Below are 115,343 nucleotides of genomic sequence, written 5' to 3'. Positions count from 1 at the left end.
GTCCGCCAGAGACTCGCCAAGACGGGACACCGCCTCCCTGACGGACACAAGATCATCGACGCGCCTCCGGCCGACGTCGAGATCCGCACGCCCGAGGCCGCCTCCCTGCTGCGTCTCATGGAGCTCGCCCGTGCCATCGACCGCGCGGCCGGCGGGGAGAGCGGGCTGACCGTCACCTCCAAGCTCGCGGGTCTGGTCAAGGAGCTGCGCCGTATCGGCGTGGGGGCGGGCAACGTGCCCCGGGCGGTCGTCTTCTCGGAGCGCCGCGAGACCCTCGACTGGCTCGGCGAGGTGCTCCCCCCACTGCTGGGCTGGAAGAAGAAGGACGACGCCAAGGCCGCGGTCAAGGTGCTGCACAGCACCGGTGTCTCGGACCGGGTGCAGATGGAGTACGTGGACGAGTTCGCCCGCGCGGGCGGTGACGTACGGCTGCTGCTCACCGGCGACGGCGCCTCCGAGGGCGTCAACCTGCACCGCCAGTGCCACCACCTGATCCACTGGGACCTGCCCTGGAGCCTGATCAGGGTCGAGCAGCGCAACGGCCGCATCGACCGGTACGGGCAGACCGAGCGGCCCGAGTTCCGCGCGATGATCCTCGAATCGGCTGTCGAAGGCGCGCTCGACGACACCGACATCGCCGAGAAGGTCCTCGCCCGCGAGGAGAAGGTGCACGCCATCCTCGGCGCCGTCGAAGCGGCGACGAAGGAGAACGACGGCGCCCTGGAAGAGAAGCGTGTCATGGAGGCGCTCCTCAAGGGGGAGGCGCCGCAGCAGGCCGTGGAAGACCTGGAGGCCGTTCCACTGGGCGACGACGGCGCCGCCCCGGCGGACCTGCCGCTCGCGCAGCAGCTGAACGCCGAGTTCGGCGCGGACGGCGATCCGTTCGACGACGCCGGCTTCGGCTTCGGCATGGACTACGACGGCGAAGCGGGCTTCGACTTCGATGACGACGCCCCGGAGACCGCCGACCCGTCGGTGGAGACACCCGCGCAGGAAGCCCCGGGCGCGAGGGACGCCCTGGCTCCGCTCCACTTCGTCGACGAGCTGCGCCTGTTCACGGACCGCCGTGACTACGTTCTCGCCGGCCTCGACGAACTGGCGGACCTGGAGCCCTTCCGGCTGGACACCACCGTGCACGGCACCGACCTCAGCTTCGACACCCCGGAGGACCTCGCCGACCGGCTCGACGTGCTCCCCGCCGGTTACCTGCGCGACCAGGGCATCACCAAGCGGATGAAGCTCACTTTCAGCAAAAGGGACGCGGCCGACTCCCTGAAGCGGGCCCGTGAGGACGCGGACTCGTCCTCACTGTGGCCGGACGCCCACTACGTCGGCGAACTGCACCCCGTCATGGAGTGGATCACCGACAAGGTCCTCGTCCAGCTGGGCCGCCAGCAGGCACCGGTGATCCAGGTGGACCGCACCGAGGTGCCCGATCCGGTGTTCCTCACCCAGGGGGTGTGGTCCAACAAGGACGGCCGGCCGACGGTCGTCGCGTGGCTGGCCGTCGACCGGCTGGGCCGTCCCGGAGAGGAGCCCCGGGTGAGGGAACTGACCCGCACCCTCCTCGCCGAGCTGGGGCTGGGCCCGGACATGCCGGACCACTTCGCCGACGGCAACCCCGCCGCGCTCCGGCAGCACGTGCCCGCGGCCGTGGCGGCCACCCGCCGCGAGATGGACCGGCGGCGCGCCGACGTGGAGGACCTCATCGACCGCCCGCTGAAGGAGTACGAGCAGCGGGTCGGCCGCTGGCGCGAGCAGCCGCTTCCCGGCTTCAGCGGCGGCCGCACCGCCCGCGAGCGCGTTGCCGAGAACCTCGAAGAGGCAGCGTCCCGGCTCCGTACGACCGGCGACCCGATGGTGCGGGTGCTGGCGGTCCTGGAGCCCAGCTCATGACCACTTTCCGTTCCACGACCGACGCGATCCGGCAGGAGCAGCAAGCGTGAAGTTCGACGCTCTGACCAACGAGGGTGAGTACTTCCCGCCCTTCTACCTGGACGAGATCCTGCCCAAGCAGCTCAAGACCGGCCGCCTGAAGGAGTGGACGGCCGAGGAGCGCCAGGGCCGGCCCACACCTCGGCAGGGACTGCGCGACCTCACGGGCCCCTACCTCGACGTACGGCTCAAGGTGGGCGGCGAGGCAGAGAAGTACAACGTCCTGCCCGACGCCGAGGCGATCGCGGCCCAGCAGACGGCGACCGAGGCGCTGAAGGCCCACCCGGGCGCGGACGAGCCGCCCGCGTTCCAGCCCGCCACCGCACCCCGCGCGTACGACGACAGCCCGGAAGGCGCGTGGCGTGCGGGGCTGGCCGCCTGGCACGGACGCGTGCTTCACGCCCTCGGTTTCACCCCGAGCCCCGGACACCTCACCGTGCAGGGCGCCGCCGGCCCGGTCGCGGTGCCGGTGGCCCACAGCGAACCGGGCATCGCCGTCCTCACCGGCGGTTTCGCCGACGACATCGCCGCCACGCGCGCCGACGGCTCCGCCAACCGCCTGGCCGTCCCCGTCCGCGTCGCCTCCGGCAAGACCCTCACCACGGTCACGGACCTGGCGGCCTGGCTGCTGTCCGCCGACGACGCGCCCCGCTACGCGCTCCTGCTGTTCGGCGGAGTGCTGGTCCTCGCCGACCGGGAGAACTACGCGCGCGGCCGTAACCTGGCGGTCAGCCTGGAGGTGGCACTGCCCCGCAAGGGCATGAAGGGCGCGACGGCGGGCGAACTCGACGTGATCGCCGCCCTGTTCGGGGCCCAGTCGCTGCGTCCGGCCGAGGACGGCGGGGACGACGACATCGCCCGCCTGGTGGCGGAGTCCCGCGATCACTCGGTCGGCGTGACCGCCGATCTGCGCGAGGGCCTCAAGAAGTCGGTCCAGCTGGTCGCCAACGAGGTGCTGGAACTGGCCGGCCGGCGAGGCGTCAGGCCGGCCGACCTTCCCGAGTGGCTCCCGGGCGCCCTCGCGGAGCCCGGCGCGCTGCCGCGTCTGCTCACCAACGAGTCGCTCCGCTACCTGTACCGCATTCTGTTCCTGCTGTACGCGGAGGCCCGCCCGGAGCTGGACATTCTCCCGATGAAGAGCCCCGAGTACGCCTCCGGCTACAGCGTGGCCCGGCTGCGTGAGCTGGTGGTCCAGGAGAAGCTGTCCAGCGCCTCGCGCGATCGCCACCACTTCCACGACTCCCTGGCCCTGCTGTTCGAGAAGGTCTTCACCGGCCACCCGGTCGCCGACACCGTCACCTCGCGCAAGGCGCTTCCGGCCGCCACGGACAGCGAGACGCCGGAGCTGTCCGAGGAGGACGGCTACGAAAGCGTCCGCATCGAGGCCCTGCGCTCGCGTCTCTTCGACCCGAAGTCGATAAAGCTCGTCGACCAGGAGATCACCCACCCCGACGACCTCGCCCCCGACGACCTCGCCCCCGACGGCACGGCCCCGGAGACGGCCCGCCGCCTCGACCTGCGCCTGCGCAACAAGGTCCTGCACCAGGTGCTGCGCAACCTGACCGTCGTCGAAGGCCGGGGCCGCGGCGGGCGCGGCGGCTTCATCTCGTACGCCAACCTCAGCATCAACCACCTGGGCGCGGTGTACGAGGGGCTGATGTCCTACACCGGGTTCATCGCCGACGAGCCGCTGTACGAGGTCGCCAAGGGCGGTGACCCGAGCGGCGGTTCCTGGCTGATCCGGGCGAGCCAGGTGTCCTCGGGGCGGTACCCGGACGGCCCGGACGACAGCGTGTTCGTGAAGACGGAGGTGAATCCGGAGACCAACGAGCGGGTGCCGCTGCCGCACAAGGTCGACTCGTACGTCTACCGTCTCGCCGGCCGCGACCGCCAGACCAGCGCCTCCTACTACACGCCGGAGTCCCTCACCCAGGCCACCGTCGAGCAGACCCTGCGCTTCCGCCTCGACGAGAAGGGCGAGGTCGACCCGAGGGAACCGGAGAAGGCCTGGGTCAACGCCGCCGACGTCCTGAAGTGGCGGGTCTGCGAACCTGCCCTGGGCTCCGGCGCGTTCCTCAACGAGGCCGTCAACCAGCTCGCCGAGCTGTACCTGAAGCTCGCCCAGCGAGAACGCGGCGTCGACATCGACCCCGAGGACTACCAGCGCGAGCTGCAGAAGGCGAAGGCGTACATCGCCCTGCACAACGCGTACGGCGTCGACCTCAACGAGACGGCGGTCGAACTCGCCGAGATCTCCCTGTGGCTGAACACCATGCACCGGGGCATGAAGGCCCCCTGGTACGGCCTTCACCTCCACCGCGGCAACTCCCTGATCGGCGCGGCGCGCAAGGTGTACCCCGGCAACAGCCTCAGCAAGGGCGGCTGGCTGACGTCGAAGGATCAACAGCGGCCGAGGCACGTGCCGCTGGGGGAGAAGCTGAAGGCCCGGGAGGTGCACCAGTTCCTGCTGCCCGCGATGGGCTGGGGCTCCATCGGCGAGAAGGTGTCCCTGCGGACCCTGAAGAAGGGCACGCCGGAGGAGACGGTCAAGGCCGTGGTCGACGGCGACGTCGTCGACTGGCTGGAGCCCGAGCTGGTCGAGGCGATGCGCAAGTGGCGCTCGGCCATGCGACGCAATCCGAAGGGGGATCCGAGGCGGAACCCGCCGAAGACCAAGGCCGCGCCGACTCCGGCGAAGCAGGCGGAGAAGGACGCGGCGCTGGGACAGGGTGCCTTCGATCTCGGTCTGGAGATCTGGGAGCAGCCGTCGCTGGGCCTGTCGTCGGGGGACGGCGGCGGCAGTGGCAGCAGCGGTGCTTCGCGGGTCAAGGCAGCCGCCGCTCCTTTGGCCAGGGCCGCGCAGGAGGACGACGAGGAGCCCGGGGCCAGGACGCAGACGGGACGTCTGATCGGCCTCGCGCGGCGCGTCGAGTACCTGTGGGACCTGGTCGTGATGCGGCTGACGCTCTCCGAGCAGGAGATCTCGCGGCACGTGGACGTGTGGGGCGCGGCGGTTCCTCGGGACGGGCAGGGGCAGGGGCCCGGTGGTGAGGGTCGTCCCCCGATGGACCGCGATGCCGTGCTGGAGGCGCTGCACCGGAAGGGCACCCCCTACTGGCGGCTCAAGCAGGTCATGGACGCCTGGTGCGCGCTGTGGTTCTGGCCGCTGGAGGAGATCGGGCTGCTGGACGGTTCGGACGAGTTCTGGTACCGGCCGAAGGGCGAGGACCTCACCGCCCTCCCGAAGGGTCACGGTGACCGACGGGTCGCTCTCAAGTCGCTGGAGGACTGGCTTGAGTTCGCGGAGTCCGTGGTCGGGCGGGTCGATGTGGACACGGGGGAGGGGCAGCAGGCTTCCCTTCTGTCCTTCGAGGGTGTGAAGAGCCTGGACGAGCTCGACTCGAAGGAGCACGAACTCGACGAGAAGATGACCGAGGCCACTGCCTGGTCCCGGCACGCTGATCTCGGGCACACGTTCCCGTGGTACGAGACGGTTCAGCGAATCGCCGACGAACGGGGCTTTTTCCACTGGGAGTTGGACTTCGCGCACGTTTTCGCGGAGGGCGGGTTCGACTTGATGGTGGGGAATCCGCCGTGGGTACGGCAGGAGTGGGACGAGAACGGGGTCCTCGCGGAGATCGAGCCGTGGTTCGTGCTGGGCGGGAAGGACGCCGAGGCCGATTGGGAATTGAACGTGGCAGATGCGCTCGGCAAGCCTGGACATCGGTCATTCTATCTAGCCGAGTTGGAGACCGTGGCAGGCGTCTCCGAGTTCCTCTCCTCGACCGATACGTATCCCGAGCTGGCGGGGACACGGCCGGATATGTATCGGGCGTTCATGCTAGTTTCTTGGCGGGCAATTGGAAAGCGCGGGATGGCGGGGCTTATTCATCCTTCTACGCATCTGCGAGGATCCGAGGAAGGGGCTCTCCGTCGAGTTGCTTACCAACACCTTCGGCTGCACGCTGAGTTCGTGAACGAGTTGCGCCTTTTTGCGCCTCCGGTCGATCATAGTACCCGGTTCAGTGTGAATATTTACGGAGAGTCTCGGGACATCTCGTTCCAGAATATTAGCTGGCTATTCCACCCTGCGGTGCTGCGACAGTCATTGCTTCACGATGGAACAGGCGAATTTCCAGCTATCAAGCGATATGATTCGCAGAAGGATAAGTTTGTATGGGATTTGCGTCCTCATGAACAGCGGATTCTCACTATCGATCGGGCGACGCTAGCCGACTGGCGTGATTTGCTCGGCGAGGAAAACCCTCCACCGGTAGAGGAAGCGAAGTTGCTCTTCCCTGTCACAGAGGCTGAAAAGTCCGCTATTGCCGCACTCGCTAGATGGCCTCACCGTCTTGGCATGCTTGGCCGTCCGATCAGCAGTGGTTTCAACGAAAAGATCGACCGAGCGGCAGGGTATTTCGCTTGGGACGCAGGCCCGGTGGTCAGCTGGGGCGATGTGATCCTTCAAGGAACTTTTTTCACGGCCGCCACTCCCTTTGCCAAGCAGCCTCTTGACGGTGCACGCATCTCCAGTGACTTGGAGCCTTGGGATCATGTGCGTCTACCCGGAAATGCAATACCCCGTACAAGTTACCGGCGCCGTAAAGCGGTTAGCGACTTTATCGCCAAGCAGGACCAGTGGTTTGATCAAGAAGAGTACGATCGACTCATGAGGGACCCGGTTGAGAGTGAATCCGCTCGCGCTTCCATTCTGCTGGAGCACCCGGAACTATCCGAGGAAGACCTGGCCGCGCTGGTACACCTGAGATTCCGTAAAATCAGTACGCGTCCATATTCACACTTTTTCCGCATGGCTTGGCGTGAGATGAGTCGGCTGAAAAACGAGCGGGTACTGCACGCTTGCCTGATCCCTCCGGGCCCCACACACGTACATGCCGTTCGCAGTATGGCGTTCATCTCGAAACGGCAGACGGCATTGGCTGCCGGTTTCTTTGCGGCGCTGCCAGCGGAATATATGCAGCGCATTACAAACCGAGAGCACATGGATGTTTCGGACGCTAGCATTTTCCCTGCGCCAGATCCCAAGCACCCTCTTGCTAATGCCCTACTACTCAGAACGTTGCGGCTTAATTGTCAGACGTCAGTCTTCGCCCCGCTCTGGGAGGAGCTGTACGACGCCTGCTGGCAAGAGGATCTCTGGGCCGGAGCAGGAGTGTGGCCGGATGATGCACCTCCGCTCACGGACGGCATTCGTCACGCTTGGAGCCTTGAAACTCCCCTTCGGACAGAGTTCGCTCGTCGCGCAGCGCTCGTTGAGATCGATGCGCTCGTCGGTGTCTGGCTGGGTATCAGCGCAGCTGAACTAGTAGCTATGTATGAAACACGTTTTCCCGTGCGCCAACAGTACGAGGAGAACATGTGGTTCGACGCGACCGGCCGCCGTATCGCCAAGGCACACCAGCAGCACGGCTATGGTCAGCCCAAGGACGCCTGGAAGCAGCTGAGTTCACACGAGGCATTCCCGAACGAGTACACCGTCCCGGACGGTTACACCGGCCCCCTCTACCGGGCCCACCGCAAGGACGAGATGCGTGCCGCCCACGCCGAGTTCACCCGCCGTCTGCGTGAGGCCGGCTGGGAGCCCGGTGACACACAGCCTCCGGAGGCCACCGCCACCTGACCCGGCGCCCTACGCGAGAGCCCTGCCGCCCGACAAGGGCCGGCAGGGCTCTCGCGTAGGGACGACCGTCAGGCGCTCCGCTCCGAGGATGCCGCCCCGACGAACCCCGCCCATGCTTCACGCGAAACGCGGACGACCGGCCCGGCCACGGCCTTTGAGTCCCGGACGTGTACAACTCCCGTACCGGCCGCGATCTCCACGCAGTCGCCGCCCTCGGCTCCGCTGTAGCTGCTCTTGAACCAGGCGAGGTCGGACGCGACGGCCGAGGACTCAGCGTTGTTCATAGCTCTCCCAGCAACCTTTCGATGAACTCCAAGGACTCTCGCGGAGTGAGAGCCTGCGATCGGATGATCCCATAGCGGGCGGCGGCGAGAGCCGCCTGTTGGGGGTCGGTCTGCAGGGCGCTCGTTCCCTGCGCCTCGGTGTACACGAACTTCTTGCCGTCCTCGCGCGTGATGACCGTGAACGGTCCGTCCACGCCCGCGCTTTCCTCGTAGTCGAGCGGCATGACCTGAATCTCGACGTTCCGCTTCTGGCCGATCAGGAGCAGGTGCTCCAGCTGACCTCGCAGTACGTCCTTTCCGCCGTACCGGCGCCGCAGGACCGCCTCGTCCATCACGAAACTCAGCAACGGCGTGGGCCGCCGGTCGAAGATGTCTTGCCTGGCCAGCCGTGCGTTCACGCGCTGCTCGATAGTCTCGTGGTCCAGGGGAGGGCGTCGCATGGCGAGCAGCGCCCTCATGTACTCCTCGGTCTGGAGCAGGCCTTTGACCACAAGGGTGTCGTAAGAGAGCAGCTCAATGGCCTTCTTCTCCAAGGCGGCCATCCCCTGGAAGAAGACCGGATACTGAGCCCGCTCCACCTGCTCCTTCCATACGGTCAGCAGCCCGTCCGCCCCCAGCAGTTCATCCGCGCGCTCGATGAGCCGGGGCGAAGGAATCCTCCTGCCCTGCTCGAACGACGCGATGCTGGAGGCCGAGTACCCGAGCCGCTTGCCGAACGCCTCGCGTTCCATCCCCGCCCGCAACCGCAGCGTCTTCATGCTCTGCCCGAACGCGGTGACCACGCCCTGGCCGGACTCGCCCTCGGGCCGCCGCCCTCCACCGTCGTCGTTCTCCTCGCCGTCCCCGAAACTCACCGTCGCCCCGTCGACCGTCCCAACGGCCCCCGCGTCCGCATCCGCACGCTCGCTCACCACTACCGCCTCCCTGGCCCAACGCTCGCCCGGGAGCGTCGTCACGCCGCGCGTCTCGTACCCGTACCGACACCGCGCGTACAACCGGTCCGCGTCGGTGCGTCACCACTGGTCACGCTACGCCACCAACGGGACCGTTGTCGGCATGACGAGCAAGCCCGGCAGCCCCAGCGGTACCACCGAACCCGCCCGCCCCACCGACTACTTGATCGCCCCGCACTCCCTGCTCGACCACACCTTCGAGATGCGCTTCACCTCCACGCCCCGAGGTGCTCGCCTCGCCCGGAGACTGGCCGCGCACCGGCTGGACGCGTGGGGGATTCCGTACGACACCTACCACCACGACGTGATCGTGCTGATCGTTGCCGAGCTGGCCGCCAACGCCGTGCGGCACGGCCACGTCCCCGGGCGGGACTTCCATCTGCGTCTGAAGGCGATCGCAGGCGTACGGACCGCCCGCGTCGAGGTCACCGACACCCGGGCCGAACGCATGCCGCCCCGCCCGGAGGCCCTGCCCGCCCCAGGTGTCGAGGACGCCGGCGGCCGGGGGCTCCTCCTCGTCGCCGGACTCGCGACCCGCGGGGACTGGCACCTCCGGACCGACGGTCCGGGCAAGACGGTCTGGGCGGAGTACGTGCTTGAGAGCCAAGGGCTTCATGTACAACTGCTACATTCGTGACATGGGTGATCCCGTAGTTGAATCCATGGCCGACGTCCGCAGCCACCTCGCCGACGTCATCGACCGTGCCCGCCGGGAGGAGACCCCGACGATCATCACGCGGCGCGGCAAACAGGAAGCCGTCGTGATCGACATCCAGGAGTACCAGCGCCTGCGCCGGATCGCCGAAGACGCCGAAGAGGCATGGCTCAACCGGCTGGCCGACGAAGCCGAGTCCGAAGGTGTGGAAGGGGCGGTCTCGCTCGAAGAGATGGCCGCCCTGCTCCGCGCCGATCAGGGCTGACCCCCATGGGGCACGTCACGCGCTTCACGCCGCATGCGCAGCGGGACATGCTCAAGATCCCGCGCCCGGACGCCCTGCGCATCCTGCATCGCCTCTCCGAACTCCAGAAGGCCATGGACTCGGGCGACACCGCGGCGTTCGACGTCGAAGCCCTGCGGGGCCACAGCGCCCGATGGCGGCTCAGGGTCGGCGACTACCGCGTCGTATACACCATTGAGGGCGATCGGCTGATCGTGTGGGTCCTGGCCGTCGGCAATCGGCGCGAGGCCTACCGCCAGGCTCCCTGAGCTCCCGCTGTCCGATCCCGGAGAATCCGAGGGCACTGTCAGTTCACCCTCGTAGAGTGGAACGTGATCGATTGCGATCGTCCCGGTCAGTTGTCCTGGCCCGGGGCGGTCGGATCGCACGCCGGTACACGGGAGACGGGGGCAAGGGCGCGTCATGAGACCCACACTCGCCGCGCAGACGCTGCGCGACACCACGGTCGAGTATCTGACGACGACGTTCGCGCTGGCCGAGCCCGACACCCAGGACGCGCTGGAGGACTTCCTCACCGACCCGGCCGACGGGCTGTTCCGGGGGCCGTATCTGCGTATCCGGCGCCCCTTCCGCCCGGCGGCGGACGGCTGGCAACGGCACCTGGACTGGCGGCCGGGGGACTTCCAGCCCTACGCGCACCAGGCGGAGGCCTTCGCCCGGCTGACCAGCAAGGACGGGCACCGGCCCGAGCCGACGCTGGTGACCACCGGTACCGGCTCCGGAAAGACGGAGTCCTTCCTGATCCCCGTACTCGACCACTGCCGCCGGGAGCGGGAGGCCGGGAAGGCGGGCATCAAGGCCGTCCTGCTCTATCCGATGAACGCTCTCGCGGGCGACCAGGCCGGCCGCCTCGGGGAGCAGCTCGACGAGGACAACCGGCTCGGGGACGTCACGGCGGGGCTGTACATCGGTGAGGCGTCGGCGGCGCGCGGCTCGGAGCCGCCGTACGGGCGGGTGATGGTGGACCGGGCCGAGATCCGCCGCAACCCGCCGGACATCCTGATCACCAACTACAAGATGCTCGATCTGCTGCTCCAGCGGCAGCAGGACGCCTCCCTGTGGCGGGACGCCGACGTGGCGTACGTAGTGATCGACGAGTTCCACACCTACGACGGGGCGCAGGGCACCGACGTGGCGATGCTGCTGCGGCGGCTCGCGGCCGTCGTCGGAGCCGACGAGAAGGGGCGGCCGCTGGGGTCCATCTGTCCCGTGGCGACGTCCGCGACCCTCGGCTCCGACGGCGCGGCGGGCGGGGCGCGGGCCATGCTGGACGTGGCCTCGCAGGTGTTCGGGACGCGGTTCCCGGACGACGCGGTGGTGGGGGAGGACCGGCGGGACATCGACGAGTTCCTCTCCCCGGTCGATCGCTCGCTGCCCCTGCCGTCCCCCGTCGAGCTGGCCGACCTGCCGGACCCGGTGCGGACGCCCGGCGGTATGGACGCGGTGGCGCGGGCCACCGTGGCGTGTGACACGGCCGACCCGCGCGAGCTGGGCCGGCGTCTGCTCGCCCACCCGCTCACCCACGCCCTGTTGCACGCCAAGGACGCGCCGCTTACGGCCGTGGAGGTGCTGGAGGAGTTCGACGCCACCTCGGCATGGCGGGCCGTGGCCGTGCAGGACCCCGAGACCGCTGCCAAGGCCCTGGCGCGTTTCGTGGCGCTGATCTCCGTGGCCCGCGACCCCAAGGCGCCCGCCGGCAAGGAGCGGCCGCTGCTGCTGGTGGAGACGCATCTGTGGCTGCGGGCGCTGTCCAGGGTGCTGCGGTTCGTCGCGCCGGAACCGGTGTTCTCCTGGTCGGACGCCGATCAGGCAGCCCTGGACGCGCAGGACCGCGATGACGTCGAGCGGCGGGCGGTGGCGGTGGCCGCGCAGGTGGAGCGCCGGCGGAAGGTGCGGTCGTCGGGACGGCTGCCCGCCGCCTACTGCCGGCACTGCGGCCGATCGGGATGGTCCGCGATCTGCCCCGACCGCAATCCGCAGAACCTGGTGCACGCGCCGGACGAGATCTACCGCGCCAGTGCGGCGGGCGGCGCCGCCAAGGGCCGGGTGCGGGCCATGATCGCGGCCACCCCGGCGGAGGCCGCAGAACAGGCCCGGGCCACGCTGGCGCGTCGCGCCCAGCGCGGTCGCCGGGGCGCCGCGCACGACGCGACCCTGATGGTCCTGGAGGACAACGGCAAGGCGCTGCGCAAACTGGATCCCGACGAGGTCCTCCTGGACGGGGGAGCAATCGCCGCCGCCCCCGACAACGGCGTCTTCGTGTGGGCCTGGTTCGACAACCAGGAGGCGAGCGACTACGCCAAGCAGGACCGCTGTCCGGCCTGCGGGCAGGCCCAGGGCGTCCGCTTCCTCGGTGCCGGTGTCGCCCCGCTCGCCTCGGTCGTGGTCACCCAGCTCTTCACCGGCGGCGAGCTGCCGGACCGGGACGAGCAGAAGCGGGACCGCCGCAGAACACTGATCTTCAACGACTCGGTGCAGGACGCCGCCCACCGCGCGGGATTCGTGGCCAGCCGGGCCTGGAAGTTCTCGCTGCGCTCGCTCATCCACGAGCAGCTGTCCGAGCGCGTTCGCACGGACCCGGGGTTCGCGGCCGACGGCGTCCCCCTCAACGAGCTGATCGCCGCCCTGGTGAGCCGGGCCGCCGTGCCGGAGGAGCGACTCCTCGCCTCCGTCATACCGCCCGACCTGCACGACGTGGACCAGGTCAAGCGTCTGCTCGCGGGCAGGAAGCGCATCCCGGAGTCGACGTGGGAGCTGGTGGGCGAGCGCCTCGCCTTCAACACCCTGCTGGAGTTCGGTCTGTACTCCCGCCTGGGCCGCACTCTCGAACTGACCCGTACGGTCGCGGCCGAGGTGCATCTGCCGAACGCGAAGCGGGCGGCGGAGGCGGCCGCGTCCCTGTTCCGTGTCGCTTCGGAGCGGCTCCTGCCCGTCGCCGCGGCAGCGGACGCCGACGAGCAGCGTCCGGCAGACCAGGGCACGGACAGCGCGAGTGCGCCGAAGTACGCCCTGCCCGCCGAGGGCAGCCCCGAGCGGCTGCGCTACTTCGAGGGCTATGTCCGCGGACTCCTCGAACACGTCCGGCAGATCGGCGGCATCCACCACGCCTGGCTGGACCGCTTCATCGACGAGGAGGGCCGCACCCGCCATCCGGTCTCCACGGGCCGCCCCCCGGGCATGCCCGCGTTCGGCCGCCACTCCGAGGCTCCCGCGTTCGTCCTGGTCGGCGCCCGCAGCGGGAAAACCGACTTCGAGCGGGTGGACACCCGGGACAGCTGGTACGTCGACTTCACCCAGCGCTGCCTCGGCCTGGACCGGGAACTGGCGCAGACCTACCTGGCCGCGCTGTTCGAGCAGCTGGCCGACGACAAGATCGGCGCACTGGCACGGCGGCGGACCAACCCGGCCGACAAACAGCGCGAGCACGGCGTGTACGGGCTCACCCCGGGCCACGTACGCGTGCGACCGCTGGACGACGAGCAGACCGGCCTCGCCGTCCTCACCTGCCCGGCGTGCGGCTGGACGCAGACCGTGCCGCCGGAGCGCGCCTCGGTGTGGCAGGGCATGCGCTGTCCGCTGAAGCGCTGCGAGGGCGCCCTGACCCGGCCCGCCAAAGAAGCGGGCGGCCGGGCCGCCCGCGACCACAGCTCCGACTACTACCGGCGCCTGTACCGGGAGGCCAAGCCGTACAGCGTGGTCGCCGCCGAACACACCGGCGTGCTCAAGCGCAAGGAACGCGAGGAGGTGGAGAAAGGCTTCCGGCGCGGCGTCAAGCACACCGACCCCAACGTGCTGTCCTGCACCCCGACCCTCGAACTCGGCATCGACATCGGCCAGTTGGAGGCGGTCATCCTCGCCTCCCTGCCGCCGTCCACGGCCGGCTACGTGCAGCGGGTGGGCCGCGCCGGGCGCTCCACCGGCAACGCCTTCATGGTGTCGCTGGCCGACACCAGCCCCCGCGCCCTGTACCACCTCGCCGAGCCGCGGCACCTGATCGCGGGCCCCATCCTGCCGCCCGGCTGCTTCCTGTCCGCCGGCGAGCTGCTGTGCCGCCAGTACACCGCGTTCCTCATCGACCGGGCGGCCCGGGGCGCGCTGGAGGGCGTCATTCCGCTGCCGGACCGGGTCACCCAACTCGTCGGCCGTACCGGCTGGTTGCAGCAGTTCCGCAAGGCCACGGCCGGCCGGGTGGACCTCGCGAACGAATTCCTGCGCCTCTTCCCCGAGATCGACGGGGTCCCCGGCTCGGGCGCCTCGTCCGACGCCCGCAAGGCGCTGCGACGGTTCGCCGACACCAAGCTGTCCCAGGACCTGGACGACGCGGAGCGGGCGTGGGAGGCCGAGCGGGCCGAACTCGCCCAGCGCCGCGTCATGATCAACGAAGCGGCGGACGCACTTCAGGAAGCCGTGGAGGACGAGGCACGGGAGAAGCGGAGCCTGGCCCGCGAGGCGACCGGCGTGGCCAAACGGCTCCAGCAGATGGCCCAGTCCGACGCCCAGGGCTTCCTCGTCGAGCACGGGCTGCTGCCCAACTACAGCCTCGTCGAGGACGGGGTACGCCTGGAGGCGATGCTCAGCTACAAGGAGCCCGCCCGCAAGGCACGTACGGCGGACGAGGGGGCCGAAGGCGCAAACGCTCCCAAGGCCAAGTGGAGCACCGACCCGCGCGTCTACGACCGGCCCGCGGAGGCCGCCCTCACCGAACTCGCCCCGGGCAACGCCTACTACGTACGCGGCTACAAGCACGTCGTCGACGGTTTCGACCTCGGCCCCAGCCGGAAGGACACCCCGGGCGGCGCCCCCGTAGGGCTCCAGACCTGGCGGGTCTGCAAGGAGTGCGGACACGTCCGCACCGGTGCGCGCGCCGAGCAGGACACCCTGCCCTGCCCTCGCTGCGGCGGCCCCGGCATCGGCGGGCGCAACGCCCTGTTCCAGGTGGTCGTTCCCCGCAAGGTGACCGCCCACGACAAGCGGGACGACGCCCGGATCGTCGACGACCACGAGAACCGCATCCGGACCACGTACAGCACCGTGACCGCCGTCGACGTCGACGTCAAGGACATCAAGGAGACCTGGCGGCACCAGAAGACCACCTTCGGCGTGGACCACGTCCGCGAGGCGGTCATCCGCCGCTTCAACCTCGGCAAGGCCAGGCACGGCCGGCGCAACGACACCTACTTCGCCGGTACGGAGGTGGCGACCCCCACCGGATTCACCGTCTGCCCGCGGTGCGGAGGCGCCACCGACCGGGAGCCCGGCCACGGACCCACCCAGGACTCGCTCAGCCAGTCCCTGCTCGGCCGGGCCGAGCTCGCACACCACCGGCCGTGGTGCCCCACCCGGCGCCGCGACAAGCAGGCCAAACCCGAAGACGTGCAGGTGATCACCGCCACCGAGCACCGCACGGAGGCGCTGCGCATCCTGCTGCCCGCCGCCACGCTGAACGTGCCCGAGCGCCTCGCCTCCTTCTCCGCCGCCCTGCACCTCGGCCTCGCCCTGCGCTACGGAGGCGACCCCGCGCACATTCGCTCCGCGCCCGCCACCGAACCGGACCGGGAGACCGACCTCACCCGCAACTACCTGGTTCTGTACGACGCCCTGCCCGGCGGGACCGGCTATCTGCAGCGCCTGGTGGACCGCGTGGGCGAGGAGTTCCGCGAGGTGCTCGCCGACGCCCAGCGCGTGCTGCGGGACTGCCCCTGCAAGGACACCCCGCGCCGCGCCTGCCACCGCTGCCTGCTCGGCTATGCCCCGGAACGGGACTACAAGGACCTCGACCGGCAGGAAGCCCTGTGGATGCTGGACAACCTGCTCGGCGCCGACGGGCGGAGCGGGTGGGACGTCCGCAAGGAGTCGGCCGACGCCGAACTCCGCTTCGTCGACCAGGCGGAGAGCGACCTGGAGCGCCGCTTCATCGAGTGCCTCGACCGCTGGCTCGCGGCCCCCGAGAACGGCGCTCCGGCGGACCATGACCAGACGCCGACCGGCAGGCAGGGCAAACAGTTCACCCTCACCCGGCCGGACGGCGGCCCGGTCCGCTGGGAGGTGGTCGCCCAGAAGGACCTGCACGGCTACCGCACCCGGCCCGACCTGCTCTTCCGTCCCGTCGCCGGGGAAACCACGACCGACGGGGCACCTCCGCTGCCGATCGCCGTGTACCTCGACGGCTACCGCTGGCACGCCTCCTCCCGCACCAACCGCATCGCGGCCGACGCGGCCAAGCGGGCCCTGCTGCGCGCCGACGGAACACTGGTCTGGCAGGTCACCTGGGACGACGTCGTGGCCTGGGAGAAGGCCCTCAAGAACGAGCCGGCGGACGTGGACGAGGCGCGCGATCCGCTCGCCCCCGTCATCGCGGGTCCCGAGGCCGACGCGGCCTGGCCGCCGTACGACGTGACCTCCGACACCGGCCCGGGCGCACTGGTGCGCAAGCAGTGGAAGGACCTCAAGCGCGATTCCTCGGAGGTGGACGCTCTCCTGTACGGCGGGGCGATTCCTTCCCTCCTGGGATTCCTGCGCGATCCCAGGCTGAACAAATGGCAGCAGCTCGCCCAACTCGCCGTCAGCGCGCCCGCCTTCCTCCGCAGGAAGGACCTCGTGGACGCGGACCCGGTCACCGCGACCGGGTGGATCGAGGCCGCCGTCCGTGACGAGCCCGGCCCGGCCGTCACGGGGCAGGGGCTCAAACTGCTCCCTTTCCGGGACGGTTCAGGGCTGCCGCTCATCCTCGCCGGAGCGCGGCGTGCCGACGGCAAGGCGCTGCGCTGGAGCGCCCTCGCCGTACTCGACGACCGGCCCGAAGCGGTCGAGGGCGACCGGCCCGAGCACCGGCGCCGTTGGAAAGCCTGGCTGAGCTGGGGCAACATCATTCAGTTCCTCGACCCCACCGGCGCCGGCCAGGCCGACGGACTCGCCCTCGCCCGCACCACTCTCGACACCTTCGACGCCTCCCTGCTCGCCGTCACCGCCGGTCCGGGCACCGGCCTGCTGCCCGCGCTGCGCGGCGAGGCGCCGGGCACCGGGCTCAACGTGCCCGATGACCTGGACGAGGCAGAGGACCGTCCGTCGGCCCGCTCCGAGGCCATGGGACCCGAGGAGCAAGCGGCCGCCAAGGCAGCCGAAGCACCCGCGGACATGGCTCCCGGGGACATGACTCCTGTGGACATGACTCCTGTGGAGCGAACGGCCTGGCAGCTGGTCCTCGGAGAACTCTCCAAGTGGGGCGACCCACAGGTCGCGGCGCTCGCCAAGCACCTGTCGGATCACGGGGACGTTCCGGCGGGCAAGGCGAGTTGGGACGTCGACGGCGTGTCACGCACGGTCGAATTCGCCTGGCCCACCCATAAGATCGGCATTGTCCTGTCGGAGGACGCCGAGGACACCGAGTACATGGCGCAGTGCGCGTCAGCCGGCTGGCACGTGCGCGCGCCGGGTGACTGGGACGTGGAGGAACTCGCCCGCCTGCTGGGCGAGAAGGGGGTCGCGCAATGAGCAACGGGGTGGGCCGTCCGGCGGGCCGGGCCAGGACACGGGTGCAGGTGGGGCTGCAGGCCCACGAGGACATCCGGCGTCGAGGCGGGGCCGTGGGGGACGCGGTCGGCACCTTCGTCCACCGGCTGCGCGCCGACCGAACCAACCGGGCACTGCGCAGGACCTTCCTGCGGGCCGCGGGCGACAACGGAGACCTGTATCTCGCGCACGCCGACACCCACTGCATGGTCCTGCTCCTGTCGACCGACGACGGGGACGAGATGCGCGTCCTCGCGGTGCGCGACGGAGCCCTGGCCCGTGACGAACTCGCCCGGCTCACCGTCGAGATCAACCCCGTGTCGGGTGCGATCGAAGTGGTCGACCAGAGTGAGGTCAGCGCCAACGTCGTCGCTCTGCCGGATCGGGCGGAAGCCAGTCCGGAAGAAGCCCCTGCAGACGAAGCAACTCCAGACGGAGCCGCCACCGTCGCCTCGCCGGACGAGCCGACTGCTGAGACCGACGCACCCGCGCCCATCACCAGCAGCCTGCGGACTTCGCTCTTCGCCCGCTACGACGATGAGGTCCTCGTCGAGCTCGGCGTGGTCCCCTCGCTTCTGTCGGCCCTGCGGAAGGTCTGCACGGACGAACAGTTCGAAGCACTGCTCAGCCACAACCTCCCGGAACTCACCCGTGACGTCCTCCTCGCACTGCACGCTCGTGTGGAGCCGCGCGACGTGCGGCGACACATCACCGAAAAGTGGCGTCCCGAGGAGCACGTAAACCCCCACGACTGGTCCCGGGCGGCCAGGCGCGCCGTCTCCCAGGCCGAGACCGACGACGATGCCGTACTCGGCGCCCTCGGCAAGAGCTTCGACGCCTGGCGGCTGTTTCTCCACCCGGAGCAAAAACGCCTCGCTGTCGGCGACTTCAAGGGATCCGCCAAGGTGACGGGTGGTCCCGGCACCGGCAAGACGGTCGTGGCCCTCCACCGCGTGCGGCACCTCGTGGACCGGCTGTCGGCCGGCTATTCCCGTCCGGTTCTGCTCACCACGTACAACACAAACCTCGCACTGGATCTCAGGGAACGGCTGCACCAGCTGGGCGGCGACGAGCTGCTGCGCCGCGTCGACGTCAAGTCCGTCGACGCGCTGGCTCGTGAAATCGTCCAGGAGGCCCGGGTGGAACTGGGCCGGCCGGTGGACGACGACGCGGCCATGAACCTGTGGCACACCGTTCGCACCGAGACGAACCTCTTCGAGTACGACGCCGACTTCCTGGACACCGAGTTCAAACACGTGGTCCTCGCAGGCCGGTGCGGTTCGTGGGACGCCTACCGACGCGTGGGCCGCTCGGGCCGACCCCGGATCAGCACGGCCCAGCGCCACGAGGTCTGGCAGCTGGTGCAGGCATACAGGGCCCACCTGGACGCCCCGCCGCGGCAGACGACGTACGCACTCATCGCCGACCAGGCGGCCGAACTCGAACAGCACCGCATGGCCCGGGTCGAGCAACAAGCCCGGTACAAGGAGGAACAGGGCGGTCGCGACCTGGTCCACCGAGAGGCCGGCAGCGGCATGTGGCTCAAGCCCCGCTATCACCACGTAGTCGTCGACGAGGCGCAGGACCTGTCGGCCTCGCACTGGCGGATGCTGCGTGCCATGGTCCGCAAAGGACCGAACGACATCTTCGTCGTCGGGGACGCCCACCAGCGGATCTACGCCAACCGCGTCGTCCTCAGCCACCAGGGCATCGAGATCCGTGGCCGAGCTTCACGGCGTCTCACCCTCAACTACCGGACCACTCGCCAAATCCTGGGCAGCGCCAATGGTCTGCTCACGGGTGCCACCTTCGACGACCTCGACACCGGAACCGACACTCTCGACGGCTACCGCTCCGTCCTCACGGGACTGGCCCCGCAGTTCTGGCGTGCCCCCGACCGGCTCACCGAGATGCGGGCCGTGGCCACGCTCATCAAGGAGCGCCACGACACTCACGACACGCCGTACTCCGCGATGGCCGTGAGTGTCCCCGACGGGAGCTCCGCGCAGGAGTTCGCCCACGTTCTGGCCCGGGAGCCCTTCTCGATCCCGGTCGTCGAACTCGGCAGAGACGGAGTCCGTTCCGGCCGGGAAGCCGTGCGCATCGGTACCATGCACCGCTTCAAGGGCCTTGAGTTCCAGCGCGTCTTCCTCACCTCCGTCGGTGAGGGGCAGGTACCGCATCAGCGAATCGAGCAGTACCGGTTGGAGAATCCCGACCGCTACCGGCAAGAGGAACAGCGGTCTCGTTCCCTGCTGTTCGTCGCCGCGACGCGCGCACGGGACGAGCTCACCGTCACGTGGAGCGGTAAGGCCAGCCGTTTCCTTCCGCCGGACGCTGACGCAACCGCCCACCGAGCCACGGATCTGCTCAGGTATGACGGGCCGCCGTCGGGTTCATCGGGTTCCGCCGCTGCTTGATCGCGTCCTTGAGGTGCCCTTGGCCGTCGCCCACCGTGGTGGAGCAATGGAGGCCCGCCCCCTCGCCCTCGGAGGTGTACTCGCCGCCAGCCGGGCCCTCGTCACCCGTTCGCGTAGTCCTCGACCAGTGTGGCGGAGCCGGCCGGTGGGTCAGGGCTTCTGCCCGGTCGGCCGGTCGGCGTAGTCCTCGACCAGGTTGCTGATGAGCGCGAGCAGGGCGTTGGCTCGGTGCCGGTCCTCGCACTGGTTGCGGAGGGCCTTGTCGAGTGCCCGGAGGCGGGCCAGGGTGGCCGGGTTCCGGTTCCTCACCTCGTAGAGCAGCGGCGTGGTGATCAGGTCCAGGCACTCGGTGAGCAGCCGACGGGTGGCGGGAGAGGGTGGGTTGGGATCGGGGGCGGCGAACCCCGTGGTCAGGTACCGGGCCGGGTCGGTCAGGCTCCAGCCGACGACCGTGCCGTCCTGGATGAGGAGTGCCGTGTCGGGGGCGATGCCGATGCGTGCCTCCAGTGGCTCGTCGAGGACGTCCAGGTCGCGCAGGCAGGTGAGCACGGTGTCTCCGTGGGCTCGGCAGAGCTCCGCGGTCACCTCCAGGCGGAAGTCCAGGGCTTCGTCCGCGCGAAGGCTGCCCGGGCGGACGGCGGGGGTGGTGGAAAGGCGGGCGGAGTCCTCTGGATCGGCGGACTCACCGGCGACCTGGAACTCGGCGCCGACCAGGTCCCGGCCTTCCGGATCGAACCGGAGTTCGTCGGGGGTGTCCCAAAGCCACGGCTGACTGCCGAAGGTGTCCAGCAGGAACCGGCCGCGTTCCTCGACGTTCGCGTACTCCGCGACCCGCACCCGGAAGTCCCGGAAGTCGAAGCGCGGGGTGTGACGCAGCGGATCGCCCGCTACCGTCGCGGTCCAGTTGTCGTCGAGGACGAGTCTCATCGCTCGTCACCCTGCAGACCGTCCACTGCCAGCCGGTTCACCTTCACGTTGCGTAGTCCTCCACGTAAGTGGCGATCAGGTCGAGCAGTGCGTCGGCCCGGCGCCGGTCCTCGCGCTGGTTGCGCAGGGTCTCGTCGGCGGCCCGGAGGCGGGTCAGGGCGGCTGGTTCGCCGTCCACCAGGTCGTCGACCAGCGGCATGGTGAGCAGGTCCAGGCACTCGGTGAGCAGCCGACGGGTGGCAGGTGACGGCGGGTCGGGGTCGGGGTCGGCGTACGCGGTGGTCAGGTACTGCGCGGGATCGGTGAGGCTCCAGCCGACGATGGTGTGGTGCTGGACGAGGAGTGCCACGTCGGGGGCGATGCCGATACACGCCTCCAACGGCTCGTCGAGGACATCGAGATCGCGCAGACAGATCAGTACGGCGTCCCCGGGAGCGCGGCACAGCACCGCGCACATCTCATGCCGGAAGGCCCGGATCTCGTCCGCGCGGAGCCCGCCCTGGCGTACGGCGGGCATGACGGGAAGGCGGGTGGAGGTCTCGGCGGCGGCGGACACGTACGGCAGCTGGAGTTCGACCCCGACCAGTTTCCGGTTGTCCGGGGCGAATCGGAAGACGTCGGGCGTGTCCCACAGCCAGTGCCGGCTACCGAAGGTGTCCGCGACGAACTGCTCACGCTCCACCACGTCTGTGTAGCGCATGACGCGTACGGAGTCGCCTGCGAAGCGGGGGGTGATGTGCAGCGGATCGTCCGTCACCGTTGCGCGCCAGTCGCCGTCGAACGACAGTTTCGTGGTCATTTCCTGCCTCATCTGATCTGCACTCCTGGGGCCAGGTTGCCGAACTTGCCGGGGATCCTGCCCTCCACGATGTCCTCGTGCGTAACCGGCTTGCCGGGGTCCGACGGACTGCCGCCGAGCGGGTACGGGCGGGAGGATGAGGAACTCCCCGTTCTCCCCGTAGAGCGAAGCCCGCGCAGCACGGTGATGCCACGCCTCGTCCGGTTCGTCGGCGGTGTGGCGGTCGGCGGCGGGGATCGTGGCGACCGGTTCCACCTCGAATCCGCTGACCGCATGGACGGCGGCGTTCACGGGTGGGCCGTCAGGTGCCGCCTCCCCCGTCACCTCGAGCCCGCAGTGTCCAAGGGCGTCCAGCCACTCCGGTGCCCGGCGGTCCTTCATGACCCCTGACCTTCATCGCTGTGGTGCAGGCCGGTTTCCGCACCCGGCGTCGGTGACCATGGGGAACCGCTCATGTTCCGCCGTGGCGAAACGCGTCCCAGACCGTGCGTACGGAGGTCTGGAGTCCGGCGTCGTCGAGATCGCCCGGTTCCGCCAGGTCAGGGTCGACCGAGTAGTCCTCGAGGATCATGAACACCTGGTCGAAGAGATCGCCGAGCGCTCCCTGGAGGCGCTCCCCGTTCGCCTGGGAAGCCCGCCTGGCCTCCCACCAGCCATGCGCGAAGTCCGGCGCGCCGCACGTCCCGTCGGTGAAGGAGTCCAGGAGCGCCAGTTGCCGTGCTGCCGCACTGGCCGGGTCGACGTCGCCCGGCTGGGACCACGCCCTGTGGGCGGGGGGGTGAGAGGCGGCCACGGCCGCCAGTGCGGGGTGCCGTTCCAGGAGAGCGCGCGCATGACGGCCGAAGCGTGCGCGAGCTGTGTCGGTGCCCTCGTTGACGGCCGCGGCCATGAAAGCGGCGGTACCCGCGATCAGCGCATAGCCTTCTTCCGGAAAGAGCACGGCTCCTTGCACATCGGGTGTGCGCAGCACGAACGGTGGGCGGATGCCCTTGCAGTCCGCGTCGGCGGGAAGCCGGGATGTGGCACCGGAGTGGTCGGCGAGGCTCGTGGCGAGGATGTACGAGGCCCCGACGGCACGGCAGCCGGCCGTGATCCGGCGGGCCAGCGCCGCGTCGATCCGAGCGCCCACGGGCACCGGGGCCACGGACTTCCCAAGCAGCCAGGACGAGGTGAAAGTGCCGTCCGTATCGAGCACGACCCCCAGGTCCGATGACTTTCCGTGTTCTGGATCGGTCACCACAGAAACCCTTTGTCGATGATTCCCTGGAACTGCTTGTCGCCGAGTTTCCAGGCCGACCAGAACTTACCATCGGCGTGCAGCATGACCATTTTCTGAGATGCCGGGTCGATGAACCCGACCGCCGGTCCCTGATTTCTGTAGTCGTACCGGTAGATCTTCGTTCCGTCTGCTGTCATGTGTTCGCGCATGGCCTCTTCGAACCGTTGCAGGTTGGCCTTGTTCAGATTGCCGGGACTGTCGAGGAAGTCGCCCGCGTGAGCGTGGAACTTCTTGCTCATCACCTTCTGGCTGGAGAAATCGGCCTTGTCCGCCCACGCCCCCCGAGGGCACGGGGCGAGCCCGAGCGGGTCCGTCCAGGAATGTGGGTTGGCGACGTAGGTGGCGGGGTTGGGCGCAGGGCCGAGCCCGAGGGGGTCCGGGGAGGTGTAGCGGCCGGTCTCGGGGTCGTAGTGGCGGAAGTAGTTGTAGTGGAGGCCGGTTTCGGGGTCGTAGTACTGGCCGGGGAAGCGGAGCGGGGTGTAGGCGCTGCTGTCGCGGGACCAGGCCGTGGTGCCCCAGAGCGTGCTCCTGGTGCGCCAGGCGATCTCGCCCGTCTCGTCGATGAGTTCGGTGGGGGTGCCGATGAGGTCGGTGGCGATGGCGAAGAAGCGGCGGTCGATCTCTTCCTGGCGGTCGTCGGCCGTGAGGATGCGTTCGGTCTGGGCCAGGGGCACGTCGGCCCGGTGGTCCCAGGTGAGGGCGACCGTGTGCGGGAGATCCGGCCGGTGGCTGGTCTGTTCGCACAGGGTGGGGCCGTCCCAGGTGAAGCGGACCTCCTCGACCACGCTCTCGCCGTCGGCTGCCAGGCGCTGTTTCGCGGTGCGGCGGCCGAGCGGGTCGTAGCGGTACCGCCACCGCGTCCCGTCGGGGGTGGTCACCGCGGTGAGGCGGTCCTCGGTGTCCCACTCGTAGCGCCAGGTGTCGGGTGTGCGGGACAGGCGCGTCTTCTGCCGCAGGACGACCCGGCCCAGGGCGTCGTACTCGAAGCGGACGCCTCCGGCACGGGTCAGGGTGACGCCGTTGTAGGCGCGCGGTCCGGTGGCTTCATGGCCCGGGTGGCGGGACGGCCAGTCCGCCGACGTCTGGTTGCCGCTCGCGTCGTAGGCGTAGCGCTCGGTCCAGTCATGGGCGTGCACGGCGGTGACCCGGCCGACCGGGTCGAGGTCGAAAGTGCGGGCGCCCGACAGCCGGTCCGTGACGGAGAGCAGGTGGCCGTCGGCGCGGTAGGCGTAGGCGCGGCTGTTGACGGCACGTGCTCGGGCGGTGATGTGCTGTCCGGTGAGCCGTCCGGCCTCGTCCCAGGCGGAGGTCACGGTGACGGCGTCGCCGAGGACGCGGGCGAGTTCCCGGCCGGCGGCGTCGTGGGTGAAGTCGACGTGGTGTGGGCCGGTGGTCAGGCGGAGGGGCGTGCCGTCGGCGCCGTAGGTGTAGGTGGTGACGTGCCCGGTGGGGGTGGTACGGCGCGTGACGCGGCCGAGGGCGTCGTAGGCGTAGGTGACGGGGCGGCCGTCCACGAGTTCGGTCTTGACGTTCCCGCGGCGGTCGTACTGGTAGCGCAGGTCGCTGTCGGGTCCGGCTGCCTCCAGCAGGCGTCCCGTCCGGTCGTAGGCGTACATCGTCACCCTTCCGCCGGCGTCCTTGCGGACCACCTGTCCGAGCTGGTCGCGCTCGAAGGAGACGGTCCCGCCGAGCGCGTCGACGCGGGTGGCGAGCTGCCCGACGGCGTCGTAGCGGTAGGTGAGGGTGCGGCCGTCGAAGTCGGTCTCGCGGACGACGTTGTCGGCGGCGTCGTACTCGTAGACCCAGCTCATCCCGTGCGGATCGGTGACGCGCCGCAGGCGCAGGGAGGCATCGTGCTCGAACTCGTAACGTGCCCCGTCGGGTCCGGTGCGGGCGAGCGGCAGGTCGAAGTGGGTGTACTCGAACCGGGAGACCCCGCCGGCCGCGTCGGTGGAGGTGAGGCAGTTGCCCTCGCCGTCGTAGGTCCACGACTCGGTGGCGCCGTCGGGGCCCGTGCGGCGGGCGAGCTGCCCGTCGGCGTGCCACTGCAGGCGGGTGACACCGCCCACCGGGTCGGTGATGCGGACCGGCCTGCCGAGGGCGTCGCGCTCCGTGCGTGTGGTGGCACCGGCCGGGCCGGTCACCTCCACGGGCAGCCCCGCCGCATCGCACACCACGCGAGTGGTGCCGCCGAGCGCGTCGGTGAACGAGGTGAGCCGGCCGGCGTGGTCGTAGGTGTAGCGGGTGGTGGCGCCCGCCTCGTCGGTGACCGACGTGCGGTTGCCGCGTTCGTCGAACTCCTGCGTCCTGCGGTACCCGTCCGGGCCGATCACCTCCACCGGCAGGCCGAGCGGGCCGCGCACGGTGCGCAGCACGCTCCCGTCGGGCCGGGTGGCGGACACCACGTGACCCTCCCCGTCACAGGCGTAGAGGGTGGTGCGGCCCAACGGGTCGGTGCGGGTGAGGAGGTTGCCGTGGGTGTCGTAGGCGGAGCGGGTGGTGTGGCCGAGGGGGTCGGTGGTGGCGATCACCCGGCAGTGGTCGTCGATGACGTGGCGGGTGGCCCGGCCGTCGGCGGTGGTCAGGACCGTCGTCCGGTGACCGGTCTCGGCGTCCGGTTCGGTGTACGACAGGGTGATCTGGACATGGCCGGCCTCGCCGCCCTCCGCCACGACGCGGTCGCGGTCGTCGTAGACGTAGTCGTAGCGGCTTCCGCCCGAGTCGATCCAGGCGATGACGCGGCGGCGGTCGTCGTAGACGAAGGTGGTGACGGCGCCCGACGGCTTGGTGACCGTGGTGAGGTCGCGGTCCTGGTAGCCGTAGCTCATCAGGGGCAGGTCCGCCCCGCCCTCGCCCGCGCCGGCCAGGGACAGACCGGTGACCAGGCCGTCGGTGACGGACAGGTTCACCCGGTGACCCGCCGAGTGGACCAGGGCCAGCGGCCGTCCGTCCTCGCCGCGGTCGATGTCGACGGCGTGGCCGTTGCGTTCGGTGATGCCCGACAGCCAGGCGACGCCGTCGCCCCCCGGTTCGCCGCCGGACGGGGCGGTGAAGTGGAAGGTCAGGCCGCTGTCGGGGGCGGTGACCGTGTAGCCGCCGTCGGTGTCGCGGGCCAGCAGCGTGCGGGCCCGGCCCGCCTCCGGGCGGGTGGGCGAACCGGGTGCCGGGTGCGGGTACGGGACGAGCAGTCCCTCGGCGGTGACGTGCAGGACACCGACGGCGTCGATCTCCAGACGCTCGTCGACGGTGGAGGTCCAGGCGGGCCCCAGGAAGCGGCCGGTCGCGGTGCCCGACTCGGTGCGGCGGGTGAAGACCAGCGGCAGGATGCCCGGGATCTGCAGGTCGGTCTGGGGCAGGAACATCCGGCCGGTGGCGAGGTCCACCGGGTCCGTGCCGTCGGTGCTGCGCTCCCCGTCCGGACGGCGGTGGGTCCCGTCCGGGGCGTCGTCGATCAGCCGGCGCAGCCGGGCGGCGTCGGCGGCCTCCTCGGCGATCCGCACACCCTTCACCGCGGCGCCGCCGCCACCGGTGGCCACGGTCAGCGCGATGTCGGGCAGCAGCCGGCCGAAGCCCTCGGCCGGGTCCTTCATGAAGTCCTTGACCATCTGGGTGCCGGTGCCGACCGGGTCGTTGGCGGCCACGACCAGTCCGGCGGCCAGGCTGTTGAGGGACGTGGCGTACTCGGCCGGGTGCGTGATGTTGTACGGGTCCATGGGGTTGACGCTGCGGACGAAGTTCAGCAGCCCCGCCGTGCCCTTGATGACGCCACCGCCGACGTGGTCGCCCATGAGCTGCAGCTCCTGCATCCCGTCGCCCAACTGCTCGGCGTAGGACGGCTTCTGCGGAGCCATGTCGCGGGCGGCGCGGACCGCCGTGCGCGCGGTCTCCGCCGCCGAGTTGCGCTGCTTGCGAGCCTCGGCGAGGAGGTCCTGAGCGTCCTGCATCAGCTTCTTGCCGGGGTCGTCGAACGTCGCCGCGGGCTTCGGCGGCAGCGAGGCCGGGTCACGCTTGTCCGCGGGCTGGGCGTTGTAGCGGTCGACGGCGCCGTTGTAGTCGTCGACCTTCTTGCGGTGGGCGTCGGCGGCGTCCTCGGAGGCCTCGACGCCCTCCTTCCACTTGTCGATCGCCGTCTGCGCCTGTCCCTGCGCCCAGGTGACGGTGGAGGCGAACGCGTCCAGCGCGCCGGCCGCCTTCGTGCAGGCGTCGGCACCGGTGAACCACTTGGGCGGCTGGGTGCTCACCGCGGTGCGCAGCGCGTCGGCCGTCTCACCCTTGAGCCGGGACGAGTCGAGGCCCTTGAGGCCGTTGCCGGCGTTGTCGAAGGCCGACTGGAAGGCGCGGAGCTTCGTGGCGGTGGAGGTGATCTTGTCCGGGCTGCCGTAGATCAGCTTGGTCTTGTCCTCGGTCTGGCCGAGGTCCATCTCGTCGACTTCGGCGCCCAGCCGGTTGGCGACCGAACGGGACTGCTCGCGCACCCAGTCCGCGCCGGACTCCCAGCCGACGTCCGCCAGCCGGTCGGCGGTCCAGTCGCCCGCGTCCTCGACCCGGTTGCCCACCCACTCGACGCCGTCCTCGACCGCGTCCTCGACCGAGTCGGGCGTGATGTCACTGATGAAGTCGCCGATGCCCACCCTCAGTTCCCCCCGGACTCACCCTGTTGCTGCTCCTGCTGGGCGCGTTCCTCCGGCGAAGGGCCGAAGGTGTCGTCCAGCGCCTGGTTCCACTGGTCGTCGGAGATGCCGAGCGCGTCGTTGAGCACCTGCGACTGCCGGCCGCCCTGGCCCTCGGTGAGAACCGTGCGACCGGTGTCCTTCCACGTCTGCTCCATGTCCTGACCCGCCTTGTCGAACGACTCGGCGCTCCAGTCCGGGTCCAGGTAGTCCGGCGTGAAGATGTCGCCCCAGTTCTGCTGGGCGATCTCCTCCTCACTGGCGTGCGGGTTCCCGCCGAACAGGGAGTTGGCGCCCACCTTGAGGGTGGCCGCGACGTACTGGTCGTGCTCCCACTGGGTGCCCGCCGCGAGACCGAGACGGTTCGCGAGCGCACTGGCGTCGCTCACCAGGGCGCGCACGCCCCACTCCCAGCGCTCGCAGAAGTCCTCGAAATCGACCGCGAGGCCGTGGTGCCCGGCCTCCATCCCGGTCATCGCCAGCTCCGAGAACCCCTTTCCCAGCACCGACCCGGTGGCGCCACCGAGTTCACCGAGCTGGTCGATGGTCGCACCCACGCCCTGGGTGAACTTGGCGACGGACGCCTTGTCGAGCTTGAGGTCCGGTCCTTCACCGCTCATGACCGCGGCCCCTCTCCCGCTTCACCGGCGTCGACGGCGACCGCCACCGGCACGATGCCGACGACCGGCGGGAAGAACATCGAGCCCTCCTCGGTGGCGATGTCGACGGCGAGACCGCCGGGCTCGCCGAGGGCGGGCACGATCTCGTCGACGATGCGCGCGCCCAGCAGCGCCGCGTAGTCCATGGGCCGGTCACCGCGCGTGTGGCGCAGGGCGAACCGGGCCAGTGCGGCCTCGTCGGTGAACCCGCAGATCCACCGCACCCCGCCCGAACGCACCGACCAGAGACCTCCGTCGGCCATCGGCACCAGGAGGACCGAGCGTCTCATCTCGCCGACCAGGGCACGGGGGTCGTCGCCTCCCGTTCTCCGCTCGGCGATGCGTTCGGCGAGTGCCGCCTTCGGCTGCTGCACGGTTCCTCCCCGGTCGTAGGTGACTCATGGCACCGTAGAGCAGGACGCGCGCGAAGAAGCGGGCGGTTCTGTTGAGGCCCGCCCGGCTCGGGCCACCCGACTCGCCCGGCTCGGCTTGCCTGACCCGCTTGGCCCGCCCGCCTGACCCGCCTGGCCCGCCCGCCCGCCCGCCCGCCTGGCCCGCCTGGCCCGTCCGGCCCGTCCGGCTCGGCCCGCCCGACTCGCCCGGCCCGGCAGGCGCTTGGGTTCAGTCGCGGCGTCCCTGTCCCTCCATCGTCTCCACCAGCCGCCCCAACGCCCTGAGGACCCAGTCGCGGTCTTCGCCGAGGCCCTCCAGCAACCGGACCTCGGCGGCGAGTTGACGGGGGAAGAGGTCGTCGACGGCCTTGGCGCCCGACTCGGTGATGGTGAGCAGGGCGGCGCGGCGGTCGGCGGGGTTCGTGGCCTGGGAGCTGCGGCATCCGCATCCGATGCTGGACGTCCGCAGGTTCCGGCTGCGTTCCTTCAGCGGTTCGATGCTGGCGGTGCTGTTCTTCTTCTTCGGCACCTTCGGCGCGATCTACTACTCCACGCAGTTCCTCCAGTTCGTGCTGAACTACGACGCGCTGGAGACCGGTGTACGACTGCTGCCGCTGGCCGGTGCGGTCTTCGTCGGCGCCTCGGTGACCGGGCGGCTGACCCCGAAGCTGGGCGTACGGGCGATGGTCGTGTCCGGCATGGTGATCGGCACCGCGGGCGTCTTCCTGCTCACCCGGGTCGACACGGGTTCGACGTACACGGACTTCCTCGCGCCGATGATGATGCTGGGCTTCGCGATCGGCCTGAGCGTGTCCCCGGCGACCGACACGATCATGGGCTCGTTCCCGGAGAGTGAGCTGGGTGTCGGCGGCGGCGCCAACGACACCGCGCTGGAGCTGGGCGGTTCGCTCGGTATCGCGATCCTCGGCTCGCTCCTCGGCACCGCGTACCGCGATGAGCTGACCGACCTGGTCGGCGGCAACCTCCCGGCCATCGCGCTGGAGACCGCCAAGGACTCGGTGGGCGGTGGTCTGGCGGTCGCCGAGCAGGTCGCGAAGGACCCCGCCGGTGGGGCGCAGCAGGCGCAGGCCCTGGTCGAGGCGGTGCACGAGGCCTTCGCGCACGGTGTCGCCCAGACCAGCCTGGTCGGCGGGATCATCATGGCCGTCGGCTCGCTGATCGTCTTCGCGGTCCTGCCCGGCCGCAAGGCCTCCGCGGACACGGCGGGGTCGGAGGGTCTGGAGGGCCCGGAGGGGTCGGACGAGGACGCGGCCGCGGAGGAGTACTCCGCCGCCGCCCGGTAGGCTCTCCCGCTCTCCCGCTCTCCCGCTCTCCCGCTCTCCCGCTCTCCCGCTCTCCCGCCCGCTTGTCGCCCCGCCCCGCCCTACCGTGGTGTTTCTCGGAACTCCGCCGGTGGGGCGTCCGGCTTCCCGCAGATCATCTCGGCCAAGTTCCTCGCGGCGCCGAGCGGATGACCGTCGGGCCGAGCGGGTGACCGTCGGGCCGAGAGCGGGCGGGTGTCGGCAAGCTCCCGGTGCCCGGTGCCCGGTGCCCGGTGCCCAGGGTTGCCCCGATGCGCCGAGGGCTGCCCAGGGTGCTGGAGAGGACCGAGCGGCGTTCGGGACTTCAGTCCGACACGGTGACGGGTTCCGGCTCGGGCTCCGCCTCCGCGTCCGTCGCCGCCTTCGGCATCAGCCCGCTCATCGCGGCGCACTGCTCGGGCCCCATGACATGGGCCAGCGCCCCCGTCACCGTCTCGGCCAGGGCGCCGGAGGCCTCCCGGAGCATGCCCCGGGCCTTCTCGGTGAGGGCCACCTCCACACCGCGCTTGTCCTCGCACACCGACCTGCGGGTGACGAGACCGGCGTGCTGCAGGCAGGCGATCTGGTACGTCAGCCGGGTCTTGGGCCGCCCGAGAAGTTCCGCGACGCGGGTCATGCGGAGGCCGCCCTGGGGCTGCTCCGCCAGGAGGCACAGGACCAGGAACTCGTCGTGCGAGACGTCGAGCCGCTCCTTGACCACCGAACGCAGCCTCTGCTCCACCGCGCCGGTCGCGGCCAGCAGCAACATCCAGCCCCGTAGCTCGGGCGGCAGCAGACCGGCCCCGGCGCCCTGCGCTGACGGGCAAGCGGGCAGGTCGGCGGGGTGTTCAGGGGAGTCTGCCATGGTTCGAGTCTATCTCTAGTCCAAATTTGCATGACCCTGTTGTTCAGATTTGGATAACCGGCTAGCGTGGCCGTGACCCTTATCCAGATGTGGAACACCAAGGAGAACGTCCATGACCGTCGCCGTGGAAACCGGACTGTGGCAGCTTGACGCGGGCGCCTCCACCGTCGCCCTGAAGCACAAGGCGATGTGGGGCCTGGTCCCCGTCAAGGGCGTCTTCGCCACCGTCGGCGGCGGGGGCGAGGTGGCCGCCGACGGGACCGTCACCGGCACCCTGGTCCTGGACGCGGCCTCCGTCGACACCAAGAACGCCAAGCGGGACACGCACCTGCGCAGCGCGGACTTCTTCGACGTCGAGAAGCACCCTGAGATCACCTTCGCGGTGAACGCCGCCGAACTCGGCGCCGACGGGGCGGTGAAGGTGTCCGGCCAGCTGACGGTGCGTGGCATCAGCCGTCCGCAGACCTTCACCGCTCGCCTGAGCCGGGCGGACGCCGACGCGGTCACCCTGGACGCGACCTTCACCGTGGACCGGAACGAGTTCGGCGTGACCCTGAACCAGTTCGGCATGATGGGCGGCCTGACGACGATCACCACCACGCTCCGCTTCACGCGCACGGTCGCCTGAGCCGTCGCCTGACGCAACAGTCGATGTTCGGACGCAGATGTTCGGACGCAGATGTTCGGACGCAGATGTTCGGACGCAGATGTTCGTACGCAGATGTTCGTACGCAGATGTTCGTGCGCAGATGCGCGTACGCAGATGTTCGTACGCGGGGTTTTGCCCACATCCGCCTCGACGGCGTCCACGGTGTCGAGGCGGAAGCCCGCAGTAGGGGATCCGTACCTCCGGGCCCGCAGGGTCGACTTCCCTGCGGGCGGCCGGAGTTCGTAGGTCGCCCTGGCGTGTCCCGTCGCCGCGACCGCCGTGCTCGCCAGAGCCTGGAGGGTGATCGGCACGGCCGCCGGCCACCACGGCGTCACCATCAGGCAGTAACCGACCTGGTACCGCGTCGCCAGGAGTGACCCCGCCGAGCCAGGTCCGCTGACAGCGGATGACAGCGGATGACAGCGTCAGTACGCGATGTCACTTCTCGGGGTGGGCTCTGCGGGGGCGGACGCCGCCGGTTCTGGCTTTTCGGCCGGGTGTCACCCGAGGTGATTCTGTCGAGTACATGGTTTCGCAACGTAATCGTCGCTGGTGGGCGGGGTGCGCCCGGACGCGGGGATTCCCGTGTGGCCGCGTTGGGAACCCGCCGCGCGGCACCGGAGACGGTGGCGGTCCGTGTCGCTGTTGGGCTGAACGGGTGACTTGGCGTAAGAATGGCTGGTGCAGGTATTGAAGGCGAGTCAGTTCGGGGGGTGCCGGTGAACCGTTACGACGTCACCGATGAACAGTGGGAAGGGCTCGCTCAGGTTGTTCCGCTGCGGGGCCGGGACGCGTGGCCGTCGGCGGTGAGCCACCGCTCGCTCCCCGACGCGGAGACGGAGACCAGGCGCCGTTTCGTGGTGCTGCGGGTCAACGTCTTCGCGGACGCCCGCGAGGTCGCCGAGACGCTGATGTCGGGCATCCCGGTGCTGCTCGACCTGACGGGCGCGGAGACCGACACCGCCAAGCGTGTCCTGGACTTCTCCACCGGAGTCGTCTTCGGCCTGGCCAGCGGCATGCACCGGGTCGACCGCAACGTCTTTCTGCTGACCCCACCGGGCACCGAGGTCAGCGGAATCATGGAGGGGGCGGGGGTCCCCGGAGTCTGATCGGATCCTGAGCGGACCTTGGGCGTCGAGCGACTGCGCCGAGCGCGGCGCTCGGCGCTCGGCGCTCGGTGACCCCCGGGCCGGTCGGCGCGCCGCCCTCGCGGCTTGTCGACCCCCGGGCCCGTCGGCGCGCCGCTCTCGCGGCTTGTCGCGCTCCGCGACCGGCGTCGAGGTCGGGGTCGGGGTCGCCCGATCGTAGGAAGCTTTTCGGGGCGGAACGGTTCGTCTGGCGGCGGAGTCCTACGGTCCGGATATGCCCTCGTCGTTTGCCTCTTCTCCTGCCCCTTCCGCTGTCTCTTCGGCGCTCTCACCCCACCCGGCGTCCGACGCGTCCGACGCGTCCGACGGGCGGCCGTCCGGGGGCGGCGTCGCCCCTGCTGTGCCCGCCCCTGCTGTGCCCGCCCCTACCGTGCCCGCGCAGGCGCCTTCAGTGGCGGAGCGACAGGTTCCGTCCCCCGCGCCGGGTCCCCGTACGGCGTCCGCCCAGGTGCGGTACGTCCGGCCCTGCGTCACCGAACTGCGGCTCTCCGCCTTCGCTGGGCATCGCCGGGCCCGGTTTCCGCTGGGGGCGGTCACGCTGTTCGTCGGGGCCAGCGGGAGCGGCAAGAGCAGCGCGCTGCGGGCGTACGAGGCACTGGCGCGGCTCGGGGGCGGGGCCCCGCTGGGGGAGGTGTTCGCCGATCCGGCCGCGTGTGTGCCGCAGGGGGCGCGGCCCGATGCCCAGCGTCGTCGGGGGTTCCGCATCGGATGCACGGCAGACGGACCCGGCGGACCGGTTCGGCTCGACGTCGCCGTGCAGGCCGAGCCCGAGCTGCGCATCGTGGGGGAGCGGCTGAGCGCGGCGGGTGTCGTGCTGCTGGAGACGGCGCTGCGCGATCCCGGGCGCCGCACGGTACAGGCGGCCTGGCACACCGGCGGCTCCGCACCGGTGACGCGCGCCCCGCTGCCCGACGACCGGCTCGGCACCGCCCTGCTGCCGCTGCGCGTGGCCGGCAAGACCGACGGACAACGGCAGGTGCTCGCCGCCGCCGAACAGATGGTCGTCGCCCTGCGGTCCGTCTTCGCCTGCGATCCGCAGCCCGACTGGATGAGGGTCCCCGTCCCCACCGGCTCCGGCCGACTGCTCGCCGGCTGCGACAACCTCGCCGATGTCCTGTGGCGCACCCGCGCGGAGTGCGGACGGCGGCACGCGCAACTGGTGGCCGCGCTGTCGGCCGGATCCACCGGACCGGTCGTGGACCTGCGCGCCGAGCCGCTGGCCGACGGCACGGTCCGCGCGCTGCTCCACCGAGCCGACGGCAGCCGCACGGAGCTCGCCCGGCTGGGATACGGCGAGCTGCGCTATGTCGCCCTGGCCCTGGTGCTGCTCACCGGGCCGGGCGTCCTCGACGTGGACCCGGCCGGCGAGGTGCCCGCCGCGATGCAGACCCTCACCCTGCTCGCGGACGGCCTCGACCGTGGCCTCGACGTGCGACAGCGCGCCGAACTGCTGCGGCTGGCGGTGCGGATGGCCGAGCGCGGGCACATCCGCTGCGTCGGCGCGGTCGGCGACGGGTACGGGGCCACCGTGACGCAGGGAGTGACGGTGGTACACCTGGGTCCGTGACAGAACAACACCTCGACGTGGCGAGGCTCCAGCGAAGACTCGCCGAGTTCGCGGCCGCGCGGAACTGGCAGCCCTTCCACACTCCGAAGAACCTCGTTTCCGCACTCAGCGTGGAGGCGTCCGAACTGGTCGAGATCTTCCAGTGGTTGACGCCGGAGGAGTCGGGGCGCGTGATGGAAGACCCGGACACCGCCCACCGGGTGACGGACGAGGTCGCCGACGTGCTCGCCTATCTGCTCCAGCTGTGCGAAGTGCTCGGTGTCGATCCGCTGGCGGCGCTGGACGCGAAGATCGACCGCAACGAGCACAGGTTCCCGGCGCCGTAGCGACGCCCGTAACGCTCACATGGCGGCGCCGTAGCGGCACCTCGGAGGTGAGCCGAGCAGTCCGTTTTCACTCTCCGCAGTCAGTCGGCGGACCGAAATCGATTTGTTGTCCACAGATTTCGGTCTTCCTCTGGCTTTTCGCACCACAGACCCTCACTCTGGGTAGTGGACTGGTGGACACGGGTGTTCGGGCGGACGTGCGAGCAGCACGTCGGGGCAGACGGGGGCAGCGCATGGACGCGGTGCGGCTCATCCTGACGAGCAGGCGCGCGCTCGCGGGCGGCGGCGAAGGAGCGAGGATCCTCGCGGAGGTGTGGCAGGCGCAGGCCCTGGCGCAGGCGATCGGCAGTCGTCTCGCCGTCTCGGGCCCGCCCGAACTGCGCGGCGAGGCACTGGGACTGACCGAACTGGCGGGCAGAGGCTGCGGTGTGCTGGGCGCGCCGGACCTCGGCCCCGGCGATCTGCTCGCCGCCCGGCTCACCGAACTGGACGACGCCCGCCGGGCCCTGCTCGATCTGAGCGGCCTGCTGGGCGAGGTCGGCATCGCGCTCGTCGGTCTGGCGAGCTCGGCGGACGACCAGGGCACGTACTGGAAGTGCATGGAGGCCATCGACGCGGCGGACGAGTCCAGGGACCGGGTCCTGGAGATGCTGCGCAAGCTGGCGGCGAGGGAGGAACGGGAGGAACGGGAGGAGAGGGAGGACGCCCTGCCGGAGAGGTGAAGAAAGCGGACCTGCCCGGCGCTTGGCGGAGGGAGAGAAGGGGGACGGGGGGGGCGGGGGAGGGGATAGGGGACCGGTGGGGTTGACGGGAGGGCGGGAGTGCAGGATGGAGATATGGATCTGCGTATCTTCACCGAGCCCCAGCAGGGGGCGACCTACGACACCCTCCTCACCGTGGCCAAGGCCACCGAGGACCTCGGGTTCGACGCCTTCTTCCGGTCCGACCACTACCTGAAGATGGGCGACGTGAGTGGCCTCCCAGGCCCCACGGACGCCTGGATCACCCTCGCCGGGCTCGCCCGCGAGACCAAGCGCATACGCCTCGGCACGCTGATGACCGCCGGCACCTTCCGGCTGCCCGGCGTCCTCGCCATCCAGGTCGCGCAGGTGGACCAGATGTCCGGCGGGCGCGTCGAACTGGGCCTGGGCGCGGGCTGGTTCGAGGAGGAGCACACGGCGTACGGCATCCCCTTCCCGAAGGAGAAGATCGGCCGGCTGGAGGAGCAGCTGGAGATCGTCACGGGCCTGTGGGCGACGGAGCTCGGCAAGACCTACGACTTCCACGGCACGTACTACGACCTCACCGACTCGCCCGCGCTGCCCAAGCCCGCGCAGGCGAAGATACCGGTGCTGATCGGCGGCACCGGCGCGACCCGCACGCCGCGGCTGGCCGCCCGGTTCGCCGACGAGTTCAACATGCCGTTCGGCTCGGTCGAGGACAGCGAGCGCCAGTTCGGCCGGGTGCGGGCCGCCGCTCAGGAGATCGGACGGGCGGCCGACGCGATCACCTTCTCCAACGTCCTTGTCGTCTGCGTCGGCAAGGACGACCAGGAACTCGCCCGGCGTGCCGCCGCGATCGGCCGCGAGGTCGACGAGCTGAAGGCCAACGGGCTGGCGGGTTCCCCGGCCGAGGTCGTCGACAAGATCGGCCGTTACGCCGAGGCCGGCGCCCGCCGGTTCTACCTCCAGGTCCTCGACCTGCACGACCTGGACCACCTGGAGCTGATTTCCTCCCGGGTGCAGGCTCAGCTGACGACCTGATACGGCGACCGGGGACGTGGAAGGGCGGCGCGCGCCGGCCCGGCTTGGACATCGTTGTCCTCCTTGTCCGACAACGGGGACACGCCGCCGATCAGCTGTGACACGGCTGTGACCGGAGGCGTGGCCTCCGTCACAGTCGGCATGGCCGGGCCCTGATGAGGTGGCCGGATGCGCAGACCCCTCCCGCTCCTCCCGGCCCTCGCCGCCGTACTGCTCCTCACGGCGTGCGGATCGGAACACGCCGGCACGCGGAACGGCGGTGCCGGCGCGAGCGGCTCGGCGCCGCGGACCCAGGTCACCGAGCCCGCCGTGGACGGGGTCCGGATCACCTCGGTGACCGTCCCCTCCCCCTCCGCGACCCCCGGCGCATCCGGCGGCGGTCCCGTGAAGGCCGAGCGCCTTCCGGCCGGGCTCGCCGCCGACTCCGGGATCTCGGCCGCCTACGAGGTGACCAACTCCGGTACCGAAGAGCTGACGTACACCGTCCGTTTCGACTTCACGACGAGCGCGGGCGAGGTCATGAGCAACGAGACGGTGACCGTGCGCTCGGTGGGGGCCGGCCGGACGGTACGGGGGACCGTCCGACCGGGAATGCTCACACCGGGAGCGTCCCCGATGACGACGGTGAAGGTCAGCGAGGTGACCAAGGTCCCGGCGGACGAGGCGCCGACCGAGGCCGGGGTCTGCCCGCACTCAGGGATCCGCGTCTCGGCCGACGACGGCGACGCCGCGATGGGGCTGCGCGTCGTGGGGCTCGTCCTGGAGAACTGCGGACAACGGGACTACACCCTGGACGGCTACCCGCAGGTGAGCCTCCTGGACGAGGACCATGAGCCGGTCGACGGCGTCGAGATCTTCAAGGGCAGCGGCGGCATCTCCACCGTCACCGGCTTCGACGACCCGCCCCGGCCCGTCACCCTGAAACCCGGCGAACGGGCGAGCGCCGGCCTGATGTGGCGCAACACCACCGGCTCAGGCACCGCGGTCGACGTCCCCTACGTCAGGGTGCGAGCCAAGTCCGACGCCGCGCCGGTGATGGTGACTCCCCACCTGGACCTCGGCACCACCGGAAAACTGGGCGTCAGCCCGTGGCGAAGCACCCCGGAGTAGCCGCCGGAGGGACGGAACGACGGACCGGCGCGAGGTCCGAGAAGCATTCCGCAAGCGGATGCCTGCGGAAGCGGATGCGCGTCCGGCCCGGTGTCTGACCAGCGCGGACGGGTGTCGGCCGACTTGGAAAATCGCGAGTGGCGCGGAAGCGTTCTCTGTACGTTGTAGGGGTGCGCGAGCGCACGATCAGCGCTTTTGCTCCTCCTTCCGAACCCTACCGAGGCACCCACGTGTTCCTGACGATCAGCACCACCGGCACCCCCGAACGCCCCGCCACCGACCTGGGCTTCCTGCTGCACAAGCATCCCGACAACGCGCAGGCGTTCTCCACCTCCTACGGCAAGGCCCACGTGCTCTACCCCGAGGCCGGTGCCGAGCGCTGCACGGCGGCGCTGCTGCTGGAGGTGGACGCCGTGGCGCTGGTCCGGCGTGGCAAGGGCAAGGGCCGGGGCGGTGCGCCGGACGCGGCCCTCGCCCAGTACGTCAACGACCGCCCCTACGCGGCTTCCTCGCTGCTCGCGGTCGCCCTGAGCGGCGTTTTCAACAGCGCGATGCGCGGCGTGTGCACGGCGAAGCCGGAACTCCCGGCGCAGACAAGGCCGTTGCGGATCGAGGTGCCCGCCCTGCCCGCCCGGGGCGGCGCCGACCTCGTACGCGGTCTCTTCGAGCCGCTCGGCTGGGCCGTGAACGCCGAACCGGTCGCCCTCGACACGGAGTTCGAGGAGTGGGGTGACTCGCGGTACGTGGGCCTGGTACTGGAGTCGGAGACGCTGACCGTCGCCGAGGCACTGCGTCACCTGTACGTCCTGCTGCCCGTCCTCGACGACGCCAAGCACTACTGGGTCTCCTCCGACGAGGTCGACAAGCTGCTGCGCGCCGGTGAGGGCTGGCTGTCCGACCACCCTCAGCAGAAACTGATCACCAGTCGTTACCTCTCCCGCCGCTGGTCGCTGACCCGGCAGGCGATGGAGCGGCTGGAACTGGTCCGGCTCGCCGAGGCCGACGACAGCGAGGTCGAGGAGATCGACAACGCGGTCGAGCCGGAGGCCGAGACGGAGGACCGGCCGACCCCGCTGGCCGTGCTGCGCCGCGAGGCGATCGTCACGGCGCTGACGGAGTCCGGCGCCGCCCGGGTCCTCGACCTCGGCTGCGGGCAGGGCCAGTTGGTGCAGGCGCTGCTGAAGGACCCGCGCTTCACCGAGATCGTCGGCGTCGACGTGTCGATGCGCGCGCTCACCATCGCCTCCCGCCGGCTGAAGCTGGACCGCATGGGCGAGCGGCAGGCCTCCCGCGTCCAGCTCGTCCAGAGCTCGCTCGCCTACACCGACGCCCGTCTCAAGGGATACGACGCGGCCGTGCTCAGCGAGGTGATCGAGCACCTCGACCTGCCCAGGCTGCCCGCCCTGGAGTACGCGGTGTTCGGTGCGGCCCGCCCGCGCACGGTCCTGGTGACCACCCCGAACGTCGAGTACAACGTCCGTTGGGAGAGCCTCCCGGCAGGCCACGTCCGGCACGGCGACCACCGCTTCGAGTGGACCCGCGAGGAGTTCCGCGGCTGGGCGGCCGCGGTCGCCGAACGGCACGGATACGGCGTCGAGTTCGTCCCGGTCGGCCTGGACGACCCGGAGGTCGGCCCGCCCACCCAGATGGCCGTTTTCACCATGAGCAGCGTGCCCGAGAAGGAGGCGAAGGCAGCATGACCGAGACTCAGGTTTCCACCAAGCAGGGCCGTGTGCTGCCCGTCACCGACCTCTCCCTCGTCGTCCTGATCGGCGCGTCGGGGTCCGGTAAATCCACCTTCGCCCGCCGCAACTTCAAGCCCACCGAGATCATCTCCTCCGACTTCTGCCGAGGTCTGGTCTCCGACGACGAGAACGACCAGAGCGCGACACGGGACGCCTTCGACGTCCTGCACTACATCGCGGGCAAGCGGCTCGCGGCCGGCCGCCGCACCGTCGTCGACGCCACCAGCGTGCAGCAGGACTCCCGCCGCCAGCTGATCGAGCTGGCGAAGCAGTACGACGTGCTGCCCATCGCCATCGTGCTGGACGTGCCGGAGGAGGTGTGCGCCGAACGCAACGCGGCCCGCACCGACCGCGCCGACATGCCCCGCCGGGTCATCCAGCGCCACACCCGCGAACTCCGCCGCTCACTGCGCCACTTGGAGCGCGAGGGCTTCCGCAAGGTGCACGTCCTGCGGGGCGTCGAGGACGTCGAGAACGCCTCGGTCCTCACCGAGAAGCGCTACAACGACCTGACCCACCTCACCGGCCCCTTCGACATCATCGGCGACATCCACGGCTGCGCCTTCGAACTGGAGGGCCTCCTCGGCAAGCTGGGCTACGTGGACGGCGTCCACCCGGAGGGCCGGCAGGCCGTGTTCGTCGGCGACCTGGTCGACCGGGGCCCGGACAGCCCGGGCGTCCTGCGCCGCGTGATGGCGATGGTCGGGTCGGGCAACGCCCTCTGCGTTCCCGGCAACCACGAGAACAAGTACGGCCGTCACCTGCGCGGCCGCAAGGTCCAGCACACCCACGGCCTGGCCGAGACCATCGAGCAGATGGAGAGCGAGAGCGAGGAGTTCCGCACCGAGGTACGGGAGTTCATCGACGGCCTCGTCAGCCACTACGTCCTGGACGGCGGCAGGCTCGTGGTCTGCCACGCGGGCCTGCCGGAGAAGTACCACGGCCGTACCTCCGGGCGCGTCCGTTCGCACGCGCTGTACGGCGACACCACCGGCGAGACCGACGAGTTCGGCCTGCCGGTGCGCTACCCGTGGGCGGAGGACTACCGGGGCCGCGCGGCGGTGGTCTACGGCCACACGCCCGTCCCGGAGGCCACCTGGCTGAACAACACCATCTGCCTGGACACCGGCGCCGTGTTCGGCGGCAAGCTGACCGCGCTGCGCTGGCCGGAGCGCGAGCTGGTCGACGTACCGGCGGAGCAGGTCTGGTACGAGCCGACGAAGCCGCTGCGCTCCGAGGCACCCGGCGGGCACGACGGACGCCCGCTGGACCTGGCGGACGTGCACGGCCGACGCATTGTCGAAACCCGTTACGACGGCCAGAACCGTGTCTCGATCCGCGAGGAGAACGCGGCCGCGGCCCTGGAGGTCATGAGCCGTTTCGCGGTGGACCCGCGACTGCTGCCCTACCTGCCGCCGACGATGGCCCCCACGGCCACCTCGCACGTCGAGGGCTACCTGGAGCACCCGGCGGAGGCGTTCGCGCAGTACGCGCAGGACGGTGTCGCGCGGGTCGTGTGCGAGGAGAAGCACATGGGCTCGAGGGCGGTGGCCCTGGTGTGCCGGGACGCGGAAACAGCGCGTAAGCGTTTCGGAGTGGACGGCCCCACCGGATCCCTCTACACCCGCACGGGCCGGCCGTTCTTCGACGACGAGAGCGTGACGGAGGAGATCCTCGGCCGGATACGGACGGCGGTGGACGAGGCGGGCCTCTGGTCGGAGCTGGCCGCGCCCGACAGCGCCTCCGGCACGGTGGACTGGCTTCTGCTGGACGCCGAGCTGATGCCCTGGTCGCTGAAGGCCTCGGGTCTGCTCCGCTCGCAGTACGCGGCCGTGGGCGCCGCGTCCCGCGCGGTCTTCCCGGGCGCCCTGGCCGCGCTGGAGGGCGCGGCGGCACGGGGTGTCGACGTCGGGGGACTCCTGTCCCGCCAGCGTGAACGCGCCTCCGACGCGGCCGCGTTCACCGAGGCGTACCGGCGTTACTGCTGGACGACGGACGGCCTGGAAGGCGTACGCCTGGCCCCGTTCCAGATCCTCGCGGTCCAGGGGCGCAGCCTCGCCGACCTGCCCCACGACCAGCAGCTGTCGCTCCTCGACCGGCTGGTGGAACACGACAACACGGGCCTGCTCCAGACGACCCGGCGCCTGTACGTCGACACGGGCGACCCCGAGTCGGTCCAGGCCGGTGTCGACTGGTGGCTGGAGATGACGGGCCGAGGCGGCGAGGGCATGGTCGTCAAGCCCCTGGGCGCCCTGGTCCGGCAGGGATCCCCCCGATCGGGCGAAGCCGGGAGCGGGGGAGGCGGGGGCCGCCTGGTCCAGCCCGGCATCAAGTGCCGGGGCCGCGAGTACCTCCGGATCATCTACGGCCCGGAGTACACCCGCCCCGACAACCTCACCCGACTGCGCGGCCGCTTCCTCAACCACAAACGGTCGTTGGCGATCCGCGAGTACGCCCTCGGCCTGGAGGCCCTGGCCCGCCTGGCCGAGGGCGAGCCCCTGTGGCGCGTCCACGAGGCGGTCTTCGGAGTGCTGGCCCTGGAGTCGGAGCCGGTGGACCCGCGGTTGTGAGACCGGTGACCCGGTCCGTGCCCCGGCGCGGACCGGGCCCCGGAGGCCGCCCGCTCGCCCGCCCCGCCGCTGCGAAACGCGTGGCGCGGGCGGGCGGGGCGGGTGACCGTTCGGCCCATGGACGACTCGCGGGCGTATCCCGTTCTCCGCACCAGCGACACGGCCACCGCGTGCCCGCAGGCCAGGCGCCTGTGCGCGCTGCTGGGCGAGGCACAGCCCGGCTGGTGAGGTCGCCGGTGCTGCTCAACCGACGAGCCGCAGTGCCGCCTCGTCTGTGCGCGCTGCTGGGCGAGGCACAGCCCGGCTGGTGAGGTCGCCGGTGCTGCTCAACCGACGAGCCGCAGTGCCGCCTCGTCTGTGCGTGCCGCTGGGCGAGGCACAGCCCGGCTGGTGAGGTCGCCGGTGCCGCTCAACCGACGAGCCGCAGTGCCGCCTCCGCCCGTCCCACCCGGACCCGCTGCCCCCACGTCAGCTCCACCGCGTCGCTCTCGATCCCGTCCCCGAAGGCGATGAGCCGTTCCGACTCGACGGTGAGGGTCAGGCGGCCGCCGGCCGCGAGCTCGCCCGCGACCAGCGAGGTGCCGGTCGCGGGGGACGGCCACGCCTCCCGCACGAACCACACCAGCCGGTCCTCCGTCGGACCCGGCAGGCGCGGGCCCGCATCACCGCCGCCGCCCCGCTCCTGCCACACCGACCGGATCCAGCCCGTCGCCCCGGTGCCCGTGCCCACCAGCACCCCGGAGGAGGCCTGGGCCTCGACGGCACCCCCGTCGTCGTCGAGGCCCAGGCGGTAGCGGGCGGTCTGGTGCCCCGCGGCGCCCAGATAGATCTCGTTGAGGGCCAGCAGCCGCTGGGTGTCGTCGGCCACCGCCTCGACCATGGTCAGCCCGTCCGTGCCGGTGCCCGCCGCGAGCACGGAGGGCAGGAGGAGCCGGGCGTCCGCCGGGCGGTGGCGGACCAGGACGCCCGGGTTGCGGCCGGGGTCGGTGTCGATGCCCACCACCGGCTGACCGGCCAGGTACTTGGCGGCGTTCGCCACCAGTCCGTCCTGGCCGACCACGACCACCACGTCCTCGGGTGCGAAGAGGAAGCGGTCCAAGTCCGCCCGCTCCACCCGGGTCTGACGCCAGGTCAGGGGAATGGCCGCCGTCACCTCGGCCATGGCCCGCCTGGTGCGGCGGTGGCGTTCGGCGACCTCCTCGATGTCCCGGCCCCGCGAGGAGAGGAAGAAGGCGGCCTGGCCGTGGGTGCCGTGCCGGGCCACCAACTCCTCGTACTCCGTGGTGCGGTGGACCAGCACGGCCCGCGGGGCGAGACTCATTCGCGTTCCCCGGCGCCGAACCTCGACAGGAGCCCGGTGAGGACGTCCGGCGAGATCGTCACGCTGTCGATGCGCGGCAGGTTCTCGGCGAGACGCGTCCCGGTGAGTGCGTGCAGGGTCGCCACGTCGACGTCCGCGTGCACGCGCAGCCAGGCCGCCTGTGCCTGGGCCCGCGCCTCGCCGACCTCGCGCGCCGCCTGCGCCTCGGCGTGGGCGAGCTGGACCGAGCTGGCCGCCTCCGCCTCCGCGAGCCGGACCGTGCGCGCCGCCTCCGCCTGGCTCAGCCGCTCCGTGCGCTGTGCCTCGGCGTCCGCCAGCCGCACCTGCTTCGCGGCCTCCGCCTCCGCCAGCTTCACCGCCCGCGCGGCCTCCGCCTCCGCGAGCCGTACGGACCGCGTGGCTTCCGCCTCCGCCCGCACCTTGTCCGCCGCCGCGCTCTCCTCCGCCTCACGCCGGGTGTTCGTACCGCGCTGCTCGACCAGCTGCTCCTCACGGCGGGCCAGTTCGATCTTGCTGGCCAGCTCGTTCTCGGCGATCGTCCGCTCCCGCTCGACGGCCACGGCCCGCCGCTCGTACGTCGCCCGGTCGGCCTCCTGCTGGATCTGCTCACGTGCCGGGGTGCGCAGTGCCCGCTCCACCTCCGGCTCCGGACGCAGCGCGACGACCCGTACGGCCACGATCTCGATGCCCGTGGCCGGCAGCCGCGGCTCGGCCGCCAGCCCCGCCGCGACCCGCTCCCGTACCGACTTCACGCCGTCCATCAGCGCCGACGCCAGCGACGTACGCGCGAGGACGTCCAGCGCGTGCTGCTGCGCCGTCTCCGTCAGCAGGGTGCCGAGCTGCTCCAGGGGCGCACTGCGCCACACGCCTGTGTCGGGGTCGACGGAGAAGTCGAGGCGGGCGGCGGCGACAGCCGGGTCGCTGATCCGGTAGGTGACCGTCGCCTGCACCGCCACGTCCTGGAAGTCGACCGTGCGGGCGTGGAAGGTCATCGCCAACTCGCGGTCGTCCACCGGTACTTCGGAGAGCGCCGCGCTCAGCGAGCGGAACCAGAAGCTGAGCCCGGGACCGTCGTGCGCCAGCTTGCCGGAGCGGTGGTGGCGCACGTGCGCCGTCGGGGCGCCGCGCAGGTGGCGCCAGCCCAGGCGCCGGGTGATGTCGGCCATGAGAGGCCCCCCTCGTCCATTTCTCGTCAGTACGACGATAAAGAAGACGATAGTCGCGCTTTCCTCTTGTCGTCAAGAGGACGAGAACACATGGAAGGCGGCGGGGGGCGACACAGGGAGGAACAAGCTCGTGCGGAAACGGTCCAGCAGGGGGTGAAGGTGGTCCCCGATGGTCAGGATGGAGTCATGGGTTTCCATGTCGACTCCGAGGCCGGGCGGCTGCGCCGCGTCATCCTGCACCGGCCGGATCTCGAGCTCAAAAGGCTCACCCCCAGCAACAAGGACGCACTTCTCTTCGACGACGTGCTGTGGGTGCGCCGGGCGCGCGCCGAGCACGACGGGTTCGCCGACGTGCTGCGCGACCGCGGTGTCGCCGTACACCTCTTCGGCGACCTGCTCACCGAGGCCCTGGAGATCCCGGCGGCCCGAGCGCTCGTCCTGGACCGCGTCTTCGACGAGAAGGAGTACGGGGTGCTCGCCACCGACCACCTTCGCGCCGCCTTCGAGGCACTCCCCGCCCCGGAACTGGTGGAGGCCCTCGTCGGCGGCATGACCAAGCGGGAGTTTCTGGAAGCGCATCCCGAACCGACCTCCGTGCGCTTCCATGTGATGGACCTCGACGACTTCCTCCTCGACCCCCTTCCCAACCACCTCTTCACCCGCGACACCTCCGCCTGGATCTACGACGGCGTCGCGATCAACGCCATGCGCTGGCCGGCCCGGCAGCGCGAGACCGTCCACTTCGAGGCGATCTACCGGCACCACCCCCTGTTCCGCGGCGAGGCGTTCCGCGTCTGGTCCGAGGGGCAGGCCGACTATCCGTCCACCATCGAGGGCGGTGACGTACTCGTCATCGGCAACGGCGCCGTGCTGATCGGCATGAGCGAGCGCACCACTCCGCAGGCCGTCGAGATGCTCGCCCACAAGCTGTTCGCGGCAGGCTCGGCCGAGACCATCGTGGCCCTCGACATGCCGAAGCGGCGTGCCTTCATGCACCTCGACACCGTGATGACGATGGTCGACGGCGACACCTTCACCCAGTACGCGGGCCTCGGCATGCTCCGCTCGTACACCATCGAACCGGGCGTCGGCGAGAAGGAGCTGAAGGTCACCGACCATCCGCCGGAGCACATGCACCGCGCCATCGCCGCCGCCCTAGGCCTGAGCGAGATCCGGGTGCTCACCGCCACCCAGGACGTCCACGCGGCCGAGCGTGAGCAGTGGGACGACGGCTGCAACGTCCTCGCCGTGGAGCCGGGTGTCGTCGTCGCCTACGAGCGCAACGTCACCACCAACACCCATCTGCGCAAACAGGGCATCGAAGTGATAGAGATCCCCGGCAGCGAGCTGGGCCGGGGGAGGGGCGGCCCGCGCTGTATGAGCTGCCCGGTCGAACGGAGTGCCGTATAGGCGTACATCCGTCTGTATAAACATGCCAAGGGTCGTATAGACTTCCGAGGGTCCCTGCCACCGCAGTCCCGCGCACTGCAACTCTTCACCGCACTTCTGGAGCGACCCCCATGGCGACAGTCCCGACCGCCCTCGCCGGCCGCCACTTCCTCAAGGAGCTGGACTTCACCGAGGAGGAGTTCCGCGGCCTGATCGAGCTGGCCGCCGAACTGAAGGCCGCCAAGAAGGCCGGGACCGAGGTCCAGCACCTGCGCGGCAAGAACATCGCCCTGATCTTCGAGAAGACCTCGACGCGCACCCGTTGCGCGTTCGAGGTCGCCGCCGCCGACCAGGGCGCCTCCACCACCTACCTCGACCCCTCCGGCTCCCAGATCGGCCACAAGGAGTCGGTGAAGGACACCGCCCGCGTGCTGGGCCGGATGTACGACGGCATCGAGTACCGCGGGTCCAGTCAGCAGAAGGTCGAGGAACTCGCCGCCCACGCGGGCGTGCCCGTGTTCAACGGCCTCACCGACGACTGGCACCCCACCCAGATGCTCGCCGACGTGCTCACGATGACCGAGCACTGTTCCAAGAGCCTCGTGGACGACGGGTTCGTGCTCGCCTACCTCGGCGACGCCCGCTTCAACATGGGCAACTCCTACCTGGTCACCGGCGCCCTGCTCGGCATGGACGTCCGTATCGTCGCGCCCGAGGCGTACTGGCCCGGTGACGAGGTGATCGCGCTGGCCCGCAAGCTGGCCGAGGACTCCGGAGCCGAGATCCTGCTCACCGAGGACCTCGCCGAGGGGGTGGCGGGCGCCGACTTCGTCGCCACCGACGTGTGGGTCTCCATGGGGGAGCCCAAGGAGGTCTGGGGCGAGCGGATCGCCGCCCTCGGCCCGTACGCCGTGACCATGGACGTGCTGCGCGCCACCGGCAATCCGGACGTCAGGTTCCTGCACTGCCTCCCGGCCTTCCACGACCTCGGAACCAAGGTCGGCCGCGAGCTCCACGAGACCCACGGCCTGGACTCCCTCGAGGTGACGGACGAGGTGTTCGAGTCGGCCCACTCGGTCGTCTTCGACGAGGCGGAGAACCGCCTGCACACGATCAAGGCCGTGCTGGTGGCGACGCTCGCCTGAGCGGGCGGACCGGACCCGCGCTCTTGTCTCCCCTGCGGGCGCAGCGGGCTCGCGGTCGACGCGGGGCACGCCCGCCGGGGCCCGCCCGCCGGGGCCCGCGGCCGGGGCCGGGCCGCGTCGGCCGTCGGCCGAGGTCAGGCCGGGTGCGGACGCCACTGCGGCGGAACGGCGGCCAGCCTGAACCACACCGCCTTGCCCTGGCCGGTGGGCCGGTGCCCGCAGGACGAGCTGAGGGTGCGGATGAGCAGCAGCCCGCGCCCGTGCTCCTGCCAGGGGTCGGGCTCCTCGCCGGAGGGGCGGGTGAGATCGCCGGGCGGTACCGGGTCGGGGTCGTGCACCTCGACCTGGCAGCCGGTCGGCTGCAGCTCCACCACCAGCTCGATCGGGGCGTCCCCTGCGGTGTGCTCCACCGCGTTGGCCACCAGCTCGGCGGTGAGCAGCTCCGCGGTGTCGCTGTCCGCCCCGTGCTTCAGCTCGGCCAGCGCCGTTCGGACCAGCGCGCGGGCCACCGGCACGGCCGCGGCGGAGTGCGGCAGCGCGATACGCCAGGAGGCGGCCGGTTCGGAGGGGCGTTCGTACAAGGCGAGTCCGTTCATGGCGCAGGGTCCGATGATCGACATCAGGCGGTCCTGCTTTCAACTTCAGGAATGGTACGGCCGCCTCCGGCAGAGGCGCTCGTCGGGCGCCGTACGGGACCTTCGGCCCCTGCCGGCGACTTACCCACGTCAACGGTCCCTCTCGCGCACCTGATCCCGTTGTTACCGCGTTATTGACGACCGGTGACGTGTGTGACGAGAACATGCCGTGCGGTGACACAGCGAGTCTTCCCGGAGCTTCTATCGCGTACTCATGACGACAGTCACGAGAAGGTGATAACTTCGGGAGTGACTGTCGAGGAGGCCGCCCTCATGAGTCCCTTCACCGGCTCCGCCGCCCGCACCTCCGACTGGCGCCACCTGCGCGTCGAGCTCACCGACGGCATCGCCACCGTCACCCTGGCCCGTCCCGAGAAACTCAACGCCCTCACCTTCGGCGCCTACGCCGACCTGCGCGACCTGCTCGCCGAGCTGTCCCGGGAGCGGTCGGTCCGCGCCCTGGTACTGGCCGGCGAGGGCCGCGGCTTCTGCTCCGGCGGAGACGTCGACGAGATCATCGGCGCCACCCTCGGCATGGACACCGCCCGGCTCCTCGACTTCAACCGGATGACCGGCCAGGTCGTGCGCGCCGTACGGGAGTGCCCCTTCCCCGTCATCGCGGCCGTGCACGGCGTGGCGGCGGGCGCCGGCGCGGTCCTCGCCCTGGCCGCGGACTTCCGGATCGCCGACCCCAGCGCCCGCTTCGCGTTCCTCTTCACCCGCGTCGGCCTCTCCGGCGGCGACATGGGCGCCGCCTATCTGCTGCCCCGGGTCGTGGGCCTCGGCCACGCCACCCGGCTGCTGATGCTCGGTGAACCGGTCCGCGCCCCCGAGGCCGAGCGCATCGGCCTGATCAGCGAACTGACGGACGAGGGCCGGTCCGACGAGGCCGCCCAGGCACTCGCCCGCCGCCTGGCCGACGGGCCCGCACTCGCGTACGCCCAGACCAAGGCGCTCCTCACGGCCGAACTGGACATGCCGCTCGCCGCGTCCGTCGAACTGGACGCCGCCACCCAGGCCCTGCTCATGAACGGCGAGGACTACGCCGAGTTCCACGCGGCGTTCACACAGAAGCGACCGCCCAAGTGGCGGGGGCGGTGACCATGACAGCGGACGCGGGGACACCGGCGTCCACGGCACCGGCGGGTGCCGACACGCGGCTCCACCGAGGACCACGACCGGCCAACGGCGACCCGCCGCCGCACGACAGCGCCGGCCGCCTCCGGCGCATCGCGATCATCGGCGGAGGCCCCGGCGGTCTCTACGCCGCAGCCCTGCTGAAACGCCTCGACCCCGCCCGCGAGATCACCCTCTGGGAACGCGACGCCCCCGACGACACCTTCGGCTTCGGAGTCGTCCTCTCCGACGAAACCCTCGGCGGCATCGAACACGCCGACCCGCAGGTCTACGCCGCCCTCCAGCAGGACTTCGTCCGCTGGGACGACATCGACATCGTGCGCCGGAACACCCGGCACACCTCCACCGGACACGGCTTCGCCGCCCTCGGCCGGCGCAGACTCCTGGAGATCCTGCACGAACGCTGCCGCTCCCTCGGCGTCGACCTGCGCTTCCGCGCCGAGGCGCCGGACCCCGTACGGCTGGCGGAGGAGTACGACCTCGTCATCGCCGCCGACGGTGTGCACAGCACCACCCGTGAGGCGTACGCCCAGGTGTTCCGACCCCGGGTGGCCGGCCACCGCTGCCGCTACATCTGGCTCGCCGCGGACTTCGCCTTCGACGCCTTCCGCTTCGAGATCGCCGAGACCCCGCACGGCGTGATGCAACTGCACGGATACCCCTACGCCGCCGACTCCTCGACCGTGATCGTCGAGATGCGCGAGGAGGTCTGGCGGGCAACCGGTTTCGACGAACTCGACGAACTGGAGTCGGTCGAGCGCTGCGCCAAGATCTTCGCGGACGCCCTCGGCGGACGCTCACTCAAGTCCAACAACTCCACCTGGACCACGTTCCGGACCGTCGTCAGCGAACGCTGGTCGCACGGCAACGTCGTCCTGCTGGGCGACGCCGCCCACACCGCCCACTTCTCCATCGGATCCGGCACCAAGCTCGCCGTCGAGGACGCCCTGGCGCTGGCGGCCTGTCTGCACGAACACCCCGATCTTCACAGCGCGTTGACCGCCTACGAGGAGGAGCGTAAACCCGTCGTCGCCGCCACCCAACGGGCCGCCCGCGCCAGCCTGGAGTGGTTCGAGAACATCGGCCTCTACCTCGACCAGCCGTCCCGCGGATTCGCCTTCAACCTGCTCACCCGCAGCCGCCGCGTCACCCACGACAACCTGCGTCTGCGCGATCCCCACTTCACCGACGCCGTGGAGCGGGAGTTCGGCTGTCCGCCCGGCACGCCCCCGATGTTCACCCCGTTCCGGCTGCGCGGCCTGACCCTGCGCAACCGGGTCGTCGTCTCGCCCATGGACATGTACTCGGCCGGCGACGGCCTCCCCGGCGACTTCCACCTCGTCCACCTCGGCGCCCGCGCGCTCGGCGGGGCCGCACTGGTGATGACCGAGATGGTGTGCGTGTCCCCCGAGGGACGCATCACGCCCGGCTGCACCGGCCTCTACACCGACCGCCAGGCCGACGCCTGGCGGCGCGTCACCGACTTCGTGCACGACCGGGCGCCGGGTACCGCGATCGGCGTCCAACTCGGCCACTCCGGGCGCAAGGGATCGACGAGGCCGATGTGGGAGGGCATGGACGAACCGCTGCCCGACGGCAACTGGCCGCTCATGGCCGCCTCCCCGCTGCCGTACAAGCGGGACGGTCAGTTGCCCCGCGAGCTCACCGTAGCCCAACTCGCCCCCCTTCGCGACGAGTTCGCAGCCGCCGCCGAGCGAGCCGCCAGGTCCGGGTTCGACCTGCTCGAACTGCACTGCGCCCATGGTTACCTGCTGTCCGGCTTCCTCTCCCCGCTGACCAACCGCCGAACGGACGCCTACGGGGGCTCGCTCGCCGAGCGGCTCCGATTCCCGCTGGAGGTCTTCGACGCGGTCCGCGCGGTATGGCCGGCGGAACGGCCGATGACCGTCCGTATCTCCGCCACCGACTGGGCCGAGGGCGGCACCTCGGCCGACGACGCCGTCGAGATCGCCCGTGCCTTCGCCGCGCACGGCGCCGACGCCATCGACGTGTCGACCGGCCAGGTGGTGGCCGAGGAACGGCCCGAGTTCGGACGCTCGTACCAGACGCCGTTCGCGGACCGGATCCGGCACGAGCTGGGAGTGCCTGTGATCGCGGTGGGCGCGATCTCCTCCTGGGACGACGTCAACTCGCTGATCCTGGCGGGCCGTACGGACCTCTGCGCCCTTGCCCGGCCGCACCTCTACGACCCGAACTGGACCCTGCACGCAGCCGCCGAGCAGGGCTACACCGGCCCGGGCGCCGAATGGCCCGCCCCCTACCGGGCGGGCAGCCGGCCGCCGCGCACCGGACGCACGGACGCGCCGAAACCCCGCCTGACACTCATGAGTTGAGGTGCCGGGGAACAGGGCCGGGGAGCAGGCCCGGCGAGCAGGGTCGGGGAGCAGGCCCGGGAACAGAGTCGGGGAGCAGGTCCGGGAGTTGCCCCGGGTGCCGAGAACGCCGCGTTCACACCAGCCCCCGCTCCGCCGGCGCCGCGTACACCGCGTCCGCCGAGTCCGGCGGCCTCCGGTCCTGTGTCGTGCGTACGAGCTCGGGGCCGACCGGCGCCTCGTACGCGTCGTCGACGCCGGTCAGCGCGGACAGCTCGCCCGCGGCCTGCCGGGCGTACAGCCCCTTTACGTCCCGCTCGCGGCACACCTCGACCGGGGTCGGGACATGCACCTCGATACACGGTGTGCCGCTCTTCGCGTGCCGGAGCCGCACCGCCTCGCGGCTGTCGGCGTAGGGCGCGATCACGGGGACGACGGACAGGACGCCGTTGCCGGCGAGACCTCCGAGGAAACGGGCGAGCGTCGTCCTACCCGCGCTCGGCAGTCCCGTGAGCCAGACCGTGGCCTTTTGTGTCTTGGGCGCGACGGCCCTCGGTGGCACGACCCCCGGCTTGTCGGTGTGAGTGACTCATGGCGCGTGCGGGGCCACTCCCGCGAACTGCGCTCCCGCGTCCCGCAGCCGCTCGTGCAGTCCCTGGAACACGGCCGCGGAACGGGTCCCCGGCCAGTCCTCGGGCAGCAGGCGGGCGGGCAGGCCGGGGTCGGTGTAGGGCAGGTGACGCCAGGAGTCCAGGGCGAGGAGGTAGTCCCGGTAGGCCTCCTCCGGAGGGGTGTCCGGACGCTGCAGCCAGGCGTGCAGCACGCGCGCATGGCCGTCGAGGAACGTCTCGTGCTCCTTGGCGATGGCCGCAAGATCCCACCAGCGGGCGACGGACTCGACGGTCGGCGAGAAGCCGAGGTGCTCGCCGCGGAACAGGTCCACGTACGGGTCGAGACGCAGCCGTCGGAGGGTGTGCCGGGTCTCGTCGTGCAGCCGCGCCGGCGCGATCCACACCCCCGGTGCGGCGGTACCGAACCCCAGGCCGGCGAGCCGCGACCGCAGCACATGCCGCTTCTGCCGCTCCGACTCCGGTACGGAGAACACCGCCAGCACCCAGCCCTCGTCCGGCGGCGAGGCCGTGGCGTAGATGCGCCGGTCCCCGTCGTCGAGCAACTGTCTGGCCTCGTCGGACAGTTCGTATCCGGCCGCGCCCTGCGCCGTACGGGCCGGCAGCAGCAGTCCGCGCCGCTTCAGCCGGGACACCGAGGAGCGTACGGAGGGCGCGTCGACGCCGACCGCGGCTAGCAGCCGGATCAGCTCGGCGACGGGCACCGGGCCCGGCGCGAAGCGGCCGTACGCGCCGTAGAGCGTGACGATGAGAGACCGGGGTGCGGGCTGGTCGGACACGTTGATCATCTTAGGTCTTCGGTATCACTGCTGGTCACCATTGGTGTCATCACTGACGTGATCCTCACTGCGCTCCTCGGCGTGGCCCCCGGCGTGATCCTCGGCGTGGCCCCGGCTGGGGGCTTCGGCGTGGGCTTCGCCGTGGTCGTGGGCGCGCAGCCTGAATCTCTGGAGCTTCCCGGTCGCCGTGCGGGGCAGCGCGTCCAGGAAGACGAACTCGCGCGGGCACTTGTACGGTGCCAACTCCTCCTTGAGGAAGGCGCGCAGCGCCTCCGCGTCGCGCCGAGCGCCCGCCCGCAGCACGGCGAACGCGACGGCCACCTGCCCCCGTTGCTCGTCGGACCGTCCCACGACCGCCGCCTCTACCACGTCCGGGTGGCGCAGCAGCGCCTCCTCGATCTCGGGGCCGGCGATGTTGTACCCGGCCGAGATGATCATGTCGTCGGCGCGGGCGACGTACCGGAAGTAGCCGTCGGCCTCACGGACATAGGTGTCGCCGGTGACGTTCCAGCCGTCGCGCACGTACTGCAGTTGACGCGGGTCGGCGAGGTAACGGCAGCCGACCGGGCCGCGTACGGCGAGCAGTCCGGGCTCGCCGTCGGGCACGGGCCTGCCACCCGGGTCCTGCACGCGCGCGTGCCAGCCGGGGACGGGGACACCGGTCGTCCCGGGCCTGATGCGTTCGTCGGCGGCCGAGATGAAGATGTGCAGCAGTTCGGTGGCGCCGATGCCGTTGATCAGCCGGAGCCCGGTCCGCTCGTGCCAGGCCCACCAGGTGGCGGCGGGCAGGTTCTCGCCGGCGGAGACACAGCGGCGCAGCGAGGAGACGTCGTACGCGCCGGGGTGGTTGGGCCCGTTGAGGTCGTTGAGGTCGTTGAGGTCGTCGAGTATCGCGCGGTAGGCGGTGGGAGCTGTGAACAGTACGGTCACCCGGTGTGCGGCGATCGCGGGCAACAGCTGCCGGGGACCCGCCTGTTCGAGCAGCAGCGCACTGGCGCCGGCCCGCATCGGGAAGACCACCAGTCCGCCGAGGCCGAAGGTGAAACCGAGCGGGGGACTGCCGGCGAAGACATCGTCCGGAAGCGGTTTCAGTACGTGCCGCGAGAAGGTGTCGGCGATCGCCAGCACGTCCCGGTGGAAGTGCAGACAGCCCTTCGGACGGCCGGTGGTGCCGGAGGTGAAGGCGATCAGTGCCACGTCGTCGGAAGCGGTTTCGACGGCTTGGTACGGCTCTGGCGGCGCCGACCGCCTCAGCAGATCGTCGGGGGCGTCACCGCCGTACGTCGTGATCCTGAGCCCGGGTATCTCCGCCTTGGCGAGGTCGTCCACGGCCCTGATGTCGCACAGCGCGTGCTCCACCCGCGCGATCTCGCACATGGTGCGCAGCTCGTTCGGCCGCTGCTGGGCCAGGACGGTGACCGCGATCGCGCCCGCCTTCAGCACCGCCAGCCAGCAGGCCGCGAGCCAGGGTGTGGTGGGGCCGCGCAGCAGTACACGGTTGCCGGGGACGACCCCGAGGTCGCCGCTGAGCAGATGCGCGATCCGGTCGACGCGGATGCGCAGCTCCCCGTACGTCCAGGACGGCCCGGAGCCGGTGTGAAACACGGGCCGGTCGGGGGCGGCGCGGTCCAGCAGCTCGGCGGCGCAGTTCACCCGATCGGGGTAGGCCAGTTCAGGGAGTTCGAAACGGAGGTCGGGCCAGTGGCCGGGCGGCGGAAGGTGGTCGCGCGCGAAGGTGTCGACGTGGGCCGAGACGTTCATGGGCGTTCGCCCCCTTGCCTGGATGGACTGTCCGGCTGGGCTGCCCGGGCGGGCGTCGTCTTGGGGTCGCACAAGGAGCGTAGCGCGTTGGTGACGACAGTCAAAGGTCCGCGATACCGTCGGGGGAGGGCGCTAACGGCCGGGCTGAACATGAGGAGCACGAACACGGCACGGCGACTGCGACCTCTCCGGCACGTCAGAAACGGTTACGGCAAGCCCGCCGCAGCGGAAACAGCACGTCGGAAACAGGTAGAGCAGAAACAGGCACGGCAGAAACAGGAACAGCAGAGACGGGCACGACAGGAACGCGGCAGGAACGCGGCAGGAACGGGCACGGCAGGAACGGGCACGGCAGGAACAGGCACGACAGGAACAGGCACGACAGGAACGCGGCAGGAACGCGGCAGGAACGGGCACGGCAGGAACGGGCAGAGCAGAAGACCCGGCGGAGACAATCCGGCGGCAACAGATGCAGCGGAAACAGCAAGTCGGAAACAGGTGCGGCGGAAACACGAGCAGCAGAGACAGGCACGCCAAGACAAGTCCAGCAGGTCACGCACGGCACAAGTCCAGCAGGTCACGCACGGCAGAGGGGACAGGCGATGCCCGCATTCTCGCTCGAACCGGCACAGGCCGCCTGGTGCGCCGAACTGCGCGCCCTCGCCGCCGAACGGCTGCGCCCACTCGCCGAGAAGGGCGAACCGGGTCGCGTCAACCGCCCGCTCGTCGCCGAACTCGGCCGGCTCGGCCTGCTGCCGCGACTGTTCACCTCCGGGGCCGTCGACCTGTGCCTGATGCGCGAGTCCCTCGCGTACGTCTGCACGGAGGCGGAGACCGCGCTCGCGCTGCAAGGACTGGGCGCGCATCCGGTCCACGCCCACGGCACCCCCGCCCAGCGGCAGCACTGGCTGCCCCGGGTCACCGACGGCACCGCGATCGCCGCCTTCGCCCTGAGCGAGCCGGGCGCGGGCTCGGACGCGGCGGCCCTGTCCCTGGCCGCCGAGCGGGACGGGCCGGACGGCTGGCGGCTCACCGGGGAGAAGTGCTGGATCTCCAACGCTCCCGAGGCCGACTTCTACACCGTCTTCGCCCGCACCACCCCGGGGGCCGGCGCCCGTGGCGTAACCGCTTTCCTCGTTCCCGCCGACCGTGCCGGCCTCACCGGCTCCGCCCTCGACATGCTCTCCCCGCACCCCATCGGCGCCCTCCGCTTCGACGCCGTCCCGGTGACGGCGGACGACGTGCTCGGCGAGCCCGACCGCGGCTTCCGGGTCGCCATGGGCACCCTCAACCTGTTCCGCCCCAGCGTCGGAGCCTTCGCCGTCGGCATGGCCCAGGCCGCCCTCGACGCGACCCTGGCCCACACCGCCCGACGGGACGCGTTCGGCGGCAAGTTGAGTGGCCTGCAGGCGGTCGCCCACCAGGTCGCCGAGATGGCCCTGCGCACGGAGGCCGCGCGTCTGATGGTCCACGCCGCGGCGACGGCGTACGACAGCGGTGCTCCGGACGTCCCGAAGCGTGCCGCGATGGCCAAGCTGTTCGCCACCGAGACCGCGCAGTACGTCGTCGACACGGCCGTCCAACTCCATGGCGCACGGGCCCTGCGTCGCGGCCATCTGCTCGAGCACCTCTACCGGGAGGTGCGTGCGCCGCGGATCTACGAGGGGGCCAGCGAGGTCCAACGCGGCATCATCGCACGGGAGTTGTACGCCGAACTCGCAGACCTGGAGGTCAGGTGACCACCGAACGCGTCAACCCGCCCGAACTCTCCCCGCCTATCGGCTTCTCGCACGCAGTCGTCGCCACCGGCGGACGGATCGTCTTCCTGGCGGGCCAGACCGCACTCGACGCCGACGGGAAGATCGTCGGGGAGTCGCTGCCGGAGCAGTTCACCCGGGCGCTGACGAATCTGCTGGCCGCGCTGACGGCGGCGGGCGGTACGGCGAGGGACCTTGCGCGCGTCACCGTCTACGTCACGGATGTCGCCGTGTATCGCGAGAAGGCTGCTGAACTGGGCGCAGTCTGGCGGGAGCTGGCGGGCCGTGACTACCCGGCGATGGCGGTCGTCGGGATCGTACGACTCTGGGACGAGCAGGCACTCGTGGAGCTGGATGGATTCGCGGTACTTGACCAATGAATCGGGCCGGTAACTGGTATCAGCGACGGCTTGCGTAACCGATGTCAGCGACTTGTTTCCGTAACCGGTGTCAGTAACCGGGCTTCCGTAACCGGTGTCAGAAACCGGCTTCTGTAACCGGCATCAGCAACCGGTCGGTAACCGGTATCAGCACCCGGCTTCGGTAACCGGTGTCAGAAACCGGCTTCGGTAACCGGCATCAGCAACCGGTGGGTAACCGGTTTCAGCGCCCGGCTTCGGTGAGGTGATCGGTGGGCCGGCCCTGATGACCAAGGTCAGGCGGCGGCGGCCAGCTGTCCGGCGGTCACCCGGTGCGGGTCCACGACCCGTCCGTCGGGCAGCAGTTCGCCGGAGTCGTCGAAGACGATGGTGCCGTCGCACAGCAGGTTCCAGCCCTGCTCGGGGTGGGCGGCGACGATGTGTGCGAGGTGTGCCGGGTGGGCGTCGGCAGAAGCGCTGGGAAGCTGGTGAGAACACATGGAGCACCTCCACGTCGGTGGGGTCGGCCGTCCGGTCGGCCCCCATGGTTAGACCATGCGCCCGGCCCGCGGGCATCTCCAGAGGGTGCTCGGAAGCGTGACAGCACCAGGACAACTCCGGGACGGTTCGTCGATGACCGGTGTGGACTCGCCACCGAAGGAGTGACGATCACCGCCCCGGGCACGCCCGCCCGGTACCTGTGGAGGCCCCTCACAACAGGAGGTACTCCCATGTCGTTGCGTCCCGGCCTCTCCGCGGCCGTCGGTGCCGTTCTGCTCCTGCTCGCCGCCCCGGCGGTCACGGCCACGGCCGATCCGTCGGAGTCCGTCACCGTCGACTTGGTCGGCGGTATCGCCTCGGACGGCACCGTCACCCTCTCGGGCACCTACCGCTGTGTAGGCAACACGGGTCCCGTCTTCGTGAGTTCCTCGGTCGGCCAGGGTTCCGACAAGGGCCGGCACGGCATCGGCGGCACGCGTGCCGTGTGTGACGGTGCCGAGCACGCCTGGAAGAACACCGGCAAGGCCACCCCGGCCGGCCTCGTACCCGGGACCGCTCACGTCGAGGCCACGCTGATGGAACTCCGCCCCCAGGGCAACCTGCCGCTGCCCCGCTTCCGCGCGGCGCAGGAGCGGGAAGTCACCCTGACCGCCGGCTGAGCGGCCGGTCCTGGGCAGCGGGCCCCTGGACGGGCACCGCATCCTGAGCGGCGGGCCCGACAGACGGCCCGCCGCCACGGCTGTCGGCGGTCGGCTGAGCCAGGGCGTTTGAAGTGTCAAACGCACGGGCCGGCAGTCGACGATCATCCGATTGATGTTTCAAACATCATCTCGACGGCCCACCTGGCCCGGCTCCACGACGCCAGAGCGGCGACCATCCAGCCTCCATCGCCATCGCCATCGCCATCGCCATCGCCATCTCCATCTCCATCTCCATCTCCATCTCCATCTCCATCGCTGTCGCTGTCGCTGTCGCTGTCGGCGGCAGCGGCGGCGAAGGCGTTCGCGAAGGTTCCTGTCCGACCGCGCCTCGGTCGAACGCTTCCGCTCCCAGGTCGAGCTGTACGTCGGCCGGGTCGAGGGCGCCGACCCCGCCGACCCCGACAGCACCCTCATCCGCGACCCCGGCGCCTTCTGGGACGCCACAGCCAGGTGGTCCGGCCGCTCCCGCCCCCGCCGCTTCCGACCCGTCCGGTCCCGGCGCGGGCTCAGACCGGGTAGGCGTGGGTCTGGGTCGCCTTCACCGTCGCCCAGACCCGCGCGCCCGGGTGCAGGTCGAGTTCGGCCGCGGCGACCGTGGTGAGGTCCGCGGCGAGCGGGAGTTCGCCGGTGAGGTCGGCGCGGATCTGGTCGCCGTGGGTCTCCAGACCCGCGACCTCGCAGCGCCAGAGGTTGCGGGCGCTGGCGCCGGTCGGGCGGTCGCGGTACAGAGTGACCGCGCTCGGCGGGAACGCCACGAACACCGGGCCGGACAGGACCTCGGTGGTGGTGAGGGGCGGGCCGGCGTCGAGGCGGACGGTGTGGCCGTCGGCCTCGCCCCGGTAGAGGTTCAGGCCGACCAACTGCGCGATGTAGTCCGTACGGGGATGGCGGGCGATGTCGGACGGCGCGCCCTCCTGGACGACCCGCCCGTGCTCGACGACGACCAGCCGGTCGGCGAGCACCATGGCGTCCAGCGGATCGTGCGTGACCAGGACGGCGACGGCCTCGAACTCGGCCAGATGGCGGCGGAGTTGGGCACGGACCCCCAGCCGGGTGCGTGCGTCCAGCGCCGCCAGCGGCTCGTCGAGGAGCAGCAGTCGCGGGCGGGTGGCCAGCGCGCGGGCCAGGGCGACCCGCTGGGCCTGACCGCCGGACAGCCTGCGCGGCTTGGCGCCGGCGTGCGCCGCCAGACCCAGGCGGTCCAGCCACGCGGCGGCCTGGGCACGGGCCTCCGCCTTGGTCGCGCCCTGGCAGCGCGGCCCGAAGGCCACGTTGTCCAGGGCGGTCAGATGCGGGAAGAGCAGATAGTCCTGGAAGACGACACCCACCGGACGGGACTCCGGTGGCGTTCCCTCCAACGCGCTGCCGTCCAGCCGTAGTCGGCCGTCGGTGAGCGGCGTCAGGCCGGCGAGCGCGCGCAGCGCGGTGGTCTTCCCCGCGCCGTTCGGACCGAGCAGGGCGACCACCTCACCCGGCGCCACACTCAGCGCCACGTCGAGACGGAACGTGCCGCGCTCCACGACCAGGTGGGCGTCGAGCCCGTCCGCGGGGGCGCCGGCGCGGACGTCGGGCCGGTCCGCGGACGCATCGGTGGACGCATCGGCGGACGCGCCGGCGCGGCGGACGTCGTGGACGGACCGGGAGCCTGCTGCGGTCTCCTGGGCCTGGGGCTGGGCCTGGGGCTGGGCCTGGGCCTGGGGCTCGGTCTCCCGGGGCTCGGTCATCGCGCTGTCATCCAACGGTCGCGCAGGCCCGCCAACACCGCGACGGACACCGCCAGCAGGACCAGGCTGAGGGCGATGGCGGCCTCCGGGTCGCTCTGAAGGGCCAGATAGACGGCCAACGGCATGGTCTGGGTACGGCCGGGGAAGTTGCCGGCGAAGGTGATCGTCGCGCCGAACTCGCCGAGCGCCCGGGCCCATGCCAGGACCGCGCCGGCCGCGATGCCCGGCGCGATCAACGGCAGCGTGACCCGTCGGAACGCGGTGAAACGGGAGGCGCCGAGGGTGGCGGCCGCCTCCTCGTAGCGAGGGTCGGCGGCGCGCAGGGTGCCCTCGACGCTGATGACGAGGAACGGCATGGCGACGAACGCCTCGGCGATCACGACCCCGGTGGTGGTGAACGGGAGTGTGACGCCGAACCAGGAGTCGAGCCACTGCCCGACGATGCCGTTGCGGCCCAGCGCCATCAGCAGCGCCACCCCGCCGACGACCGGCGGCAGGACCAGCGGCAGGGTGACGAGGGCCCGGACGAGGCCGCGTCCGGGGAACTCGACGCGGGCCAGCAACCAGGCCAGCGGCACGCCGAGCACCAGACTCACGGCGGTCGCGGCGGTGGCGCAGACCAGCGACAGCCGGAGCGCCTGCCACACCTCGGCGCTGGTCAGCAGCTCGGGCAGGCTGCGCCACGGGGCCCGTACCAGCAGGGCGGTCAGCGGCACGACCAGAAACGCCAGGCCGATCAGCGCGGGCACCAGCAGGGGCAGCGGCACGCCGTGCACCTGGGTCCGGACACGCCGAGGTCGCGGCCCACCCCGGATGGCGTCGGCCGCGACGTCGGACCTGTCGGTCGGGAGGGTCACGGCTGGAGGAACCCGGCCTCGGTCAGGACCTTCTGGCCGTCGGCGGACCGCACCAGCGCGATGAACGCCTTGGCTGCGTCGGCGTTCTCGGTGTCCTTGAGCTGGACGATCGGGTAGCCGTTGATGGCGTCGGCGGACTCGGGGAACTCCACGCCCTCCACCTTGTCACCCGCCGCGTGCACATCAGTCCTGTAGACGACGGCCGCGTCGGCCTCCTTCAGCTCGACCTTCGTCAGGGCGGCCTTGACGTCCTGCTCGTAGGAGACGGGGGTGAGCTTCAACTTGCCGGCGTCGAGGGCCTTCTGCGCGGCGGCGCCGCAGGGCACCGTCTTGTCGCACAGCACGACCTTCAGGCCCGACCTGGTGAGGTCCTTGAGAGAGGCGATCTTGTCGGGGTTGCCCGGCAGGGTGGCGATCTCCAGTTGGTTGCGGACGAAGGTGGCGGGCGTCCCCGAGGCGTCGCCCGCGTCTGTCACGATCGCCATCGTCTTGGGGCTGGCGGACGCGAACACGTCCGCCGGGGCGCCCCCGGTGATGCTCGCGGCGAGGGAGTCGCTGCCGCCGAAGCTGAAGGTGACCTTCGTACCCGGGTGCGCCTCCTCGAACTCCTCGCCCAGCGTCGTGAAGCTCTCCTTCAGCGAGGCCGCGGCGAACACGGTGACCGTGCCGGACAGCTTGTCCGACGCGGACGCGGATGCGGATGCGGAGGATCCCGACTTCGCCTTCGAGGAGTCGCCGGACGACGAGCAGGCGCTCAGGGCCAGCAGCGCGGTGACTCCCAGGGCGGCCACCTGCATCGGTCGGCCGGTCCGGCGCGCGGTACGGGTCATCACGGGTCCACTCCCTCTGGTCCTGACGGACACAATCACGTGTGGTCCTGGCGGACCATCTACGGTCTCTCGACGACCACGTTGGTCGACTTGATCACGGCAACCGCCGGAACACCGGGTTCCAGCTCCAGTTCCTCGGCCGACTCGCGGCTGACCAGCGCCACCACCCGGAACGGTCCGGCCTGGATCTCCACCTGCGCCGACACATCGCCGAGGAGCACGTCGGTGACGATGCCGGAGAGGCGGTTGCGGGCCGAGGAGCCGGTGGCCCCCCATTCCGCGCGGCGCACCTGCCGGGCGTAGGCCGCGAGGGCCGGCCCGGGGATGATCCGGCGGCCCAGCTCATCGCGTTCGGCGGCGAGTCTCCCGCCGTCGACCAGCCGCCTCACGGTGTCGGCGCTCACACCGAGTAAGGCTGCAGCGTCCCCGATCCGGTAGGTGTGCATGCGCTGATGATACTGCCGCAGATTCGAGGGAAAAGTCTTCTGTCGCTTCGCATGAGCCGGAACTGTGATCGACGGAGGTGGCATGTGCGTTTGCATGGGAGGCGGCTCCGGGTACGGTCATTCAGGAGGTGGTAGCCAGTGAGCCAGTCCCTCGCAGCTGCCGGCACGACCGCCGGTACGACCACCAGTACGGCCGCCGGTATGGCTGCCGGTACGACCACCAGCACGGATGCCGGTACGACCACCAGTACGGCCGCCGGTACGACCAGCAGTACGGCTACCGGTCCGGCGGCGGAACTCGTTCTCGCCGGTGATCTGACCCGGCCGGCCCGGCTCACGGTGCCCGACCTGCTCGGCTGGCCGCAGCACCAGGCCGAGGTGACCTTCGAGTGCGCCACCAGCGGCGTCCGGCACCACCGCTTCACCGGACCGCTGCTGCACGAGGTCCTCGCGGACGCCGGCCCCGGCTTCGACCCGGCCCGGCGCAAGGACCGCCTGCGCTTCCTGATCGCGGTGTCCGGCGCGGACGGTCACCACGCCCTGCTGTCCTGGGCGGAGATCGACCCCGACTTCGGGCGCGCGCCCGTCCTCCTCGCGGTCACCATCGACGACACCCCGCTCGACCGCGCCGGACCCCACCTCGTCCTGCCGCAGGACCGCTGCGGCGCCCGGCACATCAGCGGCGTCAGCGCGATCCGCGTGGACGGCGGCTACACCTCGTGGGCGTGACACTGAGCGATATCAGTCCGGCGACGACGGAGGGTGTCCGGTGAGCCGGGGCGTCCGGCCCTGCCCGTACTGCGCGCGGCGGCCGGCACGGAGGGCGTCGTGCTCGGCGCCGACCTCACCCCGGCGAGGCTCACCACCGCCGTCCGGGAGGGACGCACCGGCCTTCTGCTGGCCGACGCACGCCGACTCCCGCTGTCGGCAAGGCCGTTGGACGGCGTCTTCAGCGCGGGCCTGGTCGACCACGTCCCCGACCCTGCCGCGGCCTTGCGCGAATGGGCCCGGGTGACCGTCCCCGGCGGCGTCCCGCTGCTCTTCCACCCCTCCGGCCGCGCCGAACGAGCCGCCCCCCACGGCCGTCCCCTGGACCCGGCCGACCTGCTGGCCGAGGAGAGCCTCCGGCAGACCCTGCGCGCCACCGACTGGACCCTGACCTGCTACGAGGACGCGGCCCGCCACTTCCTGGTCCGGGCCGTCCGCGATACCGCCTGACAGCTCGGCCGCCTGACACGCGCCCACCCGAGCGCTCAGGTCTGACAGCTCTCAGGTCCGACAGCTCTCAGGTCCGACAGCGCTCAGGTCTGACAGCGCTCAGGTCCGGTCGATGTGCACGTTCGTCGACTTCACCCGGGCGGTGGCCTCCACCCCGACCTCCAGTCCCAGTTCCTCCACGGCCTCCCGCGTCAGCAACGACACCAGCCGGTGCGGTCCGGCCTGGATCTCCACCTGGGCGGCGACATCACCGAGTTTCACGGCCGTGACGATGCCGGGAAAGGCATTACGGACCGAGGTGTACGAGGCACCCTCATCGCCGCCACCGCTCTTCGCCAGTTCCACCGAGAAGGCGGCCAGATCCCGGCCGTCGATGAGGCGTCGTCCGCCCTCGTCCCGGTGTGTGGCCACCCGGCCCGCGTCCGCCCACCGCCGCGCGGTATCCGGACTCACCCCGAGCAGACGCGCCGCCTGGCCGATCGTGTAGGACTGCATAGGCGCCAAGATAGGCGATCAACGGCCACCCCACCGTGCGCAGGGGCGCTCATTCCTCCGCAGCGGGAGGAACTGAGGCCTGGTGGGCCAGAGGCTACGAGATTCCGAGACTCCGAGACTCCGAAAACAGACCCGCAGTGCCGTCGCGCCCTTTCCGGACCCGCACTCGTGCGGGCCGAAGCAGACGCGGCGGCACTCGCCGGTCAGATGTCCGGTGCGCGCGAGTCCGGCCAGGAGTAGGAGACGGCGCTTGCGGACCTCGGTCGACCAGTCGTCCTCGCTCACCGAGGCGGGTCGGGCCGGGGCATCCAGGGGGTTCAGCCTGCCCGGTAGCCCCGGTAGCCCCGGTAGCCCCGGTAGCCCCGGTAGCCCCGGTAGCCCCGGTAGCCCCGGTAGCCCCGGTCCCAGGGCGACGCTGCAGCCGCCGAGAGCCTGTGCGACGGCCGTCCATTCACCCTTGGGGTCGCACGGCACGTAGACCCGGTAGCCGTGGGCAATCGCCCTGGTGGCAATGGACTTGGCCAGCGCGGACTTGCCCATGCCGATGATCCCCACCAGGACGGCGTTGGGATTGGTGAAGCCCTCGATCCGGCCGCTGCTGTACAGCGAGAAAGGGTCGTAGCAGAACGCCGCCTCCGCGTGGACATCGCGCCCGATGAAGACGGCGGTGAACGCTTCGGCCTGCTGCCAGGTGAGCGGCCGGAGGTCGAGCCGGGCGCCGACCGCCGCGGTCTCCACGATCGCGCAGGCGGAACGAAGTTCCTCCTCCGTGTCGGCCGAGACGGTCAGCAGGCCGGTCAGGGATCGTGCCGCTCCGGGTCCAGCCGGCCATCTGCAGGCGTTGTGTCAGGCCGCCTCGAACGCCCGCCGGATCAACGGCGCCGCCTTGTCCAGGTCGGCCGCCGTTGAGAGGCGCACCTCCAGGTCGCCGGTCCCCAGGTGCCCGATGCCGCGCTTGTCCCGGGTGAAGCCGTCCGCCAACTCGACCGTGTCCGGGTCGAGTCTGAGATAGACCAGGATCGCCTCGTGCTTCGGCCGGAAGATCACCGACGCCACGTTCACCAGCCGCCGGTAGGCGATGTAGTGCCGCAACGGCGCCACTTTGACCTCGCCCCATGCTGTGAGCGCGTCGTCCAGCTCCGTGTACAGGACCCGCTGGCATTCCGGCACGAGGCCGACATTCGCCACCGGAGGAGCCACCGGTGCTGCGGGCGTGCTGACGACCACCGCGTCCTGCTCCCGGCCCCTTCGGGTCGAAGCGGCGCTCGGCGCGCCGAGCGAGGAGTCCACGAGGAGCAGGTTCAGCAGACCGCCCTCGAAGATCCGGTAGCTCACCAGGTCGATCCGCTCGGGCAGCCACTGCACCGCGACGCGGTCGTGGTGGGAGAAGCCGGCCGCGATGCAGACCATCCGGGGCCGACGCCAGTCGATCGACTCAGCGGCCTCCGCGCCCAGCGTTTTCCGGACCAGCGCCTCGAACTCGTGCCGCGCCGAGCCCAGCCACGACAGGTACGAGACGGCCTGCGACAACACCCCGCTGTTCGAGCCCTTCTTGAACTCGATTACCGCCGGGCTGCCATTCTCGTCCAGCCCCAGGGTGTCGATCCGCCCCCGGTGCCACGGACCGGTCGTGTACTCCGACGCCAGGAACCGGATGCCGAGCATCTTCTGCAGCCCAGCCTCGACTGCAGCCCAGCCTCGACCCGCCGCTGCAGCTCCACCTCCAGCGCCACCGTCGAACCCGACAGCTCGACATCCCGCCCGTCCGCGTCCCGCGGGATGATTCGGCGGTCGTCGTCGGCGCTGCGCCGACGACGGCTTGACGGTGTTCATCTCGCTGCCGAGGGATGCCCACCGGCCGTCGCCCTGCTCGTAGGCGGAGGTGCGGGAGACGCTGCCCTCGAGGCGCTGGGAGGTGCGAGGCGCCGGCCGCCCAGGGCGAACTGCTGCGACCAACCCTGCGGCACGCCACCGCGGTAAGGGCTGGCTGTAGGGGTGTCAGGTACTCACAGCCGCCGTGTCTGTGTACCCGAGGCGTCCGGAACTGCGCCCGAGAATGACAGCAGACGGTCGACCAGCCCGTCCACGTAGACGGGGGTGAGCGGGCCCGCTGCGAAGAGGATACGGATGTACAACGGCGCCAGGACATGGTCGACCACCTCCAGGGCATCGGGTGGACGCTCGCCCCGTTCGCGGGCGCGGTCGAGCATGTCCTGGAGCTGTCGGGTGCGCTCGGCGAGAAAGCGGTCGCGGGACTCGGAGCCCGCTTCCCCGGCGCTGGACAGCGCGACGACCAGGCGCAGGACTGCCAGGCCGTCGGAACCGCTGATGTCGCGGGCCACACCTGTGGCATAGGCGCGCAGGTCGCCGGCCACGCTGCCGGTGTCGGGGATCGGGGATCCGGCGGTGAGCCGGGTGATCGCCACGTCCGTGAGCAGCGCTTCGAGGGTGCCCCAGCGCCGGTAGACGCTCGTGTCGGCCACCCCGGCCCTGGCCGCGACATCGCCGACGGTGAAGTTGCCGTATCCCCGTTCGGCGACCAGGTCGGTGACGGCCTGATGCGCCGCCGCACGTACCCGCGCACTGCGCCCCCCGGGCCGCCGCGCCTTCTGCCCTTCCGTCATGCCCCCACCTTAACGCAGTTTTAGTTGCGTTTATTCGTGACAGCCTCTACCCTCCTAACGCAGCCATCAACTGCATTAGGAGATACTGCAGTTCCCGGGAGCCAATGCCCACTGCGAGGCGGGCGCCCAACGCCTGGCATGTTGCCTGCGTCTACGACCGGCTCGACGAGCTCCTCGGCAACGCGGCCGCTTGGACCCCCACCGCGCATACACAGAATCGGAGAGAGCCATGACCAACGTGATCGACCGGATCGACCGCGCCCTCGACATGACCGCCGAGATCGTCGCCGGTATCCGTCCGGACCACCTCACCGCGCCTTCGCCCTGCACCGGGTGGACGGTCCGCGACGAGCTCAACCACCTGGTCGGCGGCATGCGCATTTTCGCCGCCGAGCTGAGCGGGACCGACGCCGGAGCCGGCCACGACGCCGACTGGGTGGGCACCGACCCGCAGACCGCGTACGCCACCGCCGCGACCCTCGACCGCGCCGCGTGGAACCGGCCCGCCGCCCTCGCCTCGACCGTACGCCTGGGCTTCGGCACCGTCCCCGGCCCCATGGCCGCTTTGATCCATCTCACCGAGGTCGTCGTCCACGGCGTCGACCTCGCGGTCGTGACCGACCAGGAGCACCTCGTCGACCACCGGCTCTGCGACGACCTGCTCGCCGTCATGCGCGGCATGGACTTCGACGCCTTCCGCCGCCCTGGCATGTTCGGCCCCGAAGCCCTCGCACCGACCGGCAGCCCCGCCCACCGACGGCTCCTCGCCTTCGCCGGCCGCGAGCTCCAGCCCAGTTGACGAGGCAGGAGCTCCGCGGAACGGATGCAGCACACATGGGGAAGGGAAGCCCCGTGAACTGGTGAGAACTGGAAAGCTGTGCGGACTCGAAGAGATGGTGGGCGATGGCGCAGCGGATCGGGACCGCTGTGCCGTAGAGCGTCGTCACCCGCGTGTACTCAGCGTGGGGACAGGACGACAGAGCCTCATCGACAGCCCCAACGCAGTGTCCCTCGCGGCCGGGTGACCCTGCTGAGCGATGCCCAGGAGCAGAGGGGTCGCGACCGCGGCCGCCGGAAGCACCGAGGCGCGGTGGCCATGGATGATTCCGCCGCCGCCGAGCAGTGAGCCGGCCTCCGCCGCCTCGATCAGGTTCGCCGCATCGGCCGGGGCGCGCAGACCGCGGGCGGCACGAGCCGGTTCATACCGGTCGGGATGGCCCGGTATGGCGCGCCGGCCCATTGCGTCGATCGCATCCAACACGACAGCACTCTCGCACCTGTCTGCTACCCGCGGTCCCGGGGCCCGACGATGCCTTGTGAATCCTTCCGTCAGGCGTTCCCAGCGCACACGATCCGACGGCGTCGACGATCGACTGCACGGCGTTTCGCCGACGTCTGTCCTCACCAGCCCCCGTTCTCAGTCCAGACGCTCGAAGATCGCGTCCCAGAACGCGGAGTCGTCCACGTACAGGTCCTGGCCGATCATGCGCTCACGCAGATCGGTGATGGCGGCCGCGCGCACGGCGTCGTCAGCCGATTCCAGGGCATTGCCCGACTCGGCGATGAGCCCGAGGAGCACGGCCAGCCGGGGGAGGGAATCGGCAGCCGGTCCCTTCCACCCGGCCCCGTGGTCCCATCCGTTGGGGTCGTACTGGGTAATGCCACCGTCCGCCGCGTCGAGCATCAGGTGCTGTTCGTAACAGGTGGCTACGGAGAAGCAGAAGTTCTTGGGCGGGGAGTCGTCGTCGGGGTAGCGCTCCCCGTAGATCTCGTCGGCATCGAACGGGGCCAGCGCGTTCTCGTCCCGCAAATGCCTCGTGTCGATCTCCACCACGTCGAGATGGACGGCGGGAAAGCCAACCGTCAGCAGGAACTCCCTCGACCCGGCATGCGTCAGCTCGGTCGGAAGACCGGCTTCGTTCGGTCGCCAGAGCGAGCCTTCGCCCAGCCGTTCCTCCAGCCACCCCGCGTCCGGTATCAGCGGAGTGTCGTTGTTCGTCACTGCGTGGCCCCCATGAGTTCCGCGTCGTTCGGTCATAGCCGGCCCAAGTCAATCGCATGGCCGGTCGGCAGCGGGCGCGAGGGTGTTTCCTCGCCCGTATCGTGCGGACGACCTAAACACTCCTGCGCACCGGGAAGTTCGGCAGTGGGGTGCTCTTCACACAGGCCCGGGCGAAAGGGGCGGCCCGTGCACAGATTGAGGAAGAAGGGCTCGATGACGATGCGGCGAAAGCATCGGTGCCGGGGCAGTGGCTGTCCTGTCCGGGGTGAAGGGGGCCGGTCGTCATTGGCGGGTGGCCGAGGACTGGACCGAAGCCGTGCGGCGAGGGCGGCCAGGCTGCGTAGGCGTGAGGGCCGACAACAGATCGGCCCTCACCTCTAGCTGGAGATCAACTCGTCCCCTGGTATCCCATCGCCCTCAATTCGCCCGCCACCAACCCTTGTTGGGAATGCCAGTCACAGGTGGAAATCATCAGATCAAGGATCACCAGGATGAAGAAGCGTTCCAGGCTCCTCGGCGCCGCTACCGCAGGCCTGCTGGCCGTAGTCGCGCAGGCCACCCCCGCCTCCGCCACCACCTCCGCCTCCGCCTCCGCCTCCGCCTCCGCCTCCACCTCCACCTCCACCTCCACCGTCTCCCTCTCCGACTAGCACACCGGCGACCTGTGCGTTACCCCTTACTGCGCCGGGTCCGCGGCGTTCGTCAAGGACGGCGACCACCTGCTGGTCTGGGACAACGCATTTGACGACCACTCCGTGGTGGTCAAGTACATCCGGTCCGACGACGCTGGCGCGCAGCACAAGGACTGGAACCGCTACGGCGCCATGCGCAAGCTGGACCTCAACATGAACCTCCCGGAGTCCGGGTGGATCGAGTACGAGGTCAGCTTGGGTGAATACGACAGCAACAAGGACGGGAACGGGACCGTCATGCTCGAGACATGCTCGGGCTGGCCGGTTGAGGACACCAGCTGACCCGTCCGCCCGCAGCAACTGTGGCAGACGCTGACTGTTGGTCCCCGCGACCGGCAGCCAGCCGCTCGTCCCGGCTGCGCCGGCCACCGTCGCGTCGTCCGCGACCGCGTCGGCCGCGGGCTCGTGTCCCACACTGACGCGACTCCGAACACGCGCGCCTGTCCGCCGCTGACGCGTTTGAACGTCAACGGGTTGCCAGATCGTGCACGGAAGGCCGGCGCCGGTGACGTCGCCGCGCACCACCCTTCAGGCGCTGGAGTTGACCGTCAACCAGCTGCGACGGTTGGCGCGGTGGGGAAGGCGGTCGCCGGACTCGCCGATGAAGCGCGCGCCCGGATTCTCGCCGAAAGTGGATCTCGGACGTGAATGATCACGCGCCGTGGGACCTGGTGATCTGACGAATGGCCAGTGAGCACGTCTGGAGCCGTTACTGCCGCACGGCGTCAAGCCGGGCCATCCGACGGTGTGGACGCGGCGGCAGCTGACAGACGGCACACGGTGGCGGACCCGGACTGGTGCCCCATAGCGGGACGTGCCGGAACGGTACGTGCCGGAACGGTACGGTCCGCGGGATCGGGTCTACGACCTGTTCCGGCGGTGACAGCGCGACGGCACCGGGTCCGGATCGTCACACAGGTCCAGGCCGCGCCGCCCCGATGAACGTACGTCGTTCCAGGTCCGTGTCTTCCGTCTGCCCTCGTAGGCTCCCACGGAACGAGACGGGCCCCCGGGCCCCAGGGTTCCAGGAGCCAGGTGAGGAGCGGCTGCCGGGGGCGAAAGACCACGTACGTGCCCGGGCCGTGGCGCTCCCCGCCCTCGATGACCTCGCTGGCGAGCACGAAGTAGTGGCCGCCGTCTTCCCGGCGGTGGAGGTGGTCTCCGACGTGCCGGGGTGTCCGAGCGGATGCTGACCCGGCGGTTCGCACGGCAGCTCGGGGTCAGTCCGGGGCAGTGGGTGCTCGCGCGACGGATCGAGGCAGCTCGGGTGCTGCTGGAGAAGAGCGACCAGCCGGTGGAGACGGTGGCCGCGCGGGTCGGACTGTCGTCGGCGGTGAATCTGCCGACGGCACTTCCGGGCTGTGGGCCGCTGCCGTCGGCAGCCCACTACGACCAATTCTGCGCGGCCATCGCCGACCGGCTGACCTGCAACGGCGCCATCGTCCAGACCGGCACCGAGTCCTACCGCCTCGCCCACACCAAGGCCCAGAACGGACAAGCCCGGAACAGCCAAGCCCAAGTCCAGAACGGACAAGCCCAGAACGGACAAGCCCAGAACGGACAGGCCCAGGCCAGCTGACCGGGCGCCTCACAGGAGGGGTCGCTGGGCGGTCGATCGGTAAATGAGTAGCGTGTTGTCACGGGTGTCGGGGCACTGCCTCGATGACCCGTACGACACAACCTCAACTGCTGCGGCCTCGTGCCCTGAGGCCCGGAGATCTCGTCGTCATCGCGGTGCTGTCCGGTCCGCTCGATGCCGCTTACGAGCCCGACCTCGAGCAGGCGGTCATCGTGCTCGAGCGGATGGGTTTCCGCGTGCGTCGGGCACCGCTCCTCGAAGCAGGGCGGCACCGTTGGTGGAGTGCGGCTCGGCCGGCGGAGATCGCCGAGGAGTTCAATGGACTACTGCGTGATCCTGAGGTGCGCGCGATCATCGCGCATGACGGCGGCCAGACGGCGCTCGGTTACCTCGACCTGATCGACGCCCTACCCGAAGGCGACCTGCTCCAGCTCAAAGCCGTCCTGGCCAATTGCGCCGAGCTGACGGCACTTGCCGAGCACGTGCGCTCGTTTCGGCACATGGTCGCTCCCCGCCAGGGCGACCCGTTGCCGACCTGGATCGAAGCGGCTGCCTCCACCACCGAACTGCCCTGCCTCCGGAGCTTCGCCCAACACCTCGAACGCGACCTCGACGCTGTCACCGCGCGCCTCACACTGCCCTGGAACTCCGGCGTCGTGGAGGGTCATGCCAACCGGATCAAGATGCTCAAGCGCCAGACGTTCGGCCGCGCAGGATTCGATCTCCCGCGCGAACGAGTCCTGTTGGCGTAACCGAGAGTCACGCGACCACACGAAGTGGACCAGAGCACTCAGAAAACCGACGCAGCCAAGAGTGCCGACCCACTACTCTGATCATCGATCCCGAACCTCACCCGATCAGAGGCCCGGTGTCGCCGCCCGGTTTCTTTCGGCCTGCCCCCGTCATCCCGGAGAGCGCCGAGCCCAGAACAGGACGTGGCCGCCGCTGTCGCCTTCGGGGACGAACTCCTCGTGGGCCACGTCGAAGCCGGCCTGCACGAGCCATGCGCGGCTCGTGGCAGCGTCGGAGTGACTCCACCACATCGCGGCCCCAGCGCCGAGCCAGTTCTCATCGGTCCCGGTCCAGGCCCGATGCCCGGTGGTGCTCAGGAACCAACCTCCGGGCCGGATCCAGGAAGCGACCCGTTCCAGCAGGGCCGGCTGTTCCTCCACTGGAACATGGATCAGGGTGTACAGACAGACGACGGCGTCGAAGCTGCCCTGAGGAAGCTCCAGAGTGGTGGCATCAGCCCGGATGAAGTCGGCGCCCGGTACAAGCTCCCGGGCCCTGCGGATCTGGACCTGACTGATGTCGACGCCCGTCACGCGGTGGCCCGCCGCGACCAGGGACCGGGCTACGGGAACACCGGTGCCACACCCGATGTCCAGGACGGTGCCTGTCTCGGGGAGTCGACCGAGCAACTCCCCGATCCACGATCCGTACTTCGTCTCGCTGCCAAATGCCCGCTCATAGTGCTCCGAGAGCACGTCATATCCGCGCCGGACCACTTCTTTTGGATCTTCAACGTCCACGCGCGCACGCTATGGCGCGTGTGTCGGGAGCGCGACCTCTTTTAGCTCAGGTGGTCCCCTGGCCGCGATTCCATCCTCGCGGGTGGATGAAGCGCGCCGTCACGCGCCCCAAAACGACAAGCCCCCGTGAAGCAGCCGGATCAGAACGGTTCAAAGCTCGGCTCGACCGGACCGATCTCGCCGCGCTCTACCAGTTCGTTCAGGTCTTCCAGCTCAAGGAACTCCAAGGCATCTGGGTCGATCCCATGGTGCGGGTCTACGTCGCGCAGGCGCTTGACGAAGGCGAGCACGAAGTCGGTGAACGATCCGTCGAGAACCTCGGGATCCGTCCCGTTGATGTTCGTGACAATCTTCCAGAGGCCCGGGTCCGGGTCGCATGGCCAGAAGAAATGCTCGTCACCGGAGTAGTCGTATCCCCAGGAGATGAGGCCATCCGAAGCGGGATGGAACCGGAACGGATACTGGTCCGAGTCATGTCGCCACGACTGGCCGAACGCTTCGTGGATCTTCCGCATCCGATCCAGCAGCGGGCTGGACCCTCGGGGGTGGAAGACCACCAGCTCTCCGCAGATCACGCCAGTGCCGTACGCGTCAAGGAACGCCTTGAAGTCACCCGGCAGCGCCGAGCCGACATAGTCCTCTACCTCGGCCCAGCCGCCGGGGGACGGGTCTCGGGCCGGAGGCGGGCCGAACAGTCGCACCAGGTCATCCGAACCCGCCATACGCTCCGCCTGCCTGATCGTCGGCTGTTGGCGGCAAACCTAGTCAGATGCGGCTGCGGGGATCAAGGGGAAGCGGATCGGCAGCCACCTCGTCAAGTACTCTCACGACGTTCATCGCTCGCGATGACGACCAACAAAGCTTACAAGCAGCGAAGTTCGGAGATGCTTGCGTCCGTTGCCCGCTCCTCCGGCCCGCGCCCTCGCGGTGAGACCGGCTGATCGAGATGCGCGACAACCTGGTCGATCGGACCGCCGACGCTCAGTGCGAGGGCTGGCCCGTCCTCGACGAGCTGTCCAACCTGCCCAGGGTGATCGGCGCGCCGATCACCGTAGCGTGGAACGCCAAGGAAGACCTCCTGGACCCGCTTGGCCACCGCCCGGACCCGCCCAGACCGGGAACAGGTCCGCGATCTGTTGTACCGGTTCTACCGCCGATGCGCCGAACGGCGTCGGCCTGGTCGAGCGCGACCAACTCGGAGACGTGGGCGGTGCAGGCGTAGCCAAGCAACAGCAGCGCGGCGTCCCGCTTTCCAATGAGTGTGTCCTGGTCGAGGGTGGCGAGCATCTCGCGGAAGGCACCCGGGGTGGAGGGCTCGGTCCTACGGGGGCGGGCGGCCCGGCCCTCGGCCCGGATCTTGGCGGCGGCCGGGCGTTTATGGTGGCCGGACAGTACCTTGCGGGCGCCCTCGGTCTCAGGGGCGGGCGCAGCGTCCGCTCTGTGCGCAGCGCGGACGGCGGTCAGAACGCGGTTGATGGACCCGGGGGCGAGCGGGCGGCCGGTCTTCGGCGACGGGGTTACGGTCAAGTGCGCCACGTACTCAGTGACCGTCTCCGGGGTAGCAGGCAGCGGCCGCCGGCCAACGCTCGCGCACCAGGCAATGAAGGCGGCCATGTCGGAGGACTACATCAGTCGGGTGGAGTCGGTCAGCCGGCGGTCGGTCTCGGCCGTCCCCACGGCTATGTGCTGAGGGCCAGAGCCTGGGGTGCGGAGACTTGTCGCGCTGCTCATCGTAGGCGGCCCGACCCCCCGCTGGCCCGGACGTCACGGCGGGTGCTCCCACGAGGCGGGCGCAGGCTCAGCCCGTCACGGCGCCCGTCTACAACACAGGACCCGCGCCCGCGCGGTGCGGGTCCTCTTCTGCGCGGCGAGGTGGTCAGCCGGAGGACTCGGATGCGCGGCCGGACCCCAGGCTGCGTCACGAGGCCGGAGACGTCGGGCAGATGGCGTTCACCTCGTCGACCAGATGCGGTCGGCGTGACACGACCGACGTCGGACGTTGCGAGGCCACTTCGGCGACAACCCTCCGTGAAGGCTGACGGATACTCAGGCATCTCTGACGCATCGTCAACCATTCAAGATCATCTTGCACGTGTGTTGCACAAGGTGCTGAAAAACAACAATGATCAATGGAGGGTCGTGAAGGTGGGTATCCGCAGGTCAACTGACATGTTGAGGTGTCGTGCCCTTTGCCTCCAAGGGGCACGACACCGCGCGTATCAGATGTCCCGGAAGATCTCGATCTGCGCCCCGACGGAGTTCAGCCGCTCGGCCAGGTCCTCGTAGCCGCGGTTGATGACGTACACGTTGCGCAGCACCGACGTGCCCTCCGCCGCCATCATCGCCAGCAGCACGACCACCGCGGGCCGCAGGGCCGGCGGGCACATCATCTCGGCGGCCCGCCAGCGCGTCGGACCCTCGACCAACACCCGGTGCGGGTCGAGGAGTTGGAGCCGTCCGCCGAGCCGGTTCAGGTCCGTCAGATAGATCGCGCGGTTGTCGTAGACCCAGTCGTGGATGAGGGTCTTGCCCTGCGCGACGGCCGCGATGGCCGCGAAGAAGGGGACGTTGTCGATGTTCAGTCCGGGGAACGGCATCGGGTGGATCTTGTCGATCGGCGCCTCCAGCTTGGAGGGCCGGACCGTGAGGTCGATCAGACGGGTGCGGCCGTTGTCGGCCGGGTACTCCGGCGTACGGTCGTGGTCGAGCCCCATCTCCTCCAGGACCGCCAGCTCGATCTCCAGGAACTCGATGGGCACCCGGCGCACCGTCAGCTCCGACTCCGTGACGACGGCGGCGGCCAGCAGGCTCATCGCCTCGACCGGGTCCTCGGAGGGCGAGTAGTCGACGTCGACGTTGATGTTCGGCACGCCGTGCACGGTGAGCGTGGTGCTGCCGATGCCTTCGACCCGCACCCCCAGCGCCTCCAGGAAGAAACACAGATCCTGGACCATGTAGTTGGAAGAGGCGTTGCGGATAACGGTTACACCGTCGTACCGGGCCGCCGCCAGCAGAGCGTTTTCGGTAACCGTGTCCCCGCGCTCGGTCAGCACGATCGGCCGGTCCGGGCGGACGGCGCGGTCGACGACGGCGTGGTACTGCCCCTCCGTCGCCGCGACTTCCAGCCCGAACCGGCGCAGCGCGATCATGTGCGGCTCGATGGTCCGCGTACCGAGGTCGCAGCCGCCGGCGTACGGCAGCTTGAAGTGGTTCATCCGGTGCAGCAGCGGACCGAGGAACATGATGATGGAACGGGTGCGTACGGCGGCCTCGGCGTCGATCGCCGCCATGTTCAGCTCGGCCGGCGGCACGATCTCCAGGTCGACACCGTCGTTGATCCAACGGGTCCGTACGCCGATGGAGTTCAGGACCTCGAGGAGACGGTAGACCTCCTCGATCCGGGCGACCCGGCGCAGCACTGTGCGCCCCTGGTTGAGCAGCGAGGCGCACAGCAAGGCCACGCAAGCGTTCTTGCTGGTTTTCACGTCGATCGCGCCGGACAACCGACGGCCGCCCACGACCCGCAGGTGCATCGGTCCCGCATAGCCCAGAGAGACGATTTCGCTGTCCAGAGCTTCACCGATTCGAGCGATCATCTCAAGGCTGATGTTTTGGTTGCCTCGCTCGATACGGTTGACGGCACTCTGGCTGGTTGCGAGAGCCTCGGCGAGCTGTGCCTGTGTCCAGCCCCGGTGCTGCCGGGCGTCACGGATGAGCTTGCCGATGCGTACGAGGTAGTCGTCTGCCATGGGGTTGAGGTTATCTCAGATATGAGATGGCACCTCTTGGGGGGCCCGTTCGGGTGACGTCCCGTCAATGGTGCCTGTCCTTACGCGTACGACGCCACCCGAAAGGTCCGGGCAAATCAACCGATGTCGTACGACGTCCGGTACTGCTGTGCGTGTGACGGGGTCCGTGCTTGCCGCCGCCGGTCGTGATGGACCAGGAATGCCGATTGATGTTCAGCCGCACCCCGGGAAGGATGCGGAAACTCTTGCGGAAAGTGAGGGGCATCGAGCCTCCTTCGTCGCGTGGCGTCCGTTCGCACACGTCTACCCCGACTCGGCGGACCCATGACCGGTGCGCTGCCAATGCCCCTCCCTTCGAGGCCCGTTCAGGCGTCGACGTCCCGCATCCCCGTCACCGCGACCGTCGCGCGCGATGCGGTGAGGCTGCGGCCCCTCGCGTCGATCGTGGCCCCGACCCCGGTCGGCACCTCGGCCGCATGGTCGGCCGGAAGGCGGGTGAGGGTGCCGTGGGTGCGCATCTGGTCCGCCGGGCGTCCCGGGCATGGGTCCACTCCCGGTCGAACCGCCACCGCTCCGGCTCGCCGGACCCGTCCGTCTCACGGATCGCGTCGGCGGCCTTCGCGGCCGGTGCCCGACAGTCGTCCGCGCCGCCTCGTGTGGCCGGCCCCGCACGGCCGCTCCGCACGGCCGCCCCGAGACCGGTCGGCGAGTCGGGCGCTCCTCGCCGGCAGGCGCTGGTCCGTGCCGTCGTCAGATCGAGCGTCCTCTTGCGGGGGAGGGGTTCCCCGGTGAAGAAGAGGCGCGGGCCTTCGTGCGGTCCGTGCGCTGCGTGGCCGAGGTCACGGACGGCGTGCGCTTCACCGGCCGCATACTTCGCCAGCGCTTCCCGGCGGGAGCTGTCGGCCCGGCCGGCTGAGTGCGGAATCCGGCGTTCCCGGGGGCGGGCGGCGAGCCCGGGCATGACCATTCAGCCCCCATGTACTAGAGTTATCTCGACATCGAGATATCTGCCGAGGCGCCCCGCAGCCGCCAACCCAGTAAGGGTGACCTAACTTAGCCTGACCTTAGCGGATCGGCCAAGTCTGCGTGGCGGCAGGATGCGGTGGTAAGCGCACATCAAAGAAGGAGACTGTCGTGTCGGCGAACAGCTTCGACGCCCGCAGCACGCTGCAGGTGGGCGACGAGTCGTACGAGATCTTCCGGCTGGACAAGGTGGAAGGCTCGGCTCGCCTTCCGTACAGCCTGAAGGTGCTGCTGGAGAACCTGCTCCGTACCGAGGACGGCGCGAACATCACCGCCGACCACATCCGTGCGCTCGGCAACTGGGACTCCCAGGCCCAGCCGTCGCAGGAGATCCAGTTCACGCCGGCCCGCGTGATCATGCAGGACTTCACCGGCGTGCCCTGTGTCGTCGACCTCGCCACCATGCGTGAGGCCGTCAAGGAGCTCGGTGGCGACCCGGCGAAGATCAACCCGCTGGCCCCGGCCGAGCTGGTCATCGACCACTCCGTCATCGCCGACAAGTTCGGCACCAACGACGCCTTCGCCCAGAACGTCGAGCTGGAGTACGGCCGCAACAAGGAGCGCTACCAGTTCCTGCGCTGGGGCCAGACCGCGTTCGACGAGTTCAAGGTCGTCCCGCCGGGCACCGGCATCGTCCACCAGGTGAACATCGAGCACCTCGCTCGCACGGTCATGGTCCGGGGCGGCCAGGCCTACCCCGACACCCTGGTCGGCACCGACTCGCACACCACCATGGTCAACGGCCTCGGCGTCCTCGGCTGGGGCGTCGGCGGCATCGAGGCCGAGGCCGCGATGCTCGGACAACCGGTTTCCATGCTGATCCCGCGCGTCGTCGGCTTCAAGCTCACCGGTGAGCTCACTCCCGGCACCACCGCCACCGACCTCGTGCTGACCATCACCGAGATGCTCCGCAAGCACGGCGTAGTCGGCAAGTTCGTCGAGTTCTACGGTGAGGGCGTCGCCGCCACCTCCCTCGCGAACCGCGCCACCATCGGCAACATGTCGCCGGAATTCGGCTCCACCGCCGCGATCTTCCCGATCGACGACGAGACGCTGAAGTACCTCAAGCTCACCGGCCGCTCCGAGCAGCAGGTCGCGCTCGTCGAGGCGTACGCCAAGCAGCAGGGCCTCTGGCTGGACCCGCAGGCCGAGCCGGACTTCTCCGAGAAGCTCGAGCTGGACCTGTCCACGGTCGTCCCGTCCATCGCCGGCCCGAAGCGCCCGCAGGACCGTATCGTCCTCGCGAACGCCGCCGAGCAGTTCAAGACGGACGTACGCAACTACGTCGACTCCGTGGACGAGGCCGGCCAGGAGTCCTTCCCGGCCTCCGACGCCCCCGCCGTCGCTCCGAACGGCGCCCCGTCCAACCCGGTCACCGTGACCGCCCCCGACGGCTCGACGTACGAGATCGACCACGGTGCGGTGACGGTCGCGGCCATCACCTCCTGCACCAACACCTCCAACCCGTACGTCATGGTCGCCGCCGCGCTCGTCGCGAAGAAGGCCGTGGAGAAGGGCCTGACCCGCAAGCCGTGGGTCAAGACCACGCTCGCCCCGGGTTCGAAGGTCGTAACCGATTACTTCGACAAGGCGGGCCTCACCCCGTACCTCGACAAGGTCGGCTTCAACCTCGTCGGCTACGGCTGCACCACCTGCATCGGCAACTCCGGCCCGCTGCCGGAGGAGGTCTCCAAGGCCGTCAACGACCACGACCTCGCGGTCACCTCGGTCCTCTCCGGCAACCGGAACTTCGAGGGCCGGATCAACCCCGACGTCAAGATGAACTACCTGGCCTCCCCGCCCCTGGTCGTCGCCTACGCCCTCGCGGGCTCCATGAAGGTGGACATCACGCGCGACGCCCTCGGCACGGACCAGGAGGGCAAGCCGGTCTTCCTGGCCGACATCTGGCCCTCCGAGGCCGAGGTCAACGACGTCGTGGCGAACTCCATCGGCGAGGACATGTTCAACAAGTCCTACCAGGACGTCTTCGCGGGCGACGCCCAGTGGCAGGCGCTGCCGATCCCGACCGGCAACACCTTCGAATGGGACAGCGAGTCGACCTACGTCCGCAAGCCCCCCTACTTCGAGGGCATGACGATGGAGACCACCCCGGTCTCCGACATCGCGGGCGCGCGCGTCCTCGCCAAGCTGGGCGACTCGGTCACCACCGACCACATCTCCCCGGCCGGCGCCATCAAGGCCGACACCCCGGCGGGCAAGTACCTCACCGAGCACGGCATCGAGCGGCGTGACTTCAACTCCTACGGCTCGCGCCGAGGCAACCACGAGGTCATGATCCGCGGCACCTTCGCCAACATCCGCCTGCGCAACCAGGTCGCGCCGGGGACGGAAGGCGGTTACACCCGTGACTTCACCCAGGCCGACGCGCCGGTGTCGTTCATCTACGACGCCTCGCGCAACTACATCGAGCAGGGCATCCCGCTGGTCATCCTGGCCGGCAAGGAGTACGGCTCCGGTTCGTCCCGCGACTGGGCGGCCAAGGGCACCGCGCTGCTCGGCGTCAAGGCGGTCATCGCCGAGTCCTACGAGCGCATCCACCGCTCCAACCTCATCGGCATGGGCGTCATCCCGCTGCAGTACCCGGCGGGCCAGTCCGCCGAGTCCCTCGGCCTGACCGGCGAGGAGGCCTTCTCCATCGCCGGCATCACCGAGCTGAACGACGGCACCACCCCCGCCACGGTCAAGGTCACCACCGACACCGGTGTGGAGTTCGACGCGGTCGTCCGCATCGACACCCCCGGTGAGGCGGACTACTACCGCAACGGCGGCATCCTGCAGTACGTGCTGCGCAGCCTGATCCGCAAGTAGCCGATCGGGCAAGCGGTTCCGCAACCGATCAGGCAGCGGTTCCGCAACCGATCGAGAACCGATCGAGCAACCGGTTCCGTAAACGGTCGAGCAGCGGTTCAGCAAGCGGTAGGCAAGCAGTACGGCACGGTAGTGGAGGGCCGCATCCCCGTCAGCGGGGGTGCGGCCCTCCACCGTGCCGCCCGGACGCCGAGCTCCCGTGGTCGACGAGTGTCAATGTTCTTTCGGGCCGCGGTAGTTGGTGGACAGCCGCCGGCGGTCCTCCCCGAGTCATGGGGAGGCAAACCGTGAGAAGCCACGGATCGGCGCAGGTGGGAAGAACCCCGGTTCACACGGCTCCGGCTCAGTCGGAACACAGGGTTCCCTCAGCCAACCGGGACAGGATCAGGACATGGCTGGCATCTCCGGTACCCGAAGCGGACGGGTCCGCGTTCTGATCGTCGACGACGAGCCCGCGCTCACCGAAGTGCTCTCCGTGGCCGTCACCGAGGCGGGCTGGCGCCCCTACCCGGCCGCCGACGGACAGAGCGCGCTCAGGATCGCGCGCGGCTGCGCCCCGCACGCCGTCGTCCTCGACGGCATGCTGCCCGATCTCGACGGGATCCAGGTGCTGCGCCGTCTGCGCTATGAGAACCCTGAGCTGCCCGTCCTCATGCTCACCGCCCGCGACGCGCTGGAGTTCCGCATCGACGGGTTGGAGAACGGGGCCGACGACTACGTCACGAAACCGTTCTCCCTGGAGGAGGTCGTGCTGCGACTGCGCGGACTGCTGCGCCGGTCCGGTGCCGAACGGTCCCGCACCGACGACTCCGTACGCGTCCTCGGCGACCTGGTGCTGACCGGTGAGAGCCGTGAAGTGCTTCGTGACGGTTCGCGGATCACCCTGACCGCCAAGGAGTTCGAACTCCTCAGCCTGCTCATGGAGCACCCGCGGCAGGTGCTGAGCAAGGCGCAGATCCTCGACCACGTCTGGACCAGCTCCTTCGACGGCGGCGGAAACCTCGTCGAGGTGTACATCTCCAGCCTGCGCCGGAAGGTCGACCGCGGCCGCTCGCCCATGATCCACACGGTGCGCGGGCTGGGGTACACCATCAGGCCGGTGGAGGACGGAAGATGAGGATTCATCCGAGTGGCGTCCACCCGAGGGATGGCGGTCCGAGTAGCGTCCGCCCGAGGGATGCCGGTCCGAGGGATGCACGTGCGACGGAGGTCCGTCCGAGGAGTGTCCGCCGGTGGGATTGCCGTAGTCGGGACGCCTCTCCGCGGGGCGGCTCGCTGCGCACCCGGCTCCTGATCTTCATCAGTGTCGTGCTCGTCGCCGTGTGCGCCGTGATGGCTCTCACAACCGTTTTCGTCCAGCGTGCATACCTGCTCGGCAACCTGGACGACCGTGTCACCAACGCCGCGGAACGCAGCCTGGGCGGCGCCTCACTCCACCCGGACCTGACGCACGACCTCACCTTTCTCAACGAGAGCGGTCACCCGGCCGGGATGCTCGCCGCCCGTCTGGACGCCGACGGCAGCGTCCTCGCGGCGGCGACGGTGGGCCAGGACGCTCCGCCGCAGAACCTGACGGAAACCCAGATAGCGGTTCTCAAGGGCATCGAGACCGACGGCGGCCTGCACACCAGGACGGTTCCCGGCCTGGGCACCTACCGCTTCACCGCGCTCGACAACAACGGTGTACGCGTTCTCACCGGACTCCCGATGGACGACGTCCAGGACATGATCAGCGGCCTGGTGGTCGTGGAGGCGGTCGTGGCGGCGGCGGGCCTCACCGTGGCCGGCTGCGTCTGCGCGGTGATCATCCGACGCCAGCTGCGCCCCCTCGGCAGGGTCGCCGCCACCGCGGTCGAGGTCTCGCACGCCCCGCTCTGCCGCGGCGAGGTAACCGGTCTCACCAGAGTTCCCGAACGAGACACCGACCCCGGCAGCGAGGCCGGTCAGGTGGGCGCCGCCCTGAACCGCATGATCGACCACGTGGAGTCCTCGCTCGCCGAACGCCAGCGCAGCGAGGAGCGGATGCGCCGCAGCGAGGAACGCATGCGCCGCTTCCTGGCCGACGCCAGCCATGAACTGCGTACCCCCCTCGCCTCCATCGCCGGATACGCGGAGCTGATGAACCGGGGGACGGACCGCATCGAACCGGGACTGGCCTGGCGCCGGGTGACGGCCGAGTCGGCGCGGATGACAGGCCTGGTGGAGGACCTGCTGCTGCTCGCCCGACTGGACGAGGGCAGACCGCTGCAATCCGCCGAGGTGGATCTGGCGGCGCTCGTCGCCGAGGCGGTGTGGGACGCCAGGGCCGCGGGCAGCGGTCACGACTGGCAACTGGAGCTGTGTCTCGACGAGGCGCCCCTGGTCCTCGGCGACGAGGCACGCCTCCATCAGGTGGTCGCCAACCTGTTGGCCAACGCGCGTGTGCACACACCCGTCGGCACGAGTGTCGTGGCGGTGGTGGAGGCAGGACGGGGGATGTGCGCGGTGCGCGTCCGGGACGACGGCCCCGGCATCCCGCCCGACCTCCTCCCGGCGGTCTTCGAACGCTTCACCCGCGCCGACGCCTCCCGGGCCCGCGCCACCGCAGGCAGCGGCGCCGGCCTCGGCCTCGCCATCGTCGCGGCGATCACGGCGGCCCACGGCGGTCACATCGCCGTGCACAGCGAACCGGGCCGCACGGAGTTCACGGTGGAGCTGCCGCTCGCAGGGGACACCGGCGCGGACACCCTGACCTGGAGCCCACGGGTGTCGGTGCGATGAGCTGAAGCGCTGCCGAGGTGCTCGAGCGGGCGCGCTCCGCCACCACACGGTGGTGTCTCGCGCGCCCCGCCACACCACTGTGGGACTTCACTCGGCCCGCTCACCACGCCGCACAGCCGGTCCGTTCCAATGGGGCCGCCTCGGTCCGCTTGCTCCGGCCGGCGCGGTCAGACGCCAAGAAACCGCTGTCCGCAACGACGCTGGTTCGACGGCATCGGCCGCATCGGCCCACATCGGCCACATCGGCCACATCGGCCACACCGATCGTCTCGTCGGGCCACCACAGTGGGTCGCACCAGGAAACGGACGCAACGGCCTACCGGCGTTGTTCCAGCCGGCAACACGCCCGACGAATCGTCGAGTTCCCCGGCATCTGAGAGCCCACCTCTTCAGTTTTCCATCAGTTTCCGCTCCCACAGTCGTCCCCGGCCCGACACCCCGTCATGGGCGTGCCAATGACGAAGGGAGCCAGCGGAGATGACCGATTCCACCTCCCGGGAAACTGGGACCGCAGGCGGAACGGCAGCCCGAAACCGGTCGACGCGCTCACGACAGTCGCCGAAACTTCATGCGCAAGGTCTTCCTCGCCAGTGGCGCCACCGCCGTGGCGACCATGGCCGGGGCCGGGGCCGGGGCCGGGGCCGCGATGGCCGATGATGCCACCGGCACGGCGGACGCCACCGCCACTGCCTCCCCGAGCGGCGGGGCCGGTGGGGCCATGCGGAAACATCTCGCCAAGACCCACTTCGCCTGGATGGGTGGAACGACCGCCGGATACGCTTTCTACTGCCGTATGCAGAGCCCGGTCATCTGGGGATCGAGGTCGACTGCCAGTCGCTGTTCGCGTTCGGCTCGCTCTACGGCGAGAGCAACGGCGGGGCCCCGACGCAGCAGCGTCTGCACTGTGTGGTCCGCACACCCAACGGCAACGACTACGGCAAGGAGCTTCTGCGCCGGCACCTCCATACGTCGCCGCATCACCACTGACAGCCCGACGTTTCGCAGGAGCGCCGTACGAGCCATTTACAAATGGGCCGTACGGCGCTACCTTCCGCCACAGGTGAGGTGGGAGCGCTCCCATATCCGCTCGTGCCCGGCGGACCGGAACCTGTCGGGCTCGGGTCCGGGAGGCTCCCACTTCACGCCCCCACGCCCGCATCCGCAGTGCACCCCATGCACGCACGGTCCGTACACGGAAGGCGGACTCATTCGCCATGCGATCTGTCATGATCACGTCAGGCACCAAGTCAAGGTTACGCACCCGGGCCCTCCTCCTCGTCCTCCTCGCCCTGCTGGCCACCGTCCCCGCTCTGGGCCTGATCGTCACGACCGGCGGCAAGGCCGAGGCTCACGGCACCCCCATGAAACCCGGCAGCCGCACTTTCCTGTGCTGGCAGGACGGGCTGACCGACACCGGCGAGATCAAGCCGGTCAACCCCGCCTGCAAGAACGCGCAGCAGGTGAGCGGTACCACGCCGTTCTACAACTGGTTCTCGGTGCTGCGCTCCGACGGGGCGGGCCGCACCCGCGGCTTCGTGCCGGACGGTCAGCTGTGCAGTGGCGGTAACGCCAACTTCACCGGTTTCAACGCGGCCCGCAGCGACTGGCCGCTCACCCATCTCACCTCGGGCGCGAGCGTCGACTTCTCCTACAATGCCTGGGCGGCGCATCCGGGTTGGTTCTACGTCTATGTCACCAAGGACGGCTTCGACCCGACCCAGACTCTCACCTGGGACGCGATGGAGAGCCAGCCCTTCCTCTCCGTCGACCACCCGCCGCTCAACGGCAGTCCGGGTACGGTCGAGGCCAACTACTCCTGGACCGGCCAACTCCCGGCGAACAAGTCCGGCCGGCACATCATCTACATGGTCTGGCAGCGTTCGGACAGTGCCGAGACCTTCTACTCCTGCTCCGACGTCGTCTTCGACGGCGGAAACGGCGAGGTGACCGGCATCCACGAACCGGGAAACCCGACCGAGCCCGTTCCCGGTACCTGCACCGCCACTCGTCGGACCACCAACAGCTGGACCGGCGGTTACCAGTCCGAGGTGACCGTCACCAACTCCGGCGACGTTGCGATGCTCGGCTGGATGGTCGACTGGACGCTGCCGAGCGGTCAGTCGGTGGCCAGTCTGTGGAGCGGCAACGCGACGTACAACGGGCAGGCGGTGATGGTCCACAACGCCGACTGGAACGGCTCGTTGAGTCCGGGCCAGAGTACGACGTTCGGATACGTCGTCTCCGGCTCGGGTGGCGACAGTGCCACGGGCCTTCCCTGCAGGGTCGGTTGACCAAGAACAGCTCAGGGCGGGCCCGGCGGGCGGCGAGCCGCACACCCACCGGGCCCGCGAGCCGGGCCCGCCCCAAGGGGGGAGCGGGGCGGCCCGGGGTGTCCCCGCCCGGACGGTGCCACGGACAGGGAACGCGGGCGACAACGTTGTCTCGACGTCGTGTGGACGACCCTACGGGTCAACGCGTGCAGGAGCCAAACGAGTTGGTGCAGGTTGGCCAGGAAGCGCCTGCCGGCGCCAAGTGCCGGCAGGCGCACTCGCGCAGGGGGTGCACGATCGCCTCGGCCTGACGCGTGGAGCGCCGCTCCGCAGCAGGGCCCGGCTTCCGCCGTGACGCACAGCTCCGGCTGTCGCCCGCGGGTGGTGGCGCGATGCGGACGTCGTCGGTCAACGTCGCCGCGAGGCGGCGCAGTTGGTGCCACCCGCTCGGCCTCGCCGCCCTCGTGCCCGTTGAACGGGTACGGGGGCATCTCCCTCCGGGGACCGGCGCCACCGCTCAGCTCCCCGTACCGGGGGACGGTGAGCGGCATGATCTCTCCGGGTGACGCGGGTTTGCCTAGGCGATGGCCGATCCGGTGCCGCGGGCGGCGCCGATGAGGTCGGTGAGCGCCGCGTCGTCGTAGACGGAAATGTCGACGTAAGCGCCTTCGGGCAGGTCGAAGTCCTGAACCTGGTAGTCCAGCACCGCCGTGGTCCCGGGCGGGCTGAAGGTGCCCAGGTCGCGGGTCGCGCCGCCGGACGTGTAGCTGACCTTGACGTAGTACGTGTCACCGTCGTTGGCGGTGTCGTACACCCACAGCTTCTCGTCGTTGGGGTGGAATTCCACCTTGCCGACGAACGCCCCCGAGTCGGTCAGCTCCATCTTCACGGCCTGGCCGCCGGCGTCGTTCGCGAAGTAGGTGTTGTCGAACGGGTCGGTGAGGTTACCGCCGCTGCACGGGCAGTTGTCGGTGTCGTAGTAGTAGGCGTGGAACACCGGGTTGGGGCTGTACGCCTGCGCCGGAGCCGCTGTCGCGAACAGGGCTCCCGCTCCCAGCGCCGCACCCGCGAGCAGTCCCGTGAACCGTCTGATGATGCTCATGTACCGATTTCCCCCTCCATGACGGACCGCCCGGTGTCCGCGGGCGGCCTCGTCATTCTGGAACAAGGGTGACACCCGGTACAGCAGGGCATCGCTGTTGGTTACCGGATCAGGACAACAACTCGACCTCCGCGAGGCTGACTTGGCCCGTCCCACCCGCGTCCGTGTCGACGACCAGCCGGTAGTGCGCGTACGTGCCCGGCTGGGCGAGTGTGAAGGCGCGTGTCTGCCGGTCCCACGGGAAGGTCTGGCCGGAGCGCCGGTCCAGGTCGGTCCACGTCAACCCGTCGGCGGAGCCCTGGAGTACCCAACCCGTCGGTGCCTGCGTGTGGTCGGCCGAGGTGAGGGTGTACTGCGTCGCTTTGGTGGCGGCCGTGACCGGCAGGGCGAGCGGACCCGATACCGTTTCCTGCGTTGCCGACGTGTCGTCGAACAGCGGGCTCGCGCCCTTCAGCACGTCCGTACGCGGCGTTGGCGCCTTGTCGTCCTGAGTGATCGACACCGGACCGGCGTTCTTTCCGGACCCCCACGACGAGGGGCGCGGTCCCATGTCGAACTCCAGGACCCCACCCTTGGCGAGAAGCGTGTGGGGCAGTGAAGTCGACGTCCATGCACGGCCGTTGACCTTCAGCCCCTGTACGTACACGTTCTTGGCGCTGTTCCTCGGCGCCTTGACCACCAGGTCCTTGCCGTTCTCCAGGTGCACGGTCGCCTTCGTGAACAACGGCGAGCCGACGGCGTATTCGCCGCTTCCCATCACCAGCGGATAGAAGCCGAGCGCGGAGAACAGGTACCAGGCCGACTGCTCGCCGTTGTCCTCGTCGCCGTGGTACCCCTGCCCGATCGAGCTGCCGGTGTAGAGCCGTGCGAGCACCTCGCGGGCCTTCGCCTGCGCCTTCCAGGGCTGCCCGGCCGCGTCATACATGTAGATCGTGTGGTGGGCTACCTGGTTGGAGTGCCCGTACATGCCCATCCGCACGTCCCGCGCCTCCGTCATCTCATGGATGACGCCTCCGTACGAACCCACGAACTCCGGGGAAGCGGTTTCCGGGGTGGCGAAGTAGGTGTCGAGCTTCTTCGCCAGACCGTCGCGGCCGCCGTACAGGTTGGCCAGGCCCCGGCTGTCCTGCGGGGCGGTGAAGGCGTAGCCCCAGCCGTTGGTCTCGGTGTAGTCGTAACCCCACACCCGCGGGTCGTAGGCCTCCGACGTCACCCGCCAGTCGCCCTTCTCGTCCTTGCCCTGGAAGAACCCGGCCTTCGCGTCGAAGAGGTGCACATAGCCCTGCGCGCGGTTGAGGAAGTAGTCGGATTCCTCCTGGTAGCGCTTCTCGCCGGTCTTCCGGTACAGGGCCTGGCCCATGCGGGCGATGCCGTAGTCGTTGAGGTAGCCCTCCAGCGCCCAGGACAGGCCCTCGTGCGTCGCCGTGCCCGTATAGCCGAGGAAGGGCGAGGTGGCCATGCCCTTGCGGCCCACTCCCGACGCCGGGGGCACGACCGTCGCGTTCTTCAACGCCGCCTCGTACGCCGCCTTGGCGTCGAAGCCGACTCCCTTGACGAACGCGTCCGCGAAGGCGACGTCGGACGAGGTGCCGGTCATCAGGTCGGCGTACCCGGGCGAGGACCATCGCGAGGTCCAGCCGCCGTCCTTGTACTGCTGGACGAAGCCGTCGGTCAGCTGACCGGCCTGAGTGGGTGTCAGCAGGGCGTAGGCGGGCCAGGTCGTCCGGTAGGTGTCCCAGAAACCGTTGTTGACGTACACCTTGCCTTCCACGATTCTCGCACCGGTGTGCGTCGGGGTGTCCTGGCCCGGCATCGGCGAGAACGGCGACGCGTACTGGTACGTCGAACCGACCTTCTCGAAACCGGAGTTGGGGTACAGATAGAGCCGGTACAGGCTGGAGTACAGCGTCGTGAGCTGGTCCTGGCTCGCACCCTCGATCTCCACCGTGCCGAGGAGCTTGTCCCACTGCTGCTGGGCACGCTGCTTGACGGTGTCGAAATCGGTGTCCTGCGGAATTTCCTGGCTGAGGTTGTCGCGGGCCTGGTCGACGCTGATGAGGGAGGTCGCCAGGCGCAGGGTGACCGTGCGGTCGGCGCCGGCGTCGAAACGCAGGTAACCCTTTACGCCGCTCGACGCACCGTCCGTCACCGGGGCGTCGAACTCGCCGTACACGAAGAGCCGGGTCGCTCCCGTCGACAGTCCGGACTTCACGTCCGAGTAGCCGGTCACGACGCCGGCTTCCTTGTCCAGGGTCAATCCCGCCTGGTCGGTCACGTTGTCGAAGACGACGCTCGCGTCCGAGCCCGGGTAGGTGAAGCGCAGGGCGGCCGCATGGTCGGTCGGTGCCATCTCCGCCGTAAGACCGTTCTCGAAACGGACTCCGTAGTAGTACGGGCGGGCGGTTTCGTTCCCGTGCCGGAAGGCCAGGGCCCGCGCTGCGCGCCCGGTGTCCGGGACGCCGGCCGTGGCCGACGGCATCAGCTGGAAGGTCTGCCGGTCGCCCATCCACGGACTCGGCTCGTGACTCGCGCTGAACGCCTGGATCGTGGGCAGGTTGTCCGCGTTGTTGGCCCGCGCGTAGTCGTACAGCCAGCCGAGTGAGGACGCGTTGGTCACCGGCGTCCAGAAGTTGAAGCCGTGCGGCACGGCCGTGGCGGGAAACGTGTTTCCACGCGAGAAGCTCCCGCTGGAGTTGGTGCCTCGGGTGGTCACCGCGTAGTCCGACAGATGAGCCTTCGCCGCCTCGGGGGCAGCGGTGCGCAGCGCGATGTCGTCCACCCACCCCCTGAACCGGGCCGCCCCGCCGGGGGAGTCGTAGGCGATGAGGATCCGGTCGACCGTTTTCCCGGCCGCCACGGTCCCGATCCCCGACACCACATCGTTCCACTGGTTGACGTACAGCACCTTCGCGGCGCCCTGCCCACGAGGCGACAGGGGGAAGCCGTACTGGTCGCTCGCGCCGAGCCCGCTCAGATACGTGCCATCCGTGAAGGCCAGGTCCACGGAAACATTTGTCGCGGCGTAGTCGCGGTCGCCGTCCGCCATCCCGGGGAAGATCCGGTACGCCAACTGCGTGCGTGAGCCGACCCGGACATTCACGTCGAAAACCTTGTTGTACGAGTAGGCGTGGCCGGAAGCGGTGTGCCGACCCGCGTAACGCAGCGCCCGTCGCCCGCTGAAGCCGGCGCCGGCCTTCGCGGTCGGTGAGCCGCTCGGGCCCCGGTCGACGACGGTGAGCATGTCCGGCGGGACGGGCCCGTCGCTGCCGCCCGTGCCGAACCGCACGTCGGCGAGCTGGAGGATCCCGGCGCCGTGGTTGCGGGTGACCTCCAGCCGGAAGTGCCGGTACTCGGCCGGGGCCGCGAGGGTGTACGTACGGGTCTGGAACCGCTCGGCGAAGGACTCCCCGGTGCGGGTGTCCAGCGAGGTCCAGGCGGTACCGTCCGCCGAGCCCGAGAGGGTCCAGTCGGCGGGGTCGCGCCCGGCGACGTCGTTGGCCGAGGTGAGTGCGTAAGCGTTTACCCGCGCGGGTTCGTCGAGATCGAACTCGACCCACCCGGTGGACGCGAACGCCAGCCACTTGGTGCTCGCCTCGCCGTCGACGAGGTTCTCCTTCACCTCGCCGCCGGCCGTGTTCTCCGCGCTCGCCCGGACGTCCGTGACCCGGTCGGTCACATCGCCGGGCAGCCCACCGCCGTAGCCGCCGTCCACCCCCGAGGCCCGCTTGCCTCCGCCGGGCGTGGTGTCGACGGTGCTCTGCCAGTCGGGGGCGTGTTCACCCGCCTCGAAGGACGAGGCGAACCCCCGGCCCGGTACCGGCACCGGGGAAGGCAGCGCGACCGCCGTCCCCTGAGCGCCGACCGTCATGACCAGAGCGGCCGTGATCACGACCGCCCGCAACCGCCTCAACCGTCGCATGCGTGAGCACCCTCCCCGCGCCGGACAACGCCCCGGACAACGTTGTCTTCTTGGTGGCGCAGGAATCAGTAGGTGGCCAAGTGGACAGTGATGTCAAGGATGTTGATTGCGCCAGGTGGGGCCCATGTCATGCAATTTTCCGGCAAGCCGCCCACCGGCCGGTCATATTTCCGGGAGGTCTCAACTCGGAAAAGACCAATGGCCAACCTTGCATTCGATCTTGCTCCGTTGGCAAGAAGTGGACTATACCTGTCGGCGATTCACCGTCGAATCCGGCGACGGCGTCCGACCGCATGATCCGTACGACCCTGCTTGACCTGACCGCGGTGCCGGGAAGGATCCGGTGCACCGCCTGAGTCCTGGAGAAGGCGAGGACTTGAGCATGGGATCCCACTCCGAGAACATCGGCTCGAACAAGAACGGCTCCGCAGGTGTCGGCCGCCGAGATCTGATCAAGAGATCCGCGGCGCTCGGCCTGATCGCCGTCCCCACCATGAGCTTTCTGTCCGCCTGCGCCAGCAGCGGCGGGGGCGACGAGGACAAGGCCAAGGCCGGCAAGAAGACCGCGAAGAATCCTCTCGCGGTCAACGACACCGCCCAGATGGAATTCGTCCTGTTCGACGGCGGTTTCGGCAAGGAGTACGCCGAGGACGCGGTCAAGATCTACGAGCAGAGCTTCCCCGACGCGAAGGTGAAGTTCTCGGCCACCCAGAAGATCCAGTCGACCCTCCAGCCCCGCTTCAACCAGGGCACCCCGCCCGACCTCATCGACAACTCCGGCGCCGAGCAGATGGACATGGGCGTCCTGGTCGGCAAGAAACAGCTTGCCGACCTCACCCCGCTCCTGGACGCCCCGTCCTACGACGACCCGAACAAGAAGGTGCGCGAGACCCTGCGCCCCGGCATCGTCGAGATGGGCCAGTTCGACGGCGACCCGGTCTGGATCATGTACTACGCCTACACCGTCTACGGCGTCTGGTACTCGCAGAAGGCCCTTGACTCGCTCGACGCCACGTATCCCGAGACCTGGGACGAGATGCTCGCGGTCTGCGAGAAGGCCAAGAAGAAGGGCATCGCGGGCTGGACGTACGCGGGCAAATACCCGTACTACCTCCCCTTCTCGCTGTACCCGATGATCGGCAAGGTGGGCGGTCGCGAGGTCCTCGACGCCATCGACAACCTGGAGCCGAACGCCTGGAAACACCCGGCGGTAAAGGCTTGCTTCGACGCCTACTACGAGCTGTACAAGAAGGGTTACGTCCTCCAGGGCACCCCGGGCCTGGACCACATCCAGTCGCAGACCGCCTGGGCCAAGGGCAAGGCCCTGTTCATCCCCAACGGCTCCTGGGTGGAGAACGAGTCGGCGAACGTCATCCCCGCGGACTTCGACCTGGCCGTCTCCGCGCCCACCGGCATCGACTCCTCCGACAAGATGCCCTTCGGCACCATCTGGGCGTCCGGCGGCGAGCCGTTCGTCGTGCCGGCCAAGGCGAAGAACACGGCGGGCGGCATGGAGCAGCTGCGCGTCATGCTCAGCGAGGCGTCCTCCAGGAACTTCACCTCCAAGGTGAAGTCGCTGACCGCGTACAACGGCGGCACCGACGGCATCACCCTCACTCCGGGCCTCAAGTCGGGTGTGGCGGCGCTGGACAAGGCCGGCGAGAACGTGGTGAATCCGCGGCTTCAGGACTGGTATGTCCAGCTGCAGAAGGAGAAGATCGGGGTGTCCGGTCTCGGGGAGATGATGGCCGGCCGACTCACTCCGGCCGAGGCGGTCAAGAAGATCCAGGGTTACGCCGACGAGGCCGCGAAGGACACGACGATCAAGCATTACAAGCACCAGTGACGGTGAGAATCACGGCGAAGTATCCATAAAAGCACCGGAGTGGCGATGCAGCACGGCAAGTACCGGTTCATCGTGGGGTTCCTGACGCTCCCTCTGGGACTGTACGCGCTCTTCGTGGTATGGCCGTTCGTCCAGTCCATCTACTACTCGTTCACGGACTGGACCGGCCTGAGCCCCGAATTCAAGATGGTCGGCCTGGACAATTACCGGAGGATGCTGGACGACGAGATCTTCTGGAAGTCCTTGCAGCACAGCTTGATGTTCGCGGTCGTGCTGCCGCTGGTGACGATCAGCCTGGCGCTGTTCTTCGCCTTCATGATCAATGTCGGTGGACGGCGAAGGAAGGGCGGCCCGGTGATCTCCGGGGTCCGGGGCTCTTCCTTTTACAAGATCGTGTACTTCTTTCCACAGGTGTTGTCGATCGCCATCGTGGCGCTGCTGTTCGCCTTCGCGTACAACCCGGACAGCGGCGCGATCAACTCCTTCTTCCGGGGGATCGGGCTGGACGGTCTCCAGCCGCTCTGGCTCGGCGACCCGGATCTCGCGCTGTGGTGCGTGATGGCGGTGCTCGTCTGGTCCACGGTCGGTTTCTTCGTGGTCCTGTTCTCGGCGGGCATGGCCTCCATCCCGGCGGACCTGTACGAGGCCGCGCTGCTGGACGGCGCGGGCCGGGCCGCGACGTTCTTCCGCATCACCCTGCCCCTGCTCTGGGACACCGTGCAGTCGGGCTGGGTCTACATGGGGATCCTCGCGCTCGGCGCCGAGTCGTTCGCGGTCGTGCAGATCATGACGACCGGACCCGGCGGCCCCGACTACTCGACCACCGTCATGGTCCTGTACGTGTACCAGAAGGCCTTCCGTGACGGTCAGGCCGCCTACGCCACCACCATCGGCGTCGCCCTGCTCATCGTGACGCTGGCCTTCGCCGCGGTCGTGATGCGACTGGGACGGCGCGAGCGGCTGGAGTACTGACGATGAAGACGACCGAAACCCCCGCGCCCCTGCCGGCCGAGTCCGGCTCGACCGTCACGGTCACGAAGATCGGCCTGTCCACCAGGAAACCGCCTACGGAGAAGAAAACGGAAGGAAACGTTCTCAACGCCTTCTCCCACGGCATCCTGGTCATCTGGGCGATCATGGTCGTGCTGCCGTTGCTGTGGGCGGTGATGACCTCCTTCAAGAACGACAGCTCCATCTTCGGGTCGCCCTGGTCACTGCCGGACAGACTGCACTTCGACAACTGGTCACGGGCCTGGACCGAGGCCAACATGAGCGACTATTTCCTCAACACCATCCTGGTGGTGGGCGGTTCACTCATCGGCACGCTGGTCCTCGGTTCCATGGCGGCCTACGTCCTCGCGCGTTTCGACTTCCCGGGCAACCGCTTCATCTACTACCTCTTCATCGGCGGCATGAGCTTCCCGATCATGCTGGCGCTGGTCCCGCTGTTCTACGTCGTGAACAACATGGGCCTGCTGAACTCCATCCACGGCCTGATCCTCGTCTACATCGCCTACTCGCTGCCGTTCACGGTGTTCTTCCTGACGGCCTTCTTCCGCACGCTGCCGACCTCGGTGGCGGAGGCGGCCTTCGTGGACGGCGCCTCGCACAGCCGTACGTTCTTCCAGATCATGGTGCCCATGGCCAAGCCGGGCCTGATCAGCGTCGGTATCTTCAACTTCCTGGGCCAGTGGAACCAGTACATGCTCCCCACGGTCCTCAACACCGATCCCGACAAGCGCGTCCTCACCCAGGGCCTGGTCCAACTGGCCGTCAGCCAGGGCTACAAGGGTGACTGGTCGGGGCTCTTCGCGGGCCTCGTGATGGCGATGCTTCCGGTGCTCGCCGCGTACATCGTCTTCCAACGGCAGGTGGTGCAGGGGCTGACCGCGGGGGCGCTGAAGTAGGAGCGCGTCCAGAACACGGCCGGCGCCCGCGTCGAGAAGCTCTTCGGGTCTGCGCGGGCGCCTGCTTCACGGAACCGCCCGCGCAGAGGTGACGTCCACCTTTCGCCGTCACCCTTCCGGTGCCTGTCCATGGCGTCTGCCCCCTCTTCCGGCGCCTGTCCAAGGCCCCCGTGCCCGCTCTTCCGGCGCCCGCCCAAGGCGTCGTGCCCGCCCTCCCGGGGTCCGCCCATCGCACCGTGCCCGCCCTCCCGGGGTCCGCCTTCGTCGTCGTTCACGTCCTCCGTCGGCAGCCCGCCGCCGTTCGTGCCCTCGCCGGTCCTCCGCCGCGGCCTCGACGCGAGGTCGCGCCACATGTACTCCCGTCCGGACGTCTGTACTCCCGTCCGGACGTCGGTTCCGGCTCCGGGGTGGGTTCCCCGCACGGACTCCGATGGCGGCCGTGGCTGTCGCTTGGCCATGGCCGCGGTACGGGGGCCGGCCGAAGAGGGGTGGCGAAAGGCCGGCTTCGCCTTCATTACCTGGCCCTCTGACTCTCACCCTTGCGCCTGCCGCCCCGCGCTCTCCCCGGGCGCTCACCCCGTCCCGCCCGCTTTCACCACCTGTCTTCCCCCCGCTCCCGCCCGGGCCGAGCCCTGGCCGCAACGCCCCGCAGCCGCTCCCGCACGCCCCGCAACCGTGGCTCGGACACCCTCCGTGTCTCTTCGCACGCATGCGGATACTGTTCAACCTCTTGACGGGAGGCGACCCGAACGGCTCAGCTTAGAGTTCACTAGTTGGACATAGACGGGGCCTCATTGAAGCGGTCCCGCGCGCAGGAGGTCGTCGTGGAGACTCCGGGGTCGCAGTCGTCGCTGCACCGAGCCAACTTGGAGCGGGTCGTACGCGCAGTGCGTCTGGCAGGGTCCCTGACGCAAGCGGAGATCGCCCGGACCACCGGTCTGTCCGCCGCGACCGTCTCCAACATCGTGCGTGAACTCAAGGACGGCGGAACCGTCGAGGTGACCCCCACCTCGGCGGGTGGACGAAGGGCTCGCAGCGTCAGTCTGAGCGGCGACGCGGGCATCGTCATCGGGGTGGATTTCGGCCATACCCACCTACGGGTCGCCGTAGGCAACCTGGCGCACCAGGTCCTCGCGGAGGAGTCTGAGCCGCTCGATGTGGACGCCTCCTCGACACAGGGCTTCGACCGGGCGGAACAGCTGGTCAACCGGCTGATCGAGGCCACCGGGGTGGACCGTGAGAAGGTCGCTGGAGTCGGTCTGGGCGTGCCCGGACCGATCGATCTGGAGTCCGGGACGCTGGGTTCGTCCGCCATCCTGCCCGGCTGGATCGGCACCAGACCCGCCGAGGAGATGAGAGGCCGACTCGGCGTACCCGTGCACGTGGACAACGACGCCAATCTGGGTGCCCTCGGCGAGATGGTCTGGGGCAGCGGCAGAGGCGTACGTGATCTCGCGTATATCAAGGTCGCGAGCGGTGTCGGTGCCGGTCTGGTGATCGAGGGCAAGATCTACCGGGGTCCCGGTGGCACCGCCGGAGAAATCGGACATATTACACTTGACGAGTCCGGCCCGGTCTGCCGCTGCGGAAATCGGGGCTGCCTGGAGACCTTCGCGGCGGCGCGCTATGTGCTCCCGCTCCTCCAGTCCAGCCACGGCACGGATCTGACGATGGAAGGCGTTGTGCGGCTGGCGAGGGACGGTGATCCGGGCTGCCGTCGGGTGATCGCCGACGTCGGCCGACACATCGGCAGTGGAGTCGCCAATCTCTGCAACCTGCTGAATCCGAGCCGGGTGGTGCTGGGCGGTGATCTCGCCGAGGCCGGTGAGCTGGTGCTCGGTCCGATCAGGGAGTCTGTCGGCCGCTATGCGATCCCGAGTGCGGCGCGTCAACTTTCCGTTCTCCCAGGGGCACTTGGCGGCCGCGCGGAGGTGCTGGGGGCGCTCGCTCTCGCGTTGAGCGAGATGGGCGATTCAACCCTTTTGGACGGCACGCTGACCGCGGCGACACCTGCCTTCACTTAGAGAACGAATGAGGCCGTTGCCATCTCGTTAAGTATTTACTTCTTGACGTCGAACTTGCGGCCGAGTTGACTTCGAGCCACCTCGGCCGCAGCGTTGCGGCCCTGTCAGGGAGGCACACCTCAAATGAACGCAACGATGCGTAGAGTCGTGATCGGCGCCACCGCCGTGTCCATGGCGCTTTCGATTGCCGCGTGTGGCAAGGCGGGCGACGACAAGGACAGCGACTCCGGCAGCAGCAGCTCGGGCGACAAGTCCATCGGCCTGCTGCTCCCCGACAGCGTCACCGCGCGGTACGAGAAGTTCGACAAGCCGTACTTCGACGCCAAGGTCAAGGCGCTCTGCTCCGACTGCAAGCTCGAGTACGCGAACGCCGCGGCCGACCCGGCCAAGCAGGCCCAGCAGGTCAGCAACATGGTCACCAAGGGCGTGAAGGTCATCGTGATCTCCGCCCAGGACTCCGCCGCGATCAAGTCCTCGATCCAGTCCGCGGTGGACAAGGGTGTCAAGGTCGTCGCGTACGACCGCCTCGCTCAGGGCCCCGTCTCGGCCTATGTCTCCTTCGACAACGTCAAGGTCGGCGAGCTCCAGGGCCAGGCCCTGCTCGACGCCCTCGGCGCCAAGGCGACCACCAAGTCGAAGATCGTCATGATCAACGGTGACGACGCCGACCCGAACGCCGGTCAGTTCAAGGAAGGCGCGCACAAGGTCCTCGACGGCAAGGTCACCATCGCCTACGAGCAGTCCGGCCTCTGGAAGGACACCGTCGCCGCCCAGAAGATGTCCGCGGCCATCACCCAGCTGGGCGCCAAGAACATCGCGGGCGTCTACGCCGCCAACGACGGCATGGCCGGCGGCATCGCCAACACCCTCAAGGGCGCGAAGATCAGCGGCATCCCGCTGACCGGTCAGGACGCGGAGCTCGCGGGTATCCAGCGCATCGTCGCCGGCACCCAGTCCTCCACCGTCTACAAGGCCTTCAAGCCCGAGGCCGAGGCGGCCGCCCAGCTCGCGGTCGACCTGCTGGAGGGCAAGGACATCAAGTCCCTGGCCACCGAGACGCTGACCAGCGGCTCCGGCGACAAGGTCCCCTCGCAGCTGCTGACCCCGGTGTCGGTCACCAAGGCCAACATCAAGGACACGGTCGTCAAGGACGGGCTGTACACCGCCGCGGACATCTGCACCGCCGAGTACGCCGCCGCCTGCAAGGCCGCCGGTCTCCAGTAGTCCGCCGGTCCGCCCGTAGGCACCCGGTCCCGAGGGCCCCTCTCGAGTCGTTTCTCGAGCCGGCCCTCGGGTCCCGCCGACCGCTCAGCGGTCCCGTGAGACCTGTCCGACGCCCGCCCCACCTCATACCCCGCTGCCGGGGTGGGCGTCGGACGGAACCGTTGCCAAGCGCAGCGGATTCACGCATGTTCATCTTGTAAACCTCGTGCGACGGCATCGCGTACCCCGCGTGTCGCGCACATCCCTCCGCGCCTGTCTTTGCGCGCGGCATCCCCGCCGGTCAGGCGGCGAAGGAGATGGTTCACGTGTCCGCTACGCCCGTGCTGGCGTTGCGCGGAGTCTCCAAGCGATTCGGTGCGGTTCAGGCACTCACCGACGTCGAGCTGGAGGTTCACGCCGGAGAAGTGGTCGCCCTGGTGGGCGACAACGGCGCAGGAAAGTCCACCCTGGTCAAGACGATCGCGGGTGTCCACCCCATTGATGAGGGCGTCATCGAGTGGGAGGGAAGGCCGGTCAGCATCAACCGGCCGCACGACGCCCAGGGACTCGGCGTCGCGACCGTCTACCAGGACCTCGCCCTGTGCGACAACCTCGACGTGGTCGGCAACCTCTACCTCGGTCGTGAGCTGCTGCGCCGCGGCGTCATCGACGAGGTGACGATGGAGAAGAACTCCCGGGAGCTGCTGTCCACGCTCTCCATCCGCATCCCGAGCGTGCGCATCCCGATCGCGAGTCTCTCCGGCGGTCAGCGCCAGGTCGTCGCCATCGCGCGCGCGCTGATCGGCAACCCGAAGGTCGTCATTCTCGACGAGCCCACGGCCGCGCTCGGCGTCGAGCAGACCGCGCAGGTCCTCGACCTGGTCGAGCGGCTGCGCGAGCGCGACCTCGGCGTCATCCTCATCAGCCACAACATGGCCGACGTCAAGGCGGTCGCGGACACCGTGGCCGTCCTGCGTCTGGGCAAGAACAACGGCTCCTTCCCCGTGAAGGACACCAGCCACGAAGAGATCATCGCCGCGATCACGGGTGCCACGGAGAACGCCGTGACCCGTCGTGCGGGGCGTCGCACCGCGGAGGCGGCAAAGTGAGCGACACGTCCAAGACCGTGAAGAGCGACTCCTCGGAGCCTGGGAAGGGCCCGAAGACCGATAAGGCCCCGACGGCCACCAAGGTCCAGAAGGCCGAGGGCGTGGTCGAGGGTCAGGAGACCGTCGCCCCCGCCGACGACCCGACGGCCGCGCCCATCACCGTCGTCGACCCGCGGCTGCTGATCCGCGAAGAGGGCCTCAAGGGCTACGTCACCGAATTCAAGCGCAAGGTCAAGGGCGGCGAGCTGGGCCAGATCCCGGTCGTCCTCGGTCTGATCATCATCTGGACCATCTTCCAGCTGAAGAACGACCGCTTCCTGAGCGCCGACAACCTCTCCAACATCAGCTACTTCATGTCGGCCACCGGCATGCTCGCCATCGGCCTGGTATTCGTGCTGCTGCTCGGCGAGATCGACCTGTCGGTCGGCTCCGTCAGCGGTCTGGCGTCCGCGCTGTTCGCCGTGTTCGTGGTGGACCACAGCATGAACCCATGGCTCTCGCTGGTTCTCACGATCGTCACCGGTACCGCCATCGGCGCCCTGCACGGATGGTTCTTCGCGAAGATCGGCGTACCTGCCTTCGTGGTGACCCTGGCAGGCCTCCTCGCCTGGAACGGTCTGATGCTGTGGCTGCTGGGCTCCAGCGGCACGATCAACCTGCCGTCGGACTCCGGTCCGATCCACCTGTTCGGCCAGAACTCCTTCTTCATGGACCAGGCCATCATCGGTGCGTACATCCTGGCCGGTCTCGCCGTCGTGCTGTCCCTGGTCGGCAACTTCGGCGAGCAGCGCCGCCGCCGGGCGGCGGGCGTGCCGTTCCGCGCGACCGGTGAGATCCTGCTGCGCGTGGGCGCGCTCGCCGTCGCGGCGTTCGTGTCCGCCGCCGTGCTGAACAACGCTTCCGGTGTCTCCAACGCGCTGGTGATCTTCCTGGCGGCACTGGTGATCGTGGACTTCGTGCTGCGTCGTACGACGTACGGCCGCAAGGTGTTCGCGGTCGGCGGCGGCATCGAGGCCGCCCGCCGTGCCGGTATCAACGTCCCGATGGTCCGTATCACCGTGTTCGCCATCTCCGGCGGCTTTGCGGCGGTCGGCGGCATGTTCTTCGCGGGCCAGACCGCGGGCGCGTCGCTGAGTGCCGGCGCAGGCGACACCCTGATGCTCGCCATCGCGGCGGCCGTCATCGGCGGCACCAGCCTCTTCGGCGGTCGCGGTACCGTCTGGTCCGCCCTCCTGGGCATGCTGGTCATCCAGTCCATCCGGACCGGTCTCGACCTGCTGAACATGAACACCTCGATCCAGTACATGATCACCGGTGGTGTTCTGCTCGGCGCGGTCGTCATCGACTCCGTCTCCCGCAGGAGTCAGATGGCCGCCGGTCGCAGCTAGCGCTCCGGGCGACCGAGGTGCCCGGCATCCGAACGGATGCCGGGCACAGTCGTGTCATAGGAAAGGCTCATCCTGGGTACGGCCGTTCGCGTGACCTATGACCCATGGGCCGGAGTCCGTCCGCCCGGGCGGAACATTAGACTCGACGAGCCCGGCAACAGCTCGATCAGCTTTTACTGCAAGGAGGCACGGGTGCCGCTGCTGACCCGCATCAGGGGACCGCGTGATCTGGACCGGCTCAGCCCGGAGGAGCTGGACCAGCTGGCAGAGGAGATCCGGAGCTTCCTCGTCGACGCCGTCTCCAAGACCGGTGGCCACCTCGGCCCCAACCTCGGCGTGGTCGAGCTCACCATCGCCCTGCACCGGGTCTTCGAGTCCCCGAAGGACAAGGTGCTGTGGGACACGGGCCACCAGTCCTACGTGCACAAGCTGCTCACGGGCCGGCAGGACTTCTCCCGGCTGAAGATGAAGGGCGGCCTCTCCGGCTACCCCTCTCAGGCCGAGTCCGAGCACGACGTCATCGAGAACAGCCACGCCTCCACGGTGCTCGGCTGGGCCGACGGCCTCGCGAAGGCCAACCAGATCCTCGACCGCGACGACCACGTGGTCGCCGTCATCGGTGACGGCGCGCTCACCGGCGGCATGGCCTGGGAGGCGCTGAACAACATCGCCGACGGGGACCGCCCGCTGGTCATCGTCGTCAACGACAACGAGCGCTCGTACGCGCCCACCATCGGCGGCCTGGCCAACCACCTCGCCACCCTGCGTACGACGGACGGCTACGAGCGCTTCCTCGCCCGCACCAAGGAGGTGCTGGAGCGCACCCCCGTCGTCGGCAGACCCCTCTACGAGACCCTGCACGGAGCCAAGAAGGGCCTGAAGGACTTCATCGCCCCCCAGGGCATGTTCGAGGACCTCGGCCTGAAGTACGTCGGCCCGATCGACGGCCATGACATCGAGGCCCTGGAGTCCGCGCTGGCCCGCGCCAAGCGCTTCGGCGGCCCGGTCATCGTGCACTGCCTCACCGAGAAGGGCCGCGGCTACCAGCCCGCCCTCCAGGACGAGGCCGACCGCTTCCACGGCATCGGCCCCATCCACCCCGACACCGGTCTGCCGATCAAGGCCTCGGGCGCCGACTGGACCTCGGTCTTCGGCGACGAGATGGTCGAGCTCGGCAAGGAGCGCGAGGACATCGTCGCGATCACGGCGGCGATGCTGCAGCCGGTCGGCCTGAAGAAGTTCGCGGACGCCTTCCCGAACCGCATCTACGACGTCGGCATCGCCGAGCAGCACGCCGCCGTCTCCGCCGCGGGTCTGGCGGCGGGCGGGGTGCATCCGGTGTTCGCGGTGTACGCCACATTCCTCAATCGTGCCTTCGACCAGGTTCTGATGGATGTCGCCCTCCACAAGTGCGGTGTGACTTTCGTACTGGACCGGGCCGGCGTCACCGGCACCGACGGCGCCTCCCACAACGGCATGTGGGACATGTCGATCCTTCAGGTCGTCCCGGGCCTCAGGCTCGCCGCCCCGCGCGACGCCGACCAGGTCCGCGCCCAGCTGCGCGAGGCCGTCGAGGTCGAGGACGCGCCGACCGTCGTCCGCTTCTCCAAGGGCGCCGTCGGCCCCGCCGTACCCGCCGTGGGACGCGTCGGCGGCATGGACGTACTGCGCGAGAGCGGCACCGACACCCCCGACGTGCTGCTGGTCTCCGTGGGCGCCCTCGCCCCGATGTGCCTGGAGATCGCGACCCTCCTCGACCGGCAGGGCATCACCACCACGGTCGTCGACCCCCGCTGGGTCAAACCCGTCGACGAGGCCATGGCCCCGCTCGCCGAGCGGCACCGCGTGGTCGTCACCGTCGAGGACAACTCCCGCGTCGGAGGCGTCGGCTCGGCGATCGCCCAGGCACTGCGCGACGCCGGCGTCGACGTCCCGCTGCGCGACTTCGGCATCCCGCCCCGCTTCCTCGACCACGCCTCCCGCGCCGAGGTCATGGCCGAGATCGGGCTCACCGCCCCCGACATCGCCCGCCAGGTCACCGGGCTGGTCTCCAGGCTCGACGGCAAGTACGGCAGCACGGCCGCCGACGTCGACTCCGTGGAGTCCGCGCGCGACTGACGCCGTACCGGGCAGGCCGACACACCCGGATGGGCCGGTTCAACCACTGTGAAGAGTGGTTGAACCGGCCCATTCGCGTTAACTCGCCCGCGTCGGGGCATACGGTCTACGCCCCCTCTCGATCATGTCGAGGACGACACTGCGTGGGAGGTACCCCGTGAGCAGCACCCTCTTCCGGACGAAGAAGGTCGAACAGTCCATCCTCGACACCGAGGAACCCGAGCACGCGCTCAAGAAATCCTTGTCCGCGCTCGATCTGACCGTCTTCGGTGTCGGCGTCATCATCGGCACCGGCATCTTCGTCCTGACCGGCACGGTGGCCAAGAACAACGCCGGTCCCGCCGTCGCTCTGGCCTTCGTGGTGGCCGGGGTCGTCTGCGCGCTCGCCGCGCTCTGCTACGCCGAGTTCGCCTCGACCGTGCCGGTGGCCGGCTCGGCGTACACCTTCTCGTACGCCTCCCTCGGAGAGCTCCCCGCCTGGATCATCGGCTGGGACCTGGTCCTGGAGTTCGCGCTCGGCACGGCGGTGGTGGCCGTCGGCTGGTCCGGGTACATCGCCTCGCTGCTCGACAACGCGGGCTGGCACCTGCCGGCGGCGCTCAGCGGCAGAGAGGGAGCCGACGGCTTCGGCTTCGACATCCTGGCCGCCGCCCTCGTCCTGGTGCTGACCGTCATTCTCGTGATCGGCACGAAGCTCTCCGCGCGCGTAACCTCCGTCGTGGTCGCCATCAAGGTGACCGTCGTCCTGACCGTGATCATCGCGGGCGCCTTCTTCATCAACGGCGACAACTACGACCCCTTCGTCCCGAAGGCGCAGGCCGTCGATGCGGGCAACGGACTCCAGTCCCCGCTCATCCAGCTGATGTTCGGCTGGGCGCCCTCCAACTTCGGCGTGATGGGCATCTTCACCGCCGCCTCCGTCGTCTTCTTCGCGTTCATCGGTTTCGACGTCGTCGCCACGGCCGCCGAGGAGACCAAGAACCCGCAGCGCGACATGCCCCGCGGCATCATCGGCTCCCTCATCATCTGCACGGTCCTGTACGTCGCCGTGTCGATCGTCGTCACCGGGATGCAGCACTACACCAAGCTGTCGGTCAGCGCCCCGCTCGCCGACGCCTTCAAGGCCACCGGGCACCCCTGGTTCGCGGGCTTCATCAGCTTCGGCGCCGCCGTCGGCCTGACCACCGTCTGCATGATCCTGCTCCTCGGCCAGACCCGGGTCTTCTTCGCGATGAGCCGCGACGGACTGCTGCCGCGCTTCTTCTCCCATGTCCACCCGCGGTTCAAGACCCCGCACCGGCCGACCATCCTGCTCGGCGTCCTCATCGCGATCCTCGCCGGCTTCACCAGCCTCAGCGAACTCGCCGAGCTGGTGAACATCGGCACCCTCTTCGCCTTCGTGGTCGTCGCGCTCGGCGTGATCATCCTGCGCAGGTCCCGTCCCGACCTGCCGCGGTCCTTCCGGACCCCATGGGTGCCCTTCCTCCCGATCCTGTCGGTGTGCGCCTCGCTGTGGCTGATGCTCAACCTGCCCGCCGAGACCTGGCTGCGGTTCGGCATCTGGATGGTCATCGGCTTCGTCGTGTACTTCCTCTACGGCCGCTCGCACAGCCGTCTGGGACGGCGGGAGAAGGCGACCGCCGGCGGGGCCGTCGAGCCGGGCCGCGACGACACCGTGTGACGCCTGTGGAGCCCGGCCCCGCACTGTCCACGCGGGGGCCGGCTCCGGTGGGTCCTCGCCGCTTCGGCCGCGCGCCGCTTCAGTCCCGTACCGAGCGCGGGCCCGTCACGTCCGCGCCCAGCTCCGTCACCCGGCGGCGCAGCTCGCGGTCGGCCGTGACGACCAGCCGGGAGCGCTCCACGGACCCGGCGACCAGCTCGACGACACGGTCGTCCCCGCTGCCGGGCGCCGCCTCCACCCGGACGCCGGGCACCGGCTCCACCCCGCGGGCCGCGCCCTCCACGACGAGGACGATCTCCAGGGGACCCTCGTGCCCCCGCAGCCCGTCCACGGCCAGCCGGTCGCGCAGGCGCTCCGCGGCCCCGCGCCGGTCCCGCCACCACCCGTCGGGCACCGACCCGACGACGTTCGCGGCGTCGACGATCACGAGCAGCGCGGCGTTGTCGTCCATGGGCCCAGCGTCGCACGGACGGCCCCGCGGGAGTGACCCTCGCGCAGGCGCCGCGAAGGGGCCGACATAAAGTGATCGGGTGAACGGCGACTGGCTCATACGCGGCCGCGACGGGCGGCTCGGTGTCTATCTGACGTCGGACGACGCCGTCCTGTGCCGGGCGGAACGTACCCCGGGCGGGCCCTGGGAGGCCCCACGCAGGGTGGGCGGCGACCAGAAGGTCTGTCCGGCCCCGGCCGTCGGCCAGGGCGCCGACGGCTACGCGCATCTGGCCTCCTGGCGGCCCACGGTGAAGGGGGAGGCGGGCCTGGTGCACTCCGCGCACTTCCGGCCGCACCTCGCCGCCCTGGACTGGACGCCCATCGGCCATCCCAACAAGAAGGGCGACCGCACCGGCACGCCCGCCGTCGCGGTGGACGCCCAGGGACGCGCGCATGTCTTCGCCCCCAACATCGGCACCGGACTGTGCATGGTCGCCCAGAAGGAGAAGGGCGGCTGGGACCCGTGGCGCGACCTGAAGGGGCAGGGCGTCGAGGGGCCGCCGATCGCGGTGACGGGGGAGTCCGGCTGCGTCCAGGCGTACGCGGCCGTCTCCGGTGGGATCCTGCACTGGCGCCAGGAGGCGCCGGGCGCCCAGCCGGTGCTCCAGGAGCCCCTCAAGGCACCGGTCAGGCCCCGTACCCTCCGGGCGCTGGCCACCTCCCCGGAGCACACCACCCTCTTCTACACCGACGACTCCGGTGACGTGTGCGCGTGGCGCCCCGGTACCGAGCCCGTCTCCGTGCTCGCCGCCGCCGGACCCGGCCCGGTCGCCGCGATCCGCACCGAACTCGACGGTCACGACTGCACGTTGCTCGCCCAGCGCTCCGCGAGCGGCAGGGTCGCCTTCGCGGCGTATCCGACCGAACGGGAGTCGGCGGGCGCCTGGTGGGCCGAGTCGGGCCCCCAACTGCCCGCCGACGCCGTGGTGGCGCTCGCCAAGGACCACGAGGAACGGGTGGTCGCGGCGGCCCTGTCCCCGTCGACCGGTCTGCTCCAGCTCACCCGCCGCAAGGACGAGCCCGGCCTGGCCCTGATGGCCTGGCGGACGGTGTGACGCGGAACAACGGCTGACGCTCCCGACAGAGCGGCTCGAGCGCAGGAAAGAGGGCCTCCGCCACCGGCGGAGGCCCTCTTCACGTCCTGGGACGCAGGACGGCTGTAACGGTGACGACGGTTACGCCGGAACCGAGGCCAGGCCCGGCGCCAGGAACTTCGTGCCGTTCACTCGCTCGGATACACCCTCGCGGTCCAGGTACGGCGTGATGCCGCCCAGGTGGAAGGGCCAGCCGGCGCCCGTGATCAGGCAGAGGTCGATGTCCTGCGCCTCGGCGACAACGCCCTCGTCGAGCATGAGCCCGATCTCCTGCGCCACCGCGTCCAGGACACGCGCCCGCACCTGCTCCTCGGTCAGGACGGTGTCGCCCTGCTCCAGGAGCGCGGAGACCTCGGGGTCCAGCTCGGGCTTGCCGCTGTCGTAGACGTAGAAGCCGCGCTTGCCCGCCTTGACGACGGCCGCGAGGTTCGGGGAGACCGTGAAACGGTCCGGGAACGCCCGGTTGAGGGTTTCCGAGACGTGCAGACCGATCGCCGGACCGACCAGCTCGAGGAGCACCAGCGGGGACATCGGCAGGCCGAGCGGTTCCACCGCCTTTTCCGCCACCTCGACCGGGGTGCCCTCGTCGATGACGTTCTGCACCTCGCCCATGAAACGGGTGAGAACGCGGTTCACGACGAACGCCGGGGCGTCCTTCACCAGAACCGCGGTCTTCTTCAGCTTCTTGGCGACGGCGAAGGCGGTGGCCAGCGAGGCGTCGTCGGTCTGCTCGCCCCGGACGATCTCGAGGAGCGGCAGGATCGCGACCGGGTTGAAGAAGTGGAAGCCCACGACCCGCTCGGGGTTCTTCAGCTTCGACGCCATCTCGGAGACCGACAGCGAGGAGGTGTTCGTGGCGAAGATCGCGTGCGCCGGGGCGACCGCCTCGACCTCCGCGAACACCTGCTGCTTGACGCCGATCTCCTCGAACACGGCCTCGATGATGAAGTCCGCGTCGGCGAACCCCTCGGCCTTGTCCAGCACACCGGTCACCAGGGCCTTCAGGCGGTTGGCCTTGTCCTGGTTGATGCGGCCCTTGCCGAGCAGCTTCTCGATCTCGGCGTGGACGTAGCCCACACCCTTGTCGACGCGCTCCTGGTCGATGTCGGTCAGCACGACCGGCACCTCGAGACGGCGCAGGAACAGCAGCGCGAGCTGCGAGGCCATCAGGCCCGCGCCCACGACGCCGACCTTGGTGACCGGACGCGCCAGGGACTTGTCCGGGGCGCCGGCCGGGCGCTTGCCGCGCTTCTGCACCAGGTTGAACGCGTAGATGCCGGCGCGCAGTTCGCCACCCATGATCAGGTCGGCGAGCGCGACGTCCTCGGCGTCGTAGCCCTGCTGAAGGTCGCCGTTCTTGGCGGCGGCGATGATGTCGAGGGCGCGGTAGGCGGCCGGGGCCGCGCCGTGCACCTTGCTGTCCGCGACGAACCGGCCGCGTGCGACTGCCTGGTCCCAGGCCTCACCGCGGTCGATCGCCGGGCGCTCGACCTCGACGTCGCCCTTGAGGACGTTCGCCGTCCAGATCAGCGACTGCTCCAGGAAGTCCGCCCCCTCGAAGATCGCGTCGGCGATCCCCAGGTCGAAGACCTGCTGGCCCTTGAGCTGCTTGTTCTGGTTGAGGCTGTTCTCGATGATCACCGAGACGGCCTTGTCGGCGCCGATCAGGTTCGGCAGCAGGGTGCAGCCGCCCCAGCCGGGCACCAGGCCGAGGAACACCTCGGGGAGGGAAAACGCGGGAAGCGCCTTCGAAACAGTGCGGTACGCGCAGTGCAGACCGACCTCGACGCCGCCGCCCATCGCCGCACCGTTGTAGTACGCGAAGGTCGGGACCGCGAGGCCCGACAGGCGCTTGAAGACCTCGTGGCCGCCCTTGCCGATGGCGAGCGCGTCCTGGTGCTCCTTGAGGAGCTCGACGCCCTTGAGGTCCGCGCCGACGGCGAAGATGAACGGCTTGCCGGTGACGCCGATACCGACGATCTCGCCGGCCGCGGCCTCCTTCTCGACCTGGTCGATCGCGGAGTCGAGGTTCGCGAGGGACTGCGGGCCGAAGGTGGTCGGCTTGGTGTGGTCGAAACCGTTGTCCAGCGTGATCAGGGCGAAGCGCCCCGCGCCGAACGGCAGGTCCAGGTGACGGACGTGCGCCTGGGTGACGACCTCGTCCGGGAACAGCTCGGCTGCGCCCTTCAGGAGTTCGGTGGTGCTCACTTGTCGCCTCCGGCGGACTCGAAGTGCGGGTTCTCCCAGATGACCGTGGCGCCCATGCCGAAGCCGACGCACATGGTGGTCAGGCCGTAGCGGACGTCGGGCTGCTCCTCGAACTGGCGGGCCAGCTGCGTCATCAGACGGACGCCGGAGGAGGCCAGCGGGTGACCGAAGGCGATCGCACCGCCGTACTGGTTGACGCGCTCGTCGTCGTCCGCGATGCCGTAGTGCTCGAGGAAGGCCAGGACCTGGACGGCGAAGGCCTCGTTGACCTCGAAGAGGCCGATGTCGGAGATGGACAGACCGGCCTGGGCCAGTGCCTTCTCCGTGGCCGGGATCGGGCCGTAGCCCATGACCTCCGGCTCGACACCCGCGAAGGAGTACGAGACGAGGCGCATCTTGACCGGCAGGTTGTTCTCGCGGGCGAAGTCCTCGGACGCGATGAGGGAAGCGGTTGCGCCGTCGTTCAGACCGGCCGCGTTTCCGGCCGTGACCCGGCCGTGGACACGGAACGGGGTCTTGAGACCGGAAAGGTTTTCCAGCGTCGTTCCCGGGCGCATCGGCTCGTCGGCGGTGACCAGGCCCCAGCCCGTCTCGCCGGCGTCCGGGTTGGTGCGGCGGACCGAGACCGGCACCAGGTCGGCCTGGATCTTGCCGTTCGCGTAGGCCTTGGCGGCCTTCTCCTGCGAGCGCACGGCGTACTCGTCGGCGCGCTGCTTGGTGATCTGCGGGTAGCGGTCGTGCAGGTTCTCGGCGGTCATGCCCATGAACAGGGCGGACTCGTCGACCAGCTTCTCGCTGACGAACCGCGGGTTGGGGTCGACGCCCTCACCCATCGGGTGGCGGCCCATGTGCTCGACCCCACCGGCGATGGCGATGTCGTAGGCGCCGAAGGCGACGGAGCCGGCGACCGCGGTGACGGCCGTCAGGGCGCCCGCGCACATGCGGTCGATGGAGTAGCCGGGCACGGAGGTCGGCAGACCGGCCAGGATGCCGGCGGTACGGCCGATGGTCAGGCCCTGGTCGCCGATCTGCGTGGTCGCGGCGATGGCGACCTCGTCGATCTTCTTCGGGTCGAGACCGGGGTTGCGGCGCAGCAGCTCCCGGATCGCCTTCACGACGAGGTCGTCGGCCCGGGTCTCGTGGTAGATGCCCTTCGGGCCCGCCTTGCCGAACGGGGTACGGACGCCGTCGACGAAGACGACGTCCCTGACGGTACGAGGCACGATGGCTCTCCTCCAGGTGCGGGATGGCACTGCTGCGGCACGCAAACGCTGAGCGCGCGCTCAGGACCCATGCTACTTGTGGGTAACGTAGCTGCCCAGTCCCGGAGGGCCAAGCGGCGAACGTCACACCCGGAACGGGTCGGAGGTCACCCGCGCACGCAGCCCCGCGGCGGCGCCGTCGAGCCCCGCGGTGTCAGGACGGGCGTCGGCACGGGATGCGATCCCGTACCCGACCCGGTGATCACGCCGAACAGCGTCCGCGCCGCCTCCGCGCCGAATCCGTGCACGTCATGGCTCATCGCGGAGAGCGTCGGATGAGTGAGCCGGCACAGCTGGGAGTCGTCCCAGGCGAGGAGGGAGACGTCGCCCGGCACCCCGAGCCCCATCTCGGCGGCGACGGCCAGCCCGGCCACCGCCATGATGTCGTTGTCGTAAACGATTGCCGTCGGCCGGTCCGCCGGGGCGGCGGTCAGCATCGACCGGGTCGCCCGTGCCCCCGCCTCCCCGGAGTAGTCCGTGGCTACCTGCCACGCCCCGGCCAGCCCCAGAGTCCGCGCCGCCGCGTCGAAGGCCGCGGTCCGCATCACCGTGTGCCCGAGCGCGGCCGCGCCCCCCACCCGCGCGATCCGCCGGTGCCCGAGCGCCGCGAGATAACGCACCGCCTCCGTCACCGCCGTCGCGTCGTCGGTCCACACGGACGGCAGGCTCCCGGTCAGCGTGGGGTGCCCCACCGCGACCACGGGCATCCCGAGCCGCTCGGCCGCCGCCACCCGGGGATCGTCGGCCCGGAAGTCGACCAGGATCGAGCCGCCGATCTGGCGCCCGCGCCACCACGACTCCAGGAGCCCCGACTCCTCCTCGACGGTGCGTACCAGCCTCAGCAGGAGCGAACAGGAGTGCTCGGTCAGCACGCTCTCCACCCCGGAGACGAACTCCATGTAGAACGGTTCCAGGCCCAGCATCCGCGCCGGCCGGCAGATCGCGAGCCCCACCACGTCCACCCGCGAACTCGACAGCGAGCGCGCCGTGAGGTTCGGTTCCCAGCCCAGCTCCCGCGCCGCGGCGAAGATCCGGTCCCGGGTCGCCTCCGACAGCCCCGGCTTGTGGTTGAAGGCGAGCGACACGGCACCCTTGGACACGCCGGCGCGCGCCGCGACCTCCTTGATGGTGACGCGGGGCGAGGGGGACGCTGTCATCGAGCGGGCTCCTGGCAGTACAGCGCGGCCCGGGCGGCGGCGGCATCCGGAGTCTCCCAGCCCTCGACCCCGATGGTCACCCGTTCCCCGGGCAGCAGGGTCACGAGCCCCCGGTCGGCGCGCGCCTTTGGCCCCAGCCGGTCCGCCTGGAGCAGCAGATCCCGTACGAGGGTGTGGGCCGTCACCGTGACGCTCCCCGGCGCCACGGCCACCTCGAACTGCGGCTCCTTGTACGGGATGTCGCGGTCGGGCACCGGAAAGCGCACGGCCCGCAGCCCGTCCGCGTCCGCCACCAGGAACTCCTTCGCCCCGGCCGGCTCCAGCTCCGCCGGCACCCGCACCTCGCCCACCACCCGGGCGCCGACCGCCAGTTCCACGCTCGCCGCGCCGATCACCTCGCCCTCCACGGACAGCCGCCGCAACGACAACGTGCCCGCCCACGGCTCGGCCGACTGGTTGACGGCCGCCAACACCAGCTCGGCACGCCGCACTTGGAACGTGAGCAACCGGTCCGCATAGAGCCGCCGCAACTCGTGGTACAGCGGTTTCTCCCTCCCGTCCCCGTCTATCGCCGCCCAGGAGGTCACCGGCCAGCAGTCGTTGAGCTGCCAGACGATCGTGCCCGCGCACACCGGCCAGTGCGACCGCCAGTGCTCGATCCCGGTCGCCACGGCCCGCGCCTGGTTGACCTGCGTGAGGTAATGCCAACGGTCGAAGTCCCCGTCAGGGACGATGAAGTGACGGGCGAGGCCGCGCTCCAGCTTGCCGTTGCCGTCCTCGGCCTTCTGGTGGTGCAGCATGCCGGGGGAGTCCGCCGCGAGCTCCTCGCCCGGCAGCGCCCGCCGCAGAGTCGCATGCGCGGGCGGTGCCTGCCAGCCGAACTCGGCTACGAAACGCGGCACTTCACACCGGTACTCGGCGTAGTCCTGCCGGTTCCACACTTCCCACGAGTGGTGCGTCCCGTGCGCCGGGTCGTTCGGATGGTGCTCCCATGACCCCGACCACGGACTCCCCGCCGTGTACGGCCGGGTCGGATCCAACTCGGCCACGACGCGGGGAAGCACGCCCAGGTAGTACCCCTCGCCCCAGGAGTCCCCGCCGAGCCGCTCCTCCCACTTCCAGTCTCTGAACCCCCACAGGTTCTCGTTGTTGCCGTTCCACAACACGAGCGACGGATGCGGCATCAGCCGTACGACGTTCTCGCGGGCCTCCGCCTCCACCTCGCCCCGCAACGGCTGCTCCTCGGGATAGGCCGCGCACGCGAACGGGAAGTCCTGCCACACCAGCAGGCCCAACTCGTCGCAGGCGTCGTAGAAGTCCTCGCTCTCGTAGATACCGCCGCCCCAGACCCGGACCAGGTCGACCCCCGCGTCGGCCGCCTGTCGCAACCGCTTCCGGTAACGCTCCCGGGTCACCCGGGACGGAAACACATCGTCCGGTATCCAGTTCACGCCCCTGGCGAAGAGCCGCTCCCCGTTGACAACCAGGGTGAAACCGGTTCCATGGGCGTCCGCGGAGGTGTCCAGTCCGACGCTGCGGAACCCGACGCGCCGCCGCCAGACATCGAGCGGCGCACTTCCGTGATGCAACGTCAACTCGACGTTGTACAACGGTTGCCCGCCGTATCCGCGCGGCCACCACAGTTCCGCGTCCGGCACCTCGACGCGCACGACACTGCTGGTTCCCGTCACCTCGGCGCGCACCGACCGCCCCGCCACCCGGGCCTCCAGCGTGAGCCCGGCCTCCACCCGGGTCCGCTCCACCTCCACCCGCAGCTCGACGATCCCCACGCCCTCTTCGACCCTCACCAGCGGGCGCACCCGGGCGAGCCGTGCCGTCGACCAGCGCTCCAGCCGTACCGGCCGCCAGATCCCGGCCGTCACCAGGGTGGGCCCCCAGTCCCAGCCGAACGAGCACGCCATCTTGCGGAGGTACTGGTACGGCTCGGAGTAGGCGGCCGGGCGGTCACCGACCTTGCCGCGGACGGCCTCCGCCTCGGCGTAGGCGGAGACGAACCCGACGGCCAGCGGTCCCTCGAGCCCCGTCACGTCGAAGCGGTACGAGCGGTGCATGTTCCGTACCTTGCCGAGGAGTTGACCGTTCAGGGTGATCTCCGCGACCGTGTCGAGTCCGTCGAAGACCAGGTCGGTCTGCTCGTGCCCGGACGGCACGGCCGGCAGCTCCCTCTCGTACGTCCACTCGCGCCGCCCCACCCACGCGACCTCGTTCTCACCCTCGCCGAGGAACGGGTCCGGGATCACCCCGGCGGCGAGCAGATCGGTGTGCACACAGCCGGGCACCACGGCCGGAAGCGGCTTTCCCCCGTGCCGCAGGTGCCATCCGTCGTCGAGCGGTGAGGCCTCCAGCATGCGCACTCCCTAAACCGGTCAAGCCCACAACTGAGCGCCACTTCTGCATCGTTGGCGGGAATCGGACTTTACCGGTTGAGAAAGCGCTGTCAGAGTGCCGAATCAGCCAACCCGCTTGTGCTCGACCAACCCGCACGTGCTCGTCCGTCCCGAGAACATCCCGAGAACGGAAGTGATGCACATGAACCGCCGTACAGTCACGGTCCTCGCCACGGTCGTGGGAGCCGCCCTGCTGCTCCCGGGCTGCACCGGCACCGGAGGCAGCGCGAAGGGCGCGGACGCCAAGGCGCCCGACGACCCCTCGAAGGTCAGCGGAACCATCACCGTCCTCACCGTGCGCACCGACCTCGTGCAGGACGGCACGATGAAGAAGTACGCCGCCGAGTTCAACAAGACCTATCCCAAGGTCAAGGTGGAGTTCCAGGCCCTCACCAACTACGAGGCCGAGATCAAGATCCGGATGAACACGGACGACTACGGCGATGTCCTGCTGATCCCCGCGGTCATCAAGAAGGACGACTACCCGAAGTTCTTCGCCTCCCTCGGGACCGCCGCCGAACGCGGCAAGAAGTACCGCTTCACCGACTTCACCACCGTCGACGGCAAGGTCTACGGCCAGAGCCCGGTCGGTGTGATGCCCGGCTTCGTCTACAACAAGCGGGTCTGGAAGGAGGCGGGGGTCACCGAATGGCCCACCACCCCGGCCGAGTTCCTCGCCGACCTGAAGGCGATCAAGGCGAGGACCGACGCGGTTCCCTACTACACCAACTTCGCCGCGCAGTGGCCGCTGACCTCGTGGACGTACGTCGACGGCGCGGTCCACTGCGACCCGCAGGCGACCACGAAGCTCGCCGAGGACGACCCCTGGGCCGAGGGCTCCGACCTGCGGGTCGGGGACACGCTGTTGCACGACATCGTCAAGCGGGGCCTCGCCGAGAAGGACCCGACGACCAGTAACTGGGAAGAGTCCAAACCCCGGACGGCCAAGGGCGAGATCGCCACCCAGTGGCTCGGCACCTGGGCGATCATCCAGTTCCAGGACGCCGCGAAGAAGGCCGGCGTGAACCCGGACGACATCGGTTTCATGCCGTTTCCCGCCCAGACGGACGGAGCCTTCTGCGCGACCGTGGGCCCCGACTACAACCAGGCCGTGAACGTCCACTCCCCGCACAAGGAGGCGGCCCGCGCCTGGATCGACTGGTTCACCGACACGTCCGGCTACGACAAGGACAACCTGGCGATCTCCCCGCTCAAGGACGCGGCCATGCCCGAGGTGCTGAAGCCGTACGAGGAGGCGGGCGTCAAGCTCATCGAGCTGGACGACTCCGCGGGCGCGAAGGTCAAGCTCATCGACGACCAGTCCGAGGTCGGCATCTACAAGCCGGAGTACCGCCAGGACCTCGTCGATCTCGCACGCGGCGCCAAGAAGGGCAGCCTGGACGACTTCCTCGGTGACCTGGGCAAGAAGTGGACCGAGACGCAAGCGAACGTGAGCGACTGATGGCGCACGCGCACACGCACACCCCGGCGCACCGTGAGCAGAGGGACCCCGAGGCCGTGAAACCGGTTTCGGAGTACGCCGCTCCCGCGCCGGCCCCGCGCCGGGCGCGCACCTGGCGGCTGGTGACCCCCTGGCTTTTCCTGCTCGCCCCGCTCGCCCTGCTGATCACGTTCACCTACGCGCCCATCGCCAACATGGTGGCCTACAGCTTCACCGACTGGGACGGCGTGAGCCCCGAACTGCACTACACGGGCGCCGAGAACTACACGGAGATCTTCACCAGGGAGGACCTCTTCCAGGTCTTCTGGGTAAGCGGCTACTACCTTGTTGCCTCGGTGATCCAGATCGTCGCCGCGCTTTACTTCGCGACGATCCTGAGTTTCACCGTCCGTTTCCGGAACTTCTTCAAAGGCGTGCTCTTCTTCCCATCCCTGGTGAACGGCGTAGCAATCGGTTTCGTCTTCCTCTACTTCTTCCAGGACGGCGGCACCCTCGACACGGTTCTCGGCCTCTTCGGATACCACACCGACCACGCCTGGCTGGGCACCCCGGCCTCGGCGAACGTCTCGCTCGCGGGCGTCTCGATCTGGCGCTACCTCGGTATGAACTTCGTCCTGTTCCTCGGCGCGATCCAGTCCATCCCGGGGGAGCTGTACGAGGCGGCCGAACTGGACGGTGCCGGCCGCTGGCACCAGTTCCGCTACATCATCCTGCCCGGCATCAAGCCGGTGCTGACCCTGACGGTGATCCTGTCCGTCTCCGGTTCCCTCTCGGCCTTCGAGATCCCGTACATCATGACCGGCGGGGCGACCGGTACCGAGACCTTCGTGATCCAGACCGTGAAGCTGGCCTTCCAGTTCAACAAGACGGGGCTCGCCTCGGCGGCGGCGGTCGTGCTGCTGCTGATCATCCTGCTGGTGACCTGGGTGCAGCGACGTCTCGTCCCCGACGACAGGGTGGACCTCGTATGACACGCCGTGCCGTGGCCCGGACTCTCGTGTACGTGTCGCTGATCGCCGCGACGCTGGTCGTCCTGCTCCCGCTGGGCGTCGTACTCCTGACATCGCTGAAGACCGAGAACGAGACGGCGAACGGCAGCGGGGCGCTCACGCTGCCGCACGACCTGTTCAACTTCCACAACTACGTGACGGCGTTCCAGGACGGCGGAATGCTCACGGCGTTCGGCAACACCGCGTTCATCCTCGTCGTCTCGGTCGGCGGAACCGTTCTCATCGGGTCGATGACGGCGTACGCGATCGACCGGTTCACCTTCCGTTTCCGAAAACTGGTGATCGCCCTGTTCCTGGTCGCCGCGCTGGTTCCCGGGGTGACCACCCAGGTGGCCACCTTCCAGATCGTCCACAGCCTCGGCATGTTCGACACCCGTTGGGCCCCGATCGCGCTCTACATGGGGACGGACATCGTCTCGATCTACATTTTCCTGCAGTTCGTGCGCTCGATCCCGATCTCGCTGGACGAAGCCGCCCGGCTCGACGGAGCCAATGCCTTCACGATCTACCGGAAAATCATCTTTCCGTTGCTGAAACCGGCAATTGCGACGGTCGTGATCGTGAAGGGGATCGCCGTCTACAACGACTTCTACATCCCCTTCCTCTACATGCCCTCACAAGATCTTGGCGTGATCTCGACGTCCCTGTTCCGCTTCAAGGGCCCCTACGCCGCCCACTGGGAAACGATCTCGGCAGGAGCGGTGCTGGTCATCCTGCCGACACTGATCGTCTTCCTCGCCCTCCAGAAATACATCTACAACGGTTTCATGAGAGGAGCGACGAGGTAACCGCTTGCGGTTCGCGCAGCTTCGTGGGGCTCGCGCAGCTCCTGCTCAGGCACCCGGACGGGGCGGCGCCGGTCAGGCATCCTCACCCGACAGCGCTTCGGCGAGCACCGGCGCGACCTGCTCCACCTGCCACGGCCGCGCCCCGTACGAAGCGAGTGCACCGGCGACGGCTTCCTCGTCGGCCGCCGGAGGCTCCCAGCAGACCCGCCGCACCGCGTCCGGAGCGATCAGGTTCTCCTGCGGCATGTTCAGCTCCTCGGCCAGCGCGGAGACGGCGGTCCGCGCCGCGGACAGCCGCGCCGCCGCCACGGGGTCCTTGTCCGCCCAGGCCCGCGGCGGCGGCGGGCCCGCCACCGGCTGCCCCGGCTGCGGCAGCTGCGACTCGCTCAGCGCCTTCGCCCGGTCGACCGCCGCCTGCCACTGCTCCAGCTGGCGCCGGCCCATCCGGTGCCCGAACCCGTTGAGGGCGGCCAGCGCCTGCACGTTCACCGGGAGCGACAGCGACGCCTCCACGATGGCGGCGTCCGACAGCACCTTCCCCGGCGACACGTCCCGCCGCTGCGCGATCCGGTCCCGCGTCTCCCACAGCTCCCGCACGACACCCAGCTGCCGCCGCCGGCGGACCTTGTGCATGCCGGACGTACGGCGCCACGGGTCCTTGCGGGGCTCGGCCGGCGGGGCGGACGCGATGGCGTCGAACTCCTGGCGGGCCCAGTCCAGCTTGCCCTGCCGGTCCAGCTCCTTCTCCAGCGCGTCGCGCAGGTCGACCAGGAGCTCGACGTCGAGAGCCGCGTACCGCAGCCAGGGCTCGGGCAGCGGCCGGGTGGACCAGTCCACCGCGGAGTGGCCCTTCTCGAGGACGAAGCCCAGCACTCCCTCGACCATCGCGCCGAGGCCGACCCGCGGGAACCCGGCGAGCCGTCCGGCCAGCTCGGTGTCGAACAGCCGCGTCGGCACCATGCCTATCTCGCGCAGACACGGCAGGTCCTGGGTCGCCGCGTGCAGCACCCATTCCGCGCCGGACAGCGCCTCGCCGAGCGCGGAGAGGTCGGGGCAGCCCACGGGGTCGATCAGTGCGGTGCCGGCGCCCTCGCGACGCAGCTGCACCAGATAGGCGCGCTGTCCGTAGCGGTAGCCGGAGGCGCGCTCGGCGTCCACGGCGACGGGGCCGGTACCGGCGGCGAAGGCGGCGATCACCTCGGCGAGGGACGCCTCGTCGGCGATCACGGGAGGGATGCCCTCGCGCGGTTCGAGCAAAGGTGTCGGCGCCCCGGAATCAGCTGATCCGCCGTCGTCCGGAGGGGCGCCTCCGGTGGTTCGCAGTGAACTGGCTGCTGCGGTTTCTTGGGCGTCGGTCACCTGTCAAGGGTATCTGTGTATGGACGGCGCCCGCCCCCGGAACCTTACGGAGGGGGGGGGCGGGGGGTGGGTAAAAAGTAAAGTCCGGG

Annotated in this window: 84 protein-coding genes and 6 pseudogenes (1 of these 90 running past the window's edge); 49 read left to right on the top strand and 41 right to left on the bottom strand. The window is 69.8% G+C overall.

Going from position 1 to position 115,343, the window contains the following annotated elements:
- Positions 1-1,896 carry the 3' portion of an SNF2-related protein gene (locus tag ACFWBD_RS19700; RefSeq protein WP_385668090.1) on the top strand. It extends 1,215 nt beyond the left edge of the window, so the window shows 1,896 of its 3,111 coding nt (coding positions 1,216-3,111); the start codon falls outside the window, past its left edge; the stop codon is at positions 1,894-1,896.
- 46 nt (positions 1,897-1,942) lie between these two features.
- Complete coding sequence (locus ACFWBD_RS19695) at positions 1,943-7,579, top strand: Eco57I restriction-modification methylase domain-containing protein (protein WP_385668088.1); 5,637 nt, start codon at positions 1,943-1,945, stop codon at positions 7,577-7,579.
- A gap of 68 nt (positions 7,580-7,647) precedes the next feature.
- Here ACFWBD_RS19695 and ACFWBD_RS19690 read toward each other — a convergent pair whose 3' ends face one another.
- Together ACFWBD_RS19690 and ACFWBD_RS19685 are read right to left on the bottom strand one after the other, a co-directional pair.
- The gene (locus ACFWBD_RS19690; RefSeq protein WP_385668087.1) at positions 7,648-7,863 is read right to left on the bottom strand and encodes a DUF397 domain-containing protein; all 216 of its coding nucleotides are present in this window, start codon (positions 7,861-7,863) and stop codon (positions 7,648-7,650) included.
- Entirely contained in the window at positions 7,860-8,717 is an 858-nt protein-coding gene (locus tag ACFWBD_RS19685; protein ID WP_385668134.1) for a helix-turn-helix domain-containing protein, read from the bottom strand. Before ACFWBD_RS19685 ends, ACFWBD_RS19690 begins: the two co-directional genes overlap by 4 nt.
- Positions 8,718-8,919: 202 nt before the next feature.
- On the opposite strand from ACFWBD_RS19685, the gene ACFWBD_RS19680 reads away from it, so the two are divergent.
- The 5 genes from ACFWBD_RS19680 (at position 8,920) to ACFWBD_RS19660 (ending at position 19,704) form a co-directional block, all read left to right on the top strand.
- Positions 8,920-9,453 (top strand): ATP-binding protein, encoded by a 534-nt coding sequence (locus ACFWBD_RS19680; protein ID WP_385668085.1) that lies wholly within the window; start codon positions 8,920-8,922, stop codon positions 9,451-9,453.
- Positions 9,454-9,478: 25 nt separating this feature from the next.
- A complete protein-coding gene (locus tag ACFWBD_RS19675; protein ID WP_385668083.1) occupies positions 9,479-9,736 on the top strand; it encodes a type II toxin-antitoxin system Phd/YefM family antitoxin in 258 nt (85 codons plus the stop codon).
- Between the two features lie 5 nt (positions 9,737-9,741).
- Positions 9,742-10,023 (top strand): type II toxin-antitoxin system RelE/ParE family toxin, encoded by a 282-nt coding sequence (locus ACFWBD_RS19670; RefSeq protein ID WP_385668081.1) that lies wholly within the window; start codon positions 9,742-9,744, stop codon positions 10,021-10,023.
- Positions 10,024-10,177: 154 nt separating this feature from the next.
- Positions 10,178-17,266, top strand: a complete 7,089-nt coding sequence (locus tag ACFWBD_RS19665; RefSeq protein ID WP_385668079.1) for a DEAD/DEAH box helicase — start codon at positions 10,178-10,180, stop codon at positions 17,264-17,266.
- On the top strand, positions 17,263-19,704 hold the full coding sequence (locus ACFWBD_RS19660; protein WP_385668077.1) for a UvrD-helicase domain-containing protein: 2,442 nt from the start codon (positions 17,263-17,265) through the stop codon (positions 19,702-19,704). Before ACFWBD_RS19665 ends, ACFWBD_RS19660 begins: the two co-directional genes overlap by 4 nt.
- 150 nt (positions 19,705-19,854) lie before the next feature.
- Here ACFWBD_RS19660 and ACFWBD_RS19655 read toward each other — a convergent pair whose 3' ends face one another.
- The 7 genes from ACFWBD_RS19655 to ACFWBD_RS19625 form a co-directional block, all read right to left on the bottom strand.
- The gene (locus ACFWBD_RS19655) at positions 19,855-20,631 is read right to left on the bottom strand and encodes a hypothetical protein (RefSeq protein WP_385668075.1); all 777 of its coding nucleotides are present in this window, start codon (positions 20,629-20,631) and stop codon (positions 19,855-19,857) included.
- A gap of 43 nt (positions 20,632-20,674) precedes the next feature.
- A complete protein-coding gene (locus ACFWBD_RS19650) occupies positions 20,675-21,430 on the bottom strand; it encodes a hypothetical protein (RefSeq protein ID WP_385668073.1) in 756 nt (251 codons plus the stop codon).
- 451 nt (positions 21,431-21,881) lie between these two features.
- Positions 21,882-22,667 carry a hypothetical protein gene (locus tag ACFWBD_RS19645; RefSeq protein ID WP_385668071.1) on the bottom strand — a complete coding sequence of 262 codons (786 nt, stop codon included), beginning with the start codon at positions 22,665-22,667 and terminating at the stop codon, positions 21,882-21,884.
- Positions 22,664-27,340, bottom strand: coding sequence for a putative T7SS-secreted protein (locus ACFWBD_RS19640; RefSeq protein WP_385668069.1), 4,677 nt, complete (start codon positions 27,338-27,340; stop codon positions 22,664-22,666). The genes ACFWBD_RS19645 and ACFWBD_RS19640 overlap by 4 nt, the downstream gene beginning before the upstream one ends.
- 2 nt (positions 27,341-27,342) lie before the next feature.
- On the bottom strand, positions 27,343-27,999 hold the full coding sequence (locus ACFWBD_RS19635; RefSeq protein WP_385668067.1) for a hypothetical protein: 657 nt from the start codon (positions 27,997-27,999) through the stop codon (positions 27,343-27,345).
- On the bottom strand, positions 27,996-28,412 hold the full coding sequence (locus tag ACFWBD_RS19630; RefSeq protein ID WP_385668065.1) for a hypothetical protein: 417 nt from the start codon (positions 28,410-28,412) through the stop codon (positions 27,996-27,998). Before ACFWBD_RS19630 ends, ACFWBD_RS19635 begins: the two co-directional genes overlap by 4 nt.
- Before the next feature lie 247 nt (positions 28,413-28,659).
- Positions 28,660-28,959: a hypothetical protein gene (locus ACFWBD_RS19625; RefSeq protein ID WP_385668135.1), complete on the bottom strand. Its 300-nt coding sequence runs from the start codon at positions 28,957-28,959 to the stop codon at positions 28,660-28,662.
- On the opposite strand from ACFWBD_RS19625, the pseudogene ACFWBD_RS19620 reads away from it, so the two are divergent.
- A pseudogene (locus ACFWBD_RS19620) lies at positions 28,847-29,734 on the top strand (MFS transporter); the annotation flags it as partial. The gene ACFWBD_RS19625 and the pseudogene ACFWBD_RS19620 sit on opposite strands and share 113 nt — an antisense overlap.
- Before the next feature lie 322 nt (positions 29,735-30,056).
- On the opposite strand, the gene ACFWBD_RS19615 reads toward ACFWBD_RS19620, so the two are convergent.
- Positions 30,057-30,596, bottom strand: coding sequence for a MarR family winged helix-turn-helix transcriptional regulator (locus ACFWBD_RS19615; protein ID WP_385668063.1), 540 nt, complete (start codon positions 30,594-30,596; stop codon positions 30,057-30,059).
- A 112-nt stretch (positions 30,597-30,708) separates the two neighbouring features.
- Here ACFWBD_RS19615 and ACFWBD_RS19610 point away from each other — a divergent pair, with 112 nt between their 5' ends.
- The 9 genes from ACFWBD_RS19610 (at position 30,709) to ACFWBD_RS19570 (ending at position 41,474) form a co-directional block, all read left to right on the top strand.
- On the top strand, positions 30,709-31,224 hold the full coding sequence (locus tag ACFWBD_RS19610) for a YceI family protein (RefSeq protein WP_385668061.1): 516 nt from the start codon (positions 30,709-30,711) through the stop codon (positions 31,222-31,224).
- A 740-nt stretch (positions 31,225-31,964) separates the two neighbouring features.
- Positions 31,965-32,354 carry a cell division protein SepF gene (locus ACFWBD_RS19605; protein WP_355703366.1) on the top strand — a complete coding sequence of 130 codons (390 nt, stop codon included), beginning with the start codon at positions 31,965-31,967 and terminating at the stop codon, positions 32,352-32,354.
- 487 nt (positions 32,355-32,841) lie between these two features.
- On the top strand, positions 32,842-33,960 hold the full coding sequence (locus ACFWBD_RS19600) for an ATP-binding protein (RefSeq protein ID WP_385668132.1): 1,119 nt from the start codon (positions 32,842-32,844) through the stop codon (positions 33,958-33,960).
- Complete coding sequence (locus tag ACFWBD_RS19595) at positions 33,957-34,286, top strand: nucleotide pyrophosphohydrolase (protein WP_385668059.1); 330 nt, start codon at positions 33,957-33,959, stop codon at positions 34,284-34,286. The genes ACFWBD_RS19600 and ACFWBD_RS19595 overlap by 4 nt, the downstream gene beginning before the upstream one ends.
- A 233-nt stretch (positions 34,287-34,519) precedes the next feature.
- A complete protein-coding gene (locus ACFWBD_RS19590) occupies positions 34,520-35,008 on the top strand; it encodes a DUF6099 family protein (RefSeq protein ID WP_385668057.1) in 489 nt (162 codons plus the stop codon).
- A 114-nt stretch (positions 35,009-35,122) separates the two neighbouring features.
- Positions 35,123-36,049 carry an LLM class F420-dependent oxidoreductase gene (locus ACFWBD_RS19585; RefSeq protein ID WP_385668055.1) on the top strand — a complete coding sequence of 309 codons (927 nt, stop codon included), beginning with the start codon at positions 35,123-35,125 and terminating at the stop codon, positions 36,047-36,049.
- A 168-nt stretch (positions 36,050-36,217) separates the two neighbouring features.
- Positions 36,218-37,159, top strand: coding sequence for a DUF4232 domain-containing protein (locus ACFWBD_RS19580; RefSeq protein ID WP_385668053.1), 942 nt, complete (start codon positions 36,218-36,220; stop codon positions 37,157-37,159).
- A 230-nt stretch (positions 37,160-37,389) separates the two neighbouring features.
- Positions 37,390-38,859 (top strand): 3' terminal RNA ribose 2'-O-methyltransferase Hen1, encoded by a 1,470-nt coding sequence (locus tag ACFWBD_RS19575; RefSeq protein ID WP_385668051.1) that lies wholly within the window; start codon positions 37,390-37,392, stop codon positions 38,857-38,859.
- Positions 38,856-41,474, top strand: a complete 2,619-nt coding sequence (locus ACFWBD_RS19570) for a polynucleotide kinase-phosphatase (RefSeq protein ID WP_385668049.1) — start codon at positions 38,856-38,858, stop codon at positions 41,472-41,474. Before ACFWBD_RS19575 ends, ACFWBD_RS19570 begins: the two co-directional genes overlap by 4 nt.
- A 409-nt stretch (positions 41,475-41,883) precedes the next feature.
- Here ACFWBD_RS19570 and ACFWBD_RS19565 read toward each other — a convergent pair whose 3' ends face one another.
- Both ACFWBD_RS19565 and ACFWBD_RS19560 read right to left on the bottom strand, forming a co-directional pair.
- Positions 41,884-42,795 (bottom strand): hypothetical protein, encoded by a 912-nt coding sequence (locus tag ACFWBD_RS19565; protein ID WP_385668047.1) that lies wholly within the window; start codon positions 42,793-42,795, stop codon positions 41,884-41,886.
- Complete coding sequence (locus tag ACFWBD_RS19560) at positions 42,792-43,961, bottom strand: SPFH domain-containing protein (RefSeq protein WP_385668045.1); 1,170 nt, start codon at positions 43,959-43,961, stop codon at positions 42,792-42,794. Before ACFWBD_RS19560 ends, ACFWBD_RS19565 begins: the two co-directional genes overlap by 4 nt.
- A gap of 186 nt (positions 43,962-44,147) precedes the next feature.
- Between ACFWBD_RS19560 and ACFWBD_RS19555 the strand changes: the two genes are divergently transcribed.
- Positions 44,148-45,371: an arginine deiminase gene (locus ACFWBD_RS19555; RefSeq protein ID WP_385668043.1), complete on the top strand. Its 1,224-nt coding sequence runs from the start codon at positions 44,148-44,150 to the stop codon at positions 45,369-45,371.
- A 110-nt stretch (positions 45,372-45,481) separates the two neighbouring features.
- Positions 45,482-46,495, top strand: a complete 1,014-nt coding sequence (gene argF / locus ACFWBD_RS19550) for an ornithine carbamoyltransferase (RefSeq protein ID WP_385668041.1) — start codon at positions 45,482-45,484, stop codon at positions 46,493-46,495.
- Positions 46,496-46,629: 134 nt separating this feature from the next.
- Here argF and ACFWBD_RS19545 read toward each other — a convergent pair whose 3' ends face one another.
- Positions 46,630-47,115, bottom strand: coding sequence for an ATP-binding protein (locus ACFWBD_RS19545; protein WP_385668039.1), 486 nt, complete (start codon positions 47,113-47,115; stop codon positions 46,630-46,632).
- Positions 47,116-47,403: 288 nt separating this feature from the next.
- Here ACFWBD_RS19545 and ACFWBD_RS19540 point away from each other — a divergent pair, with 288 nt between their 5' ends.
- Positions 47,404-48,231, top strand: a complete 828-nt coding sequence (locus tag ACFWBD_RS19540; protein ID WP_385668037.1) for an enoyl-CoA hydratase family protein — start codon at positions 47,404-47,406, stop codon at positions 48,229-48,231.
- 2 nt (positions 48,232-48,233) lie between these two features.
- The gene (locus ACFWBD_RS19535; protein ID WP_385668035.1) at positions 48,234-50,621 is read left to right on the top strand and encodes a bifunctional salicylyl-CoA 5-hydroxylase/oxidoreductase; all 2,388 of its coding nucleotides are present in this window, start codon (positions 48,234-48,236) and stop codon (positions 50,619-50,621) included.
- Positions 50,622-50,736: 115 nt separating this feature from the next.
- Here the strand turns inward: ACFWBD_RS19535 and ACFWBD_RS19530 are convergent, their stop codons facing one another.
- Genes ACFWBD_RS19530 through ACFWBD_RS19520 form a run of 3 tightly spaced genes read right to left on the bottom strand, consistent with a single transcriptional unit; the run spans position 50,737 to position 53,769 of the window.
- Positions 50,737-51,162, bottom strand: coding sequence for an adenylyl-sulfate kinase (locus ACFWBD_RS19530; RefSeq protein ID WP_385668033.1), 426 nt, complete (start codon positions 51,160-51,162; stop codon positions 50,737-50,739).
- A 27-nt stretch (positions 51,163-51,189) separates the two neighbouring features.
- The gene (locus ACFWBD_RS19525) at positions 51,190-52,017 is read right to left on the bottom strand and encodes a PaaX family transcriptional regulator C-terminal domain-containing protein (RefSeq protein WP_385668031.1); all 828 of its coding nucleotides are present in this window, start codon (positions 52,015-52,017) and stop codon (positions 51,190-51,192) included.
- 15 nt (positions 52,018-52,032) lie between these two features.
- Positions 52,033-53,769 carry an AMP-binding protein gene (locus ACFWBD_RS19520; protein WP_385668029.1) on the bottom strand — a complete coding sequence of 579 codons (1,737 nt, stop codon included), beginning with the start codon at positions 53,767-53,769 and terminating at the stop codon, positions 52,033-52,035.
- A gap of 602 nt (positions 53,770-54,371) precedes the next feature.
- Here ACFWBD_RS19520 and ACFWBD_RS19515 point away from each other — a divergent pair.
- Both ACFWBD_RS19515 and ACFWBD_RS19510 read left to right on the top strand, forming a co-directional pair.
- Positions 54,372-55,508: an acyl-CoA dehydrogenase family protein gene (locus ACFWBD_RS19515; protein WP_385668027.1), complete on the top strand. Its 1,137-nt coding sequence runs from the start codon at positions 54,372-54,374 to the stop codon at positions 55,506-55,508.
- Entirely contained in the window at positions 55,505-55,906 is a 402-nt protein-coding gene (locus tag ACFWBD_RS19510; protein WP_385668025.1) for a RidA family protein, read from the top strand. The genes ACFWBD_RS19515 and ACFWBD_RS19510 overlap by 4 nt, the downstream gene beginning before the upstream one ends.
- Before the next feature lie 275 nt (positions 55,907-56,181).
- Here ACFWBD_RS19510 and ACFWBD_RS19505 read toward each other — a convergent pair whose 3' ends face one another.
- Positions 56,182-56,385, bottom strand: coding sequence for a DUF5999 family protein (locus ACFWBD_RS19505; protein ID WP_385668024.1), 204 nt, complete (start codon positions 56,383-56,385; stop codon positions 56,182-56,184).
- Between the two features lie 231 nt (positions 56,386-56,616).
- Between ACFWBD_RS19505 and ACFWBD_RS19500 the strand changes: the two genes are divergently transcribed.
- The gene (locus tag ACFWBD_RS19500; protein ID WP_385668022.1) at positions 56,617-57,045 is read left to right on the top strand and encodes a DUF6299 family protein; all 429 of its coding nucleotides are present in this window, start codon (positions 56,617-56,619) and stop codon (positions 57,043-57,045) included.
- 548 nt (positions 57,046-57,593) lie between these two features.
- Here ACFWBD_RS19500 and ACFWBD_RS19495 read toward each other — a convergent pair.
- The 4 genes from ACFWBD_RS19495 to ACFWBD_RS19480 are packed head-to-tail and all read right to left on the bottom strand — an operon-like array spanning position 57,594 to position 60,944.
- Positions 57,594-58,811, bottom strand: coding sequence for an ABC transporter ATP-binding protein (locus ACFWBD_RS19495; protein ID WP_385668020.1), 1,218 nt, complete (start codon positions 58,809-58,811; stop codon positions 57,594-57,596).
- Positions 58,808-59,668 carry a molybdate ABC transporter permease subunit gene (gene modB / locus ACFWBD_RS19490; protein ID WP_385668018.1) on the bottom strand — a complete coding sequence of 287 codons (861 nt, stop codon included), beginning with the start codon at positions 59,666-59,668 and terminating at the stop codon, positions 58,808-58,810. The genes ACFWBD_RS19495 and modB overlap by 4 nt, the downstream gene beginning before the upstream one ends.
- On the bottom strand, positions 59,665-60,498 hold the full coding sequence (modA, locus tag ACFWBD_RS19485; RefSeq protein ID WP_385668016.1) for a molybdate ABC transporter substrate-binding protein: 834 nt from the start codon (positions 60,496-60,498) through the stop codon (positions 59,665-59,667). Before modA ends, modB begins: the two co-directional genes overlap by 4 nt.
- Positions 60,499-60,557: 59 nt before the next feature.
- A complete protein-coding gene (locus ACFWBD_RS19480) occupies positions 60,558-60,944 on the bottom strand; it encodes a molybdopterin-binding protein (protein WP_385668014.1) in 387 nt (128 codons plus the stop codon).
- 201 nt (positions 60,945-61,145) lie between these two features.
- Between ACFWBD_RS19480 and ACFWBD_RS19475 the strand changes: the two genes are divergently transcribed.
- Complete coding sequence (locus ACFWBD_RS19475) at positions 61,146-61,673, top strand: molybdopterin-dependent oxidoreductase (RefSeq protein ID WP_385668130.1); 528 nt, start codon at positions 61,146-61,148, stop codon at positions 61,671-61,673.
- A gap of 33 nt (positions 61,674-61,706) precedes the next feature.
- Positions 61,707-62,162 (top strand): class I SAM-dependent methyltransferase, encoded by a 456-nt coding sequence (locus ACFWBD_RS19470; RefSeq protein WP_385668012.1) that lies wholly within the window; start codon positions 61,707-61,709, stop codon positions 62,160-62,162.
- Positions 62,163-62,261: 99 nt separating this feature from the next.
- Here ACFWBD_RS19470 and ACFWBD_RS19465 read toward each other — a convergent pair whose 3' ends face one another.
- From ACFWBD_RS19465 to ACFWBD_RS19445, 5 genes and pseudogenes are all read right to left on the bottom strand, one after another.
- Positions 62,262-62,657: a molybdopterin-binding protein gene (locus ACFWBD_RS19465; RefSeq protein ID WP_385668010.1), complete on the bottom strand. Its 396-nt coding sequence runs from the start codon at positions 62,655-62,657 to the stop codon at positions 62,262-62,264.
- A gap of 213 nt (positions 62,658-62,870) precedes the next feature.
- Positions 62,871-63,320: pseudogene (locus tag ACFWBD_RS19460) on the bottom strand (hypothetical protein); the annotation flags it as partial.
- A gap of 183 nt (positions 63,321-63,503) precedes the next feature.
- On the bottom strand, positions 63,504-64,322 hold the full coding sequence (locus tag ACFWBD_RS19455; RefSeq protein ID WP_385668008.1) for a DUF5655 domain-containing protein: 819 nt from the start codon (positions 64,320-64,322) through the stop codon (positions 63,504-63,506).
- A 95-nt stretch (positions 64,323-64,417) separates the two neighbouring features.
- Positions 64,418-64,627: pseudogene (locus tag ACFWBD_RS19450) on the bottom strand (methyltransferase, FxLD system); the annotation flags it as partial.
- Between the two features lie 36 nt (positions 64,628-64,663).
- Entirely contained in the window at positions 64,664-65,281 is a 618-nt protein-coding gene (locus tag ACFWBD_RS19445; RefSeq protein ID WP_385668006.1) for a TetR/AcrR family transcriptional regulator, read from the bottom strand.
- A 229-nt stretch (positions 65,282-65,510) separates the two neighbouring features.
- On the opposite strand from ACFWBD_RS19445, the gene ACFWBD_RS19440 reads away from it, so the two are divergent.
- Positions 65,511-66,080, top strand: a complete 570-nt coding sequence (locus ACFWBD_RS19440) for a TIGR03086 family metal-binding protein (RefSeq protein ID WP_385668004.1) — start codon at positions 65,511-65,513, stop codon at positions 66,078-66,080.
- Positions 66,081-66,224: 144 nt separating this feature from the next.
- Here the strand turns inward: ACFWBD_RS19440 and ACFWBD_RS19435 are convergent, their stop codons facing one another.
- Both ACFWBD_RS19435 and ACFWBD_RS19430 read right to left on the bottom strand, forming a co-directional pair.
- Positions 66,225-66,542 (bottom strand): hypothetical protein, encoded by a 318-nt coding sequence (locus ACFWBD_RS19435; RefSeq protein WP_385668002.1) that lies wholly within the window; start codon positions 66,540-66,542, stop codon positions 66,225-66,227.
- A gap of 156 nt (positions 66,543-66,698) precedes the next feature.
- A complete protein-coding gene (locus ACFWBD_RS19430; RefSeq protein WP_385668000.1) occupies positions 66,699-67,283 on the bottom strand; it encodes an SUKH-4 family immunity protein in 585 nt (194 codons plus the stop codon).
- Positions 67,284-67,774: 491 nt separating this feature from the next.
- Between ACFWBD_RS19430 and ACFWBD_RS19425 the strand changes: the two genes are divergently transcribed.
- From ACFWBD_RS19425 to ACFWBD_RS19405, 5 genes and pseudogenes are all read left to right on the top strand, one after another.
- Positions 67,775-67,933, top strand: coding sequence for a hypothetical protein (locus tag ACFWBD_RS19425; protein ID WP_385667998.1), 159 nt, complete (start codon positions 67,775-67,777; stop codon positions 67,931-67,933).
- A gap of 105 nt (positions 67,934-68,038) precedes the next feature.
- The gene (locus tag ACFWBD_RS19420) at positions 68,039-68,257 is read left to right on the top strand and encodes a hypothetical protein (RefSeq protein ID WP_385667996.1); all 219 of its coding nucleotides are present in this window, start codon (positions 68,039-68,041) and stop codon (positions 68,255-68,257) included.
- Positions 68,258-69,140: 883 nt separating this feature from the next.
- Positions 69,141-69,399: pseudogene (locus ACFWBD_RS19415) on the top strand (helix-turn-helix domain-containing protein); the annotation flags it as partial.
- Positions 69,400-69,637: 238 nt separating this feature from the next.
- A pseudogene (locus ACFWBD_RS19410) lies at positions 69,638-69,946 on the top strand (LD-carboxypeptidase); the annotation flags it as partial.
- A 36-nt stretch (positions 69,947-69,982) separates the two neighbouring features.
- Positions 69,983-70,306: pseudogene (locus ACFWBD_RS19405) on the top strand (transposase); the annotation flags it as partial.
- 150 nt (positions 70,307-70,456) lie between these two features.
- Here ACFWBD_RS19405 and ACFWBD_RS19400 read toward each other — a convergent pair.
- The 5 genes from ACFWBD_RS19400 to ACFWBD_RS19380 all read right to left on the bottom strand — a co-directional run bounded on the left by ACFWBD_RS19400 (position 70,457) and on the right by ACFWBD_RS19380 (position 75,353).
- Positions 70,457-71,086: a class I SAM-dependent methyltransferase gene (locus ACFWBD_RS19400; protein WP_385667994.1), complete on the bottom strand. Its 630-nt coding sequence runs from the start codon at positions 71,084-71,086 to the stop codon at positions 70,457-70,459.
- Positions 71,087-71,226: 140 nt separating this feature from the next.
- Positions 71,227-71,808, bottom strand: a complete 582-nt coding sequence (locus ACFWBD_RS19395) for a hypothetical protein (protein ID WP_385667992.1) — start codon at positions 71,806-71,808, stop codon at positions 71,227-71,229.
- Positions 71,809-73,305: 1,497 nt separating this feature from the next.
- On the bottom strand, positions 73,306-74,835 hold the full coding sequence (locus ACFWBD_RS19390; RefSeq protein ID WP_385667991.1) for a UDP-N-acetylglucosamine 1-carboxyvinyltransferase: 1,530 nt from the start codon (positions 74,833-74,835) through the stop codon (positions 73,306-73,308).
- 64 nt (positions 74,836-74,899) lie between these two features.
- Positions 74,900-75,100 (bottom strand): DUF4236 domain-containing protein, encoded by a 201-nt coding sequence (locus ACFWBD_RS19385; RefSeq protein WP_082412957.1) that lies wholly within the window; start codon positions 75,098-75,100, stop codon positions 74,900-74,902.
- Positions 75,101-75,200: 100 nt separating this feature from the next.
- Complete coding sequence (locus ACFWBD_RS19380) at positions 75,201-75,353, bottom strand: hypothetical protein (protein WP_385667989.1); 153 nt, start codon at positions 75,351-75,353, stop codon at positions 75,201-75,203.
- A gap of 616 nt (positions 75,354-75,969) precedes the next feature.
- On the opposite strand from ACFWBD_RS19380, the gene acnA reads away from it, so the two are divergent.
- The 4 genes from acnA to ACFWBD_RS19360 all read left to right on the top strand — a co-directional run bounded on the left by acnA (position 75,970) and on the right by ACFWBD_RS19360 (position 83,738).
- The gene (gene acnA / locus ACFWBD_RS19375; RefSeq protein ID WP_385667987.1) at positions 75,970-78,687 is read left to right on the top strand and encodes an aconitate hydratase AcnA; all 2,718 of its coding nucleotides are present in this window, start codon (positions 75,970-75,972) and stop codon (positions 78,685-78,687) included.
- Between the two features lie 391 nt (positions 78,688-79,078).
- The gene (locus ACFWBD_RS19370) at positions 79,079-79,804 is read left to right on the top strand and encodes a response regulator transcription factor (RefSeq protein ID WP_385667985.1); all 726 of its coding nucleotides are present in this window, start codon (positions 79,079-79,081) and stop codon (positions 79,802-79,804) included.
- Between the two features lie 215 nt (positions 79,805-80,019).
- Complete coding sequence (locus tag ACFWBD_RS19365; RefSeq protein ID WP_385668128.1) at positions 80,020-81,447, top strand: ATP-binding protein; 1,428 nt, start codon at positions 80,020-80,022, stop codon at positions 81,445-81,447.
- Between the two features lie 1,226 nt (positions 81,448-82,673).
- A complete protein-coding gene (locus tag ACFWBD_RS19360; RefSeq protein ID WP_385667983.1) occupies positions 82,674-83,738 on the top strand; it encodes a lytic polysaccharide monooxygenase in 1,065 nt (354 codons plus the stop codon).
- 556 nt (positions 83,739-84,294) lie between these two features.
- Here the strand turns inward: ACFWBD_RS19360 and ACFWBD_RS19355 are convergent.
- Together ACFWBD_RS19355 and ACFWBD_RS19350 are read right to left on the bottom strand one after the other, a co-directional pair.
- Entirely contained in the window at positions 84,295-84,819 is a 525-nt protein-coding gene (locus tag ACFWBD_RS19355) for a hypothetical protein (RefSeq protein WP_385667981.1), read from the bottom strand.
- A gap of 109 nt (positions 84,820-84,928) precedes the next feature.
- Positions 84,929-88,738: a GH92 family glycosyl hydrolase gene (locus tag ACFWBD_RS19350; protein ID WP_385667980.1), complete on the bottom strand. Its 3,810-nt coding sequence runs from the start codon at positions 88,736-88,738 to the stop codon at positions 84,929-84,931.
- 382 nt (positions 88,739-89,120) lie between these two features.
- On the opposite strand from ACFWBD_RS19350, the gene ngcE reads away from it, so the two are divergent.
- The 9 genes from ngcE (at position 89,121) to ACFWBD_RS19305 (ending at position 102,014) form a co-directional block, all read left to right on the top strand.
- Positions 89,121-90,584, top strand: coding sequence for an N-acetylglucosamine/diacetylchitobiose ABC transporter substrate-binding protein (gene ngcE / locus ACFWBD_RS19345; RefSeq protein ID WP_385667978.1), 1,464 nt, complete (start codon positions 89,121-89,123; stop codon positions 90,582-90,584).
- A gap of 45 nt (positions 90,585-90,629) precedes the next feature.
- On the top strand, positions 90,630-91,556 hold the full coding sequence (locus tag ACFWBD_RS19340) for a carbohydrate ABC transporter permease (protein ID WP_385668126.1): 927 nt from the start codon (positions 90,630-90,632) through the stop codon (positions 91,554-91,556).
- A 2-nt stretch (positions 91,557-91,558) separates the two neighbouring features.
- Positions 91,559-92,491: a carbohydrate ABC transporter permease gene (locus tag ACFWBD_RS19335; RefSeq protein WP_385667976.1), complete on the top strand. Its 933-nt coding sequence runs from the start codon at positions 91,559-91,561 to the stop codon at positions 92,489-92,491.
- 824 nt (positions 92,492-93,315) lie between these two features.
- Complete coding sequence (locus tag ACFWBD_RS19330; RefSeq protein ID WP_351759407.1) at positions 93,316-94,515, top strand: ROK family transcriptional regulator; 1,200 nt, start codon at positions 93,316-93,318, stop codon at positions 94,513-94,515.
- A 135-nt stretch (positions 94,516-94,650) separates the two neighbouring features.
- Positions 94,651-95,739, top strand: a complete 1,089-nt coding sequence (locus ACFWBD_RS19325) for a sugar ABC transporter substrate-binding protein (RefSeq protein WP_385667973.1) — start codon at positions 94,651-94,653, stop codon at positions 95,737-95,739.
- A gap of 296 nt (positions 95,740-96,035) precedes the next feature.
- Positions 96,036-96,827 carry an ATP-binding cassette domain-containing protein gene (locus ACFWBD_RS19320; protein ID WP_385667971.1) on the top strand — a complete coding sequence of 264 codons (792 nt, stop codon included), beginning with the start codon at positions 96,036-96,038 and terminating at the stop codon, positions 96,825-96,827.
- Positions 96,824-98,215 (top strand): sugar ABC transporter permease, encoded by a 1,392-nt coding sequence (locus ACFWBD_RS19315; protein WP_385667969.1) that lies wholly within the window; start codon positions 96,824-96,826, stop codon positions 98,213-98,215. The genes ACFWBD_RS19320 and ACFWBD_RS19315 overlap by 4 nt, the downstream gene beginning before the upstream one ends.
- Before the next feature lie 192 nt (positions 98,216-98,407).
- Positions 98,408-100,333: a 1-deoxy-D-xylulose-5-phosphate synthase gene (dxs, locus tag ACFWBD_RS19310; RefSeq protein ID WP_385667967.1), complete on the top strand. Its 1,926-nt coding sequence runs from the start codon at positions 98,408-98,410 to the stop codon at positions 100,331-100,333.
- A gap of 157 nt (positions 100,334-100,490) precedes the next feature.
- Positions 100,491-102,014: an amino acid permease gene (locus tag ACFWBD_RS19305; protein ID WP_385667965.1), complete on the top strand. Its 1,524-nt coding sequence runs from the start codon at positions 100,491-100,493 to the stop codon at positions 102,012-102,014.
- Positions 102,015-102,093: 79 nt separating this feature from the next.
- On the opposite strand, the gene ACFWBD_RS19300 is transcribed toward ACFWBD_RS19305, so the two are convergent.
- The gene (locus ACFWBD_RS19300) at positions 102,094-102,465 is read right to left on the bottom strand and encodes an NTP pyrophosphohydrolase (protein ID WP_385667963.1); all 372 of its coding nucleotides are present in this window, start codon (positions 102,463-102,465) and stop codon (positions 102,094-102,096) included.
- Positions 102,466-102,544: 79 nt separating this feature from the next.
- Here ACFWBD_RS19300 and ACFWBD_RS19295 point away from each other — a divergent pair, with 79 nt between their 5' ends.
- Complete coding sequence (locus ACFWBD_RS19295) at positions 102,545-103,561, top strand: hypothetical protein (RefSeq protein ID WP_385667961.1); 1,017 nt, start codon at positions 102,545-102,547, stop codon at positions 103,559-103,561.
- Positions 103,562-103,681: 120 nt separating this feature from the next.
- Here ACFWBD_RS19295 and ACFWBD_RS19290 read toward each other — a convergent pair whose 3' ends face one another.
- The 4 genes from ACFWBD_RS19290 to ACFWBD_RS19275 form a co-directional block, all read right to left on the bottom strand.
- Complete coding sequence (locus ACFWBD_RS19290; protein ID WP_385667959.1) at positions 103,682-105,808, bottom strand: 3-hydroxyacyl-CoA dehydrogenase NAD-binding domain-containing protein; 2,127 nt, start codon at positions 105,806-105,808, stop codon at positions 103,682-103,684.
- Positions 105,805-107,031: an acetyl-CoA C-acyltransferase gene (locus tag ACFWBD_RS19285; RefSeq protein WP_351759388.1), complete on the bottom strand. Its 1,227-nt coding sequence runs from the start codon at positions 107,029-107,031 to the stop codon at positions 105,805-105,807. The genes ACFWBD_RS19290 and ACFWBD_RS19285 overlap by 4 nt, the downstream gene beginning before the upstream one ends.
- 146 nt (positions 107,032-107,177) lie before the next feature.
- Positions 107,178-108,227: a LacI family DNA-binding transcriptional regulator gene (locus tag ACFWBD_RS19280; RefSeq protein ID WP_385667957.1), complete on the bottom strand. Its 1,050-nt coding sequence runs from the start codon at positions 108,225-108,227 to the stop codon at positions 107,178-107,180.
- Positions 108,224-110,596: a glycoside hydrolase family 2 protein gene (locus ACFWBD_RS19275; protein WP_385667955.1), complete on the bottom strand. Its 2,373-nt coding sequence runs from the start codon at positions 110,594-110,596 to the stop codon at positions 108,224-108,226. The genes ACFWBD_RS19280 and ACFWBD_RS19275 overlap by 4 nt, the downstream gene beginning before the upstream one ends.
- Before the next feature lie 181 nt (positions 110,597-110,777).
- On the opposite strand from ACFWBD_RS19275, the gene ACFWBD_RS19270 reads away from it, so the two are divergent.
- The 3 genes from ACFWBD_RS19270 to ACFWBD_RS19260 are packed head-to-tail and all read left to right on the top strand — an operon-like array spanning position 110,778 to position 113,895.
- Complete coding sequence (locus ACFWBD_RS19270) at positions 110,778-112,097, top strand: extracellular solute-binding protein (RefSeq protein ID WP_385667953.1); 1,320 nt, start codon at positions 110,778-110,780, stop codon at positions 112,095-112,097.
- Positions 112,097-113,068: a carbohydrate ABC transporter permease gene (locus tag ACFWBD_RS19265; RefSeq protein ID WP_385667951.1), complete on the top strand. Its 972-nt coding sequence runs from the start codon at positions 112,097-112,099 to the stop codon at positions 113,066-113,068. Before ACFWBD_RS19270 ends, ACFWBD_RS19265 begins: the two co-directional genes overlap by 1 nt.
- Positions 113,065-113,895 (top strand): carbohydrate ABC transporter permease, encoded by an 831-nt coding sequence (locus tag ACFWBD_RS19260; protein WP_385667949.1) that lies wholly within the window; start codon positions 113,065-113,067, stop codon positions 113,893-113,895. The genes ACFWBD_RS19265 and ACFWBD_RS19260 overlap by 4 nt, the downstream gene beginning before the upstream one ends.
- A gap of 72 nt (positions 113,896-113,967) precedes the next feature.
- On the opposite strand, the gene ACFWBD_RS19255 is transcribed toward ACFWBD_RS19260, so the two are convergent.
- Positions 113,968-115,254, bottom strand: coding sequence for a ribonuclease D (locus ACFWBD_RS19255; protein ID WP_385667947.1), 1,287 nt, complete (start codon positions 115,252-115,254; stop codon positions 113,968-113,970).
- Positions 115,255-115,343: the final 89 nt, after the last annotated feature.

Source organism: Streptomyces sp. NPDC060002 (assembly GCF_042737245.1).
Lineage (GTDB): Bacteria > Actinomycetota > Actinomycetes > Streptomycetales > Streptomycetaceae > Streptomyces.
Note: the sequence above shows the minus strand (reverse complement) of the source record. Positions and strands in the feature narration are given on the sequence as shown.

Excerpts from the sequence above, each read along its gene's own strand:
- ACFWBD_RS19520 (WP_385668029.1), bottom strand. The coding sequence starts at position 53,769 with ATGAACGTCTCGGCCCACGTCGACACCTTCGCGCGCGACCACCTTCCG.
- ACFWBD_RS19565 (WP_385668047.1), bottom strand. The coding sequence starts at position 42,795 with ATGAGTCTCGCCCCGCGGGCCGTGCTGGTCCACCGCACCACGGAGTAC.
- ACFWBD_RS19590 (WP_385668057.1), top strand. The coding sequence starts at position 34,520 with ATGGACGCGGTGCGGCTCATCCTGACGAGCAGGCGCGCGCTCGCGGGC.
- ACFWBD_RS19500 (WP_385668022.1), top strand. The coding sequence starts at position 56,617 with ATGTCGTTGCGTCCCGGCCTCTCCGCGGCCGTCGGTGCCGTTCTGCTC.
- ACFWBD_RS19660 (WP_385668077.1), top strand. The coding sequence starts at position 17,263 with ATGAGCAACGGGGTGGGCCGTCCGGCGGGCCGGGCCAGGACACGGGTG.
- ACFWBD_RS19560 (WP_385668045.1), bottom strand. The coding sequence starts at position 43,961 with ATGGCCGACATCACCCGGCGCCTGGGCTGGCGCCACCTGCGCGGCGCC.
- ACFWBD_RS19280 (WP_385667957.1), bottom strand. The coding sequence starts at position 108,227 with ATGACAGCGTCCCCCTCGCCCCGCGTCACCATCAAGGAGGTCGCGGCG.
- ACFWBD_RS19475 (WP_385668130.1), top strand. The coding sequence starts at position 61,146 with ATGGCTGCCGGTACGACCACCAGCACGGATGCCGGTACGACCACCAGT.
- ACFWBD_RS19570 (WP_385668049.1), top strand. The coding sequence starts at position 38,856 with ATGACCGAGACTCAGGTTTCCACCAAGCAGGGCCGTGTGCTGCCCGTC.
- ACFWBD_RS19555 (WP_385668043.1), top strand. The coding sequence starts at position 44,148 with ATGGGTTTCCATGTCGACTCCGAGGCCGGGCGGCTGCGCCGCGTCATC.
- ACFWBD_RS19540 (WP_385668037.1), top strand. The coding sequence starts at position 47,404 with ATGAGTCCCTTCACCGGCTCCGCCGCCCGCACCTCCGACTGGCGCCAC.
- ACFWBD_RS19455 (WP_385668008.1), bottom strand. The coding sequence starts at position 64,322 with ATGCTCGGCATCCGGTTCCTGGCGTCGGAGTACACGACCGGTCCGTGG.
- ACFWBD_RS19680 (WP_385668085.1), top strand. The coding sequence starts at position 8,920 with ATGACGAGCAAGCCCGGCAGCCCCAGCGGTACCACCGAACCCGCCCGC.
- ACFWBD_RS19300 (WP_385667963.1), bottom strand. The coding sequence starts at position 102,465 with ATGGACGACAACGCCGCGCTGCTCGTGATCGTCGACGCCGCGAACGTC.
- ACFWBD_RS19335 (WP_385667976.1), top strand. The coding sequence starts at position 91,559 with ATGAAGACGACCGAAACCCCCGCGCCCCTGCCGGCCGAGTCCGGCTCG.
- ACFWBD_RS19615 (WP_385668063.1), bottom strand. The coding sequence starts at position 30,596 with ATGGCAGACTCCCCTGAACACCCCGCCGACCTGCCCGCTTGCCCGTCA.
- ACFWBD_RS19360 (WP_385667983.1), top strand. The coding sequence starts at position 82,674 with ATGATCACGTCAGGCACCAAGTCAAGGTTACGCACCCGGGCCCTCCTC.
- ACFWBD_RS19635 (WP_385668067.1), bottom strand. The coding sequence starts at position 27,999 with ATGAGCGGTGAAGGACCGGACCTCAAGCTCGACAAGGCGTCCGTCGCC.
- ACFWBD_RS19370 (WP_385667985.1), top strand. The coding sequence starts at position 79,079 with ATGGCTGGCATCTCCGGTACCCGAAGCGGACGGGTCCGCGTTCTGATC.
- ACFWBD_RS19275 (WP_385667955.1), bottom strand. The coding sequence starts at position 110,596 with ATGCTGGAGGCCTCACCGCTCGACGACGGATGGCACCTGCGGCACGGG.
- ACFWBD_RS19610 (WP_385668061.1), top strand. The coding sequence starts at position 30,709 with ATGACCGTCGCCGTGGAAACCGGACTGTGGCAGCTTGACGCGGGCGCC.
- ACFWBD_RS19265 (WP_385667951.1), top strand. The coding sequence starts at position 112,097 with ATGGCGCACGCGCACACGCACACCCCGGCGCACCGTGAGCAGAGGGAC.
- ACFWBD_RS19585 (WP_385668055.1), top strand. The coding sequence starts at position 35,123 with ATGGATCTGCGTATCTTCACCGAGCCCCAGCAGGGGGCGACCTACGAC.
- ACFWBD_RS19365 (WP_385668128.1), top strand. The coding sequence starts at position 80,020 with ATGGCTCTCACAACCGTTTTCGTCCAGCGTGCATACCTGCTCGGCAAC.
- ACFWBD_RS19505 (WP_385668024.1), bottom strand. The coding sequence starts at position 56,385 with ATGTGTTCTCACCAGCTTCCCAGCGCTTCTGCCGACGCCCACCCGGCA.
- ACFWBD_RS19260 (WP_385667949.1), top strand. The coding sequence starts at position 113,065 with ATGACACGCCGTGCCGTGGCCCGGACTCTCGTGTACGTGTCGCTGATC.
- ACFWBD_RS19465 (WP_385668010.1), bottom strand. The coding sequence starts at position 62,657 with ATGCAGTCCTACACGATCGGCCAGGCGGCGCGTCTGCTCGGGGTGAGT.
- ACFWBD_RS19325 (WP_385667973.1), top strand. The coding sequence starts at position 94,651 with ATGCGTAGAGTCGTGATCGGCGCCACCGCCGTGTCCATGGCGCTTTCG.
- ngcE (WP_385667978.1), top strand. The coding sequence starts at position 89,121 with ATGGGATCCCACTCCGAGAACATCGGCTCGAACAAGAACGGCTCCGCA.
- ACFWBD_RS19270 (WP_385667953.1), top strand. The coding sequence starts at position 110,778 with ATGAACCGCCGTACAGTCACGGTCCTCGCCACGGTCGTGGGAGCCGCC.
- ACFWBD_RS19385 (WP_082412957.1), bottom strand. The coding sequence starts at position 75,100 with ATGCCCCTCACTTTCCGCAAGAGTTTCCGCATCCTTCCCGGGGTGCGG.
- ACFWBD_RS19395 (WP_385667992.1), bottom strand. The coding sequence starts at position 71,808 with ATGGCGGGTTCGGATGACCTGGTGCGACTGTTCGGCCCGCCTCCGGCC.
- ACFWBD_RS19440 (WP_385668004.1), top strand. The coding sequence starts at position 65,511 with ATGACCAACGTGATCGACCGGATCGACCGCGCCCTCGACATGACCGCC.
- ACFWBD_RS19535 (WP_385668035.1), top strand. The coding sequence starts at position 48,234 with ATGACAGCGGACGCGGGGACACCGGCGTCCACGGCACCGGCGGGTGCC.
- ACFWBD_RS19690 (WP_385668087.1), bottom strand. The coding sequence starts at position 7,863 with ATGAACAACGCTGAGTCCTCGGCCGTCGCGTCCGACCTCGCCTGGTTC.
- ACFWBD_RS19320 (WP_385667971.1), top strand. The coding sequence starts at position 96,036 with ATGGTTCACGTGTCCGCTACGCCCGTGCTGGCGTTGCGCGGAGTCTCC.
- ACFWBD_RS19580 (WP_385668053.1), top strand. The coding sequence starts at position 36,218 with ATGCGCAGACCCCTCCCGCTCCTCCCGGCCCTCGCCGCCGTACTGCTC.
- ACFWBD_RS19425 (WP_385667998.1), top strand. The coding sequence starts at position 67,775 with ATGAAGAAGCGTTCCAGGCTCCTCGGCGCCGCTACCGCAGGCCTGCTG.
- ACFWBD_RS19655 (WP_385668075.1), bottom strand. The coding sequence starts at position 20,631 with ATGAGACTCGTCCTCGACGACAACTGGACCGCGACGGTAGCGGGCGAT.
- argF (WP_385668041.1), top strand. The coding sequence starts at position 45,482 with ATGGCGACAGTCCCGACCGCCCTCGCCGGCCGCCACTTCCTCAAGGAG.
- ACFWBD_RS19495 (WP_385668020.1), bottom strand. The coding sequence starts at position 58,811 with ATGACCGAGCCCCGGGAGACCGAGCCCCAGGCCCAGGCCCAGCCCCAG.
- ACFWBD_RS19525 (WP_385668031.1), bottom strand. The coding sequence starts at position 52,017 with ATGATCAACGTGTCCGACCAGCCCGCACCCCGGTCTCTCATCGTCACG.
- ACFWBD_RS19650 (WP_385668073.1), bottom strand. The coding sequence starts at position 21,430 with ATGACCACGAAACTGTCGTTCGACGGCGACTGGCGCGCAACGGTGACG.
- ACFWBD_RS19670 (WP_385668081.1), top strand. The coding sequence starts at position 9,742 with ATGGGGCACGTCACGCGCTTCACGCCGCATGCGCAGCGGGACATGCTC.
- ACFWBD_RS19380 (WP_385667989.1), bottom strand. The coding sequence starts at position 75,353 with ATGCGCACCCACGGCACCCTCACCCGCCTTCCGGCCGACCATGCGGCC.
- ACFWBD_RS19350 (WP_385667980.1), bottom strand. The coding sequence starts at position 88,738 with ATGCGACGGTTGAGGCGGTTGCGGGCGGTCGTGATCACGGCCGCTCTG.
- ACFWBD_RS19545 (WP_385668039.1), bottom strand. The coding sequence starts at position 47,115 with ATGTCGATCATCGGACCCTGCGCCATGAACGGACTCGCCTTGTACGAA.
- ACFWBD_RS19515 (WP_385668027.1), top strand. The coding sequence starts at position 54,372 with ATGCCCGCATTCTCGCTCGAACCGGCACAGGCCGCCTGGTGCGCCGAA.
- ACFWBD_RS19675 (WP_385668083.1), top strand. The coding sequence starts at position 9,479 with ATGGCCGACGTCCGCAGCCACCTCGCCGACGTCATCGACCGTGCCCGC.
- ACFWBD_RS19665 (WP_385668079.1), top strand. The coding sequence starts at position 10,178 with ATGAGACCCACACTCGCCGCGCAGACGCTGCGCGACACCACGGTCGAG.
- ACFWBD_RS19340 (WP_385668126.1), top strand. The coding sequence starts at position 90,630 with ATGCAGCACGGCAAGTACCGGTTCATCGTGGGGTTCCTGACGCTCCCT.
- modA (WP_385668016.1), bottom strand. The coding sequence starts at position 60,498 with ATGACCCGTACCGCGCGCCGGACCGGCCGACCGATGCAGGTGGCCGCC.
- ACFWBD_RS19355 (WP_385667981.1), bottom strand. The coding sequence starts at position 84,819 with ATGAGCATCATCAGACGGTTCACGGGACTGCTCGCGGGTGCGGCGCTG.
- ACFWBD_RS19390 (WP_385667991.1), bottom strand. The coding sequence starts at position 74,835 with ATGGCAGACGACTACCTCGTACGCATCGGCAAGCTCATCCGTGACGCC.
- ACFWBD_RS19480 (WP_385668014.1), bottom strand. The coding sequence starts at position 60,944 with ATGCACACCTACCGGATCGGGGACGCTGCAGCCTTACTCGGTGTGAGC.
- ACFWBD_RS19445 (WP_385668006.1), bottom strand. The coding sequence starts at position 65,281 with ATGACGGAAGGGCAGAAGGCGCGGCGGCCCGGGGGGCGCAGTGCGCGG.